This is a genomic window from Pseudomonas sp. GW821-FHT07F05 (assembly GCF_059418765.1).
This window is the reverse complement of sequence record NZ_JBWKQL010000015.1, coordinates 1-115,343: the sequence shown is the minus strand read 5'-3', so window position 1 is coordinate 115,343 and position 115,343 is coordinate 1. Positions and strand designations below refer to the sequence as shown.

The 115,343-nt window shown below is 59.2% G+C and carries 73 protein-coding genes (1 of these 73 running past the window's edge); 38 read left to right on the top strand and 35 right to left on the bottom strand.

The genetic code is table 11. The features are described from left to right. The 3 genes from AC07RO_RS23765 to AC07RO_RS23755 all read left to right on the top strand — a co-directional run. Positions 1 to 1,100, top strand: the 3' portion of a protein-coding gene (locus AC07RO_RS23765; protein WP_192174621.1) for an AAA family ATPase. 436 nt of this gene lie to the left of the window's left edge; 1,100 of the gene's 1,536 nt are visible here — the last part of the coding sequence; the start codon falls outside the window, past its left edge; the stop codon is at positions 1,098 to 1,100. Between the two features lie 102 nt (positions 1,101 to 1,202). Then, positions 1,203 to 1,547, top strand: a complete 345-nt coding sequence (locus tag AC07RO_RS23760) for a pentapeptide repeat-containing protein (RefSeq protein WP_192174620.1) — start codon at positions 1,203 to 1,205, stop codon at positions 1,545 to 1,547. Between the two features lie 242 nt (positions 1,548 to 1,789). Further along, on the top strand, positions 1,790 to 2,068 hold the full coding sequence (locus AC07RO_RS23755; RefSeq protein WP_346627723.1) for a TfoX/Sxy family protein: 279 nt from the start codon (positions 1,790 to 1,792) through the stop codon (positions 2,066 to 2,068). 190 nt (positions 2,069 to 2,258) lie between these two features. Here the strand turns inward: AC07RO_RS23755 and deoC are convergent, their stop codons facing one another. From deoC to AC07RO_RS23735, 4 genes are all read right to left on the bottom strand, one after another. After that, the gene (gene deoC, locus AC07RO_RS23750) at positions 2,259 to 3,035 is read right to left on the bottom strand and encodes a deoxyribose-phosphate aldolase (RefSeq protein WP_495009217.1); all 777 of its coding nucleotides are present in this window, start codon (positions 3,033 to 3,035) and stop codon (positions 2,259 to 2,261) included. 191 nt (positions 3,036 to 3,226) lie between these two features. Further along, on the bottom strand, positions 3,227 to 3,994 hold the full coding sequence (locus tag AC07RO_RS23745; protein ID WP_192174617.1) for a heme ABC transporter ATP-binding protein: 768 nt from the start codon (positions 3,992 to 3,994) through the stop codon (positions 3,227 to 3,229). Continuing rightward, positions 3,994 to 4,977 carry a FecCD family ABC transporter permease gene (locus AC07RO_RS23740; RefSeq protein WP_495087223.1) on the bottom strand — a complete coding sequence of 328 codons (984 nt, stop codon included), beginning with the start codon at positions 4,975 to 4,977 and terminating at the stop codon, positions 3,994 to 3,996. The genes AC07RO_RS23745 and AC07RO_RS23740 overlap by 1 nt, the downstream gene beginning before the upstream one ends. A gap of 50 nt (positions 4,978 to 5,027) precedes the next feature. Next, positions 5,028 to 5,921 carry a heme/hemin ABC transporter substrate-binding protein gene (locus tag AC07RO_RS23735; RefSeq protein WP_495087219.1) on the bottom strand — a complete coding sequence of 298 codons (894 nt, stop codon included), beginning with the start codon at positions 5,919 to 5,921 and terminating at the stop codon, positions 5,028 to 5,030. 169 nt (positions 5,922 to 6,090) lie between these two features. Here AC07RO_RS23735 and AC07RO_RS23730 point away from each other — a divergent pair, with 169 nt between their 5' ends. Continuing rightward, a complete protein-coding gene (locus AC07RO_RS23730; RefSeq protein ID WP_346627735.1) occupies positions 6,091 to 6,420 on the top strand; it encodes a Rieske (2Fe-2S) protein in 330 nt (109 codons plus the stop codon). Here the strand turns inward: AC07RO_RS23730 and sfsA are convergent. Next, positions 6,398 to 7,141, bottom strand: a complete 744-nt coding sequence (sfsA, locus tag AC07RO_RS23725) for a DNA/RNA nuclease SfsA (RefSeq protein ID WP_495087218.1) — start codon at positions 7,139 to 7,141, stop codon at positions 6,398 to 6,400. The genes AC07RO_RS23730 and sfsA overlap by 23 nt on opposite strands. Further along, complete coding sequence (locus tag AC07RO_RS23720; protein ID WP_346631265.1) at positions 7,141 to 8,313, bottom strand: pyridoxal phosphate-dependent aminotransferase; 1,173 nt, start codon at positions 8,311 to 8,313, stop codon at positions 7,141 to 7,143. The genes sfsA and AC07RO_RS23720 overlap by 1 nt, the downstream gene beginning before the upstream one ends. Before the next feature lie 350 nt (positions 8,314 to 8,663). On the opposite strand from AC07RO_RS23720, the gene dksA reads away from it, so the two are divergent. From dksA to pgi, 10 genes are all read left to right on the top strand, one after another. Continuing rightward, on the top strand, positions 8,664 to 9,107 hold the full coding sequence (gene dksA / locus AC07RO_RS23715) for an RNA polymerase-binding protein DksA (RefSeq protein ID WP_065988293.1): 444 nt from the start codon (positions 8,664 to 8,666) through the stop codon (positions 9,105 to 9,107). Between the two features lie 176 nt (positions 9,108 to 9,283). Beyond that, entirely contained in the window at positions 9,284 to 10,171 is an 888-nt protein-coding gene (gluQRS, locus tag AC07RO_RS23710; protein WP_495087217.1) for a tRNA glutamyl-Q(34) synthetase GluQRS, read from the top strand. A gap of 121 nt (positions 10,172 to 10,292) precedes the next feature. Continuing rightward, entirely contained in the window at positions 10,293 to 10,469 is a 177-nt protein-coding gene (locus AC07RO_RS23705; protein WP_002552060.1) for a hypothetical protein, read from the top strand. Beyond that, a complete protein-coding gene (locus AC07RO_RS23700; protein ID WP_192174612.1) occupies positions 10,453 to 13,407 on the top strand; it encodes a sensor histidine kinase in 2,955 nt (984 codons plus the stop codon). Before AC07RO_RS23705 ends, AC07RO_RS23700 begins: the two co-directional genes overlap by 17 nt. A gap of 22 nt (positions 13,408 to 13,429) precedes the next feature. Then, positions 13,430 to 14,869: a sigma-54-dependent transcriptional regulator gene (locus AC07RO_RS23695; protein ID WP_495087216.1), complete on the top strand. Its 1,440-nt coding sequence runs from the start codon at positions 13,430 to 13,432 to the stop codon at positions 14,867 to 14,869. Between the two features lie 756 nt (positions 14,870 to 15,625). After that, complete coding sequence (locus tag AC07RO_RS23690; RefSeq protein WP_192174611.1) at positions 15,626 to 17,023, top strand: polynucleotide adenylyltransferase PcnB; 1,398 nt, start codon at positions 15,626 to 15,628, stop codon at positions 17,021 to 17,023. Positions 17,024 to 17,029: 6 nt separating this feature from the next. Next, a complete protein-coding gene (gene folK / locus AC07RO_RS23685; protein WP_192174610.1) occupies positions 17,030 to 17,512 on the top strand; it encodes a 2-amino-4-hydroxy-6-hydroxymethyldihydropteridine diphosphokinase in 483 nt (160 codons plus the stop codon). A 210-nt stretch (positions 17,513 to 17,722) separates the two neighbouring features. Next, positions 17,723 to 18,523 carry a 3-methyl-2-oxobutanoate hydroxymethyltransferase gene (panB, locus tag AC07RO_RS23680; protein ID WP_192174609.1) on the top strand — a complete coding sequence of 267 codons (801 nt, stop codon included), beginning with the start codon at positions 17,723 to 17,725 and terminating at the stop codon, positions 18,521 to 18,523. Continuing rightward, complete coding sequence (gene panC / locus AC07RO_RS23675; protein ID WP_282367319.1) at positions 18,520 to 19,371, top strand: pantoate--beta-alanine ligase; 852 nt, start codon at positions 18,520 to 18,522, stop codon at positions 19,369 to 19,371. Before panB ends, panC begins: the two co-directional genes overlap by 4 nt. Positions 19,372 to 19,716: 345 nt before the next feature. Beyond that, entirely contained in the window at positions 19,717 to 21,381 is a 1,665-nt protein-coding gene (pgi, locus tag AC07RO_RS23670) for a glucose-6-phosphate isomerase (RefSeq protein ID WP_192174607.1), read from the top strand. 71 nt (positions 21,382 to 21,452) lie between these two features. Here pgi and AC07RO_RS23665 read toward each other — a convergent pair whose 3' ends face one another. Further along, positions 21,453 to 22,022 carry a hypothetical protein gene (locus AC07RO_RS23665; protein WP_495087215.1) on the bottom strand — a complete coding sequence of 190 codons (570 nt, stop codon included), beginning with the start codon at positions 22,020 to 22,022 and terminating at the stop codon, positions 21,453 to 21,455. Between the two features lie 322 nt (positions 22,023 to 22,344). On the opposite strand from AC07RO_RS23665, the gene AC07RO_RS23660 reads away from it, so the two are divergent. After that, positions 22,345 to 23,526: an acetyl-CoA C-acetyltransferase gene (locus AC07RO_RS23660; protein WP_495087214.1), complete on the top strand. Its 1,182-nt coding sequence runs from the start codon at positions 22,345 to 22,347 to the stop codon at positions 23,524 to 23,526. A 267-nt stretch (positions 23,527 to 23,793) separates the two neighbouring features. Here AC07RO_RS23660 and mgtA read toward each other — a convergent pair whose 3' ends face one another. Beyond that, complete coding sequence (mgtA, locus tag AC07RO_RS23655; RefSeq protein ID WP_495087213.1) at positions 23,794 to 26,529, bottom strand: magnesium-translocating P-type ATPase; 2,736 nt, start codon at positions 26,527 to 26,529, stop codon at positions 23,794 to 23,796. 765 nt (positions 26,530 to 27,294) lie between these two features. On the opposite strand from mgtA, the gene AC07RO_RS23650 reads away from it, so the two are divergent. The 3 genes from AC07RO_RS23650 to AC07RO_RS23640 all read left to right on the top strand — a co-directional run bounded on the left by AC07RO_RS23650 (position 27,295) and on the right by AC07RO_RS23640 (position 31,700). After that, the gene (locus tag AC07RO_RS23650) at positions 27,295 to 28,311 is read left to right on the top strand and encodes a class I SAM-dependent rRNA methyltransferase (RefSeq protein ID WP_495087212.1); all 1,017 of its coding nucleotides are present in this window, start codon (positions 27,295 to 27,297) and stop codon (positions 28,309 to 28,311) included. 111 nt (positions 28,312 to 28,422) lie between these two features. Then, positions 28,423 to 31,383 (top strand): DUF748 domain-containing protein, encoded by a 2,961-nt coding sequence (locus AC07RO_RS23645; protein WP_495087211.1) that lies wholly within the window; start codon positions 28,423 to 28,425, stop codon positions 31,381 to 31,383. Positions 31,384 to 31,409: 26 nt separating this feature from the next. Continuing rightward, on the top strand, positions 31,410 to 31,700 hold the full coding sequence (locus tag AC07RO_RS23640) for a DUF2845 domain-containing protein (protein WP_346627712.1): 291 nt from the start codon (positions 31,410 to 31,412) through the stop codon (positions 31,698 to 31,700). 194 nt (positions 31,701 to 31,894) lie between these two features. Here the strand turns inward: AC07RO_RS23640 and AC07RO_RS23635 are convergent, their stop codons facing one another. The 3 genes from AC07RO_RS23635 to AC07RO_RS23625 are packed head-to-tail and all read right to left on the bottom strand — an operon-like array spanning position 31,895 to position 36,810. Next, positions 31,895 to 33,268: an HlyD family type I secretion periplasmic adaptor subunit gene (locus AC07RO_RS23635; RefSeq protein WP_192174600.1), complete on the bottom strand. Its 1,374-nt coding sequence runs from the start codon at positions 33,266 to 33,268 to the stop codon at positions 31,895 to 31,897. Then, positions 33,258 to 35,411: a type I secretion system permease/ATPase gene (locus AC07RO_RS23630; protein WP_346627711.1), complete on the bottom strand. Its 2,154-nt coding sequence runs from the start codon at positions 35,409 to 35,411 to the stop codon at positions 33,258 to 33,260. The genes AC07RO_RS23635 and AC07RO_RS23630 overlap by 11 nt, the downstream gene beginning before the upstream one ends. A gap of 49 nt (positions 35,412 to 35,460) precedes the next feature. Next, entirely contained in the window at positions 35,461 to 36,810 is a 1,350-nt protein-coding gene (locus AC07RO_RS23625) for a TolC family outer membrane protein (RefSeq protein ID WP_192174598.1), read from the bottom strand. 402 nt (positions 36,811 to 37,212) lie between these two features. Between AC07RO_RS23625 and AC07RO_RS23620 the strand changes: the two genes are divergently transcribed. Next, positions 37,213 to 52,803, top strand: a complete 15,591-nt coding sequence (locus AC07RO_RS23620) for a retention module-containing protein (RefSeq protein WP_495087210.1) — start codon at positions 37,213 to 37,215, stop codon at positions 52,801 to 52,803. Between the two features lie 83 nt (positions 52,804 to 52,886). Next, the gene (locus AC07RO_RS23615) at positions 52,887 to 53,225 is read left to right on the top strand and encodes a hypothetical protein (protein WP_037018113.1); all 339 of its coding nucleotides are present in this window, start codon (positions 52,887 to 52,889) and stop codon (positions 53,223 to 53,225) included. A 493-nt stretch (positions 53,226 to 53,718) separates the two neighbouring features. Here AC07RO_RS23615 and AC07RO_RS23610 read toward each other — a convergent pair whose 3' ends face one another. From AC07RO_RS23610 to lapG, 3 genes are all read right to left on the bottom strand, one after another. Next, complete coding sequence (locus AC07RO_RS23610) at positions 53,719 to 54,039, bottom strand: YceK/YidQ family lipoprotein (protein WP_495087209.1); 321 nt, start codon at positions 54,037 to 54,039, stop codon at positions 53,719 to 53,721. A 300-nt stretch (positions 54,040 to 54,339) separates the two neighbouring features. Next, positions 54,340 to 56,286, bottom strand: coding sequence for a cyclic di-GMP receptor LapD (lapD, locus tag AC07RO_RS23605; protein ID WP_495087208.1), 1,947 nt, complete (start codon positions 56,284 to 56,286; stop codon positions 54,340 to 54,342). An 8-nt stretch (positions 56,287 to 56,294) separates the two neighbouring features. Further along, positions 56,295 to 56,990, bottom strand: coding sequence for a cysteine protease LapG (gene lapG, locus AC07RO_RS23600; protein WP_495087207.1), 696 nt, complete (start codon positions 56,988 to 56,990; stop codon positions 56,295 to 56,297). A 170-nt stretch (positions 56,991 to 57,160) separates the two neighbouring features. Between lapG and AC07RO_RS23595 the strand changes: the two genes are divergently transcribed. Next, a complete protein-coding gene (locus tag AC07RO_RS23595; RefSeq protein ID WP_495087206.1) occupies positions 57,161 to 58,321 on the top strand; it encodes a glycosyltransferase family 4 protein in 1,161 nt (386 codons plus the stop codon). Positions 58,322 to 58,332: 11 nt separating this feature from the next. Here AC07RO_RS23595 and AC07RO_RS23590 read toward each other — a convergent pair whose 3' ends face one another. Genes AC07RO_RS23590 through AC07RO_RS23580 form a run of 3 tightly spaced genes read right to left on the bottom strand, consistent with a single transcriptional unit; the run spans position 58,333 to position 62,856 of the window. Beyond that, entirely contained in the window at positions 58,333 to 59,745 is a 1,413-nt protein-coding gene (locus AC07RO_RS23590) for a TolC family outer membrane protein (protein ID WP_463584017.1), read from the bottom strand. After that, positions 59,742 to 61,067 carry an HlyD family type I secretion periplasmic adaptor subunit gene (locus AC07RO_RS23585; protein WP_346627704.1) on the bottom strand — a complete coding sequence of 442 codons (1,326 nt, stop codon included), beginning with the start codon at positions 61,065 to 61,067 and terminating at the stop codon, positions 59,742 to 59,744. Before AC07RO_RS23585 ends, AC07RO_RS23590 begins: the two co-directional genes overlap by 4 nt. Positions 61,068 to 61,080: 13 nt before the next feature. Next, positions 61,081 to 62,856 carry a type I secretion system permease/ATPase gene (locus tag AC07RO_RS23580; protein ID WP_463584018.1) on the bottom strand — a complete coding sequence of 592 codons (1,776 nt, stop codon included), beginning with the start codon at positions 62,854 to 62,856 and terminating at the stop codon, positions 61,081 to 61,083. A gap of 968 nt (positions 62,857 to 63,824) precedes the next feature. Between AC07RO_RS23580 and AC07RO_RS23575 the strand changes: the two genes are divergently transcribed. The 4 genes from AC07RO_RS23575 to AC07RO_RS23560 all read left to right on the top strand — a co-directional run bounded on the left by AC07RO_RS23575 (position 63,825) and on the right by AC07RO_RS23560 (position 71,129). After that, positions 63,825 to 64,643, top strand: a complete 819-nt coding sequence (locus tag AC07RO_RS23575; RefSeq protein WP_495087222.1) for a hypothetical protein — start codon at positions 63,825 to 63,827, stop codon at positions 64,641 to 64,643. 16 nt (positions 64,644 to 64,659) lie between these two features. Beyond that, entirely contained in the window at positions 64,660 to 66,102 is a 1,443-nt protein-coding gene (locus AC07RO_RS23570) for a DUF4214 domain-containing protein (RefSeq protein ID WP_495087205.1), read from the top strand. A gap of 148 nt (positions 66,103 to 66,250) precedes the next feature. After that, positions 66,251 to 68,731, top strand: a complete 2,481-nt coding sequence (locus tag AC07RO_RS23565) for a glycosyltransferase family 2 protein (protein WP_495087204.1) — start codon at positions 66,251 to 66,253, stop codon at positions 68,729 to 68,731. Beyond that, positions 68,721 to 71,129: a glycosyltransferase family 2 protein gene (locus AC07RO_RS23560; protein ID WP_495087203.1), complete on the top strand. Its 2,409-nt coding sequence runs from the start codon at positions 68,721 to 68,723 to the stop codon at positions 71,127 to 71,129. Before AC07RO_RS23565 ends, AC07RO_RS23560 begins: the two co-directional genes overlap by 11 nt. A 164-nt stretch (positions 71,130 to 71,293) precedes the next feature. Here AC07RO_RS23560 and AC07RO_RS23555 read toward each other — a convergent pair whose 3' ends face one another. Together AC07RO_RS23555 and AC07RO_RS23550 are read right to left on the bottom strand one after the other, a co-directional pair. Continuing rightward, positions 71,294 to 74,794: a glycosyltransferase gene (locus AC07RO_RS23555; protein WP_495087202.1), complete on the bottom strand. Its 3,501-nt coding sequence runs from the start codon at positions 74,792 to 74,794 to the stop codon at positions 71,294 to 71,296. A 25-nt stretch (positions 74,795 to 74,819) separates the two neighbouring features. Then, positions 74,820 to 75,995 (bottom strand): alginate O-acetyltransferase AlgX-related protein, encoded by a 1,176-nt coding sequence (locus tag AC07RO_RS23550; protein ID WP_495087201.1) that lies wholly within the window; start codon positions 75,993 to 75,995, stop codon positions 74,820 to 74,822. A gap of 534 nt (positions 75,996 to 76,529) precedes the next feature. On the opposite strand from AC07RO_RS23550, the gene AC07RO_RS23545 reads away from it, so the two are divergent. The 5 genes from AC07RO_RS23545 (at position 76,530) to AC07RO_RS23525 (ending at position 84,371) form a co-directional block, all read left to right on the top strand. Next, a complete protein-coding gene (locus AC07RO_RS23545; RefSeq protein ID WP_495087200.1) occupies positions 76,530 to 77,972 on the top strand; it encodes a mannose-1-phosphate guanylyltransferase/mannose-6-phosphate isomerase in 1,443 nt (480 codons plus the stop codon). Positions 77,973 to 78,317: 345 nt separating this feature from the next. Then, on the top strand, positions 78,318 to 79,112 hold the full coding sequence (locus tag AC07RO_RS23540; RefSeq protein WP_495087199.1) for an ABC transporter permease: 795 nt from the start codon (positions 78,318 to 78,320) through the stop codon (positions 79,110 to 79,112). Then, complete coding sequence (locus tag AC07RO_RS23535) at positions 79,109 to 80,320, top strand: ABC transporter ATP-binding protein (RefSeq protein ID WP_495087198.1); 1,212 nt, start codon at positions 79,109 to 79,111, stop codon at positions 80,318 to 80,320. Before AC07RO_RS23540 ends, AC07RO_RS23535 begins: the two co-directional genes overlap by 4 nt. Beyond that, on the top strand, positions 80,320 to 81,888 hold the full coding sequence (locus tag AC07RO_RS23530; RefSeq protein ID WP_495087197.1) for a class I SAM-dependent methyltransferase: 1,569 nt from the start codon (positions 80,320 to 80,322) through the stop codon (positions 81,886 to 81,888). Before AC07RO_RS23535 ends, AC07RO_RS23530 begins: the two co-directional genes overlap by 1 nt. Continuing rightward, a complete protein-coding gene (locus AC07RO_RS23525) occupies positions 81,888 to 84,371 on the top strand; it encodes a glycosyltransferase family 4 protein (RefSeq protein WP_495087221.1) in 2,484 nt (827 codons plus the stop codon). Before AC07RO_RS23530 ends, AC07RO_RS23525 begins: the two co-directional genes overlap by 1 nt. Before the next feature lie 137 nt (positions 84,372 to 84,508). On the opposite strand, the gene AC07RO_RS23520 is transcribed toward AC07RO_RS23525, so the two are convergent. The 9 genes from AC07RO_RS23520 to AC07RO_RS23480 are packed head-to-tail and all read right to left on the bottom strand — an operon-like array spanning position 84,509 to position 95,108. After that, the gene (locus AC07RO_RS23520; RefSeq protein ID WP_495087196.1) at positions 84,509 to 86,800 is read right to left on the bottom strand and encodes a DUF7024 domain-containing protein; all 2,292 of its coding nucleotides are present in this window, start codon (positions 86,798 to 86,800) and stop codon (positions 84,509 to 84,511) included. Between the two features lie 18 nt (positions 86,801 to 86,818). Continuing rightward, positions 86,819 to 87,751 carry a glycosyltransferase family 2 protein gene (locus AC07RO_RS23515; protein ID WP_495087195.1) on the bottom strand — a complete coding sequence of 311 codons (933 nt, stop codon included), beginning with the start codon at positions 87,749 to 87,751 and terminating at the stop codon, positions 86,819 to 86,821. Beyond that, complete coding sequence (locus AC07RO_RS23510) at positions 87,744 to 88,148, bottom strand: GtrA family protein (RefSeq protein ID WP_282367273.1); 405 nt, start codon at positions 88,146 to 88,148, stop codon at positions 87,744 to 87,746. Before AC07RO_RS23510 ends, AC07RO_RS23515 begins: the two co-directional genes overlap by 8 nt. Next, positions 88,135 to 89,070 carry an NAD-dependent epimerase/dehydratase family protein gene (locus AC07RO_RS23505; protein WP_495087194.1) on the bottom strand — a complete coding sequence of 312 codons (936 nt, stop codon included), beginning with the start codon at positions 89,068 to 89,070 and terminating at the stop codon, positions 88,135 to 88,137. Before AC07RO_RS23505 ends, AC07RO_RS23510 begins: the two co-directional genes overlap by 14 nt. Further along, positions 89,067 to 90,782: a thiamine pyrophosphate-binding protein gene (locus AC07RO_RS23500; RefSeq protein WP_495087193.1), complete on the bottom strand. Its 1,716-nt coding sequence runs from the start codon at positions 90,780 to 90,782 to the stop codon at positions 89,067 to 89,069. Before AC07RO_RS23500 ends, AC07RO_RS23505 begins: the two co-directional genes overlap by 4 nt. Before the next feature lie 3 nt (positions 90,783 to 90,785). Continuing rightward, entirely contained in the window at positions 90,786 to 92,099 is a 1,314-nt protein-coding gene (gene rfbH / locus AC07RO_RS23495) for a lipopolysaccharide biosynthesis protein RfbH (protein ID WP_495087192.1), read from the bottom strand. Between the two features lie 21 nt (positions 92,100 to 92,120). Then, the gene (gene rfbG / locus AC07RO_RS23490) at positions 92,121 to 93,209 is read right to left on the bottom strand and encodes a CDP-glucose 4,6-dehydratase (protein ID WP_495087220.1); all 1,089 of its coding nucleotides are present in this window, start codon (positions 93,207 to 93,209) and stop codon (positions 92,121 to 92,123) included. Positions 93,210 to 93,217: 8 nt separating this feature from the next. Further along, positions 93,218 to 93,991 (bottom strand): glucose-1-phosphate cytidylyltransferase, encoded by a 774-nt coding sequence (gene rfbF / locus AC07RO_RS23485; RefSeq protein WP_495087191.1) that lies wholly within the window; start codon positions 93,989 to 93,991, stop codon positions 93,218 to 93,220. A 13-nt stretch (positions 93,992 to 94,004) separates the two neighbouring features. Next, a complete protein-coding gene (locus AC07RO_RS23480) occupies positions 94,005 to 95,108 on the bottom strand; it encodes an FAD-binding oxidoreductase (protein WP_495087190.1) in 1,104 nt (367 codons plus the stop codon). Between the two features lie 393 nt (positions 95,109 to 95,501). Here AC07RO_RS23480 and gmd point away from each other — a divergent pair, with 393 nt between their 5' ends. The 3 genes from gmd (at position 95,502) to AC07RO_RS23465 (ending at position 98,686) form a co-directional block, all read left to right on the top strand. Next, positions 95,502 to 96,533 carry a GDP-mannose 4,6-dehydratase gene (gene gmd / locus AC07RO_RS23475; protein WP_192174574.1) on the top strand — a complete coding sequence of 344 codons (1,032 nt, stop codon included), beginning with the start codon at positions 95,502 to 95,504 and terminating at the stop codon, positions 96,531 to 96,533. Continuing rightward, positions 96,533 to 97,429, top strand: a complete 897-nt coding sequence (locus AC07RO_RS23470) for a GDP-mannose 4,6-dehydratase (protein ID WP_495087189.1) — start codon at positions 96,533 to 96,535, stop codon at positions 97,427 to 97,429. Before gmd ends, AC07RO_RS23470 begins: the two co-directional genes overlap by 1 nt. A 135-nt stretch (positions 97,430 to 97,564) precedes the next feature. Continuing rightward, positions 97,565 to 98,686: a glycosyltransferase family 4 protein gene (locus AC07RO_RS23465; RefSeq protein ID WP_495087188.1), complete on the top strand. Its 1,122-nt coding sequence runs from the start codon at positions 97,565 to 97,567 to the stop codon at positions 98,684 to 98,686. Positions 98,687 to 98,944: 258 nt separating this feature from the next. On the opposite strand, the gene rhlE1 is transcribed toward AC07RO_RS23465, so the two are convergent. Continuing rightward, positions 98,945 to 100,282: an RNA helicase RhlE1 gene (gene rhlE1, locus AC07RO_RS23460; protein ID WP_495087187.1), complete on the bottom strand. Its 1,338-nt coding sequence runs from the start codon at positions 100,280 to 100,282 to the stop codon at positions 98,945 to 98,947. A gap of 69 nt (positions 100,283 to 100,351) precedes the next feature. Further along, positions 100,352 to 101,242 (bottom strand): drug/metabolite exporter YedA, encoded by an 891-nt coding sequence (yedA, locus tag AC07RO_RS23455; protein ID WP_495087186.1) that lies wholly within the window; start codon positions 101,240 to 101,242, stop codon positions 100,352 to 100,354. Positions 101,243 to 101,786: 544 nt separating this feature from the next. On the opposite strand from yedA, the gene AC07RO_RS23450 reads away from it, so the two are divergent. Then, complete coding sequence (locus AC07RO_RS23450) at positions 101,787 to 104,084, top strand: DUF4214 domain-containing protein (RefSeq protein ID WP_495087185.1); 2,298 nt, start codon at positions 101,787 to 101,789, stop codon at positions 104,082 to 104,084. Positions 104,085 to 104,105: 21 nt separating this feature from the next. Here the strand turns inward: AC07RO_RS23450 and AC07RO_RS23445 are convergent, their stop codons facing one another. The 3 genes from AC07RO_RS23445 to AC07RO_RS23435 form a co-directional block, all read right to left on the bottom strand. Continuing rightward, the gene (locus tag AC07RO_RS23445) at positions 104,106 to 104,720 is read right to left on the bottom strand and encodes a 3'-5' exonuclease (protein WP_192174568.1); all 615 of its coding nucleotides are present in this window, start codon (positions 104,718 to 104,720) and stop codon (positions 104,106 to 104,108) included. Positions 104,721 to 105,356: 636 nt separating this feature from the next. Further along, positions 105,357 to 105,836 carry an NYN domain-containing protein gene (locus tag AC07RO_RS23440; protein WP_108121635.1) on the bottom strand — a complete coding sequence of 160 codons (480 nt, stop codon included), beginning with the start codon at positions 105,834 to 105,836 and terminating at the stop codon, positions 105,357 to 105,359. Between the two features lie 163 nt (positions 105,837 to 105,999). Next, on the bottom strand, positions 106,000 to 106,809 hold the full coding sequence (locus tag AC07RO_RS23435; RefSeq protein ID WP_495087184.1) for a DUF2076 domain-containing protein: 810 nt from the start codon (positions 106,807 to 106,809) through the stop codon (positions 106,000 to 106,002). A 189-nt stretch (positions 106,810 to 106,998) separates the two neighbouring features. Between AC07RO_RS23435 and AC07RO_RS23430 the strand changes: the two genes are divergently transcribed. Then, the gene (locus tag AC07RO_RS23430; protein ID WP_495087183.1) at positions 106,999 to 107,652 is read left to right on the top strand and encodes a DUF7847 domain-containing protein; all 654 of its coding nucleotides are present in this window, start codon (positions 106,999 to 107,001) and stop codon (positions 107,650 to 107,652) included. 4 nt (positions 107,653 to 107,656) lie between these two features. Then, on the top strand, positions 107,657 to 108,751 hold the full coding sequence (locus AC07RO_RS23425) for an endonuclease/exonuclease/phosphatase family protein (protein ID WP_495087182.1): 1,095 nt from the start codon (positions 107,657 to 107,659) through the stop codon (positions 108,749 to 108,751). Positions 108,752 to 108,829: 78 nt separating this feature from the next. Here the strand turns inward: AC07RO_RS23425 and AC07RO_RS23420 are convergent, their stop codons facing one another. Continuing rightward, positions 108,830 to 110,893: a TonB-dependent siderophore receptor gene (locus tag AC07RO_RS23420; protein WP_495087181.1), complete on the bottom strand. Its 2,064-nt coding sequence runs from the start codon at positions 110,891 to 110,893 to the stop codon at positions 108,830 to 108,832. A 196-nt stretch (positions 110,894 to 111,089) separates the two neighbouring features. Next, the gene (gene hrpB, locus AC07RO_RS23415) at positions 111,090 to 113,621 is read right to left on the bottom strand and encodes an ATP-dependent helicase HrpB (protein ID WP_495087180.1); all 2,532 of its coding nucleotides are present in this window, start codon (positions 113,619 to 113,621) and stop codon (positions 111,090 to 111,092) included. A 144-nt stretch (positions 113,622 to 113,765) separates the two neighbouring features. Between hrpB and pmcY the strand changes: the two genes are divergently transcribed. Next, positions 113,766 to 114,191, top strand: coding sequence for a periplasmic Zn2+ metallochaperone PmcY (pmcY, locus tag AC07RO_RS23410; protein ID WP_495087179.1), 426 nt, complete (start codon positions 113,766 to 113,768; stop codon positions 114,189 to 114,191). A gap of 24 nt (positions 114,192 to 114,215) precedes the next feature. Further along, positions 114,216 to 115,121: a cation diffusion facilitator family transporter gene (locus AC07RO_RS23405; RefSeq protein WP_495087178.1), complete on the top strand. Its 906-nt coding sequence runs from the start codon at positions 114,216 to 114,218 to the stop codon at positions 115,119 to 115,121. The last annotated feature ends 222 nt before the right edge of the window (positions 115,122 to 115,343 follow it).

The following is a 115,343-nucleotide window of genomic DNA, read 5'->3' as shown; positions in this document are numbered from 1 at the left end:
TCCCGATGGAAAACCCACTCGGCAGTGCTGACAGCGTCATGGCGCCGGTCACGCAGAACTTTGAGCAGATTCTGCCCTTCCTCAGCGAAAAGTCTGACCTCATTCAGCTGGAAGCGCTGGAAGCGTGGGCCAACACCAGCTTCGAGCGCCTCAAGCCATTGATGAACCAGCGCAAGCTGGACGGGTTTGTCCGCGAGTGCCATGGCGACATCCACTTGGGCAACGCAACGCTGATCGATGGCAAGGTCGTGATTTTCGACTGCATCGAATTCAACGAGCCCTTCCGCATGACAGACGTCTATGCGGACATCGGCTTCCTGGCCATGGACCTTGAGGATCGCGGCCTGAAAAGCCTGTCCCGTCGATTCGTCAGCCAGTACCTGGAGCTGACCGGCGACTACGCGGGCCTGCAGCTGCTGAATTTCTACAAAGCCTACCGCGCACTGGTCCGCGCCAAAGTGGCGCTGTTCAGCCTGAATGCCGATGCTGACCAGGTGCAGCGCGCCGCAACCCTGCGCCAGTATCGTAACTACGCCAACCTGGCCGAGAGCTACAGCGCGATCCCGTCCAATTTTCTGGCCATCACCCATGGCGTTTCTGCGGTCGGGAAAAGTCAGGTCGCGATGCGGCTGGTGGAAGCGCTCGGTGCTATCCGCCTGCGTTCGGATGTCGAGCGCAAGCGTGTATTTGCCGACCATAACGACCTGTATTCCGCCGATGTCAGCGCTGCCACCTATCAGCGCCTGAACGAGCTGGCGGGTGTCGTGCTCCGCGCAGGCTTGCCGGTGGTCATCGACGCAACTTATCTGAAGCTCGCACAGCGTCAGGCAGCCGCGCAGATTGCCGAGGCGATGGGCGTTCCTTTCCTGATCATTGATTGCGCTGCGCCAAAGGCAGTTATCGAGGGTTGGCTAGCGCAACGTCGGGCACAGAATCAGGACCCTTCCGACGCAACGATGGAAGTCATTGAAGCGCAGCTGGCCAGTCGCGAAGCGCTGACCGCCGATGAGATACTGCGCAGCCGGCACGTCGAGACCAACGTCAGCGGCGATCTGGACAAGCTGGTCGCGGACATCCGTCAGCATCTGCCGGGCCTGTAACACGCCGGCCAAACCAGTGGTCGAGTCGTGAAGGATATCGCTTCACGGCTCGCCACTAGTGGCATTATAGTGGCGTCAGAATTCCAACAAAGGAGACGTCAGATGAACCAGCCCAAGCAGCTCGACTCGCCTCTGTTCGCATTGCTGCGAAAAGACGACGTGACCGCCTTCAACCTCGAACGGCCCAAGCAGGGCCCTGTTGATCTTTCGGCTGGGGATTTCCGTGGTCTAGACCTGCGTGAACTCAACGCTGAGGAGGTCGATTTCAGCGACGCCTACTTCAGATCTGCGGACCTGCGTGGCGTTGACTTCCGGACAACCAGGCTCGAGGGTGCAAGCATCGCCCACGCGCAGATATCCGGGGCGTACTTCCCGCCAGAGCTCAGTGCTGACGAAATCCTCATGTCGGTCAATTTCGGTACGCGCCTGCGCTATCGCACCCGCTAACCTCATCACAGCCGCCAAACCTCGCTCTATGCCTCGCCCCGCATGCGCCGCCGTGCCGGGCCCGTGCTCGCCTTTCCTCCTCACCTGACCCCTACCGTTCGGCGGCGTGGCCCGCGTTCCGATGACATTCTCCCGCAGCTTGACTCGAGGTGGTCTACGCTCAAGGGCATGGCTCGCCTTTTCAGTTTGTGTCGAGCCTACGGAGAAGTTATTACACGGAATGACTGGAAAGGGCTGCAATCATGGACGATGAGTTACTGGGGATGAAGAATCTTGGGAAGACCTCGGTTCAATGGCTTCACGCTGCGGGCATTCACACTGTCGCCGACCTGCGCCGTCTTGGCGCAATCCAGGCCTACCGGGCCGTCAAGGTCAGGGGTTTCCGAGCATCCAAAGCGCTGCTGTATTCACTCGAGGGCGCGTTATCAAATCGCCTTTGGAGCGAGCTGCCTCAAGAATACAAAGATTCCCTGGACACCGAATTGAGGAACGTGAGCCCTGGGGCAATCGGGGAACGCTGAGCTCGCACAGCAAAATAGTCTGCAGAACACTGTTGACTTACAAATGAGAATCACTATGATTATCACATCCGGTCGCGAGACTGGCCGATAACCTGAAAGGCTCCTTGGTTCGGACTCTCAGATTATCTCCTCATTAGGCTAATCACGGTTTTTGACCCGGCTCTTTGCCGGGTCTTTTTTTGCCTGCGATTCAATGGCCCACACCCAGACGGACCATCAGATCATCCAGCAGGCTGGTCGCCCCGAGCCGCAGTCTCCCCTGCTCAAGCCAGCGGGGGCCGAATCGTGCCCTGACCAGATCCATGTGCACCCGCGCTTCATCGAGGGTCCGCACATTTCCGGAAACGTTGATGCCCACATGAGCGCCTGACTCGGCGATGGCCGCAATCAAAATCCGGCTGGCCTGGGGCGTTGCGTTGATGATGTGTTTGCCCGTGCTGGTTTTCAGAAAATTGGCGCCCTCCTCAATCGCCACACAGCTTGCACCGTGAATGACCTGCGGATCGCGCAGCACGCCGGTTTCCAGCGTGACGGTCAATGCTGCCCGAGCACACCTGGCTTTGCAGGCACTGATGATGTCTGCGCCAATCTGCCTGTCCCCGCCAAGTAGCGCATGGAAGGGATAAACCAGATCGATTTCGTCGGCACCCGCAAGGATTGCCGCCTGGGTTTCCGACTCGGCGGAGCTGACAGAAGGCGAACCGCTGGGGAAATTGACCGCGGCCACGACCTTGATCTCCCGCGCATGAAGCCTGTCGAGCGTGCGCCGCGCCAGTCCTGCGAATCTGGGCATTACGCAAACCGCGGCAACATGCCCCACAGGTGTCAGAGCTCGATGACACAACGCGATAATCTTTTCAGGCGTGTCGTCGGCATTTAACGACGCCAGTTCCATCAGTCCAACAGCCAGTTGCGCCAGCGACGCTTCAACCTCATACACGTCAATTGCTTCGTTTAGGTCGCTCATCACACACCCTCAATGTCTTTGCCTGGGGCGACGATAATCGAGAACAGCTGTGCCTGAATGGTCACAAAGACGCAAAAGAGCAGGACTACATGATTACAAGAATTGTCCGAAGGACGTTGCCCGCACGGGCATCGAAAATGGGGCTGCTGCGTTGACAAGGGCAACTTATGCCGGTCGATCCGAGCCCCATTTCAGCGAGCGATCACCAGCGGATGCCCACGCTCGGGATGGGGCTGTACCAGAACATCCAGGCCGAATACCGACTTCAGCGCTTCAGGCTTCAGCACTTGCTGGGGTGTGCCGGATAGATGTGCCCGCCCCAGATTCAGCAACAACAGGTGATCGCAATAACGGGCGGCCAGATTCAAGTCATGCAGGATCACCATTACCGCGCCGCCACGGTCGGCGAACGCGCGAACCGCTAGCAGCGTGGTGTGCTGATGCAGCGGGTCGAGCGCCGAGGTCGGCTCGTCCAGCAGAAGGATCTGGCCCTCCTCGCCGGGCCACACCTGAGCCAGCACTCGCGCCAGATGGACGCGCTGACGCTCGCCCCCCGACAGCGTCAAATAGCTGCGACCCAGTAGGTGAAGCCCATCGGCGGCCGCAAGAGCGTACTGGATAATTTCCCCGTCACGCTGCTGACCGCTGTCATGGGGCAAGCGGCCCATCGCAACCACTTCCTCGACCTTGAACGCGAAGCTCAACGTCGAACTCTGCGGCAGTACAGCCAGCCGCCGCGCCCGCTCGGGGCCACGCCACTGATTGAGGGGAATGTCGTCCAGCAACACCTGGCCGTGGGTCGGGGCAAGCTCACCGCACAGGGCAGCCATCAGCGTACTTTTCCCTGCACCATTGGGGCCCAGCACGCCAAGCATCTGACCGGGCGCCAATGCCAAGTCGATGTTGGCGACCACCTGTTTGCCATCACGCATGATGCCCAAGTCATTGGCGATCAACATCAGCTACGCCCTCGAACCAGCAGGAATAGAAAAAACGGCGCGCCAATGAACACGGTGACAATCCCGATCGGCAGCTCCGCAGGGGCCATCACCAGTCGGGCGAAGATGTCCGCGAAGAGCAGCAGCGTTGCGCCTGCCAGCGCCGAGGCGGGAAGAACAACCCGGTGGTCCGGCCCGGTCAGCAGTCGCACCAGGTGCGGCACGATGAGGCCGATGAAACCGATCAGCCCCGCCGCCGCTACGGCGGCCCCCACGCCGAAGGCGATGCACAGAATCAGCTCACGCTTGAGGCGTTCGACTTCGATGCCCAGGTGACGCGCCTCCGATTCTCCCAGCAGCAACGCATTGAGCGCATTGGCTCGGCGCGGCAGCCAGAGAATCACTGCCACGCAAACCAGCAAAAGAGGCCAGAGCCGGGCATAACTGGCGCCGTTGAGCGTGCCCAGATTCCAGAACGTCAGCGTCCGGAGGCTGTCGTCATCGGCCAGATACGTGAACAGGCCGATGATCGAACCGGCCAGCGCGGTCATCGCCACCCCCGCCAGCAGCATGGTGCTGACGCTGGTTCGGCCATCGCGGCGTCCGAGCCGATAGACGATTGCGGTAACACCAAGCCCACCGGCGAAGGCGCAGATGGACAGCAGATACGGCTGGAACGCCTCAGGCATTCCGCCCAGGGATGCTCCGGCGACGATGGCTACCGCCGCCCCCAAAGCCGCGCCACTGGAAACCCCGACCAGACCGGGATCCGCCAAGGGGTTGCGGAACAGACCCTGCATCGCCACGCCGGACAAGGCGAGCACTGAACCTACTGCCAACCCGAGCAACGTGCGAGGCAGGCGGATCTGGCCCACGATCAGTTCCGCCTGTTGCAGATTGTCCTCCGCCACGGGCACGCCCACCAGACGAAGAAACGCGCGCAAGGTGTCCATCATTGGCAGACTGACAGGCCCGAGCGCAAGGGACAGCCATATCGCCAGCAAACAGGCCAGGCCCAGTGCGATGAACAGCGTTTTGGGGGCGAGATCAAGCTTCATTGAGCGTTCGAGACCCTGGCGTTGAGCGCTGCGGCGTGAGGATAGAAGGCGTCTGCCAATGACTTCACGGCGTCCGGCAATCGAGGCCCAAGACCGCCCACCAGTAACGTCGGGTCAATCTCGATTACGCGGTTATCCCGGACGGCCTTGGTTGCCCCGAGCAGTGGGTTTTCACGCAGCAATGCCTCGCGAGGCTGGACACCGTTTTGAGCCCGATCGCTGACAACGAGCACTTCCGGATTCAGCCCGCTCAGTGCCTCATTGGAAAACACTTTATAGCCAGTGTGGGTAGCCAGGTTGCGGCCACCCGCCTGGGCGATCAGCCAGTCGCCGACAGTGCCTGCGCCAGCCACCATCGGCGCGCTGCCTGCATGACTGACCAGCAACAGAACACCGGGCGCGGAACGCTTCAGTTGCATCACTCGCTCATGCTCCGCCGCGAGCCGCTGGATGTATTGGTCGCTCAACTGCCGCGCCTCGCCTTCCTTGCCCAATAACGCGCCAAGGCTTTCAAGATTGGCTCGCAGCGCCGGCAACTCTGCACTCGCCGACAGCACCTCCACTTGCACGCCGGCCGTGCGCAATTGCTGGATGACCGGCGGAGGCCCCATTTCTTCGGTGCCTATCAGAATCTTCGGACGCAACGTGAGAATACCTTCCGCCGACAACTGCCGCTGGTAGCCAATGCCCGGCAGCGATTTGACCGATGGCGGGTGCTGGCTCGTGCTGTCCACGCCCACCAGATGCGATTCCCCGCCCAGCGCGACGATCCATTCCGTCAAGGCGCCGCCGGCACTGACCCAGCGTTGCGGCTCAGGTGACGCGGCCGTTGCCAGATGGGCAATAAACAACCCTGTCACGATCGCGATCAGCTGGGCGGTGAAGCGCATAAAAGGTGCGTCCTCTATAAAGGAAGGCGCAGTCGATCACCTCAAGGCGCGACTGGCTGGATTTCGTTCATCGACTGACGGGTTTGACTGCTGGCAGAATGCGCAGCCTGCTACAGCCAGGCATTTGATAATTATTTGCATTTGAGCGTCAAGCGCCAAGGAGACCACGCTGAAATACCTGTGCGACAGCGCTGCGCTGATTGAAGGCAAAAGCCTCGGGTTTGAGGTTGATGAGCTCAAGATTCTGGCCGTCCGGCGAGGGGGTCAGGTTTATGTGTACGCCAATCGGTGCCCCCATCGTGGAGTGGCGCTGGAATGGCAGCCCGATGAGTTTCTCGATGCCAGCGCCAGCCTGATCCAGTGCGCCACTCACGGTGCGCTGTTCCTGATCGAGAACGGCGAGTGCGTCGCCGGCCCTTGCGAGGGCAAATCCCTGAGGGCTATCGACTGCGGCGAAGACGCTCAGGGCATCTGGATCAATCCAGTGGCACCGGACTGAGCGGGCGCGTTTCCGTGAGGTGAATCTCAAGGCGCCGATCAATGCGCACTTCGTCAGGGGTCAGCTCCACGCCATACGCCAGGACTTCAACCCCTGCCGCAGCCGCCTCAAGCAAGGCAGCGGCGTAGGCCGCGTCGATTTCGGCGGCGGGCCGGACGGCATCGATGTCTGTGAGGTTCACGCAATACAGCAACACGGCGCGCACGCCTTCCCGCGCCAGGGCCGCCAGTTCACGCAGGTGCTTCGCGCCGCGCTGAGTGACCGCATCGGGAAACGCAGCGACCCGACTGTCATCAAAACCCAGGGTCACGCTTTTGACTTCCAGGTACAGCGGGCCATCGGGGTAATCCAGACGGAAGTCGACGCGGCTGTTTTCCTGGCCATAGGCGACCTCGCGCTTGAGCGCCGTAAACCCTTCCAATTCCGTGATCACGCCGGCCAGAAGTGCTTCTTCTACCAGCCTGTTGGCGCGCGCGGTGTTGACGCAGGCGAGCCGCCCCTGTGGTGTTTCGGTAATTTCCCAGGTGCCCGGCAGCTTGCGCTTGGGGTCATTGGAGCGGCTGAACCAGACCCGCCCCCCCGGCATCATGCAATTGAACATCGAACCCGTGTTGGGACAGTGAATCGTCAGCCGCTCGCCGCTGGCGGTCTCGATGTCGGCAAGGAAGCGCTTGTAGCGCTGAATCAGCCGGCCTTCTTCAAGTGGAGGTGAGAAACGCATCAGCCTTGCCAGCTCCGCAGACCCCGACCTATTCGCTCGACCGCCTCCTGAAGCCGAGGCAGGCTTTGGGTGTAGGCGAAGCGCACATGATGGCCGGCGCGGTACCGACCGAAATCCAGCCCGGGAGTAAATGCGACGTGCTCGGTTTCCAGAAAGTGATGACAGAACGCAAACGCGTCGCCACCGAACGCGCTGATGTCTGCGTATAGATAGAAGGCGCCTTCTGGCTCCACGGCAATGTTGAAGCCCAGTTCGCGCAGCGCCGGAAGCAAGAAGTCGCGACGCCGGGCAAACTCGGCACGACGTTGCTCGAGGATCTCCAGGGTCTGCGGCTCGAAACAGGCGAGTGCCGCACTTTGCGCCATGCTCGGCGCGCTGATGTAAAGATTCTGCGCAAGCTTTTCCAGATCACCGACCGCCGCCTCGGGGGCAACCAGCCAACCGAGGCGCCAACCGGTCATGCCGAAATACTTGGAAAAACTATTCAGCACGAAGGCGTCGTTATCGACTTCCAGCACGCTGCTCGCGTCCATTCCGTAGGTCAGGCCGTGATAGATCTCGTCCACCACCAGGTGCCCATCCCGTGCCTTGAGCGACGCCGAAAGCGCGGCAAGCTCGTCGCGGTGCAGCAAGGTCCCGGTCGGATTGGCTGGAGAAGCCACCAGCGCGCCGACGCTGTCCTCGTTCCAGTATTGAGCGACCAGATCGGCCGTCAGTTGATAACGCACTTCCGGCCCCACGGGCACCAACTGCGCAGCCCCCTCCACAAGGCGCAGAAAATGCCGGTTGCACGGGTAACCCGGATCGGCCAGCAGCCAGTGTTTGCCGGGATCGACCAGCAGACTTGCCGCCAGTAGCAGTGCACCTGAACCGCCTGGCGTAATCAAAATTCTGCCCGGATCGACGTTCACGCCGTAACGCTGAGCGTAAAAGCCCGAGATGGCCTCGCGCAGTTCCGGCAGACCACGGGCCGCCGTGTAACGGGTCTTGCCAGCGGCCAACGCCGCCTGACCGGCCTTGATGATCGGCTCGGCCGTGGTGAAATCCGGCTCGCCGATCTCCAGGTGGATAACGTCATGCCCCGCCGCTTGCAGTTCATTGGCCCGCGCCAGCAGCGCCATGACATGAAAGGGTTCGATGGCGCGGCTGCGCGCACTGTAGGGCTGTGGCATGGGCCTTCCTTTGGTGAGGGGTGGCGAGATAAGTCGCCGATTCTACTCATCCGCCCGGGCGGGCTACAGCGTTTATCGGCCTGAGCAGGAGCGACTTGCAGCCGACAGTCCAGAAAACCGGGCGCTCGCGCCGCAGGCACTAAACTCAGCGCTGTGGAAAATAGATAAAACCGGGCGCTCAGGCTGCGGTCATAGTCCACGTGCGTGCTGCGGGCCATCCTCGACAACCGGGAGTAGCGCGCTCCGATTCGATCTGGTAAGTTCGCCCGCTTGCAGCCGCAGGGCCGGCAGGTGTCGGCGATGGATCTTAACCTGTGTAATGGCTTAGAAGAGTGAGAGGCGGTCCGTTCATGCCCACCGAAGAAAAGCAAAAGAGCACCCCGGCAATCAGTGGTTTCGAACCCTACGTCGCGACGAAGGGTGAGGAATACATGGGCGACCCCATGCGCAAGCACTTCACCAAGATCCTGTCCAAGTGGAAACAGGAGTTGATGGTAGAAGTTGACCGCACGGTTGTTCACATGAAGGACGAGGCGGCTAACTTCCCTGACCCTGCAGACCGTGCAAGTCAGGAAGAAGAGTTCGCGCTGGAACTGCGCGCCCGCGATCGTGAGCGCAAGTTGATCAAGAAGATCGACAAGACGCTGCAGCTGATTCAGGACAAGGAATACGGCTGGTGCGAATCGTGCGGCGTCGAGATCGGTATCAAGCGCCTTGAGGCCCGCCCAACGGCCGACATGTGCGTTGACTGCAAAAGCCTCGCTGAAATCAAGGAAAAACAGGTCGGTAAGTGATCCTGTTGATCCAGTAAAAGGACGCCTCGGCGTCCTTTTTTGTTTCCCCGCATTGACCGGCCGAGCACCCGACGGGGTGGGCTGGAAAGCGCCCTACGGGGGCGTCGCGTTTTCCCACACTGCACGACAGGTCGTCCGGTATTTCGTACGTTTTATTTCCAGTACCATCAGCGCCCATGAAAACCCCTTCTTATATAGGGCGCTTTGCGCCGACCCCCAGCGGTTATCTGCACTTCGGCTCTCTGGTCGCAGCGCTGGCCTCCTATCTCGACGCCCGTTCGGTCGGCGGAAAATGGCTGATGCGCATGGAAGATCTCGACCCTCCCCGCGAGGTTCCGGGTGCCCAGGCGGGGATACTCCAGACCCTCGAAGCCTACGGGTTCGAATGGGACGGCGAACTGGTGAGGCAAAGCGACCGGCATGAGGCTTACCAGGCGATCATCCTTCAGTGGTTCAGCCATGGGCTCGCTTACGCCTGCACCTGTTCGCGCAAGCAACTGGAAGGCTACAACGGCATTTACCCGGGTTTTTGCCGGAACGCCGGGCACTCACCCGAAGACGCGGCCATCCGCATTCGGGTGCCTGAGCTGGAATACCGCTTCGAAGACCGCGTGCAGGGCGAGTTTCGGCAGCATCTGGGGCGCGACGCGGGCGATTTCATCATTCGTCGCCGCGACGGCTTTTACGCCTACCAACTGGCGGTGGTCCTCGACGACGGCTGGCAGGGCGTAACCGACATCGTACGGGGCGCTGATCTGCTCGACTCCACGCCACGTCAGCTGTACTTGCAGGAACTGCTGGGCCTGCCGCAACCCCGCTACCTTCATGTGCCTCTGATCACCCAACCCGACGGCCATAAACTGGGTAAATCCTACCGTTCGCCACCCCTGCCACCCGATCAGGCCACGCCGTTGCTGCTTCGAGGGCTGCGCGCACTGGGGCAAAAGACGCCGGATGAACTGAAACACGCTACGCCCCGAGAGGTACTGGATTGGGCCATTGCCCACTGGAATGCCGATTCGATACCCCGCCTGGGCTATATCGAAGAAGCTCGAATAGACTGAGCTCGCGCAGCCGATTCACAGGGAGGCAGCACAAAGCTGGCGGAAACGTCGCTTGCAGCCCCATCGCCATCCGTTACCATGCCGCTCCGTCATCTTCTGGTCAGTCAACCTGGGAGGCCAAATGTATATCTATCGATTGGTCCTGCTGCTGGTGGTGGGTATCTACCTGTTTTCCCCGGCCATCATGGACTGGTGGATCGATGCCACGGGCGCCTGGTACAGGCCGTACATGCTGTGGCTGATCCTGATCGTAGTGACCTTCATTCTGCAGAGCCAACGAGATGCCGATGAGCTTTAGCCTGACCCAGATGATTCTGGTCAGTGCCGCCTACCTGACGGTGCTGTTCGGCGTTGCCTGGATCAGCGAACGTGGCCTGATCCCGCGCTGGATCATTCGTCACCCCCTGACCTACACGCTGTCGCTTGGCGTCTACGCCAGTGCGTGGGCGTTTTACGGCACGGTGGGGCTGGCTTACGAATACGGCTACGGTTTTCTGTCGAGTTACCTGGGCGTGTCCGGCGCTTTCCTGCTCGCCCCCGTCCTGCTCTACCCCATTCTCAAGATCACCCGCACCTACCAGCTCTCGTCACTGGCCGATCTGTTCGCCTTCCGCTTTCGCAGCACCTGGGCGGGTGCACTGACCACCATCTTCATGCTGATCGGCGTTTTGCCGTTGCTGGCACTGCAGATCCAGGCCGTTGCCGACTCCATCGGCATTCTGACCCGGGAGCCGGTGCGCAACTACGTGGCTTTTGCGTTCTGCGTGCTGATCACGCTGTTCACCATCTTCTTCGGCTCGCGCCACATCGCCACGCGGGAAAAACACGAAGGGCTGGTATTCGCCATCGCCTTCGAGTCGGTCATCAAGCTGGTCGCCATCGGCGGCATCGGTCTGTACGCGCTGTATGGCGTGTTCGATGGGCCGCAGAGCCTTGAGCAATGGCTGCTGCAAAACCAGAGCGCACTGGCGGCTTTGCACACGCCACTGCAGGAAGGCCCGTGGCGTACGCTCCTGCTGGTGTTCTTCGCCTCGGCCATCGTGATGCCGCACATGTATCACATGACCTTTACCGAAAACCTCAATCCGCGCTCGCTGGTCAGCGCCAGTTGGGGTCTGCCACTGTTTCTGCTGCTGATGAGCCTGGCGGTACCCCTGGTGCTGTGGGCCGGTTTGAAACTGGGCGCCACCACCAGCCCTGAATATTTCACCTTGGGTATTGGCATCGCCGCCCACAGCAAGACCCTGGCCTTGCTCGGCTATATCGGCGGGCTTTCTGCGGCGAGCGGGCTGATCATCGTCACCACCCTGGCGCTGTCCGGCATGGCGCTGAACCACCTGGTGCTGCCGCTTTACCAGCCGCCTGCCGAAGGCAATATCTATCGCTGGCTGAAATGGACCCGTCGCGGGCTGATTGTCGCGATCATCATGGCCGGCTTTGGCTTTTATCTGTTGCTCGGCGCCAAGCAGAATCTGGCGAATCTGGGCATCGTCGCGTTCGTTGCGACATTGCAGTTCCTTCCCGGCGTGCTATCGGTGCTGTACTGGCCGGCGGCTAACCGACGCGGCTTCATGGCTGGCCTCATTGCCGGCATCGCGGTCTGGACCATCAGCATGTTGCTGCCGCTGATCGGCGACTTCCAGGGGTTCTACATCCCGCTGCTGAACATGATTTACGTGCTGGATGACACCAGCTGGCACATGGCAGCGATCGCTTCCCTGGCGGCCAACGTGCTGGTGTTCACCCTGATTTCGCTGTTCAGCAATCCCAGTCCCGAAGAGGCGAGTGCGGCCGAGGCCTGCGCGGTGGACAACGTTCGCCGCCCACAGCGTCGCGAGCTTCATGCCGCTTCACCCCAGGAGTTCGCCACTCAACTGGCCAAACCCCTGGGCGCGAAAGCTGCGCAGAAGGAAGTCGAACAAGCGCTGCGGGACCTTTATCTGCCGTTCGACGAGCGCCGGCCTTACGCACTGCGGCGTTTGCGCGACCGTATCGAAGCCAACCTTTCAGGGCTGATGGGGCCAAGTGTGGCGCAGGACATGGTCGAAACATTTCTGCCTTACAAGTCCGGCAGCGAGAACTACGTCACCGAGGATATCCACTTCATCGAAAGCCGCCTTGAGGATTACCACTCCCGCCTCACCGGCCTGGCTGCCGAGCTCGACGCCCTGCGCCGTTATCACCGCCAGACCCTGCAAGAGCTGCCGATGGGCGTGTGCTCCCTGGCCAAGGATCAGGAGATCCTGATGTGGAACAAGGCTATGGAAGAGCTGACCGGTATCGGCGCTCAGCGCGTTGTCGGGTCACGGCTCGAAACCATCGTTGATCCCTGGAAGCAGCTGCTGCTGGGGTTCATCAATGTCCCGGACGAGCACTTGCACAAGCAGCGCCTGGGCCTCGACGGTCAGACTCGCTGGCTCAACCTGCACAAGGCGGCCATTGATGAGCCGCTTGCGCCGGGCAACAGCGGGCTGGTGATTCTGGTCGAAGACCTGACTGATACGCAGATGCTGGAAGACAAACTGGTGCACTCCGAGCGGCTTGCGAGCATTGGTCGACTGGCTGCCGGCGTTGCCCACGAAATCGGCAACCCGATCACCGGCATCGCCTGCCTGGCGCAGAACCTGCGCGAAGAACGCGAAGAAGACGCCGAGCTGACGGAAATCAGCAGCCAGATCATCGAGCAGACCAAGCGCGTTTCCCGCATCGTGCAGTCGCTGATGAGCTTCGCCCATGCGGGCGGACATCAACACGCCGACGAACCGGTGTGCCTGGCAGAGGTGGCGCAGGATGCCATTGGTCTGCTGGCGTTGAACCGGCGCAATTTCGAAGTGCAGTTCTATAACCTGTGCAACCCGAACCACTGGGTGGACGGTGATCCACAGCGGCTCGCACAGGTGTTGATCAACCTGCTGTCAAACGCCCGCGACGCATCGCCCGCCGGCAGTGCGGTACGGGTGAAAAGCGAGGCTTCCGAACACACGGTCGACCTGATCGTGGAAGACGAAGGCAGCGGCATTCCGAAAGCCATCATGGACCGCTTGTTCGAACCTTTCTTCACCACCAAGGATCCGGGCGAAGGAACAGGACTGGGGCTCGCGCTGGTCTATTCCATCGTTGAAGAGCATTATGGACAAATCACCATCGACAGCCCGGCTGACCCCGAGCACCAACGCGGAACCCGAATTCGGGTGACCTTACCGCGACATGTCGAAGCGACGTCCGCCGTGAACTGAGACCGTCGAGAGAACCGAATCAATGCCTCACATTTTGATCGTGGAAGACGAAACCATCATCCGCTCCGCCCTGCGTCGACTGTTGGAACGTAATCAGTACCAGGTCAGCGAAGCCGGATCCGTGCAGGAAGCTCAGGAACGTTTCAGCATCCCTTCGTTTGACCTGATCGTCAGCGATTTGCGTCTGCCCGGCGCGCCCGGCACAGAGCTGATCAAGCTCGGCCAGGGCAAGCCGGTGCTGATCATGACCAGTTACGCCAGCCTGCGCTCGGCCGTGGACTCGATGAAAATGGGCGCGGTGGATTACATCGCCAAACCTTTCGACCACGACGAAATGCTTCAGGCCGTCTCACGCATTCTTCGTGATCGCCAGACGCTGCAAAGCATGCAGGCCGAACGCGCCGCCACCGCAAAAACGGCGACGGGCGACAAGTCCGGTCCGGACAACAGCAATGGTGAGATCGGCATCATCGGCTCCTGCCCGCCGATGCAGGACATGTACAGCAAGATCCGCAAAGTCGCGCCAACCGACTCCAACGTGCTGATTCAGGGAGAGTCCGGTACGGGCAAGGAACTGGTGGCCCGCGCGCTGCATAACCTTTCCCGTCGCGCCAAGGCCCCGATGATTTCGGTCAACTGTGCGGCGATCCCTGAATCCCTTATCGAATCCGAACTGTTCGGCCACGAAAAAGGCGCCTTCACCGGTGCCAGCGCCGGGCGTGCCGGTCTGGTCGAAGCGGCGGACGGCGGCACTCTCTTCCTCGATGAGATCGGCGAGCTGCCCTTGGAAGCTCAGGCGAGACTCCTGCGCGTCCTGCAGGAAGGCGAAATTCGCCGCGTGGGCTCGGTGCAGTCGCAGAAAGTCGACGTGCGCCTGATTGCAGCGACTCACCGAGACCTCAAGAGCCTGGCCAAAGTTGGCCAGTTCCGCGAGGACTTGTACTACCGCCTTCACGTGATCGCGCTGAAGCTGCCCGCATTGCGTGAACGCGGTGCGGACGTCAACGAGATCGCCAATGCGTTTCTGGCGCGGCAAAGCGTCAAGGCCGGCCGCAACGACCTGCGTTTTGCACCGGACGCCGAGCAGGCGATTCGGCACTATTCGTGGCCAGGCAACGTGCGGGAGCTGGAGAATGCGGTCGAGCGCGCAGTGATCCTGTGCGAAAGCCCGGACATTTCCGCGGAGCTGTTGGGCATCGATATCGAGCTGAGCGATCTCGACGTCAACGAGTTCATCGGCCTTGCCCCGCAAACGTCTGGCTCGTCGAGTTCCACCGCCGGCGAGCCAACCGAGGACTTGTCGCTGGAGGACTATTTCCAGCACTTCGTCCTGGAGCATCAGGACCACATGACCGAAACCGAGCTGGCGCGCAAGCTGGGCGTCAGCCGCAAATGCTTGTGGGAGCGTCGCCAGCGTCTGGGCATCCCGCGGCGCAAGACCGGAGTGGCCAGCGAAACGTGAGTCCGTCCCTGCGCGGGCTCTGGCACGCGGGTTACGGGGAATGTGAAAAAACTGTTACCTCAAAAACGGTGGCGTAACAAAACCGGGGCGTACGGTAACGAACCCCCGGTTTTTTTTCGCCTGCGCAAAATAGCGTCAATTTGCCACACCCTTGAATTCAAAGGCCTGCAGCTCGTTTTGCAAAAGTTGGCACAGGTACTGCTATAGGTATTCTTACAAGAACAACAAAAATCAGTCACCTGAAACACCAACATAATAAAAACAAGACGAATCGACTCACGCATAACAAAAACAATACGGCGGAGGCGCAGCTAACTGATTCTTTTGGAGAGGCGTTGCATTTGGGACTTGTCCCGCAACCAGGCCGAGAACAACAAAAACTACCCTTAGGTAGAGCCTGAACTGGTTGGATCGATAGATCACTGCCGCACAGCGACCAAAGCAATCCGTTTGCTCTTGACTCCCGATTGGGAGGTTTCACAGGCGAAAGCCGTGAATTGGGCGGTCAACAAAAATAAAAAGCCCATCAGACAATAAAAATAAGAGCACGCACTTTGGGGGAGCTTCGGCTCCCCCAGTAGCATCTGCACTAAACACTCTCCCCGCTCGACACCCCGCGCCACGCAGCGCATTCAGTACCCGCACGCACCCATCGCGCTGCCTCCTACACCATCCCCCGACTAAATGCTAGAATCCCCGCCCATCGTGCGGTCACTCTTCGAAATTGGCCGAATATTCCTTCAAACAGTGCCTCCCATGCTGAAGAAGCTGTTCCAGTCATTCCGTTCCCCACTGCGCAAGCCGCAGCAACATGTGCGCACAACGCCTGAAGTGCTCAGCAGCAGCCAGCATTCGTTGCAACGCAATCAATTCAGCCGCTATGCGGTGAACATCGTCGAGCGCCTGCAGACCGCCGGCTACCAGGCCTATCTGGTGGGCGGCTGCGTCCGCGACATGATGCTCGGCATCACTCCCAAGGATTTCGACGTCGCTACCAGTGCCACGCCCGAGCAGATCCGCGCCGAGTTTCGCAACGCCCGTATCATCGGCCGCCGCTTCAAATTGGTTCATATCCATTTCGGCCGTGAAATCATTGAAGTCGCGACGTTCCGCGCCAATCACCCGATCGACGACGAAGATGAAGACAGTAACCAGTCTTCACGCAACGAGAGCGGGCGCATTCTGCGTGACAACGTCTACGGCACCCTCGAAGACGACGCCCAGCGTCGCGACTTCACGATCAACGCCCTGTATTACGATCCGGTCACCGAGCGCGTCCTCGATTACGCCAATGGTGTGCACGACATCCGCAATCGCCTGATTCGTCTGATCGGTGATCCGCAGCAGCGTTACAAGGAAGACCCGGTGCGCATGCTGCGGGCTGTGCGTTTCGCCGCCAAGCTGGATTTCGGTATCGAGAAGCACAGCGCCACGCCTATCCGCCCGCTGGCGCCCATGCTGCGCGACATCCCTTCGGCGCGTCTGTTTGAAGAAGTCCTGAAGCTGTTCCTCTCGGGTTACGCCGAAGCAACGTTCGAGATGCTCGTCGATCTCGAACTGTTTGAGCCGCTGTTCCCGGCCAGCTCCAAAGCGCTGGAATACAATCCGACCTATACCCACACGCTGATCAGCGAAGCGCTGGCCAACACCGATCTGCGGATCAAGCAGAACAAACCGGTCACTCCGGCGTTCCTGTTTGCCGCATTGCTGTGGCCTGCCCTGCCCGCCCGCGTCCTGCGTCTGCAAGAGCGCGGCATGCCGCCGATCCCGGCCATGCAGGAAGCGGCCCACGAACTGATCACCGAACAGTGCCAGCGGATCGCGATTCCGAAACGCTTCACCATGCCGATCCGCGAGATCTGGGACATGCAGGAACGTCTGCCGCGCCGTTCGGGCAAACGCGCCGACCTGCTGCTGGAAAACCCGCGCTTCCGTGCCGGCTACGATTTTCTGTTGCTGCGTGAACTGGCCGGCGAAGAAACCGACGGGCTGGGTGAATGGTGGACGGATTATCAGGACGCCAACGACTCCGAACGTCGCGACATGATTCGTGACCTGGGCAGCAAGCCCGACGCTACCGGCCAGGCTCCGCGCAAACGTCGTCGCAGCAGCAGCGGCAAGCGCAAACGCGCCGGCGTCGACGGGGCGGAATAACACCCGATGATCGAGCGCGTTTACATCGGCCTGGGTAGTAACCTGGCCGACCCTGCCGAACAGTTGCGAGAAGCGATCAAGGCTATGGGCCTGTTACCGCAGAGCAGTCTGTCAGGCGTTTCCTCCTTTTATGTCAGCGACTCGCTGTTGCCGGGTCAGCCGCGCTACACCAATGCGGTCGCGGCGCTCGACACCTCGCTCCCCCCTCTCACGCTGCTCGATGCCTTGCAAGGCATCGAAAACGATCAGGGCCGCGAACGCCTCGAACGCTGGGGGCCGCGCACGCTGGACCTCGACATCTTGCTGTTCGGCGATCGCCTCATCGATGAGCCGCGCCTGAAGGTGCCGCACTACCAGATGCAGGTGCGCGCGTTTGTGCTGTACCCACTGGCCGAGCTGGCGCCGGGGATCACCTTCGCCGATGGCCGCGCGCTGAATGATTTGCTTGCCCAGTGCCCGTTCGAAGGCCTGGAGCGATTGCCGAGCTGACGCCTTTCTGCAGGTACGTTCAAACCGGCAACACCCGGAATTGACTTCCCGCCCCCTCCTCACGAAGATAAGCGTCCCAAAGCCGGGCGACCGGCCACAAGGCGCGGATCAGGCCGTTGCAAACATCGCGAAACGACGATGTGCCTGGCTCCCAAGATGAATCACGCGTTGCTCGCCGCAGTATTCACAGCGCCTGAATAAGGACTTTCCATGCCCGATATCACCGTTACGTCCCTGCTGGCTCTGAAGCAAAAAGGTGAAAAAATCACCATGCTGACCTGCTACGACGCGACTTTTGCCCACACCGCCAGCCAGGCCGGCGTGGAAGTGCTGCTGGTCGGCGACTCGCTGGGCATGGTCCTTCAGGGCCACGACAGCACGCTGCCCGTCACCACCGCTGAAATGGCGTACCACGTGGCCGGCGTCAAACGCGGCAACCAGGGCGCGCTGATTCTGGTGGATCTGCCGTTCATGTCCTACGCCACCCCCGAGCAGACCTTTGCCAACAGCGCCACGCTGATGCAAGCGGGTGCGCACATGGTCAAGATCGAAGGCGCGGCGTGGCTTGCCGACTCGATCCGGCTGCTGGCCGAGCGCGGCGTTCCGGTGTGTGCGCACATGGGCCTTACGCCTCAGGCGGTCAACGTGCTGGGCGGCTATAAAGTGCAGGGTCGTCTGGAGTCGCAGGCGCGGCAAATGCGGGCCGACGCGATTACCCTTGAGCAGGCCGGCGCCGCGATGATTCTGCTGGAATGCGTGCCGAGCGAACTGGCCCAGGAAATCACCCACGCCGTGAAGATTCCGGTGATCGGTATTGGCGCCGGCAGCGCCACAGACGGTCAGGTGCTGGTGCTTCATGACATGCTGGGGCTGTCGATCACCGGCCGCGTGCCCAAGTTCGTGAAGAATTTCATGGCCGGTCAGCCGGACATTCAGTCAGCGATTGGCGCGTATGTCAGCGCGGTCAAGGACGTCAGCTTCCCCGCTCCAGAACACGGATTCTCGGCATGAACACAGTTAAAACCGTTCGCGAGTTGCGCGCCGTCGTTGCCCGCGCACGCAGCGAAGGCAAGCGCATCGCCCTGGTGCCCACCATGGGCAACCTGCACAGCGGCCATATCGCCCTGGTCACTAAAGCCGTTCAACGGGCTGATTTCGTGATCGCCAGCATCTTCGTCAACCCGCTTCAATTTGGTCCCACCGAAGACCTTGCGTCGTACCCGCGCACTCTCGCCGCCGATCAGGAGCAATTGCTTCAGGCCGGTTGCCACCTGCTGTTCACGCCGACGGTCGAAGAAATGTACCCCCATGGCATGGCTGATCAGACCATCGTGCGTGTGCCTGTGGTGTCCGAAGGCCTGTGTGGCGGCAGCCGTCCCGGTCACTTCGACGGCGTTTCGACGGTGGTCAGCAAGCTGTTCAACATGGTGCAGCCGGACATCGCGATTTTCGGTCAGAAGGATTTCCAGCAACTGGCCGTCGTCAATGCGCTGGTGCGTGACCTGAACATGCCCATTCAAATCATCGGCGAACCCACCGTGCGTGCCGCCGATGGCCTGGCCCTGTCGTCGCGCAATGGCTACCTGACTGAAGACCAGCGCGCTGCAGCGCCTGCGTTGTACCGCGTGATCAAACAGATCGGCACGGCATTGCAGAATGGCGAACAGGATCATCAGCAGTTGATCGGCGATGGCGTCAAAGCCCTGGAAGCCGCGGGCTTCCGTCCTGATTACCTGGAGATTCGCAACGCAGTCAGCCTGCGTCCTGCGACCCCGGATGATCATGATCTGGTGGTGCTGGGCGCGGCGTTCATGGGCAAGACGCGCCTGATCGACAACCTGCATCTGGTCAGGGAATAACCTGCCCGCCCGGCTGAAGAACGCATCCGGTCACGTGTAAAGCAAAAGTCACGTGATCGGATGACCATCTGCGCCTATGCTCACTGCGCGAAACCGAGTGTGAAGCGCAGGCCTCGGCCTTTGCAGGGCCCTGGCGATGAACTTAGCCACACCCGCAATGCCATACCGATACAGTTCGTGTCAGACCAGCAACTCTACTCCGTGAGAAAAAGTACCGAGCAAAGGTAAAGCAAGGCGCAGACATCGGCGTTGCCGGGGACTAGTCTCTGATGCGTCCACGAATTCATGTCCAATCCTGCTTTTCAGTGTCCAAAAGGCAGTTCAAGTACAAGGAAACCCGCAGCGATGGCGTACTACCGCACTCCTCATGACGTCACTACCCTGCCCGCCTGGCAGGCGCTCAAAGATCACCGCCAAGCGATGCAAAATTTCAGCATGCGCGAAGCATTCAACGCAGACCCCAAGCGTTTCGACGAATTCACGCTCAGCAGTGCCGGTCTGTTTCTCGACTACTCGAAGAACCTGATCACCGCCGAGACCCGTCAGTTGCTGGTCAATCTGGCCAATGAAGTTGGCCTGAAAGACGCCATCAAGGCGCAGTACGACGGCGAGCTGGTCAACGCTTCGGAAGGTCGCCCTGCGCTGCACACCGCCCTGCGTCGTCCGGTGGGCGACAAGCTGCTGGTCAATGGCGTCAACGTGATGCCGGAAGTGCACAAGGTGCTGAACCAGATCACTGATCTGGTCGGGCGCATCCACGACGGCCTGTGGCGCGGCTACACCGAAAAGCCGATCACCGACGTGGTCAATATCGGCATCGGCGGCTCGTTCCTGGGCCCTGAGCTGGTGTCCGAAGCTCTGTTGTCTTACGCGCAGAAAGGCGTTCGCTGCCATTATCTGGCGAACATCGACGGCACCGAGCTGCACGAGCTGACTCAGAAGCTGCGCGCCGAAACCACGCTGTTCATCGTTTCGTCCAAGACCTTCACCACCCTCGAAACCCTGAAGAACGCCACCGCTGCCCGCGCCTGGTACCTCGCCCAAGGTGGGTCCGAAGCCGAGTTGTATCGCCACTTCATCGCGGTGTCGAGCAACAACGCCGCGGCGGTTGCGTTCGGGATTCGTGAAGAAAACATCTTCCCGATGTGGGACTGGGTCGGCGGCCGTTACTCGCTGTGGTCGGCCATTGGCCTGCCTATTGCGCTGGCGATCGGCATGTCCAACTTCAAGGAGCTGTTGTCCGGCGCCTACACCATGGATCAGCACTTCCAGAACGCCGAGTTCGAAGAGAACATGCCGGTGCTGCTGGGCTTGCTGGGTATCTGGTATGGCAATTTCTGGGGCGCGCAAAGCCACGCGATCCTGCCGTACGACCATTACCTGCGCAACATCACCAAGCACCTGCAACAGCTGGACATGGAATCCAATGGCAAGAGCGTTCGCCAGGACGGCGTGCCGGTCAAAACTGACACGGGCCCGGTCATCTGGGGCGGCGTTGGTGCGAACGGCCAGCATGCATACCACCAGTTGCTGCACCAAGGCACGCAAATGATCCCGGCCGACTTCATTGTGCCGATCGTCAGCTTCAACCCGGTGTCGGACCACCACCAATGGCTGTACGCCAACTGCCTGTCCCAGAGCCAGGCTTTGATGCAGGGTAAAACCCGCCCCGAAGCCGAAGCAGAACTGCGCGCCAAGGGCGTACCGGAAGACGAAGTGCAGCGTGTCGCGCCGCATAAGGTCATTCCGGGCAACCGTCCAAGCAACACCATTGTCGTCGAGCGCATCAGCCCTCGTCGCCTGGGCGCGCTGGTCGCGATGTACGAGCATAAAGTGTTCGTGCAAAGCGTGGTCTGGGGCACGAATGCCTTCGACCAATGGGGCGTTGAACTGGGCAAGGAGCTGGGCAAAGGCGTTTACAGCCGCCTTGTCGGCACCGACGAAACTGTCGCTGAAGACGCTTCGACTCAAGGCCTGATCAACTACTTCCGCGGTCGTCACCGCGGCTGATCTGCCGTCCTGTAACACCCTCGAAACCCGCTCTCTCGCAAGAGGCAGCGGGTTTCGTGCTTCTGGGTTTCTCAGTCTTCTATGTCGGGAAGCACCGTCGGGTCGAGTTGAACGGTGTGCTGCGCCGGATTGCGCACGCAGAGGAACTGATCGTCACGCGGCCCTTCCTTGGGACCGACGCGGCGCAGGTGCATCAACGATCCGCACCAAGGACATTGCGCAGTCAGACGATTCACCCTCAGACGCCCGGTCTGGCTGATTTCAAGATAGTGCCGGGAGCCGAAGAAATGCTCGAACTTGCGTCGACGGAGCAAGGCTGACAGTGCGACGGCCATCACCGCAACGATGAATGAAAACATGAACAACGTTGACCACGAGCTCTGCCCGCCCAATGGCGGCTGGAACAGGGTGAAGTACAGCCCGATCAGGCTGGCGATTCCCGTGATATACCCAAAGACAGAGACGTTGCGGCTGTCGAGGCTGCGCCCGCCAAACGCCGGATGGCGCTCAATGTGCAATTGCTCGGGTGTGAAGGTGGGGCGTTCGTTGTGACTGATGTTCACGTTGGCGCCACGAAAGTCGCCGACGCCGACGTTCAGGCTGTGGTCGCCGCTTTGATCGCCATGATTGTCGTTTGGCAAAGGGGGGCTCCTGGGAAATGGACGCTGAAATGGCCGGCGATTGTCCCTGCCTTCACACTCGACAAAAATCAGCCGCTTCCCGGGTTTGCGTCGGAACCTGAGACACTTCCTGTCATATGTTTCCGTAGGAGCCATCCGCAGACCGGTCCAGGGATGGGGGGCGTTTGATCGCCATCGCAGCAGCATCCGGGCGACAAAGGGCTTAAATTATCATCGTCATTCATGCAACCATGCTCTCCCTTGATCCGGCTGCCCGCGCTGTTTTCTTCACCTTTTCAAGCCCGGGCCGGCGCCGCGTCGCACACCACTGAGGATTCGCACCATGCAAGATGTCGTAATCGTTGCCGCCACCCGCACTGCGGTGGGCAGTTTCCAGGGTTCGCTGGCGCATATTCCTGCAGTGGATCTCGGCGCTACCGTTATCCGTCAACTGCTGGCGCAGACCGGTCTGGACGGTGCGCAAGTCGATGAGGTGATCATGGGCCAGGTGCTGACGGCGGGTGCCGGGCAGAATCCTGCACGTCAGGCTGCGATCAAGGCGGGCTTGCCGTTCACAGTGCCCGCCATGACGCTGAACAAGGTCTGTGGCTCGGGCCTCAAGGCGCTGCATCTGGGGGCCCAGGCGATTCGTTGCGGTGACGCGGAGGTGATCATCGCCGGAGGCCAGGAAAACATGAGCTTGTCGAACTATGTGATGCCGGGCGCGAGAACCGGTCTGCGCATGGGCCACGCGACGATGGTCGACACGATGATCAGCGACGGTCTGTGGGACGCTTTCAACGATTACCACATGGGCATCACTGCCGAGAACCTGGCCGGTAAATACGACATCAGCCGTGAGGCGCAGGATGCGTTTGCTGCTGCGTCGCAACAGAAAGCCGCGGCGGCCATCGAGGCCGGGCGCTTCGTGGATGAAATCACCCCGGTCCTGATTCCTCAGCGCAAAGGGGATCCGCTCTCTTTCAGCATCGACGAGCAGCCACGTGCGGGCACCACTGCTGAATCACTGGGCAAGCTGAAGCCTGCGTTCAAAAAGGACGGCTCGGTCACGGCAGGCAATGCGTCATCGCTGAACGACGGTGCGGCGGCGGTCATTCTGATGAGCGCCCGCAAAGCGGAAGAACTGGGCTTGCCGGTGCTGGCGCGGATTGCGGCTTACGCGAACGCGGGTGTTGACCCGGCGATCATGGGCATCGGCCCGGTGAGCGCAACCCGCCGCTGCCTGGACAAGGCGGGTTGGTCGCTGGAGGAGCTCGATCTGATCGAAGCCAACGAAGCCTTCGCCGCCCAGTCATTATCGGTTGGCAAGGAACTGGGCTGGGACATGGACAAGGTCAACGTCAACGGCGGCGCCATCGCCATCGGCCACCCGATCGGCGCATCGGGCTGCCGCGTGCTGGTGACCCTGCTGCACGAAATGATCAAGCGCGGCGCGAAGAAAGGCCTGGCGACGCTGTGCATTGGCGGCGGACAAGGCGTGGCGCTGGCGCTGGCCCGGCCATAACAGCCTGGCCGAGACGCAAGTGTAGGACCGGCTTCAGCCGGGAAGAGGCCAGGTCGAACACCCTCACTTTCGCGGTGTGACACCTGACGCATTCCCGGCTAAAGCCGGTCCCACTAAAAACACGCGGTCAGAGTAGGACCGGCTTCAGCCGGGAAGAGGCCAGTTCGAACACCCTCACTTTCGCGGTGTGACGCCTGACGCATTCCCGGCTAAAGCCGGTCCCACAAAAGCACGTGGTCAGTCAGTGGGACCTCCGTCACATGCACATCACTGCCAGCCAAACCTGCGGACATAGAACCCCTTCACCGCCTGGGTCAGCGCCACGTAGCCGATCAGGATCAGCGGCAGGATGGCGAAGTACAGCGGTGGCAGTGCCTGCAGTTTGAAGTAGTGCGCCAACGGGCCCATCGGCAGGAAGATGCCCACGGCCATGATCACCCCGGTCATCACCATCAACGGCATCGCCGCGCGGCTTTGCAGGAACGGGATTTTCGGTGTGCGGATCATGTGCACGATCAGCGTTTGCGTCAGCAGGCCCACGACAAACCAGCCCGACTGAAACAGGGTCTGATGCTCTGGCGTGTTGGCGCCGAACACGTACCACATCACCGCAAACGTGGTGATGTCGAAGATCGAACTGATCGGCCCGAAAAACAGCATGAAGCGTCCTACATCCGCAGGCTGCCAGCGCTGAGGTTTTTTCAGCAGTTCCTCATCGACGTTATCGAACGGAATGGCAATCTGGGAAATGTCGTACAGCAGGTTCTGCACCAGCAGGTGCATTGGCAGCATCGGCAGAAACGGGATGAACGCACTGGCGACCAGCACCGAGAACACGTTGCCGAAGTTGGAACTGGCCGTCATTTTGATGTACTTGAGCATGTTGGCGAAGGTCCGGCGCCCTTCCAGCACCCCCTCCTCCAGCACCATCAGGCTCTTCTCCAGCAGAATGATGTCGGCCGCTTCCTTGGCGATGTCCACCGCGGTGTCCACGGAAATGCCAATGTCGGCCGTGCGCAGCGCAGGCGCGTCGTTAATGCCGTCACCCATGAAACCCACCACGTGCCCGTTGGCCTTGAGCAGCCGAACGATGCGCTCCTTGTGGGAAGGCGTCAGCTTGGCGAACACATTGGTCGTTTCGACCGCGACCGCCAGCTCAGCGTCGCTCATGCGCTCGATATCACCACCCAGCAGCAGGCCCTGACGCTCCAGACCGACTTCGCGGCAGATCTTCGCGGTGACGCGCTCGTTGTCGCCGGTCAGCACTTTCACCGCCACGCCATGCTCGGCCAGCGCTTTAAGCGCCGGCGCCGTGCTTTCCTTCGGTGGATCGAGAAACGCGACATAGCCGATCAGGGTCAGGTCGCTTTCGTCAGCCAGGCCGTAGGTGTCGCGGCCCGCCTCCATAGGACGCGCGGCCACAGCCACCACGCGCAGGCCTTCTTCGTTGAACGCTGCGGTGACGCTCAGAATACGCTCGAGCAGCTCAGGCGTGAGCGCTTCTTCGGCATCGCCATGGCGCACGCGGTTGCACACGCTCAGCACCTCTTCCAGCGCGCCTTTGCAGATCAACAGATGCGGTTCGCGCTGCTGTTGCACCACCACCGACATGCGCCGGCGATTGAAGTCGAACGGGACCTCATCGACTTTGCTGAACGCAGTGCCGACTTGCAGCTCGCGGTGAATCTCGACGTGCTCCAGCACCGCGACGTCCAGCAGGTTTTTCAGCCCGGTCTGGTAGTAGCTGTTGAGGTAGGCCATTTCCAGAACGTCGTCGGACTCATCGCCCCAGACGTCGACATGCCGTGCGAGAAAAATCTTGTCCTGGGTCAGCGTGCCGGTCTTGTCGGTGCACAGCACGTCCATGGCACCGAAGTTCTGGATGGCGTCGAGGCGCTTGACGATGACTTTCTTGCGCGACAGGAACACCGCGCCCTTGGCCAGCGTCGAGGTGACGATCATCGGCAGCATTTCCGGGGTCAGGCCGACCGCGATGGACAGCGCGAACAGCAGCGCTTCCATCCAGTCGCCCTTGGTAAAGCCGTTGATGAACAGCACCAGCGGCGCCATCACAAACATGAAGCGGATCAGCAGCCAGCTGACTTTGTTGACCCCGGCCTGAAACGAGGTCGGCGCACGATCGGTGGCGCTGACCCGCTGCGCCAGTGCGCCGAAATAAGTGTTGTTGCCGGTCGCAAGAATGACGCCCGTCGCCGCGCCGGACACCACGTTGGTGCCCATGAACAGGATGTTTTCCAGGTCCAGCGGGTTACCCGTGTCGACGTCCTGACGCCGCGCGAATTTCTCCACCGGCATGGATTCGCCGGTCATGGCGGCCTGGCTGACGAACAGGTCCTTGGCGCTCAGCACGCGGCAGTCCGCAGGGATCATGTCGCCGGCAGACAGCACGATGAGGTCGCCCGGTACCAGTTGCTTGATCGGCAGTTCGATTCGTTTTTGCGTTGCGTTATCGGCCGCGTCGACCGTGCTGTCGGCGCGGCGCATGACAGTCGCGGTGTTGCTGACCATCGCTTTCAGCGCGTCGGCGGCCTGATTGGAGCGCGCCTCCTGCCAGAAACGCAGCAGTGTGGAGAGCACGACCATGGAGAAAATCACCGTGGCGGCTTTCATGTCTTCGGTCAGCCACGAGATGAACGCCAGCAGGGTCAGTAGCAGGTTGAACGGGTTTTTGTAGCAGTGCCACAGGTGCACCCACCATGGCAGGGGCTGTTCGTGCTCGACTTCGTTGAGGCCGTGTTGCTCGCGCAGGTCATGGGCCTCGGTTTCGGTGAGGCCGTCGACGTGACTGCTCAGGCGTGCGAGCAATTCAGGCACATCGCTACTGGCGCCCCGGGTCAGGGTTTGCGCCAGGGTGGGCGGCACTTCGCGGCTGACGGTGGCGTCGGTCACGCTGTCGAGCGTCGCCAGCCGACGAAAGTGCCGGCCGAGTTTGCGGGTGCGGACGAAGTCTGCGAGGAATTCTTTCAGGAGGGTGTACTTCATGGTTATGTCCCCTGGACTGAAGGCTGCTGGAGCTGAAAGCACAGGAACCTTGAGCGGGTACGGCCGACCTCAGGCGCCGCGCTCGTTCATGAGCAGGCGCCGCAGTCTGGCCCGCGCAGCAAAAGCCGCGCGCGTCCGATGCGCAGACGAACGACAGACGCGTCGGTCATCACGCAGGATTGGGCGTCAGGGAAAGGACAGGAAAGCGGGTTCTGATCAGAGTCCGCCGGCACTGCCGCTTCTCACGTTGTCGGCGAGATAGCGGCAGTGAAAAAGACTGCGCGTTATCGTGCCGAGTATGGGCCGGTCGTCATCACCGGCTGACGTCTGTCACTCGAACAAGTACCCACTGTGGGTCTCCGCATTGGTTGAAAACGGGCGAAGAATACGCCCGGGCTTCATGAGAGTAAATCGCCAGCACGGAGGGCGTGAGAGTTAATGCGGATGTCTTCAGGAACGGTTCAGGAACCGGGGGATGACGCCTCTTGCAGGGGTGAGCTTGCTCGCACATGCGTCATATCTGAGACCCCGAGGTTGAACTGATTCACCTCAGTTTCTGTAGGAGTGAGCTTGCTCGCGATGGCGTTATGTCTGCGAAGAGGATGTCGTCTGACACGCCGCTATCGCGAGCAAGCTGACTCCTACAGTGGTTTGCAGCGAGGGCAGTGCGAAAGTCCGTAGAAGCTTGCTGGCGAACAGGCGGCAACACCGGCATTGGCCTTGCTGATAAACTCGCACGCCCTCATTCCTGCCCCAAGGCCGAGCATGTCTTCGTTGAATCAGGCGCTCAGCGTCGCCCTCGATAATCGTCAAACCCTGCTGGCGGAACTGCACGCCCAAGGCACCGACTGTTATCGCCTGTTCCACGGCAGCCAGGAAGGCGCGAGCGGGCTGACGGTCGACCGCTACGGCCCGCAACTGCTGGTGCAGAGTTTTCACAACAGCCTGGATCTCGATTCGCTGCTGGCGCTGCATGCCACCGTCAATGGGCGGCTGGGCCTGGAATTGATGCTGGTTTATAACGACCGCTCCCAAGGCAACTCGCGGGTCGACCGCACTGACCCGATCTATAAAGCCGACGACGCTGCGCTGGCCGATCTGGTCGGAGACGAGTGGGGCCTGAAATACCGGGTGCGCGGTCGTCATGCCGGGCAGGACCCATTGCTGTTTCTCGACCTGCGCAACGCCCGTGGCTGGGTCAAGCAACATGCCGCCGGCAAGAGCGTGCTCAATCTGTTCGCCTACACCTGCGGCGTCGGCCTGAGCGCAGCGGCGGGTGGCGCGCGCGAGGTGTGCAACCTGGATTTCGCCGAAGGCAACCTGGCGGTCGGGCGCGAGAACGGCCTGCTCAATCCGCAGCTGCCGACCATGCAGTTCGTCCAGTCCGATTACTTCCCGGCCATTCGCCAACTGGCCGGGCTGCCCATCGCTTCCCGTCGCGGCCACAAGCTGCCGAGTTACGTACGCCTTGAGCAACGCCAATACGATCTGGTCCTGCTGGACCCGCCGGCCTGGGCCAAGAGCGCGTTCGGCACGGTGGATCTGCTGCGCGATTACCAAAGCCTGCTGAAACCCGCGCTGCTGACCACCGCCGAAGACGGCGTGCTGATCTGCTGCAACAATCTGGCGAAGGTCAGCCTGGACGACTGGCGCGAGCAAGTGCTGCGTTGCGCGAGCAAGATCGGCCGACCCGTGCGCGACTGCCAGGTGCTGACCCCGGGCGCCGACTTTCCGTCACAGGATCAACAGCCCCCGCTCAAGACATTGATCTTGCAGCTGTGATGCTCAAACGGGCCTGAGGAAATTTCCCACACGGATTGAAGCGACTGGATTCGGAACCAGATTGGCGTGCCATACTCCAAGGACCTCCCATCGAGAGAGTCGGCGACCTACATGCCCAAAGGATTGAAACGCGCCATCGGCGCCCTGCTGGCCGTCTTCGCCATTTACAGCGTGCTGGGGTTTCTGATCCTGCCAGGCGTTGCATTGCGAATCATCAATCAACAGCTGGCCAATTACAGCACGGTGCCGGCCAGGCTCGACCGCCTCGAACTCAACCCCTACAGCCTTGAAGTCACCCTCTGGGGCCTGAACATCGGGGCACCGGGCAAGGAGCAAATCGGTTTCGCACGGCTTTACGCCAACCTGCAAATCGACAGCCTGTGGACCAAGGCTCTGCACCTCAAGGCCGTCGAACTCGATAAACCCAAGACCGAGCTGCTGTTCGCCAAAGACGGCACGCTCAACCTGGCCGGGCTGTTCAAGCTGCCCGCCAGCGAACCTGCAAAACCAGACGAACCTCCAGGCAAGCCATTTCCGCTGCGTATCGGCGAAATCAAGCTGGCCGACGGTTACGTGCATTTCCAGGACATGCGGCCCAGCGAGCCCATCGAGTTTCTCTACGACGCGCTGAATTTCGAGCTGAAAAACCTCAGCACGCTGCCGGAAGACAACGCCGACATGACCCTCGTCGCCGCCGGGCCTGAAGGCGGTCAGATCGACTGGGTCGGGCGCATCAGCCTGGTGCCGATCGCGTCGGAAGGCACGCTCAAAGTCACCGACGGCAAGATGAAAGTCTGGTGGCCCTATGTTCGCGATGCCCTGCCGCTGGTGCTCAAAGACGGCGTACTCAATTTCAACACCCACTACAAACTCAGCCTGGCCAAGGAGACCGAGCTGCTGCTGGACAACACGTCCTTGAGCGTCGCGCCCTTCGCCATCGATGCCCCGGACGGCAGACCGCTGGCTCGCCTGAAAAAACTGAGCGTGAGCGAGACGTCGATCGATCTGGCCAAGCAGTTGGTGACCGTCGGCAAGATTCGTAGCGAAGGCCTGGAAACCTGGGCGACGCGTGAGTCAGACGGTGAGCTGGACTGGCAAAAGCTGTTCGCCAGCCAGCCTTCTAAGGCGCAGGCGAAAAAGGTTGAGGCTGAAAAACAGCAGCCCGCCACCGCGAGCAGCGCTGAAAGCACCGCCAGCGCAAAACCAGCGGCGCCGAGCAAGCCGTGGCAGGTGTTGCTGCGCGATACGCAGCTGCGCGACTACCGCATTCACCTCGCCGACAAGGTGCCGAAAGAACCCGTTGCGATTGATGTCGGTCCGCTGAACCTGGACCTGACCGGCTTCGACAGCCTCAACAAATCACCCTTCAAGCTCAAGCTCGACACCGGCGTGGGCAAGCAAGGCAAGCTGACCGCCGAGGGCGAGGTGAATCTGGCGCCGGTTCGCGCCAATCTCAACGTCACCACCCGCGATATCGACCTGCGTGTCGCGCAGTCCTACGTCACGCCGTTCATTCGTCTGGAAGTCCGGAGCGGCATGCTCAACAGCGATCTGGCGGTCGACCTGAAAAGCACCGAGCCCTTGGCGCTGGGCATTACCGGCAAGGCGCAGGTCGACCAGTTGCACACCCTCGACACCCTCAAGTCGCGGGACTTCGTGAAATGGCAGCGGCTGAATGTCGAGGGCCTGAATTTCCAGCTCGGCGACAGCCTGACCATCGCCACGATCAACATTGATCAGCCCTATGCCCGATTCATGATTGCCGACGATCGCTCAACTAATATCGATGACCTGCTGATTCCTCAGCCTGCTGATCAAGCGCCTGCCGCGCCGAAAGCCAAAGCTGCCGCCAGCAGCGAAAAGCCGATGGGCATTCGCATTGGCGAAGTGAACATCACCAACGGCTCGGCCAACTTTGCCGACTTCAGCCTCACGCCAAACTTCGCTACGGCTGTTCAGCAACTCAACGGCAAAATCGGCACGCTGGATAACCGCCAAGACAAACCGGCGACGGTGAACATCAACGGCAAGGTGGATCGCTATGCGCCGGTGACCATCAAGGGCGCGCTGAACCCGTTCAACCCGATGGCGAGTCTGGACATCGCGACGAGCTTCAAGCGCGTGGAGCTCACCGCGTTGACGCCCTATTCCGGCAAGTTCGCCGGGTATCGCATCCGCAAGGGGCGTTTGAATCTGGACCTGCATTACCTGATCACCAAAGGCCAGCTCAAAGCCGAGAACAAGGTGGTGGTCGAGCAGCTGCAATTGGGCGAGAAGGTCGACAGTCCGGACGCGGTGAATCTGCCGCTGAAACTGGCGATCGCCCTGCTCAAGGATACCGATGGCAAGATTTCCATCGAGCTGCCCGTGACGGGCGATCTCAACAATCCGCAGTTCAGCGTGATGCCGATTGTCTGGCAGACCCTGCGCAATCTGGTGGTGAAGGCTGCGGCGGCGCCGTTCAAATTCATCGGCGGATTGATCAGCGGCGGTGGCGGATCAGAGGATTTAGGCACGGTGTCCTTCGCGCCAGGGGTTGATGAGTTGAGCCCTGAAGCCATGGCATCGCTGGACAAGCTGGCGGCGGGATTGAAAGCGCGTCCGGCGTTGCGCCTGGAGATTGAAGGCACCAGCGCTGAAGCGAGCGATGGGCCACTGATTGCCCAACAGCGCCTGGAGCGCGAATACCAGAGCACGTACTACAAGATTCTCCAGCGCCGTGGCGACAAGGTGCCGGCGCAGGCGAGCGATCTGACCGTGCCTGCTGACGAGAAGGCACCGATGCTCGAGGGCATCTATCGCACGCGCCTGAAACAGCAGCCGCCGGCTGAATGGGTGAATCTGGGCAAGGAAGAGCGTCAGAACAAGCTGCGCGAGGCGGTGCTCAAATCCTGGAGTTCGAGCGCGCTGCTGCTGCGTCAGCTTGGTCAGGCGCGGGCCGGAAGCATCAAGGACTACTTGGTGGACAAGGACCAACTGGCAGACGAGCGGGTGTATTTCATCGACACCACCCTCGGCAAACCGGAAAAGGACGGCCGCGTCATCAGCCCCCTGCACCTCGACAGCGAGTAATGATTTTGAGAAATGCGATAACGAGAATGGCGTTGGTTCTCGGTGTGACAGCGCTGGCTGGCGTTGCCCAGGCGGATACGTTGCGCTGCGGCAGCCAGTTGATCAGCGTGGGCGACCGGATGTTTGAAGTGCAGCAGAAATGCGGTCAACCGGTCAGCCAGGACATCATCGGCTACAAGGAAACCGTCAATCACTACCGCCAGGTGGATCAGGTGCAGGTTCAGGAATGGATCTACGGCCCGAGCAACGGGATGTACCAGTATTTGAGGTTCGAAGGCGGGCGGCTGGTGAGGATTGATAGCAAACGCGGGAGGTGATGGCGCCTGCCCTGACGCTTTCCCGGCTAAAGCCGGTCCCACAAAAAGCACGCGGTCTGTCTGTGGGACCGGCTTTAGCCGGGAAGAGGCCCGTCTGAACACCATAGATTTCCGGTGCCACGCCCAACGCGTTCCCGGCTGAAGCCGGTCCTACAAAGGAAGAGGCCAGTCTACCGGCCATCAACCATCAGCCATCAACGCTCGTGCAATGCCTCGGCGCGGGCTTTCAGCACGGGTTTAAGCAGGTAGCTCAGGATGGTTTTCTTGCCGGTGATGATGTCTACCGAGGCGACCATGCCCGGGATGATCAGCAGCGGGTGCTCATCAGTGCCGAGGTGGCTGCGGTCGGTGCGCAGTTTGATCACGTAGAAGGTGTTCTTCTTCTCTTCGTCCTGAATGGTGTCGGCGCCGATCTGCTCCAGCTTGCCTTTCAGCCCGCCATAGATCGTGTAGTCATAGGCCGTGAACTTGATCATCGCTTCCTGCCCCGGGTGCAGGAAGGCGATGTCTTGCGGACGAATGCGCGCTTCTACCAGCAGGGTGTCATCCAGCGGCACCACTTCGGCGATGTCGCTGCCCGGCTGAATAACGCCGCCGACGGTGTTGACCAGCATCTGTTTGACCACGCCGCGCACCGGCGATGTCACCATCGTGCGGTTAACGCGGTCTTCGAGGCCCTTGGCCGTCGACTGCGCTTTCGAAAGATTGGTGCGCGCTTCGTTCAGTTGGGTAAGCGCGTCGCTGCGAAATTTGCCACGGGTTTCATCGATCTTGCGCTGCACTTCGGCAATCGCCGCCTGTGCGCGAGGGATCGCCAGCGTGGTGCCATCCAGCTGACCACGGGTTTCCACCTCGGAGCGTTTCAGCCGCAGGATGTCCACCGGCGACACGGCGCCTTGGGACACCAACGGCTCGGACATGCCGATCTCCTGGCGCAACAGGGCCAGGCTGCTGCGGTACTGTTCTTGCTTGGAGCCGAATTCACGCAATTCCTGCTGACGCTGAATCAATTGCTGCTGCAAACCACCAATCTCATCCACCAGTTGCTGACGGCGGCTTTTGTACAGCGACTCTTCGTTGGCTGCCTGATTCGGCACCAGCTTGCGCGCTTCGGCGCTGATGTTCAGCGGACGGTCATCGACCTCGGCGCTCAGACGCTCAACGCGCAGCTGCATGGCAAGACGATCAGCCTCGGTTTCGCCAACGTTGGACGCAAAGCGCGTGTCGTCGAGGCGAATCAGCGGGGCGCCGGCGTCGACGATCTGGCCGTCGTGGGCGTAGATCTGCGCAACGATGCCGCCTTCCAGGTTCTGGATTTTCTGGATCTTGGTCGACGGAATGGCCTTGCCCTCGCCCTTCGTCACTTCATCGATCACGGCGTAGTTGGCCCAGACCAGCAAGAAGACGAAGAACAGAATCACGGCCCAGATGGTCAGCCGCACGATGCGCGGGGCGTCGTCGACCAATGCCTTTTTGACTTCCGGCAGCGCCTGGCCTTCCAGCGAAGGCGAGCCCTTGAAGTAGCCGAAGATGCCACCACCGGAGTTTTGACCTGACTTAAGCAACACTGATCTGCCCCTTCTTCAACGCTTCCATAACGGCGGCTTTCGGACCGTCGGCCACGATCTGGCCGCGGTCGATGACAACCAGGCGATCAACCAGGCTGAGCAACGAAGCTCGGTGTGTCACAAGAATCACGGTCTTTTTCTCGATGACGCCATGCAGGCGCTGCTTCAAACGTTCTTCGCCGGTGTTGTCCATGGCGCTGGTGGGTTCGTCGAGCAACAGGATCGGCGGATCGAGCAACAAGGCCCGCGCCAGGGCAACGTTCTGCCGCTGACCACCGGACAGATTCTGCCCGCGCTCGCCTACCTGCAGCTCGTAGCCCTGGGGATGCAGGCTGGCGAATTCATGCACGCCGGCCAGTTCAGCGGCCTGCAAAACCATCTCGTCGTCCACGTAACGCGCGCCGGAAATCAGGTTATCGCGCAGCGTGCCCGACAACAGTTGTATGTCCTGGGCGACGTAGCCGATGTTGTGGCGCACTTCGCTGACGTCGATCTGGCGAATGTCGACGCCATCCACCAGCAGCGAGCCTTCATCCGGCTGATACAAACCGACCAGCAGTTTGGCCAGGGAGCTTTTCCCCGAACCGCTACGGCCGATGATGCCGACCTTCTCGCCCGGGCGGATCACCAGATTGATGTTGCGCAGCGCCAGGTTCTGCTGGTTCGGGTAAGTGAACTCAAGGTTGCGGAATTCCATGGCGCCCTGAAGCACCTGACGGCTGAGGGGACGCTCGTCGAAGTTACGTTCCTGGGGCAGCTCCATCATTTGATCGACCGACACCATGGTCACTTTGGCTTGCTGGTAACGGGTCAGCAGGCCGGACAGTTGCGCCAGCGGGCCAAGGGCGCGGCCGCTGAGCATGTAGCACGCCACGAGGCCGCCCATGCTGAGGACGCCGTCCATGATCATGTAAACGCCGAAACAGATCATCGCCACGCCCGCCAGTTGCTGGATCAGCAGGGTGATGTTCATGGCAAGACCGGAAAGCACTTTGACGCGCAATTCCAGGCGGCTAAGCGTACCGATGGTGTGTTCCCACTGGTATTGACGCTCGCTTTCGGCGTTGTTGACCTTCACCGCATCGAGGCCGGCGAGGGTTTCGATCAGACTCGACTGACGCTCGGCACCCAGCGCCATGGTGCGCTCAAGGGTGGAGGTCAGCGGTTTTTGCAGGAAATGGCCGATGCCCAGCGCCAGCGGGAAGGCGATGATCGGAATCCACACCAGATGCCCGCCCAGCAGCGCGATCACCAACAGAATGATCAGCGTGAACGGCAGGTCGATGAGGCTGGTCAGGGTCAGCGACGTGAGGAAGTCACGCATGCCCTGGAACTCATGGATGTTCTGGGCGTAGCTGCCGACCCGCGCCGGGCGAAACTTCATCGCCATGCCGACGATGCGTTCGAACAGCGTGGCGGAAATGATCAGGTCGGTTTTCTTGCCGGCCAGGTCCAGGCACAGACTGCGCAGGCCCTTGAGCAAAAGATCAAACAGAAACGCGCCACAGATACCGGTCGCCAGCACCCACAGTGTGGCGGTGGCCTGGTTGGGCACGACCCGGTCGTAGACGTTCATCACGAAAAGAGGGGTAGCCAGCGCGATCAGGTTGATCACGAAGCTGGCAGCGATCGCGTCGACGTAAAGCCAGCGAGACAGCTTGAGGGTGTCCTTGAACCAGGAACGAGCGCGCGGGATGAGCGAGCCCTGGGTCACGTCAAATTTATGTTGCGGCTGTGCGAAAAACACCCGACCGCTGTAATCCTGCGCCAGCGCTTCGGTTTCGATCAGCACTTCGCCGCCGTTGCTTTCGCTGATCAGCAGGCGGGCCGATTGGCCCTCCCAACCGAGCAGAACGGCAGAGCGCCCGTCTTTCAGGAGCAGCAAGGCGGGCAATGCGATCTCGGGAATCTGGTTGAGTTTGCGTTGCAGCAAACGCCCCTGCAAACCCGCCCGGGCTGCGGCGCGGGGCAGCAGATCCGGGCTCAGGCGCTGGTCGGGCAATGGCAGACCGGTGGTCAGCATGGCCCGGCTCGCCGGTTTGTGATGCAGGGCACAGAGTGTCAACAGCCCGTCGAGTAGCGGATCGTCGTGCTGGCTGCGTGGATCATGACCTAATTGAGCCGAAGGTAATTCCAAGTCCACGCTGACACTCTCTTTCTTAACGGTTAAAAGAACCTGACTCCGTCAAGAATCAGTTCATGCCCGGCAGCTGAACTGTCGGTTTCACATCGTTCTGCACAACCGATGCCATCGGCGCCACGACACCCTGGCTTTTCAGCAATGTGCCCATGTCCGCCTTGATGCGGTACTGGGTGTACGTCTGCAGGTTTTTCAGCTGCACCAGACGCTGTTGTGCGGTGAACAACTCGTTCTCGCTGTCGAGAAGGTCGAGCAGGGTACGCTCTCCCAGACTGAATTGCTGCTGGTACGAAGTACGCACGCTGTTGGCCCGCTCGACGTACTGCTGAGCGATCGGCACCTGGGCGTTGGCGTTGTTGTAGGCGTTCCAGGCCAAGCCCAGTTCTTCGTTCAACTGACGCAGCGCGTTGTTGCGGATATCCAGGGCCTGACTCGACAGGTACGACTTGGATTGCAGGTCAGCCTTGTTGCTGCCACCGGCGTACAGGTTGAAGCGCATGCGGACCATGGCTTCCCAGCCATTGTTGTGGCCTTCGTCGCCGCCAATGTTGTTATCGGCATTGCGGCCCAGTTCTGCATCGAAACGCGGGTAGTAATTGGACTGCGCCGAGGTGTACTGCTTTTCAGCGGCAACGATGTCGGCTTCCGCCGAGCGCAGCACCGGGCTGTTCTCGAGCATCTGGCGGCGGGCTTCGTTCAGATCGGCAGGCATCATGGCGAACGGCGACGGCGCTTCCAGCTGGTCAGCTTCCAGACCAACGGCACTCAAGTAGTTGGTCTGGGCGTCGGCCAGGTTGGTTTGTTCGGTGATCAGGTTGTTACGGGCCTGTGCCAGACGGGCATCGGCCTGGTCCATATCGGCCATACGACCTACACCGCGGGAAGTGCGCAGTTTGATTTGGTCGTAAATACGTTCGTGACTCTTCAGGTTTTCTTCGGCCAGCCGAACCATTTCACGTTGAGTAAGAACATCGAGATAGACCTGCGCAACTGTCAACGCGGTACGTTCGGTTGTATTTAACAGCGAGTATGCCCGGGAATTGGCGGTGGCTTGTTGACGCGCAACTTCGTTACTTGTTGCGAAGCCATCAAAGAGCATTTGCTGAAGACGGATTTGCGACTCGCCACGGTCCAGCGTCTGGTAATCGTGACGACCGGTCGAGGCACGGGTGCTTGGCGTATCGGAACCGGCCCGGCCGTAGCCCGCCGTGACATCGACACGCGGCAGGTAGCCGCCCTTTGCAGCACGGAGTGCGTAGTCCTGGGCGATACGGGCATTGATGCCGGCCTGCACCTCGGGATGCTCGTCCATGGCTTTCTGCATGGCGGACTGTAGCGTCTGGGCCTGAACGAAACCGGCACAAAGGATGAGGGGTACAGCAGTGAAGAGGTGCTTACGCATTTTGGTGATTTCCCGAGAACGTACTTGTTCAAAATGCAGCAATACGCACTGCCGCATCGTAAAAATGGCCATTGAAGTGATCGTCTCGAGAGTGTTCTGAAGGGCGCTTGCGATCACACTGCAGAAATCCGCGATCTCATCAAATATCAATGTGACATTACGGAAGCGATTGTTTAGGATGTCGCCGAATAGGTCAATACTTTGGCAGAAAGTTAATTCCAGTGCCGACCTGCTGTTAATAAATTGACGCCAGATTACGAGCAACTTAATAAGTTCCCTAACTTGTTATCTGGCAATGAAACAAATGCGAATCTTTACGTCATCCAGTAATGAAGCGGCGTTAGTTAAGGCCGGTCGGCATGATGGATACCAACTGAACGGTAATTTCGGAGAGTCACCCCCATGAGCAGTGTTGTTGCCATCGTCAAAAGCATTGTTGGCCAGGTAGTAGCAGTTTCCCCGGAAGGGATTCGTCGTGTGCTCATCGAGGGTGACCGGTTGTTCACCGGCGAGCAGCTTGAGACAGGCCCGGGAGGCGCAGTCACGCTGCAGCTTGCCGATGGCCGTCAGCTGGACATTGGCCGTGACAGCCAGTGGAGTGCCGACGCACCGGCGTCCACGACCAACCTTGCCGAAGCCAGCGCGCAAGCGGCACCGTCAGTTGCCGAACTGCAGCAGGCCATCGCGGCCGGCGCCGACCCGACCAAAGACCTCGAAGCCACTGCAGCAGGTCCGCAAGCGGCGCCAGGTGACGGCGGCAACGCAGGCGGCGGCCACAGCGTGGTGATGCTCACCGAGACGGCGGGCGAAGTGAATCCGACCATCGGCTTCCCGACCAACGGGCTGGGGACGACGACTACGCCGCCGCCTACGCTGAGCAACGGCCTGGCGATCGACAACGGCAACGACAACGGCGGTACCCCCGTCGCGCCGCAGCCGACGGGCACCCTGACACTGACCGCCACCCAGACGCTGACCGAAGCCGGCGGCGCGCTGGTCTACACGGCGAACATCACCCAGGCACCGACGTCGGACCTGACGGTCACCCTGTCCAACGGTTCGACCATTGTCATTCGTGGCGGCGACACGTCCGGCTCAACCACTGTTCAACTGGCTGACAACAACACGCCATACATCGACCCTTCCGTTATCAGCACCACTATCACCGGCACAACGGGCGGTGGCGGTCTGGTCGTGACAACCGATCCGACCCCGGCGGTGACCACCATCACCGACACCATCGACACCACCACGGTCAGCCTCAGCGCTGCGCCGACGTCTGTCGAAGGCACCTCGATCACCTACACCGCTACGCTGACCAACCCGGCACAGACCCCGGTCAACGTCACCTTGTCCGACGGTTCGACCATCACCATCCGTGCGGGCGAGTCCACCGGTACGGTTGTCGTCGCGGCCCCAGCGAATGACGTCTACAACACCAACACCGTTATCAGCACCACGATTACCGGCGCAACCGGCGGCAACTTTGAGAACCTGGTGCCTAACACGGCGCCGGCTGTGGTGCAGATCGTCGACAGCATCGACACCACCGTTGCCAGTATCACCGGCACCCAGTCGGTGGTTGAAGGCCAGGCCGCCACGTACACCATTACGTTGAGCAACCCGGCGCAGACCGAAGTCACGATCAATCTGACCTACAGTGGCACCGCATCCAACGGCACTGACTACACGCAAGTGGTCAGCGTGAAGATCCCTGCCAACAGCAGCAGCGTCACCTTCGACCTGAACACCCTTAATGACACGATCCCGGAAGGCGTTGAAAACGTCACCGTGGCGATCGGCGCCATCACCGGCGGCAACTTCGAGAGCATCGTTGCCAGCGCGACCAATGGCAGCGTCACCACCACCATCATCGACAACGACGCTCTGCCGGTTGTCGATCCGAATGGCGGCGGTAACGGCACCAACAGCGAAACCACGTTCACCGAAGGCCAGGCTGGCGTTTCGATCGCCGACCAGTTGACCGTCACTGACGCCGACAGCCCGACCCTGCAAGGCGCGAAAGTCACCCTGACCAACGCTCAGGACGCCGACACATTAGTAGTGGGCAGCCCGAACGCGAACATCGCGGTCACTACCGCCACCGTCAACGGCCAGATCGTACTGACCCTGACCGGTGCCGCCACCGCTGCCGAATACGAAGCCGTGATCAAGTCGATCACCTTCCAGAACAGCAGCCAGGACCCGAGCGTCGCGGACCGCACCATTACTGTGACCGTCAACGATGGCCAGAACGATTCCGTGCCGGCCACCAGCATCGTGCACGTCGTTGCCGTCAATGACGCCCCGACCGTCTCGTTCACCAGCACCGATTACGTCGAAAACGGCGCACCTCAGGCACTGGTCAACAACCTGCAGATCGGCGACGTCGACGGCGGCCAGTTGAGCGGCGCGAAGATCACCGTGACTGGCGTTCAGGCCGAAGACCTGATCGCTTCGCCGTCCTTCCAGGGCGGCAACACCGGCACCACGGCGTCGGGCATCAGCTACACGCTGGGCAATGACGCCAACGGCAACGTTGTCATTCAGTTGAGCGGCAACGCCTCGATCGCCGACTACACCACGCTGATCAACTCGATCACTTACGCCAACAGCAGTGACGCTCCGATCACCACCCCGCGCGGCGTGACGATCGAAGTGACTGACGTGGACACCCACGGCACCAACAACCTGACGGGCAGCGCCACCGGCGAAGTCGACATCACCCCGGTCAACGATGCACCGACCGTCACCAACGCATCGGGCAAAGGCGACGAAGACACCACCATCGCGGTCAAGCTGACCGGCGCTGACGTCGACGGCACCATCGATCACTTCAACCTGGTCAGCCTGGTAGCCAACGGCACGTTCTACGCCGATGCCGCCGGGACCCAGGCGCTGACCAACCTCAGCAACATCGCCGCCACCGCCAACGGCGCGACCATCTACTTCAAGCCGAACGCCAACTGGGCGGGCGACACCAGCTTCACCTACACCGCTGTCGACAATCAGGGCCAGCCAGCCGGCACGCCAGCCAACGGCATTATCAACGTCACGCCAGTGGCCGATGCCCCGATCGTCACCGTTGCCAACGCCCAAGGCGCTGAAGACACGGCGATCAAGCTGACGCTGAGCACTGCACTGGTCGACACCGATGGCTCCGAGTCCCTGGGCCCGTTGGTTGTGTCCGGCATTCCGGTCGGCGCCGTGCTGACTGACGGCACCCACAGCTATACCTCGATTCCGACCGGCGACGGCGCTGTCTACATCGACGGTTGGGACCTGAACAACCTGACGATTACCCCGCCGAAAGACTTCAACGGCCCGATCACCCTGCAAGTGAGCTCGACCTCGACCGAAGCCGCCAACAAGGATGCGGCCACCACGACGCAGTCTCTGATCGTCAACGTGACGCCCGTGAACGACGGCCCGGCGGTCAACTTCGACAGCACGACCTACACCGAAAACGGTGCGCCGGTCGCGCTGGTCAACAACTTCAGCATCACCGACATCGACAGCACTCAGCTGAGCAGCGCGAAAATCACGCTGACCGGTATCCAGGCTGAAGACCTCGTTGTGTCCCAGTACTACAAAGGCGGCACCACTGGCGTTACCGACCTGGGCATCACCTACACCCTGAGCAACGACGCCAACGGCAACATCGTCATCGACCTGACGGGCAATGCCTCGGTCGCCAACTATGAAACCCTGATCAAGTCGCTCACGTACGCCGACAACAGCGAAAACCCGAGCACCGTCCCGCGCGGCGTGAGCATTTCCGTCACCGACCTGGACGCCAACGGCACCACTAACCTGACCGCCGTGCACGACGGCCAGATCAACGTGATTGCCGTCAACGACGCCCCGACCGTGAACGCGGCACTGGGCCAGGGCGACGAAGACACCGCCATTGCGGTCAAGCTGACCGGCGCTGATGTCGACGGCACCATCGACCACTTCAACCTGGTCACCATGGCCGAGCACGGCAAGTTCTACGCCGACGCAGCTGGTACCCAGGAGCTGACCAACCTCAGCAACATCGCCGCCAGCAACAACAGCGCGACCATCTACTTCAAACCGGATGCCAACTGGGCCGGTGACACCAGCTTCACCTACACCGCTGTCGACAACCAAAACCTGCCTGCGGGCGCGCCGGCGAACGGCATCATCAACGTCACGCCGGTAGCCGATGCTCCGATCGTCACCGTTGCTGACGCACAAGGTAATGAAGACTCCGCGATCAAGCTGAACGTGAGCACCGCGCTGGTCGACACCGATGGCTCGGAATCCCTGGGCCCGTTCGTGGTGTCCGGTATTCCGGTGGGCGCCGTGCTGACTGACGGCACCCACAGCTACACCTCGATTCCGACAGGCGACGGCGCGGTCTACATCAACGGTTGGGATTTGACCAACCTGACGATCACGCCGCCGAAAGACTTCAACGGCTCGATCAACCTGCAAGTGAGCTCGACCTCCACCGAGCTGACCGGCCAATCGGCCACCACGACTGTGCCCCTGACTGTCACCGTCGGGCCGGTCAACGATGCACCGACCGTCACCTTCACCAACCCCGACTACGTCGAAAACGGCGCACCTCAGGCATTGGTCAGCAATCTGCAGATCGGCGACGTCGACAGCGCTCAGCTGAGCAGCGCGAAGATCACGCTGACCGGCATTCAGGCTGAAGACTTGATCGTTTCCCAGTACTACAAGGGCGGCAACAGCGGCACCACCGACCTGGGCATCAGCTACAACCTGAGCAACGACGCCAACGGCAACATCGTCATCGACCTGACCGGCAAGGCGTCGATCGCCGACTACACCACGCTGATCAACTCGATCACCTACGCGAACAGCAGCGATAACCCAAGCACTGCCCCACGTGGCGTGACCATCGAAGTGACCGACGTTGATGCCAACGGCACCAACAACCTGTCGGGCAGCGCCACCGGTCAAATCGACGTGACCGCGGTCAACGATGCACCGACCGTTAACACAGCGGCGGGTGCTGGCAACGAAGACACCACCATCGCCGTCAAGCTGACTGGCTCTGACGTCGACGGCACCATTGGCCATTTCAACCTGGTCAGTGCGCCTGCACACGGTACGTTCTACTCGGACGCCGCCGGTACTCAGCCGCTGACCAACTTGACCAACATCGCCGCCAGCAACAACGGCGCGACGATCTACTTCAAGCCAGACGCCAACTGGGCGGGCGACACCAGCTTCACTTACACCGCTGTCGACAACCAGAACCTGCCAGCCGGCAACACGGCAACGGGCACGATCAACGTCACGCCGGTGGCTGATGCGCCGATCGTTACCGTCAGCAACGCCCAGGGCGCCGAAGATTCGGCGATCAAGCTGAACGTAAGCACCGCGCTGGTCGACACCGATGGCTCCGAATCCCTGGGCCCATTCGTGGTGTCCGGTATTCCGGTGGGCGCCGTGCTGACTGACGGCACCCACAGCTACACCTCGATTCCGACAGGCGACGGCGCGGTCTACATTAATGGTTGGGATTTGACCAACCTGACAATCACGCCGCCAAAAGACTTCAACGGCTCGATCAACCTGCAAGTGAGCTCGACCTCGACTGAGATCACCGGTCAATCGGCAACCACGACTGTGCCCCTGACTGTCACCGTCGGGCCGGTCAACGATGCGCCAGTGGTCAACTTCGACGGCACCTCGTACACCGAAAACGGTGCACCGGTTGCGATCGTCAACAACTTCAGCATCAACGATGTCGACAGCACCCAACTGAGCAGCGCGAAGATCACGCTGACCGGTATTCAGGCTGAAGACCTGATCGTTTCGCAGTACTACAAAGGTGGTACCTCTGGCGACACGAGCCTGGGCATCAAGTACACGCTCAGCAACGACGCCAACGGCAACATCGTCATCGACTTGACTGGCAAGGCTTCGGTTGCCAACTACGAAACCCTGATCAAGTCGATCACCTACGCTGACAACAGCGAGAACCCGAGCACTGCCCCACGCGGCGTGACCATCGCCGTTACTGACGCTGATGCCAACGGCACCAACAATCTGACCGTCGTTCACGACAGCCAGATCAATGTCATTTCCGTGAACGATGCGCCGGTAGTCAACGCCGCTTCGGGTGCAGGCAAGGAAGACACCGCCATCGCGGTCAAGCTGTCTGGCTCCGATGTCGACGGCACCATTGGCCACTTCAACCTGGTCAGTGCGCCTGCACACGGCACGTTCTACTCGGACGCCGCCGGTACTCAGCCGCTGACCAACTTGACCAACATCGCCGCGAGCAACAATGGCGCGACGATCTACTTCAAGCCAGACGCAAACTGGGCAGGTGATACCAGCTTCACTTACACCGCCGTCGACAACCAGAACCTGCCAGCCGGCACCCCGGCGACCGGCACCATTAACGTCACGCCAGTGGCGGATGCCCCGATCGTTACCGTCACCACCGCCCAGGGCGATGAAGACACCGCAATCAAGATCAGCGTCGGCACTGCACTGGTCGACACCGACGGTTCGGAAAGCCTGAGCGGCCTGACCGTGGGCGGCATTCCGGTTGGCGCCGTGCTGACCGACGGCAAAAACAGCTACACCTCGATCCCGACCGGCGACGGCAAAGTCATCATCGATGGCTGGGATTTGACCAAGCTGACCCTGACGCCGCCGGCTGACTTCAACGGTTCGATCACGCTGCAAGTGAGCTCGACGTCGACTGAGATCACCGGTCAATCGGCAACCACGACCCAGTCCCTGACTGTGAACGTCGCGTCGGTAAACGATGCGCCTGTGGTCAACACCGCCACCGGCAATGGCAACGAAGACACTATCGTTGCGGTCAAGCTGACCGGTTCGGACGTCGACGGCACCATTGACCACTTCAACCTGGTCAACACGCCTGCCAACGGCACCTTCTACTCCGACGCTGCGGGCACCCAGCCGCTGACCAACCTGAACGACATCACCGCGACCAACAACGGCGCGACGATCTACTTCAAGCCGGATGCGAACTGGAACGGCAGCACGCCGTTCACCTACACCGCTGTCGACAACCAGGGGCTGGCTTCCACAACCCCGGCGACCGGCACCATCACGGTTACGCCCGTCAACGACGCGCCGGTGGTCAACTTCGGCAGCATCACGTACACCGAAAACGGTGCACCGATCGCGATCGTCAAAGACTTCAGCATCGCTGATGTCGACAGCACCGAACTGAGCAGCGCGAAAATCACGCTGACCGGTATTCAGGCTGAAGACCTGATCGTTTCCCAGTACTACAAAGGCGGCACCGATGGCACCACCGGTACCACCAGTCTGGGTATCAGCTACAAGCTGAGCAACGACGCCAACGGCAACATCGTCATCGACTTGACCGGCAAGGCTTCGGTTGCCGACTACGAAACCCTGATCAAGTCGATTACTTACGCCGACAACAGCGAGAACCCGAGCACTGCCCCACGTGGTGTGACCATCGCTGTGACCGACGTGGATGCCAACGGCACCAACAACCTGACCGTTGTTCACGACAGCCAGATCAACGTTATTGCCGTGAACGACGCTCCAGTTGTTAACGCCGCCACCGGCAATGGCAACGAAGACACTATCGTCGCGGTCAAGCTGACCGGCTCTGACGTCGACGGCACCATTGACCATTTCAATCTGGTCAACACGCCTGCCAACGGCACGTTCTACTCCGACGCCGCTGGCACTCAGCCGCTGACCAACTTGAGCGACATCACCGCGACCAACAACGGCGCGACGATCTACTTCAAGCCGGACGCCAACTGGAATGGCAGCACGCCGTTCACCTACACCGCTGTCGACAATCAAGGTTTGCCCGCCGCCACTCCAGGCACTGGCACAATCAACGTCACGGCCGTCAATGACGCGCCGGTTGTGAACTTCGACAGCACCTCGTATACCGAAAACGGTGCACCAATCGCGATCGTCAATAACCTCAGCATCAGCGACGTCGACAGCACTCAACTGAGCAGCGCGAAGATCACGCTGACCGGTATTCAGGCTGAAGACCTGATCGTTTCCCAGTACTACAAAGGCGATAACAGCGGCGATACCGGTCTGGGCATCAAGTACACCCTGAGCAACGACGCCAACGGCAACATCGTTATCGACCTGGTTGGCAAGGCTTCGGTCGCCAACTACGAAACCCTGATCAAGTCGATCACCTACGCCGACAACAGCGAGAACCCGAGCACCGCGCCGCGCGGCGTGACCATCGCTGTGACTGACGCTGATGCCAACGGCACCAACAACCTGACCGTCGTTCACGACAGCCAGATCAATGTCATTTCCGTGAACGATGCGCCGGTAGTCAACGCCGCTACGGGTGCAGGCAACGAAGACACCACCATCGCCGTCAAGCTGTCTGGCTCCGATGTCGACAGCACCATTGGCCACTTCAACCTGGTCACTGCGCCTGCACACGGTACGTTCTACTCGGACGCCGCCGGTACTCAGCCGCTGACCAACTTGAGCAACATCGCCGCGACCAACAACGGCGCGACGATCTACTTCAAGCCAGACGCAAACTGGGCCGGTGACACCAACTTCACCTACACCGCTGTCGACAACCAGAACCTGCCAGCCGGCACTCCGGCGACCGGCACCATTAACGTCACGCCAGTGGCTGATGCTCCGATCGTTACCGTCACCACCGCCCAGGGCGATGAAGACAGCGCCATCAAGCTGGACCTGAGCGCTGCACTGGTGGACACCGACGGTTCCGAGTCCCTCGGCCCAGTCATTGTGGGCGGCATCCCAGTGGGCGCGGTGCTGAGCGATGGCAACGGCCACAGCTACACCTCCATCCCTGTTTCTGAAGGCGGCGATGGCGAGGCGTACCTCACCGGCTGGAACCTGAGCACCCTGACCATCACGCCGCCGAAAGACTTCAACGGCTCGTTCAACCTGCAAGTGAGCTCGACGTCGACCGAAAGCGCCAACAACGACTCGGCCACCACGGTCAAGTCGCTGACCGTCAACGTCGCATCCGTGAACGATGCGCCGGTAGTCAACACCGCCACAGGCAATGGCAGCGAAGACACCCTCGTTGCGGTCAAGCTGACCGGGGCCGACGTCGACGGCACCATTGACCACTTCAACCTGGTCAACACGCCTGCCAACGGCACGTTCTACTCCGACGCCGCTGGCACCCAGCCGCTGACCAACCTGAACGACATCACCGCCACCAACAATGGCGCAACGATCTACTTCAAGCCGGATGCGAACTGGAACGGCAGCACGCCGTTCACCTACACCGCCGTTGACAACCAGGGTCTGGCTTCCACCACCCCGGCGACCGGCACCATCACGGTCACGGCCGTCAACGACGCGCCGGTGGTCAACTTCGGCAGCATCACCTACACCGAAAACGGCGCGCCGATCGCGATCGTCAAAGACTTCAGCATCAGTGACGTCGACAGCACTCAACTGAGCAGCGCGAAGATCACGCTGACCGGTATTCAGGCCGAAGACCTGATCGTTTCCCAGTACTACAAAGGCGATAACAGCGGCGATACCGGTCTGGGCATCAAGTACACCCTGAGCAACGACGCCAACGGCAACATCGTTATTGATCTGGTTGGCAACGCTTCGGTCGCCAACTACGAAACCCTGATCAAGTCGATCACCTACGCCGACAACAGCAACAACCCGAGCACCACACCGCGCGGCGTGACCATTGCTGTGACCGACGTGGATGCCAATGGCACCAACAACCTGACCGTCGTTCACGACAGCCAGATCAACGTGATTTCCGTCAACGATGCGCCGGTGACCAAGCCAGCGTCGGCCACAGGCGACGAAGACAACACCGTGGCGGTCAAGCTAACCGGCACCGACGTCGACGGCACCATTGACCACTTCAACCTGGTCAACCTGGGTCAGCACGGTACTTTCTACGCCGATGCCGCAGGCACTCAGGCACTGGACGGCAACAGCGTCATCAAGGCGACCGGCAATAGCGCAACCGTCTACTTCAAGCCGGTCGGCGACTGGAGCGGCAGCACCCACTTCACCTACACCGCCGTCGACAATCAGGGTCAGGCAGACACCACTCCGGCAACCGGCACCATCAAGGTCAATCCGGTCACCGACACCCCTGCCCTGTCCCTCGTGGACGACCAGACCGTGGCTTCGCTGAACGTGAACGGCGCGACCACGACTGTGATCGGCAACATCGGCAGTGGCGCATGGCACACCGACAACAGCGGCGGCACCGTTGAGATCCGAACTCCAGGCACTTACGGCGTTGCCGGCAACAGCAACAACAGCCAGGTGCTGGAACTGGAGCGAAACAGCGGCGACCCGAGCAACCTGTACACCAACATCGACGCCAAAGCCGGCGCGACCTACACCGTTTCGCTCGATTATTCGGTCCGTGCAGGCGCGGTCGACAACTCGCTGATCAACGTCTTCTGGGGCGGCAAGCTGGTCGGCACGCTGACCAATACCGTGGTGGGTCTGAAGACCTACACCTTCGACGTGCCGGTCACCACCGACGGCAGCGCGAAGCTGGAATTCAAGGCTGGCGACGCGAACTCCCTCGGCGGCGTGATCAACAACATCAGCGTCACCGAGCACCTGAACAGCGGCCTGGAAGACAACGCGATTCTGCTGTCGACCATCAAGGCAGCGACCACCGACGTCGACGGTTCCGAAACCCTGACCGTCAGCATGAAGGGCATTCCGGTTGGCGCTTCCCTGAGCGACGGCACGCACACCTTCAACGCCACCGCCGGTGCAACCGCCACTGACGTGACCGATTGGGACCTGAGCAAACTCAAGCTGACCCCGCCGGCCAACTTCAGCGGCGACATCGCTCTGACCGTCACCGCTACCGCCCAAGACGGCGCAGCGGCTCCGGTCAGCAAAGACCTGACGTTCAACGTCCATGTGGCACCGGTGGCAGACGCCCCGACCGTGATCGCGCCTGCCGTCACCGGCCCGGAAGACACGGCCATCCACCTGAACATTGGCACCACGCTGGTCGATACCGACGGTTCCGAGAGCCTGACCCACCTGACCGTTTCCGGCGTTCCGGTCGGTGCCGTTGTCACCGATGGCACTCACAGCTACACGTCAACTGCCGGCGGCAACGGCACTGCGGCGCTCGACGGCTGGGACCTGACCAAGGTCACTATCACGCCACCGGAAAACTTCAACGGCCAGATCAACCTGACCGTCAACGCGACGTCCACCGAACTGAACGGACCGTCCGCGACGACCCAACAGCCGCTGACCGTCAACGTGACGCCAGTGAACGACGCACCGTTCGTGAATTTCGGCAGCATCACCTACACCGAAAATGACGCCCCGACCGCGATCGTCAAAAACTTCAGCATCACCGACATCGACAGCACCCAGCTGAGCAGCGCGAAAATCACGCTGACCGGTATTCAGGCTGAAGACCTGATCGTTTCCCAGTACTACAAAGACGGTACCTCGGGCGATACGGGCCTGGGCATCAAATACAGCCTCAGCAACGACGACAACGGCAACATCGTTATCGACCTGACCGGCAAGGCTTCGGTTGCCAACTACGAAACCCTGATCAAGTCGATCACCTACGCCGACAACAGCGATAACCCGAACACCGCGCCACGCGGCGTGACCATCGCTGTGACTGACGCCGATGCCAACGGCACTGACAACCTGACTGTGGTCCACAACAGCCAGATCAATGTGATCGCCGTGAACGACGCACCTGTCATCGGCCACACCGGAACGGGCAAAGAGTTCGGCAACACCTGGAACGAAACCGCCGTCGGTGGCGATGTCACCGCGCCGGGCAAAGGTCCAGGTCAGATCGCTCGCGATTTCACCCTGAACGACGCCGACAGCACCACGCTGAAAAGCGCGACCGTCACGCTGACCAACTTCAAAGACGGCGACGTCCTGAATGTCGGCAAACCGGGCGCCCTGACCTATACCCTGAGTGATGTAAAAGACGCTTCCGGCGCAGTGACCGGCAAAACCATCACGTTCGGCGCAGGCACAGCTGCCCAGTACCAGACGGCGATTCAGTCGATCACCTTCGACAGCACGTCCCATGATCCGTCGAAAGACAACCGCATCATCAACATCACTGTCGATGACGGCAGCGCGGTCAACAACATCGCGTCCACGACCTCGACGATCCACATCACCACGGTCAACGATGTACCAACCGTGAGCACTGCGTCGGTTGCCTTTACTGAAAACGACGCGGCGGTCTCGATCGTCAAGAACCTGAACCTGGCCGATGTCGACAACACCACCCTGAGCAAGGCCGTGGTGTCGGTCGATGTGAAGGCAGGCGACGTACTGACCTTCACCGGCACTGCGCCGAAAGGCGTCAGCGTGGTGGAAACCCACAACGATGCAGGCCTGGTGAACGGCTTCAAGATCAACGGCATCGCGACCATTGACCAGTACAAGGCGCTGATCCAGTCGATCACCTTCAACAGCCCGGGCGACAACCCTCAGGCGGGTGACCGTGCCGTGACGGTTCAAGTGACCGACTCAGGCGCGAAAGGCGACGGTACCGGTACACAGGATTCGCTGGTTGCCGGCAGCAAGATCTCGGTCACCGCCGTGAACGACGCGCCCGTCATCGGCCACACCGGCGATGGCAAGGACTTCGGCAACACCTGGAACGAAACCCTGGTCGGCGGCGATGTCACCGCGCCGGGCAAAGGTCCAGGCCTGATTGCTGCAGACTTCACCCTGAAAGACGCCGACAGCCCGACGCTGCAAAGCGCCACTGTCACGCTGACCAACTACAAGGCGGGTGATCTGCTGGCGATCGGCAACACCGCTGGCCTGAGCGTCACCACCACCGACATCGTCACCAACAACGTTGTGACCGGCAAGGTCATCACGTTCGGTGCGGGCACGGCGGCTCAGTATCAGACGGCGATCTCGTCGATTACCTTCGACAGCACGTCTCACGACCCTGTCAAAGACGATCGCATCATCAACATCAGCGTCAACGACGGCAGTGCCACCAACAACATCGCCAACACCACCTCGACGATTCACATCACGACGGTCAACGATGTTCCAGTGGCCAACGCCACGACCGGCAGCGGCAACGAAGACAGCCCGGCCATCGCCGTGACGCTGAGCGCGACCGACGTGGACAGCAAAATCGACCACTTCAACCTGGTCGACATGGCTGCACACGGCACGTTCTACGCCGATGCGGCGGGCAAGGTCGCGTTGACCAGCCTGAGCAACATCGTCGCCGTCGGCAACGCTGCAACGGTGTACTTCAAGCCAGCCGCCGATTGGGCGGGCAGCACGTCGTTCACCTACAAGGCAGTGGACGATCAGGGTCTGGCGAGTTCGGTCAAGGCCACCGGCACCATCAATGTGGCGCCTGTCGCCGACCAACCAGCGGTGACGCTGGGCTCCGGCGTCGTTCAGTCGACCGGTCTGGTGAAAGACGTTTATGTCGGCACGCTGAAGAACATGGGAACCGACGGCAACGGCGCCAACGAAGCGACCATCAAGGCCGGCTTCAACACGACCGTTGCATCGACCTCGCACACCGTCGCCACCGCTGCACAGGACTCTTCCGTCGCAGTCGGCACCGGCACCAAGCTGTCCGGCCTGATCTACATGGAAGCCGGCCACACCTACACCTTCTCCGGTACGGCAGACGACAGCCTGTTGATCACCGTGGCGGGCCAGACTGCGGCCAACGCCACATGGGGTGCGGGCGGCAAGATCCAGAGCGCGGGCTTCACGCCGACGGAGTCTGGCTACTACACCCTGGACATCTACCACTACAACCAGGCGGGCCCGGGCAGCTACAGCATCAATCTGGTCGACAAGACCATCAGCACCGGCGCGACTCAGACCGTGGCCCTGAACGGCAGCAACGTGCTGCTGTTCGCAACGGTCGATGACCTCAAGGCTTCCGGCCTGAACGTCTCGCCGTTGCACGAAGGCACGGTTGGCAGCGGTGAGGGTTATTACACCGGCTACGAGCTGAACCATGGCACCGAAGGCGCCGCGATCAAGCTGAGCCCGGTCCAGGCGGTATTCGGCGACAGCCTCGACGGTTCGGAGACTCACGTCACGACCCTGAGCGGCGGCGCACCGGTCGGCTCGATCCTGACCGACGCCGCAGGCCACACGGCCACCGTGACGACCCACGTCGAAAACGGCAAAACCGTGATGGACACGATCGACGTCAGCCAATTCGACCTGTCGACGCTGAGCATCACCACGCCTGACTACTTCAGCGGCAAGTTCACGCTGAACGTCACGGCGACGGCGACCGAAGCAAATGTGCCAGGCGTCCCAAGCGCCGTGGCCAGCGCCAGCGACAGCAAGGCGATCACCGTTACCGTCGAGCCTCAGACCTACACCTCGAGTGAAGGCCTGGCTGGCACCGACCCGACGCCAATCAACGGCACCACCGGCGGCGACATCATCGTTGGCGACGTCAGCGGCACGACCATCGTGCAGGGCAAGAGCTACAACATCGCCTTCATCGTCGACAGCTCGGGCAGCATGGGCAAATCCCTCGACACGGCGAAAACACAGCTGCAGTCGGTCTTCGAGAAACTGGCGAACGGTGCTCAAACCGCCAACGCCGGCAAGATCAACGTGCTGCTGGTGGATTTCGACACCAACGTGCGCTCGACCGTGTCGGTGGACATGTCTGACAAGGCTGCTGCGCTGAAAACCTTGGCCGCTGCTCTGGCGACCATGACATCGGGCGGTACCACCAACTACGAAGATGCCTTCAAGACCACGGCGAACTGGTTTGCCGGCTTGAACAGCACCAACCCGACGGGCGAGAACCGCACGTACTTCATCACCGACGGCGAGCCTAACGTTTACCAGAACACCAGCACGGTGCTCGGTACGGTGAACGGCGCGGCTGTCACACTGGCGACGGGCCTGGAAAGCTGGCATTTGGGCAGCACGTATTCGGTGAACGGCAAAGTCGCCATCGACACCGTGGGCCATGTTTACAGCTACGCCAGCAGCACGACCGGCAAGCTGGTGGGCACCCTCGCCAGCCACGCGGACGGCAAGGGCGGTCAGGAATACAGCCTGAACTCACCTGAAACCAACGGCAGCAGCGTTGTGCTGGCTGAAGCGGACACCGGTTACGCGCTGTTGCTGAAGCAGTCGCCTACCATCGAAGCGATCGGCCTGAACTCGGCGGTCAAGACGAGCACGCTCAATCACTACGACAGCGACGGTCACGCGCAGACCAACGTCAACGCTGACGACCTGGCGAAAGCGGTACTGGGCGACCAGAAAGATATCGCTCCGGGCAGCGACACCCTCAACGGTGGCGACGGCAATGACATCCTGTTCGGTGATCTGATCACCTACAACACGCAGGGCGGCATCACGGCGCTGAAGGCGTTCGCGGCAGATACCTTGCACGTGAATGTGTCGACCATCGATGACAAGACGCTGCACTCGTTCGTGACCAACAACCTTGACGCGGTGGCTCACCTGACCAATTCGTCGTCGACGTCCCAGGACGGGAACGACACCCTGCTGGGCGGCAATGGCAACGACATTCTGTTCGGCCAGGGTGGCGACGACATCCTCAACGGTGGCAACGGCAACGACATTCTGATCGGTGGTAAAGGCAACGACATCCTTACCGGTGGCGCAGGTGCCGATACATTCGCCTGGAAAGCAGGCGACACCAACAGCGGTGGCTTTGACGTGATCAAGGACTTCAACAAGGGCGAAGGCGACCGGATCGACTTGCGTGACCTGCTGCAAGGTGAAGACACCGACACCCTCAGCAAGTACCTGCAAATCACCAATGATGGTCATGACACCATTCTGCAAGTCAGCACCACCGGGCAGTTCGCGTCGAATGTCACTGCGGCTGCCGCGGCGACCACGGCCGATGTGCACATCAAGGTGGAAGGCGTGACCTGGAGCAATGCCATGGTCAACTCGCTGGTGAGCGGTGCGGATCCGACCATCAAAGTCGATCACCACTGATAGCTGAGTCGCGAGAGCTGTTGTACTGTGCTGGCAGCCGTCCCTGACGGTTGCCAGCACCGTTACTCCCTGAGGAATGAGCCATGTTTTACGTTCAACGCGATGCCGATGGAACGCTAGTTCGCGTGGAAGCAACGGCGTTCGCCGAAGCGAGCGAGCAACTGCCGCCCGATGACCATCAGGTGCAAGCCTGGTTTGCCAACGAAGTGGTCGAGAAAAGCCTGATCCAGCTCAAGTCCAGCGACATGGACATGATCCGGGTACTGGACGACTTGATTCAGGTCCTGACCAGCAAAGGCATCCTCAACATCACCGACCTCCCCGCCGCCGCACAGGCGAAACTGATGGATCGAACCCAGGCCCGGGAAACACTGGGTGGCCTGAGTGACCTGATCAATGATGATGAACAACGGCTGATCTAAAGGCCTCTCTTTCTCGCACGCACCGTTTGGCAACGGCGCGCTGTCGCGCGGCAAACCCCGATGCTTGTTTCTGACAGCCTGCTATCCCCCAGCAAATGGTGCACATGTGGGAGTGAGCTTGCTCACGAAGACGGCATTTCAGCCGCTGAAAATTTGGCGGATGTACCGGCCCCTTCGCGAGCAAGCTCACTCCTACACTTGCACGCCCGCATCAAAATCCGCGTCGAACGCAAATCCCCTGTAGGAGCAATCGGAGGTTACGACGGTCGCGAATGTGTCAGCCGCTGAAGATTTGGCGAATGTACCGGCCCCTTCGCGAGCAAGCTCACTCCTACACTTGCATGCCCGCATTCAAAATCCGCGTCGAACGCAAATCCCCTGTAGGAGCAATCGGAGGTTACGACGGTCGCGAAGCGGCGGGTCTGTTACATCAATGCCGCCGGGCACACCGCATTAGCGGGCAGGCGCGCATCTGCCTGTGGGCGCCGACTGATCAGTACTGCTTGCGTCGGACCTTGATGTCGCCCAACTGGTATTGCTGATACCCGGTGTAGGGCAGCAGCACAGTATCGGCGACGGCGGATAGGGCCATGTCCAGCGCGATAGTGGGCGCAGACCAGTGTGGGCCGGAAACTGGCGGGGCGTTCAAGGTGCAGAACTGGTAAACCGCACCGCTGAAGGCACGGGGGATGGACTGGCAATTGGAGCTGTGGCGCGCCAGTGTATCCGCGGCCCCTTTTTCGTCGTTGAGGGTCTTGATGGTGCCGCACCCTGAGAGGGTTGCCATCATTAATACTGCAGTCCATAGCTTCATGAAAGTGCTTCCATTGTTTGATGTGAATAACAGCCCGGTAGGTGTTTCAGCCGCTGAATATTTAGCGGATGTATTGACCTCTTCGCGAGCAAGCTCGCTCCCACAATTTTTGTACTCGCATTCAACATCAACGTCGAACGCAAATCCCCTGTAGGAGCAATCGGAGGTTACGACGGTCGCGAAGCGGCGGGTCTGTGACATCAATGCCGTCTGGCACGCCGATTTCGCGGGCAAGCGCGCTCCCATACTAGCGCGTCAGCCATCGATATTGAGAAAACAGCGGGCGCGTTCCTTCGTTCGTTACTTCCACGGCGCAGGGTCGCCGAACAGCCGCCCTTGCACCCCTTCGATGCCCATTTCCAGGATCACCCGGTGTTCGCCTTCGGTCTCAACCCGCTCGGCAATCAGCGGCAGGTCGATACTGTGTGCCGCGCGCTGGACCGCTTCGATGAACAAGCGCTTGTGGCTTTCCTGGTCAATGGTGCGGATGTAGCTGCCATCGATCTTCAAATAGGCCAGCCCCAGATGCGCCAGGTTGCCGATCATGCTGAAACGTCCGCCGAAGCGTTGCAGCGCCAGGGAATAGCCGGCTTCCTGCAGACGGCGGGTCAACTTCTCCAGCACCGCCTGCTCGGGCACCTGTTCCTCGCCGATCTCGAAGGTCAAGCGTGCGCCGAGTTTCGGGTGCTGGCGCAGGGCGTTGAATACCTCATTCAGCGCTGACGGATCGTTAAGCGTGGCCGCCGACAAGTTCAGCGCCAGTCGCTCATTGTGCGTGCCCAGATGCGCCAGCACCTGCTGCAACATCAGTAAATCCAGCCGGCTCGACCAGCCAAAGCGTTCCAGCCACGGCAGAAAGCGCCCGGCAGGAATCGTCTCGCCGTCAGCATCGACCAGCCGTGACAGCACTTTGTAATGCAGCACTTTCGCCCCATCACGAGACTCGACCACCGGCTGAAAGAACAGCTGAAAACGCCCGTGCTCAAGGGCATGGTCCAGCGTCCTGTGCCACGCATGCTGATCTTCACCCAGATCACCAATCGCCCCACGCTCGATGCAATACCACGACTGCTCGCCGCCGCTTTCGGCCTGGGACAGCGCCTGATCCGCCAGCGCCAGCAAGGTCAGCGACGCATCGCCCGGGCTGTACGGCGCGAGGCCCATGTGCGCGACAGGCGAGACATCAGAGGCGCCGGTGGCTTCCAGACTTTGCAGCGCCGCCTCAAGATTCTGCACCCACTGCACGGCTTCATCGTGAACCATGCCTGGCGCCAGCACGGCGAACTCCCCGCCACGGCTGCGACTGATGAGGTTGCGGGTTTCAGGGTACTTCTCACAGTGACGCACCAACTGCTCCGCCACCGCCACCAGCAAGGCATCGGTGCGCTTGCCGCCGAGACGCTGGTTCAAGCCGGCGAGGTCGTTGACGCGCAACATCATCAAATACCCCGCACGGCCGTCTTCCAGATGGCTGACGTGGGCGTTGAGCTGCATATCGAAATAACGGCGGTTGGACAGCCCGGTCAGGCTGTCTTGATACGACTCGATGCGCAGCTTCTCGCTGCGTTCGGTGCTTTCCTGAAACAGCGCCTTGAGCTTCTCGACCATCTGGTTCATCGCCTGCACCACCCGGCGCAGCTCCGGCGTGCGCGGCAGTTCGGGCAGAACGAGGAACTCGCGACGGCCAATCGCCTGGGACTGCGCGACCATGTAATCCAGCGGTTTCAGCTGCCGGCGCAACAGCATCGCGCCCAGAATCGCACTGACCACACCGCACACCAGCAACCAGCCGAGGCTGCCCAGCGCGCTCTGCCACAACTTCGCGAGCGCGAACATCGGATGGCTGACCACCTCGACCCGCGCCGTCTGCTGCCAGCCGCGGCTGACAATCGCCTCGCCGCCCGCCGGCTCAAGCCCGATGGCGTTGATGAACCACTGCGGCACGCCCTGATTGTCCGGCGTCGCACTGCGCTCGACGATCGCGGCGCCACTCGCCAGATCCACCACCCGGATGCTCGCGTAGTAACCGCTGTCGAAGATCGACGCCACCATCAGCTCGACCATCGCCGGGTCGTCGATATTGGACGTCAGCGACAGCGCCAGCGACGTCGCAGCGTCCTGGGCGTGGGAGCGAAGTTGATTGACGTACTGCGCGCGGGAGCTTTCCAGGCTGACGACAAAACTTCCCGCAAAGGCAACCACCATGAACAGACAGATCGCGATCAACAGCTGTTTGAACAGAGACATCAGTACTCCTAATTCTCGGGCTCGGTGGGGAAGCCTTCTGCGGTCATTTTTTTCAGCACGTCCTGCCACCGGGACAGACGTTTGGTGTCGCTCACTTTCTTGTTGCCCTGCGCACCCGGCAGCCACAGTCCTTCAGCGTTGAAGGCATACACCGGCAACAGGTCCGTGCGTTCGCTGGCGGGTTTGATGTCGTCGATCAGGCTGTCGAGCACCAGCGGCATGGCGTTCGGGCTCGAGTAATAGGTCAACACCATGTGCGCGCGGTTCAGGCGCAGCGCCTTGACGTAGGTGATCAGCAGCTTCTCGCTGGGCACGCCCAGGCGGCGCAGGCTGAAATACTTGGCGATCGCATAATCCTCACAATCCCCCGCGCCCTTGATCAGCGACTCGATCGGCGTCGCCCAGTAATCGACCTCGTGCCACAGATCGATGTCCTCGGCGTAGCGCATCTGCTTGTTGAAGAACAGGTTCACGACCTTGAGCTTGTCCAGCTCGCTGACCTGCTTCTCGGTCGCCAGCAAGTTCTGCCAGGCATCGATGCGCTGCTTACCCGCGCCCAACGGCCCATATAACGCTTCAGCACGGCGGCTGATCAGGGAAAAATCCCAATCCGCGCTCAGATAGCCGACACACGCCGTGCACGTCAGTGCAAGCGCCAGAAGCATCCATAATCCAGGGCGCTTTTGAGCCGGGCGTGTCGCCAATTTGTCTAGTCCATCAGGCCATGGATAACGGAAAGCGATGGTGAGGGGTTGAGGGAGGAAACGCAATGGCGCGGTGAGATCATGCGCAGAAGCAAATGCCCGCAAACGCGACTCATGATAGGCTCGCGCCCCTTGATTTCATGACTCACCGGGTTGGTTTGGAAACGCGTATGGATATTGGTTTGAGCTGCAGTGTTTGGGCTGAGGGTGAGCGCACGGGACATCTGGACGGAATAGGCGTTTATACCCGCTCACTCTGGCAGGCCATGGACGATCTCAAACTGACCGAAGCCGGCGGAATTAACTTCAAGCCCTACGCATTTGGACGTCAGCTCCCGACCCTGGAATGCGGTACGCCTGAAGTACTAGCTGAACGATTCAAACTTCATGCTCTTCTCAGCGGGCTGTTCAATCTTTCCTTACCCAACTCAGCCGCCATTCGAAACGACGTGTCTCTGCTGCATGCCACCGATCACCAGATTCCGAATATTGCAGGCCTTCCCGTGGTGGCAACGGTCATGGACGCCATACCGCTTATCCATCCCGAGTGGATGAGGAAAAGCTTCAGAGGCCTGAAGAGCGCTCTCTTTGCGAGAAGCGTCAGCAAAGCCGACCACGTGATCACTATTTCAGAACACAGCAGACAGGATCTGATCCGTCTGCTGGGCATTCCTCCCGCCAAGATCAGCGTTACCCCACTTGGGGTGAACCCTGTTTATTTCGAGCGTATTTCCGGGCCCCGTAAAGAATCGGTCATCAGCAAACACGGCCTCAAGCCGGGCTTTTTCCTTTTTGTCGGGACGCTGCAACCGCGCAAAAATCTTCACCGCGTGCTGGAAGCGTTTCAAGCCTTGCCGGCTCCGGTGCGAAAAGATCACCCGCTTGTCGTTGTTGGCCGCGAAGGTTGGGCAAGCGAGGACCTCATCCCCCAACTGAAAAAGCTGGAGGAGCACGGCGAGGGTAAATGGCTGTGCTATTTGCCCCAAGACGAAGTCATGGCGCTGCTGCAAAGCGCGAGCGCCATGGTGTTTGCGTCTTTGTACGAAGGGTTTGGCTTGCCGGTCATCGAAGCATTTGCGGCCCAGTGCCCGGTCATTGCGTCGAACACCACGTCCCTGCCGGAAGTGACCGGCAATGCCGCCTGGGCGGTCGACCCGCTGGATGCTGCAAGCATTTCGGCGGCCATGCTCGACGTCTTGAGCAACGATACGCTCAGAACCGAGCGAGTTGAAATAGGTCTGGAACGCGCCCGCCAGTTCACCTGGCAGGAATGCGCGCGGCAGACCCTGGCGGTGTACCGCAAAGTGTTGGCGGCACACCCCAAGGCGTAAGTCGCTGCAGGTTACTTAGGGGTTGCTTTGGTGTTACTGGGGGCTGAATTATTCAAGTCCTTTAGCGCTTCCGAATCATCGCCGCCCAGCCAAACGTTCACGCTGGCAACGCTCTCTTGCGACAGCTTGCCGGCCCAGCGATTCAGGATGAACAGATTGGTGATGAAGTCGTACTGCGATTTCAGCAGATCGCTGCGCGCCTTGAATTCGTTCTGCACAGCGGTCAGCACGTCGACGGCGTTAACCACACCATAGGTAAACGCCTTCTGCGCCGCGATGCTCGACTGTTTGGCCGAGGACAATGCGTTTTGCCCCGCGCGGATCTTGTCTACGGCAGATTGAGCAGTGAGATAGGCGTTAGTGGTTTCCTTCACCACTTGCCGGCGAACCCCTTCAAGATCCTGCTCGGCCGCATATTGCTCGTCATACAGCCCACGCACTCGTGCTGAGGTCGAGCCGCCGCTGTAGATCGGCACTTTCAGGCCAATGGTTGCGACATAGCTGTCGCTTCGAGGGGTCAGCGTGTTGTCGTAACCGACGTCACTCTGTTGAGCGCCCAAGTTTAGACTCAGAGAAGGGTAGTGACCGCCCTTCCCCTCACGAACCGCTGCATCGGCCGCCGCCAGGTTGCTTTCATAGGCTTTCAGGCGGGGATTGCTGTCGAGCGCCTGGGCGATCCAGGCATCGAGCGGCAGCGTAGGTGCCTGCAGCGCGATGTCGTTCCGGATCCGGCTCAAGCGCTCGTTGATCGGGCGACCGACAATTTCCGACAACCCTTCCCGCGACAGACGCACCTGATTGCGCGCTTCAATTTCCTGGGCCAGCAATGAGTCGACACGTGCCTTGAGATCCAGCATGTCGGTGATCTTGGCCATCTGCTTGGCGTACATCGCATTGACGCGATCAAGGCTGCCCTGGGTGGCGCGGCGCTCGGCCGAGACCAGCTCCAGCGCATCATCGGCAGCGAGCGCCGCGAAGTATCGCTTGGCCAGATCCACCGTTGCTTCGGCCTGCGAGTCCTCGGACTGCGACGCCTTCTGCAATGTGACGCTCTTGGCCTTCTGATAACGCTCCCACGCTTCCTTGTTGTAGATGAACTGGCTGAGGTTCAGCCCATAGCTTTTGTTGTCATAGATTTCCCGCGACTCAGCGTCTTTGCGCAAGATCCTGTTGAAGTTGCTGTCCACCGACACCTGGGGCAACAACCCGCCAAACGCTTCGCGCTCCTGCTGTTCGGCAGAGCGCGCGTGGGCATAGGCCGACAGAATGCGCGGGTCTTCAAGCCGTGACTCTTTGTACAGCGTCATCAGATCAAGGGAATAGGTTGAAGCGCTGACCTGTTGCGGGGCTGCGGGCTGCGCCGCATTGGCGTTAAGTGCAAACAAACCAAACAGCAAACCGGGAAGAAAACGTACCACAGTCATTCCTCGATCATCGACTTGGCGAACATGTTGCGCGCAGGCTTGAGCAGGTATTGCAGCATCGTGCGTTCGCCGGCATTGATCAGCACTTCCGCTGGCATACCCGGCTGCAGCTTGCGATCACCCAGACGCTTCAGACCTTCATCGGTGATTTTCACCCGCACAAGGTAATAGCCCTCTCCGGTTTTCTCGTCGGTAAGACGGTCCGCCGAGATTCGCGTGACCTCCCCCTGAATGACCGGCGTAGTGGCAGCGTTGAACGCGCTGAAGCGGACGTCGGTGAGTTTGCCAAGGGTGATGCGGTCGATGTCATTCGTCGAGACGTGCGCTTCGACTACCAGGTCCGACGATTCCGGCACGATGTCCAGCAACGGTGTTCCCGCGCTGACAACACCGCCGATGGTGTGCACTTTCATGTCCAGCACCATGCCGTCTTCCGGCGCGCGGATCACGATGCGCGACAGCCTGTCCTTGAGCGCGCTGGCCTTCTCCTGCAAGTCGAAGACCTGCGCCTGCACGTCACTCAAGTCCTTGGCGACATCGGAGCTGAATTTCTGGTTCGTCTGGACAATCTGCATTTCGGTTTCGTTGATCTGCAGGCGCGTCTTGGTGATGGTCGACTGGTGGTCGGCGACCTCGGACTTGAGCATGTCCAGCTTGCGCTCTTGCTCCAGCAGACGCTGGTTATCGACGAAACCCTGGCGCAGCAGATCCTTAAGCTCGGTAATCTCGCGGGTGTAGGATTTCTCGAGATTGACCTTGGTACCGATCATGTCGTTGAGGCCAATGATTTGCTGCTTCAACTGGCCGATGCGCTCTTGCTGCACCGAGATTTCACCCAACCGCGCGTCGTGCCGCGACCGGAAAACCTGGGCCTCACCGTCGATGGCCTCGCGGGCACGATCGCTTTCGACACCGTCAATTTTCAATGCCGGGATAGCGGGCAGGTTGTCACGTTCGGCACGAAGACGCGCCTCTTTGGCGCGCGCGGTGATGAGCTGGTTGCGGGTGGATTCGTACTCTGAACTGAGCTGCCCGTCGTCAAGGATGATCAACGGATCGCCCTTGTGCACCGTGTCGCCGTCACGAGCGCGCAGTTCTTTTACGATCCCGCCTTCCAGATGCTGAACGGTTTTGCGGTAGCTCTGTACGGTGACAACGCCGGTGCCGTAGACCGCGTTGCCCAGCGGAGCAAAAGCTGCCCAGGTGCCGAACAAGCCGAAGGTCACCAGAACAATCGTCATCCCGACCCGGCGGATGCCGCGGTCAGAAGTCGGCATATCATCAGACGGCTCGTCGAGCACGGTAATCGCGTTACTGGTCATTCAAGAATTCCTTTCAGGCGCTGGGCTGAATTGCGCCGGTCGCAGCTGGAGCTGGAGCTGGAGCAACACGAGGCGGGGTTTGACCCTGCGTCTGGGCTTGAGCTTTGGCCTGTTGCTGAGCCAGTTCGGCGATCACTTGATCACGCGGGCCATACATCGTCATCGCGCCGCTGTTCAGGACCATGATCCGGTCCAGGCGTGAAAGGACATTGGGACGGTGCGAAATAATGAAAACCGTCGCCCCTGTCTCTTTCATCTTCTGCAGTGCCACGCCCAATGCACGCTCACCGACCTCATCGAGGTTGGAGTTGGGCTCATCCAGCACGATCAACCGAGGGTTGCCATATACCGCACGCGCCAGACCAATGCGCTGCCGCTGGCCGCCGGACAGGTTGACGCCTTCGCTGCCGATCACCGTGTCGTAGCCGTCCGGCAATTGCAGGATCATTTCATGGACGCCGGCAATGCGTGCCGCCAACACGGTTTTCTCGGGATCGACCTTGGTGAAGCGCGCGATGTTATCGCTGATGCTGCCTTCGAACAGCTCGATGTCCTGCGGAAGGTAACCCAGATGCGGACCCAGCTTTTGCTTGTCCCAGGTACTGATGTCGGCGCCGTCGAGCCTGACCACGCCGTGCTGCGGCGGCCAGATGCCGAGCAACGCACGGGCCAGCGTCGACTTGCCTGCCGCGCTTGGCCCGACAATCCCGACGATGCTGCCGGCGGGCGTCACGAAACTGATGTTTCTGATCACTGCCGCTTTCGCACCCGGAGGCGCCACAACCAGGTTTTCGACCTGCAGATGGCCTTCCGGGTCCGGCAGAGACATCCGCTCCGGCTCGGCGTTGAGTTTGTCCAGCGTGTCGTTCAAGCGCTGGTACTGCACGCGAGCCGCGACGAATCCTTTCCAGCTCCCAATCATCTGATCGATAGGTGACAGCGCACGCCCCAGCAACAGAGAGCCGGCCATCATCAAGCCGGGGTTGATCTCGTGAGTGATCACCAGGTACGCGCCCGCCGCCAGCATCATCGACTGCGCCCAGTTGCGGAACGTCTTGGAAATGGACGTGATGATGCCGCTTTTGTCGCTGGCCTCGGATTGCAGCACCAGGACGCGCCGCTGCCGGATTGCCCACTTGCTCATGAGCGTATCGAGCATGCCCATCGACTCGATGACTTCAGCATTGCGCAGGCTTTTGGTGGTGTGCAGGTTGGAGGTGAGGCTTTGCTTGTTGGCTTCTGTCAGCGCCTTGCCGGTGTAGCGATGATTGACGTAAGCGAGAACTACCAGCACCACCGCCGAGATAACCGTTATCCATCCATACCAAGGATGAAACAGAAACATCACGGCGGTGTACACCGGAAGCCAGGGCGCATCGAAGAATGCAAACAGCCCGTTGCCGGTGAGAAATTGCCGTAACGAGGTCAGGTCATTGAGCGACTGCGCCGAAGCGTCCATACCGCCGCTGCTCAACGCCTTCTTGAAGCTCGCCCGGTACACGTCGCGACTGAGCAAGACATCCAACCGATTGCTGATGCGCACCATGATGCGCGACCGGACCCACTCGAGGGAGCCCATTGTCAGCATCAGGACGGTAAGAATGAGGGTAAGCATGATCAGCGTCGAGGTGCTGCTGCTGGGCACCACCCGACCTGAAACCTGAATCATGTAGAAGGTAGGAACCAGCATTAACGTGTTGACGAAAAGACTGAAGAACCCGACGGAGAGGAAGCTTCCGCGACAAGCCTTGAGCGCTGCTTGCAGGTTGTTTTCGTGTGAACGACTCATAGAATCCATTACTGATGAGGAAAAGGCTGCAAAGCCGGAGAGTGTACCAGCGGCAGATCAGGCAGACAGCATTAAAAGGCCATCAACTGCTGCAAGGGTGGTCGTTTCAGATTAAGTTTTCTTAATGTTTCAATACTGGACAATTTCAGTAGCTCCGGAGCGGTACGTACAATTTAAAAAGTTCAAAGATTTGATGCTCAACCGGATGAGATGTCATGAATATGAGTGTGCAATGTTGCAGGCATTGCTCACATCACGCCACTACCGTTGCTCGATTTACCCCACACTGGCCACTCCTCGATTTGCATGCAGCATCGACGGTCGTAAAGCCGCCGCGAACGAACCGGGCAAAGCGCTGAAACTACCTTCGTAGGTTCGCCTAGAGGGAGGATTTGAGCGGGCGCCCCGTCATGCCCATACACAGCGTGCAACATAACCCCGAAAAATTCACCACCCTGACCTTCATATCCCTCAAGTGCCCGCGCTAGAGCGGTCGAAATTTTCATACCTCCACACGCGCGCTTTGACACCCTCCGCAGAATTGCTACACGACGGCTCGCTGTTCCCTCCGCGGCTGCTCTCCCGACGCGCTTCAAGCGCCATGCCCCGGCAGCGGTTGCTCTCAAGATAATGAGAGCCCTGCCGACATACTCTACCTGGACGCATCGGACCAACGGTTCCCACAAATGGGTGAATCCAGATCACTATGTTCCACACTCGTTTCGCACTGGCAATTTGGAAGATTCCTACATTCCGAATTGACATTTCTGAGGGATCGATTAACCTCGGCTCTCTGCAGATGCCACCAGTGCGCCACTAAGTTGGGCAGTACGATTGCAGCGTTGATGGACCAATTTTGTTGCTATCAACGGCTGTGAGCTCGGGATAAGAAGGAAACTTATTGAGTGCAGTCGCAAACATTAGATGGCTTGAAGATTAGTTCCCGCGTCACATTACTTGAACCGGGAATGTATATCTTCCGTTACGCCTCACAGCCCTCCGCAGACAAGCCCGTCTGCATTGCGTTGCAGCAAGCTCCGCTTGGCAAAGGCGCCATCGATTTCTTCCCTGCCGAAGGCATCAGCAAGAATATGCTGGCCAAGCTGGGCGACACCATTGTGGCCCGGGTCAAGGGCGGCATCGCGACAGTCCTGATTACCGAATATCACATGTTCGATGAAAGCATTGATCCCATTGATCTGCGCATCGACCGTATAGATACGTCCCCCGCCATCATGCGCGACTTCAGCGTGATCAGTGCCACCGAACCCAATCCCGTCATTGCTCCGAATACGGCGCCTGCGTCGTTGACATTGATCGCCCATTTGCAAGGGATCGGCGATGTGCAGTCGCATGAAGGCTGGGCCGGAATGCACGACAGCACCAAGCGCCTTGAGGGCTTTGAAATCATCTGGAATAACAAGCCGGCCGGTGTCGACCTCGTTTACACCTCCACGGTTGCTGGTTCGGGTCCGAGTTCGAATGTACCTTCCGGGACGTTCACCGGGACTCGAGGCAAACGTCTCCCTTTAGTGTCGACAGGCTTCAGCCTCGTAGGCCCGAACCGAAACTTATACGAATTATCTGGCCACATTGTGTTCAGCGGCGCCGCGCCGCGACCCATTGTGCCCAATCAGATGATGCACGGCCCCACCGGCACCGAGCCCTTGGTGGCGTTGCACATCTGCATTACACCCGTAACGAAGACGAACGCTGCCCGCTATAAGTCTCCGTGGGAAAACTCTGCATTGACGCAGAAACTCAGTAATACAAGCCAGATGGCTTGAAGTAACAGGACTTCCCATGCAATACGACAGCCCGGTTTCAGCTACAGAGTTCCAATCGTTCCTGACCTCCTCCACCCTGTCTGCCAACACTGCCGCTGCCATCAGCACACTGTTGAGCCTGGATAGCGCTACTGCCGTCAATCTGGCTAGCTGGGACGGCGTAACTGCTCCTCAGATCCCGACTGGCCAAACTGGCGCTACAGACGTAGTCGTTGCCAACATCGCAGGCCTTAAAGGCGACCTGGTCGCTGTCGACGTTCCTGCTTCGTTGACTACCGCCAAAGCATTCGTGTTCCAGAGCGATGCCAGCCTGGCAATCACTATCGACGCTCCAGTTGCCGCTGAGTCCGCTTCGCAGGCTCGCGTCGTTGCTGCCGCAGACGGTTCGACCACCATCGCTCTGGCAGTCACTACCGGTAACGGCGATGACGTCATCACCATCAAAGGCGACCAGAACACCTACGTGGACGGTGGTGCCGGTAACGACACCATCATTGTCGGCAACGGCAACAACACCATCGTTGCAGGCGCTGGCAACAACAACATCACTACTGGTACCGGCAACGACACCATCGTGTTGAGCGGCATTCAGCACACAGACATCGTCAACGCTGGCGGCGGTTACGACATCGTGCAACTGGACGGCTCGACTGCTGACTTCACCGTAACTACTGGCAACAGCAACAACGTGACGTTGACCTCGGCAGCAGATGGCGTCGGCCAAACTGCAGCAATCACTGACGCTGAGTTCCTGACTTTCACAAATGGTGGCTCGATTGCACTGGCACACAGCGATGCTGAAGCATCTGCTCTGCGTCTGTACGAAGGCCTGCTGGGTCGCGACGCTGACGCAACTGGCGCTCAACACTTCACCACACAAGTGGATTCGGGTACTTCCCTTACCGATATCGCCAATCAGTTCTTGAACTCTGAAGAATTCGGCGGCGCGGTAACTGAGGGTCAAATCAATACTCTCTACACATCGATCCTGGGTCGTGCAGCTGACGCACCTGGTTCCGACACGTGGGAAGCCATCATCGCTAACGGCGGTAGCCTTGCTGATGTTGCAGCGGGTATCGCTGGTTCGGTTGAAGCCCAACACCTTGACCAATCGAACGGCACCTTCGTTCGTGACCTGTACACCAACGTTCTGGGCCGTCCTGCTGACGACGCCGGTCTGGACTCGTGGGTATCGCAACTGTTCAACGGCACCAGCCGTGCCGAAGTTGCAGCAGGTATCGTTGGTTCGGCTGAAGCTTCCGCTAAAGCTGACAGCACCTTCATTGATAACCTGTACCTGACCGCTACCGGTCGTGCTTCGGACGAAGGTGGCAAAGCTACCTGGACCGATATCCTGGCTAACGGCGGCACTCACGCTGACGTCGCCATCGGTATCGTTGGTTCGCCAGAAGCAGTCGCACACAACGACAACGTTGTAGTACTGCACGGCGCAGTCTAACTAGCCCTGTAGTAGCGATGGATACTCCCGGCCGCAAGGCCGGGTAGTGTGCAAAAAAAGGGGCGACTTTCGGGTCGCCCCTCTTTTATTTTTTAAGTGATCCCGCCAGCTTATGTCCAGACAACCTGACCGTGGGCAAGAAACGCTCATGGACATTTTTCATCGTCACCGGCAAACCGGTGAAGGTGGGCTTGCCGCTTCAGCACTTGAGCGCGCATTGCAGACGCCCGAATACTACCCAGAGGCTTGCATCTGGAAAGGTATCGATGCACTGACCCTGGACCCCAAGCTCGCATTTGTTTTCTTGAACAACGCTACCCATTCCTTCCCTTTACGCGCGGATGTTCAGGCGCTGGTCGGCCGCAGCATTCTCACGCAAGGGCAACCTGACCTGGCCAGCCGCTTTCTGAGTGGTGCCTGGCAAAAACTCCCTGATGAATCGCCGCTGCGAATGATGCTCTGGCAGTCACGCAGTCAAAGTGAATCCCCTGAGCAGCTCAGGCGCCTGATACTCGCGCAATTGCCTGACATCACTGCGCCAGCTGAACTGTCTTTCGTACTTAAACTGTTGGCGTCTCAGAAAGAGCTGACGGGCTGCGTCGGGGTGGTGAGTTACCTGCCTGACCAGCAGGAAATCCAGGGTTGGGCGGTCAATCTGCATGACCTGCAAAATCCAGTTCAGCTCCTGCTGGAGGCGAACGGGCATCAGATTGAGATGGTCGCCAACTCGCCCAGTGCTGTTCTCGCTGCCGCCGGTCTGCCAATAGCCCATGGCGGCGCGCGTATCAAAGTGCCGAACGCTACAGCTGCCGTAAATGTCCGCTTCGCGACAGGCGAAGCTCTGCAAGGCAGTCCGGTGTATGCGATGCCCGCTTTCAGCCCGCCCACGGCCTCAGCCACTGTGGGCGAGAAGCAGCCAGTGGATGTGCTGATTCCTGTGTTTGACGGACTGGAAGAAACGCTGGCGTGCATTCAAAGCGCAATCGACGCCCGCAAGTCGAACCGTACGCCTCATCGTCTTGTGGTGATCGAGGACATGACACCAGTGGCGGCGCTGCGCAAGGCGCTTAAGGTCCTGGCAGGCAAAGGCAAAATAACCCTCATTCACAATCCGGTGAATCTGGGCTTCATTCGCAGCATGAACCGTGCGATGGCCCTCAGCCCCAGGCAGGACGTCGTCTGGCTGAATGCCGACACGCGGGTTCACGGCAACTGGCTTGATCGCCTGCGTGACGTCGCCTACAGCGATGCATCGATTGCCTCAGTGACGCCGTTTACCAACAACGGCGAGCTGATGAGCTTTCCCGAAAGTCGCTTCAGCCACCCTATGCCCAGTGCGTTGGAACAGAGCCGGCTAGATGATTTGGCTCGGCTTGCCAATAGCCCTGCGATGGAAATCGAGACCGGATGCGGCTTTTGTCTGTATATCAAGCGCGAAGCCATCGGCGAAGTCGGTTATCTCGATGAAGTGGGACTGTCACGGGGCTATGGAGAGGAAACCGACTGGTGCATGCGTGCACGGGCTCTGGTCTGGCGCCACATGGGCGCGCCCTCCGTGTTTGTCGCGCATCAGGGTGGAATCTCCTTCGGTGAAGAGAAAACCCTGCGCGTCGCACACAACAACGCGATCCTCAGGCGACGCTACCCGGACGCGTCTGCGCGGTTTGACGATTTTTGCCTGCGTGATCCCATCAAGCCTGCCCGCCAGGCGCTGCAGCGCGCGCGTCTTGACGACGTGGCGGCGCAGATAGCGGAAAGCCCTCTGCGCAGCTGGCCCGCGCCTGGACTCAAGCAACTGCACATAGGGAAAGCGGGCGCATTCGACGCCCCGCTCAGCATGACTTGGCGCTACCAGAACTCGCGCACGATAGTGACGCTGCAAGCCCAAGTGAAGCCGCTGCTATTCAGCCTTGAATACGAACTGCCCGCACAAACCGAGCAACTGTTCAACGATCTGGCCAGGTTTGCAGTAGATGAATTGATCTTTCAGAACCTCGCGGGCGGACCCGAGTGGCTGTGCACCTTGCCTGCCCGGCTCGACAAACCGTACCGGGTTGTCTGCCGCGATGACGCATTGTTGCGCCGGGCAAGCGTCGAGAGTTGGGCCACATTTGCGGTTCAGGCAAACAGCATTCATCTGCCGTGGCAGGCACTGCAGCCGCATTACGCCAACGCGTTCCCTGGCGCCAGACTGGCTGTTGAATCCAGGCAACACGTTCAACGCGTCCATGCATCACGCCCTTCATGCTTACTGATTGGCGATGCGCTGCATGATCAAGACATCGGCAATGAGTGGCTGGCACTCGCCAAACGCATCCGGCGCGACCAGCTTCCGATCAAATTGCTGACCCACGTCGACAGCCCCTGGCGTAAAGCGCTGCTGACCTCTGGCGTGGTTCATGCACTGCCCCTGCTGTTCGGCCTGACACTCGAAGACTGCGCGCAGCTTGCAGGTTGCGAAGGCGTGCTCAGCCTGGACACAAACCCTGGCGCCGACTGGACCGCCCCTGATCTCGCTGACTCGCTTGGGATCGGACTTTACGCGGTCCCGAGCGCGCTCGCCGTGGAGGCAGGTGCATTGCCCGTAAATCATTTACCCCTTACCCGAGCCGAGTCTGATGTCTCTTGAAGTTTTAACCACCCTCGCGCTCAGCGATCCAACGCAGCCTGACGCCCCGATCCAAGGCGCAATCGTCGGGCTTTATGGCGACGTGCTTCAAGGCTGGGCGCTGGACAGCACGCGGCCGGAACAGACGCTGGTCGTGGAGATTCTTGTCGACGGCGCCTGCGTCGCACTCGCCCGCGCCGATCAGTTTTACCCCGACGCAAATGCCGGGGATGATTTTCACGGGTTCACCGTGCAGCTCAGGCAGAGATGGCTGGACGAAGCGCGGCACATCAGCGCCCGTGTCGCGAATACCGATCACAGCCTGGCGGGTGAGATAAATCTGCCTGCTACACCCAATAAAGCGCCGTTGCCTGTAGCCACTCAAGTCTGGCACAGCGGTGGCCTGCGCCTGGGTGGCTGGGCCTGGGATCCTGATGCACCACAACGTCACGTTCAGGTGATTGCTCGCGAGAACGATCGGGTGCTGGCGCAAATTTCTTGTGAGGAACACCACCAGGCACTGGTTTACCGGGCCACCAGCAACCACGGTTTTACCCTTGATCTCCCATGGGAACTGGCCGATGGCAAGCCTCACGTGGTTCACATCGAAAACGACCTAGGCCATCCGCTATCCGGTAGCCCGATACACCTGTGCTGCTGGCCGGAGGGTCTTGAAGGCCTGCTCAGGAATCACGAGCAACAAAGTCCGGATAAAAAGACCCTGGCGTTGCTCAGTGAGGTCGCCAAAGACCATGGAATGCGCCTGCCGAAAAGTGCAGGCTTTCACCACTACCCTCAGTGGTTCGAGGCATTCCAGCGCGACGTTCCCGCGTCAGGTGGATCGGTGGGCGTCAAGATCGGGCTGCTGCTGATAGCGGAGGGTGAGGCCGATCTCGGCGGGTCAATCGGGACGAGCCGAAACGTCCGTGGTTTACAGCCTTTCCATACCGTAGAGACGCAAAGTGCTGACGTGCTGTCTGCGTTGAAAGAACTGCTTGAGACCGGTTGCGAAGCCATTGTCCCGATCAAGGCTGGCGATCACTTGGCCAGTTTCGCGCTGGATCACTTGACCCAACTGCTAAATGACGGAGCTGCGTGGGGTTACGGTGACTGCGACCGCGATGGGCCACAGGGTGAACGCTCCCTTCCGTGGCTGAAGCCCGTGTGGGACATCGATCTGTTCATCGGCGCAGACATTTTCACGCCTGGGGCGATCTTCAGCGCCACAATCGTCCACGAAGCGCTGACTCTCCTGGCGGCTTCCGACCTGTTGCATTCGCTTGGTTGGGACCATCTGATCGCCGGCGTCGCGCTGGCCACAGAGAAGCTGAACGCCCGCGTAGTCCATTTGCCCCACGTGGTTTATCACCGGGATCACCTGGCGCCGGCGAGCCCGGAACAGGCTTCGCCGTCAGATGCTCGTCAGCACGCCATTACCTGGCTTTGCGACGCCTTGACGCCAGGGTCAACGGTGAGCGTGGTTCCTCGGTTTCCAGCCTTGCTGCGTGCACACTGGCCGCTTCCGTCCACCCTCCCCCGCGTCAGCCTGATCGTCCCGACTCGGGATCAGGTCGGCCTGCTGAGGACGTGCATCGAAGGCCTGCTGAATAACACGGATTACCCCGACCTCGAAATCATCGTGGTCGACAATCAGTCAAGCGATCCGGAGACACTCGCCTATCTGAGTGAGCTGCCGAAGCGTGGCGTGCAAGTGCTGCCGCATCCGTTTCCGTTCAACTACTCGACGATCAACAACCGGGCAGTCGAACACTCGACGGGAGACATCATTGGTCTGGTTAACAACGACATCGAAATCATAGAACCCGGCTGGTTGAAGGAAATGCTGAGCCAGTTGTTGCGTGACAAGGTAGGCGCAGTGGGCGCCAAACTTCTGTGGCCCAACCGCATGGTGCAGCACGGCGGCGTTGTGGTGGGCATTAACGGTTTGGCAGCACACACAGGTAACAACCTGGAAGAACATGATGCGGGCTATCTTGCGACGAACCAGCTCACCCGCCGCCAGAGCGCAGTGACCGCAGCTTGCCTGTTGGTGCGCAGATCTGTTTTTGATGAAGTCGGTGGGCTGGACGAAGACGCGTTTCCCGTTGCCTTCAACGATGTCGACTTTTGCCTTCGCGTTCAGGCAACCGGACGGAACGTGATCTGGACTGCTTTTGCCAAATTGATTCACGCTGAGTCGGCGAGCCGCGGGAAAGACGTCAGCGCTGAGAAGCGGGCGCGGGCGCAGCGGGAGCAGCAGGGGTTTATTGAGCGGTGGTCGCTGGATGGGCAGGTTGATCTGCATTATCACCCGGTCTTGAGTCATGATTATCTAAGTGGAACATATGGAGGACTGAGCGTTCCTCCGAAAAGCAGAGCAGTACGCATATATCCTTCAGCTATGCGCTATAGCAAGTAGTCGGCCTGGTGTGCCACAAAGGAGCCATCCTAGAAGCCAGCCCAAGCCTGAGGCGTTCAGAGCGATAAGCATCTGAGAAGCATGAAGTAGATTGTAGATCCCTTAGGCGTCCGGCTAATTAGTCAGCCGGACGCCTAATACAGGCTAGCTAATCTGATATCCAATCAAGAAACAATAACCCCATTTCTCACGTGTGATGATGCAGATAGGCTTGGGACCTCATCTTGATTATCCCCATAAGAAATATATGACGAATAAGTCCCTTCAAAAACCAGAGAATCCTCTGGGGCTGCATACGAAATACCGGCTCGCTTGATACCTTCCTCTAGAAGGATATGAACCGTTTCTTCGACAGAGACATTCTCATCTATAACACGACCGAATTTCATATTTCGGATTCGCTCAGCAGGTGCACCTAAGTGGGAAGAAACAGGCCATAGGCCAAGTCTGAACGCGTGGCTTAACGTATAGGAAAACGTCTCGGGGGACTTATTTGGAAAAAAAGCAACGTGCGGCTGGTAATGTTTGATTAAAGAATCAAGCTGTGACTCCTTATAACGCCCCAAGATACGAACATTGGTAAGAGCGGTCAGGGAGGAATCATCCATAGTGTGACCAAATACGATAAATTCAACTGGCAGCTTTTTGGCTAAAGCTTCAACTGCACATGCCTTAAGAGTGTAAAAGCCTTTGATATCACTGATGCCGCCAATCAAGGCTACTTTTACGAAACCTGAGGACGCCGGTGCAATGCTCGCTCTCGCCCGAGGCAAGCGCGACGTAGAGGGAGGGGCAGCATGCGGCACAACTTTGTAAGTCCCTTCCATTCCAAAGCGCTCCATGCGCTTCTGTACATCATGCGCCCCTACGATCACGCGTTCGGCATTGGCAAGTACGGGTCGATAGATATCGCGAAACTTTGCTACATCGCCTTTGACGTCTTCCAAAACCTTAAGCAGACCACCATGCGGCTTATGAAATTTAACGCATCCATTGCACGTCGCAACTGAAGGTTCACCGCAGTATTTGGCTGAGGGGCTCAAGGTCACCTGAGGACAGATCCACGAGTAATCATGGACCGTTACGACGTATGGATAACTATGGGTAAGCCACTTCACGAACCCGATAGGGACGCCAAAAGGCGCATGGATATGAACCTGATCAATATTTAGGCTTTTAATATCCTCCATCAGCGCAACATTATCTGCGGCGCCGTAGACCTCACGATGATAGGCGCTGAAGAAGCCAGTCTCTGGATAGTGGGAAAGATCAAAATCAAGCGATGAAGAACCTGATGAATCAAAGTGCAGCAAGATAGGCGTGTCGCCATCTCGCGCATGAATCGCACACAGGTCTCGTAAATACTTACCAGTACCCCCACCAAAAGAATGGGTGATATGCAGGATTCTTTTACCTTCTACAAAGTCGGAAATGAGTGCAAGATTTACCCCTCGACGGATTGCGCGACCTGGATCTGAGGATAAGAAGCGCTGGATGAGGCTATCGTAAAATGGATATTGCTCGGAGATTTTCCGCGCACTCTCTTTTACGCGCTCAAGCTTCTCACTTCCGAATGAAACGTTTCCTCGATGGATTACAAAAGTATCGCCTAGCATTACATGGCGCCAGCCACGAGATGAAGCTTGAAGGCAGAAATCCACCTCTTCACCGTACCCTCGCCCCCACTTTGCAGCGTCAAAATAGCCTATATCACTCAGGCACTCGCGGCGAATGAACATGCAAAAACCAACCGCCACCGGGATATCGACAACTCTTCCAGCGTTGACCCGCGCGGCAGTTGCATCGATCACTTGGGCGAACATTGGGTTAGAAACTTCTAAAGACTTACAAATGTAAGGAACCGAGCAAATTTCCGCATTATTCGATATTGGCGTTACAGTCCCTATTCGCGGATCTTGATCTGCTGCTGCACAAATCCGATCGACCCAGCCATTCTGAACAACAGTATCCGCATTCAAAAGAATTACGTCTTTATTCCCGGCTATCACAAATCCTGTGTTCACCGCTGCGGAAAAGCCTCCGTTCAACCGACGATGGACCACCATCACGTTAGGCAATCCTCGGGCTTCCAACGCGTCAAGGTATGATTTGATAAGGGGATCTGTAGTGCAATCATTTATAACAACTACGCGAATAGCTTTTTTATTGACCGCAGCCAAGACGCTTTCGACACACTCCACAGTTTCTGCTGCGCCACCGTAAACCGGAATAACCACGTCCAGGCTACTGGCGTCTTTTAAGCCTGAGATCTTCGGGAGTTTTTTCCAAAAGTGAACACTCGTCCCGGTTTGTCTAGAGATTAGCTCAGACAACACGTGCTTTAGCGCCTTAGATCCGGCCCTAGACACATCGACGATCTCCGTTGCAACGGACTGTAAAGCCTCGTAAGGAGAAGCAATAGAAATCTCACCGATAATGATATCCGTATCAAGATCTTTGACGAGATACTCCGCTGTCGATGCGTTTTCAGTGCCAAGATCGAAGAAAAAACCGCAATTGTGAGGCGAATCTTTAAAGCTACTGGTTACGTCAGGACGATATACATCACATCTGGCTTGGTGAACCAGCGCTCCAGACTTATAAAGACCAAGATTCAGTGAAGCTGAACTCGATGTATTAAACGCCCAACCAGCAAGGTGATGGGGGCTGGCAGAGTCGATACTTGATATGTATTCGGGATATGAAAGCGGCAGCGAGTCACTCCGAATGACGGTATTGCTATCACGAATAACTATGCAATAGATTCTAGGATGACCGTCCGCAAGTTCACCTCTTATCGGCCAAGCCGCAGTCGCGACATCGGACTTGCGTCCATTTGGCAGCGTATTTCGAAAAATAATATTTTCTTCAAACACCCCATCCATGTAGAGTTCCGCCTTCAGGTCGCCCCCTGGCCAACCCAGAAGATCTGCGACGAGATACCCCTTATCAATTCTCGGGTCGCTGATTGACATACGTGATGCCAAGTCAAAACTCAAAGGCGAGCCGGGTAACGGATAGCCAGCAACGCGAGTTTCGACGGTAAACCGCAGCCGTTTAATCGCGGACGCGGGGACCTTGACTTTGAATCCCGAAAGAATATATGAAGGCTTCAGAACGCCCAGATCTGGACGCGGTAGGTTTCCGGCAACTGTCGCAACTACTTGCCCATCAATGACCAATTCCACATGCGCTTTATCAGATTTACGCGCATCAATCGCCCACCCAATAACGCTGAGACTTTGATCAATCAAATCTAGATTTCCGTAGACGTGACTTGGCAAAGCCCACTTGATGCAATCGTCCAACGTAGGTCGATAGAGAGTCGACAGCCGAACGTTGTTGTCTTTCGCAAGCAACACCAGCTCTAGGTCACCACCTCTTTCTGATTTGGCAACCACTTCATTAAGCTTGGCCTTATCCCACAGCAGTCGAAAACCGCAGTAGGCATCTGCTGACAAAACGGCGCTGATGTCCGCTCGGTGGTACATTGCCTTCGCCGTACCAACGTGAATTCCATTAATGTATGCATTAATCATATGCTGCGCCGAGGTCTGAGCAGCGTCTATAAACCACCCACTTACACCCCAAACCTCAACTTCTTCAACGGATCCAAACAATCCTGAACTTGAGTCTCGCTGCACTTCATCACTTACGGTAATCATTCTAAATCATCCTAATTTTTTGAGACTACTCAACCGAACGGCGATCTAAAAAACTGAGATCTGTGTCTATATTTAGATCTTGAGGCGGACCGCTCAGAAACCGCTCAGCAAAGATTCCAAGCACGAAATGCGGCTTAAATTTTGTAACCAGATCGGGATCTGCAGAATTCCCCCACGTAAACACTACCTCATCAAACTGGGCACACAACAGGCTCAGCATCTGGTTTGCGCTCGATGTGCCATACAAATATAGCCGCCCATACCCTTTGGGCTGCTCACATAGCCTATGGAGCACATTGCCAGAAATTGTCGCGCCCGATGTGAGCGCTGGGGTTATCGTGTCGAACACCACTCGAACTTCCGATCGTGACAAGACCTTCAGCGCTTGCTCACCTAGAGGCGGGTCTAGCTTATCGCCTAGGTCGCCCACAAACTCTTCAAGCTCAAGCTCTACATCATAGCTTGGCGCAATATTAAAAAAGCTAAGAACGAAATCCATTAAAAAGACCTGCCCCTTAGGAGACAGATGAGTATCCGTTTTATAAAAAAAACTAGCGGGATCGGATTCGCGCATCAAATCATCAGCAATATAGAAAGTGTCATTAGCAAGCCCCCCACCCAACTCTTCGCACAGCTGGATACTTGGCCTAGACTCAGATATCGCCAACGGCACGGTCTTATAGGAGTTACAGATTACATTTTTGTCCGGCACTATGACTTGAAGGAATTTGCACCCTGACTGAATCGCGAATGCTCTTCGATAACTGAAGGTTCTGCGCAAATACTTCAGCATTTCCTTGTCAAGCGGCAGGTGCCCTTGGAGCACATCGTTGAATTTGTTTGAGTCATTTTTTAGAAACAGCCAACCGTCTCGACCCTGTTCTACGAGATCCTCGGCCCCCAGCCCTCTGCACTTCACTACGAAGCGAGACTGAGGAAATTCGAAAGCCAGCCCTTCAGCCTTGACGTCAACTATGTTTTTCCCAAAACTTAGATGCGGGGCAAGGGCAACCTCAAAGCCGTGATTGCCACTGCCAACGGCATCAAATATATCTTTTCTATACATATCGCAGACAGAGCTGAAAGCGAAATCCCCATTTACGAATATGTTGATACGCACAGCATTCGCTAAGTCGGCGGTATCTGCGATCCACCCGGCCAGCACCTCCTCATTTGCGATATCGACGTTACCTCTAATCATTTACCTCATCCTCGCGACGCTGCTCGAATCCAGACGGCCACACACTGCGGTGAACCGCTGACTCAACGGCGCTCATTAACAACGTGTGTACCATATCAGGTGTTAAACAAGATCGAGCCTATCTTGGTCAACGGCGATAACCGCCGCTAACCCAGTAACGGCCACGGTCGCCAAACGAAGCCCTTTCAGGCTTCCGCACCACCCTCAGGGGCCAGAAAACTGGCCACATTCTCGGATACTAAAAATATCGGCCCGCAGCTTCAGCAGCTTAAGTGTCACGGCCCAATGTCACGTGCGCTGTACGTACCTGCTGCGATGCGCAGGCCCCATACAGCTTCGCGCCTCATCTCTGGTATTCTGATGCGAAGAACGGCTAGGCCCCAATTTAATCAGAGTGGCCGTACCTTCCGCTACAGACGAGCTGGTTCAGAGCCGCTGCTCCGTCGCAGTGCCGATCACAATTAACACGTGCTCCGAACTGATCGGAACACCATCCATCATCAGTTTGTGCGTATTTGCTTAGGATAACCCCATATGGATCTAATCCCCGTAATCTTGTCAGGCGGCGTTGGCAGCCGGTTGTGGCCCGTGTCCCGCGAGGCCCATCCGAAGCCGTTCATGACGCTTCCCGACGGCCAGAATTTGATCCAGAAGACGTTCCTTCGGGCCGCGGCACTGGAAGGCGTTTCGCAAATCCTCACTGTCACCAACCGTGAGTTGCTCTTCAAAACCGAAGACGAATACCGGACTGTGAACAAGGCTGAGCTGGATCAAGCTTTCATTCTTGAGCCGTTCGGCCGCAACACCGCGGCTGCCGTTGCGATGGCGGCACTGCAGATCAAAGAACTCAATGGCGCTGACGCCCACATGCTGGTCCTGGCCGCTGATCATCTGATACAGGATGAACGCGCGTTCGCGACCGCCGTCGAAAACGCAGTACGCCTTTCCGAAAAGGGCTGGTTGGTCACTTTTGGCATCCAGCCGCAATATCCTGAGACAGGCTTCGGCTATATCGAGGCCGGTGGCTCCGCAGGCGAGGCAGGCGGCTTGAAGGTGTCGCGCTTCGTTGAAAAGCCAGACCTGAAGACCGCCGAGACGTACGTTGCCGCTGGCAACTACTTTTGGAACTCAGGCATGTTCTGCTTCAAAGTCGGGACAGTGCTCGAAGAGTTCGCCAAGCATGCACCAGACGTCCTGGACGCGGCGGTCGAGTCAATCGCAAGTTCTCGATTGACCCAGTCGGCGGGCTACCACTGCCTGGCGCTGGACGCGGACTCGTTCGCCAAAGTGCCGGATATTTCCATCGATTATGCCTTGATGGAGCGCTCTGATCGCGTCGCCACTGTCCCTTGCGACATTGGCTGGAGCGACATCGGCTCGTGGAACGCGGTGAGCGAGTTGACCCCTCAGGACGACCACGGCAATCGCTGCGAAGGTGAAGTGCTCGCTCACGGCGCTCGCAACAACTACGTCAACAGCGAGGAGCGGCTGACCGCATTGGTTGGCGTTGAAGACCTGCTTGTGATTGATACGGCAGACGCGTTGCTGATCGCGCATAAGGATCACGCTCAGGACGTGAAACACATCGTCACTCAGCTGAAAAAATCCGGGCACACGCTTCACCAGCTGCACCAGACGGTGCATCGCCCGTGGGGCACGTACACCACGCTCGAAAACGGTGAGCGTTTCAAGATCAAACGCATCGTCGTCAAGCCTAAAGCGTCGCTGTCCCTGCAGATGCATCATCATCGCAGCGAGCACTGGATTGTGGTCAGCGGCATGGCAATTGTCGTGAATGACGATCAGGAGCTGATGCTCAACACCAATGAATCGACATTTATTCGTGCAGGGCATCAGCATCGCCTCACCAACCCGGGCGTGATCGACCTTGTGCTGATCGAAGTCCAGAGCGGTGATTATCTGGGTGAGGACGATATCGTGCGTTTTGAAGACGTCTATGGTCGGGCCGGTAGCTGAGGCGTAGCCTCTCGCCCGCTTATGCGGGCCTGGTTGCGGGGTCGCTTCGGGCGTTTCCGCAGCCGGTAAAAGCGCATGGATCATTCGGGCGCCTCTACCCTCGATTCTGCACCCTCATGATCAACCCCCGTTTGCTCAAAGCAAGCTGCCTCCGTGCGGGCGGCGATTCGTCGCTTCTGGTATGGTGCCGGCACCCATGCCGTCATCAGGCGCTGGTGGAGGGGAGCCGATCATTTACGGCAAGGTTTTATGCACAGCATAAGATCGCAAGCGGTGCATGAGCCAGGACGCCCCACCGATTTCGCACAACTCAGGCGTTACAGAACAGGTCATTGAGGTTTTAGAATGTACGGTATGTTGCAAGGGCTTTGGGAATACCGAAGCTTCATCATCACATCCATCCGCAATGAGTTCATCGCACGCTTTGCAAGGAGCAAACTAGGCGGGCTTTGGATGATCATCCACCCCCTCTCCCAAGTCGCGATCTACGCCCTCATTCTGTCCAACGTCCTCGCCGCCAAACTGCCGGGCATTGACAACAAATACGCGTACGCCCTCTATCTGATGGCGGGCATCCTAGCGTGGAACCTATTTGCCGAGATTGTCGGGCGATGCCTTACTGTATTCATCGAGCAAGGCAATTTGATGAAAAAGATGCGCTTCCCGAGGATCGCGCTCCCTGTGATCGTTGTGGGTTCGTGCCTTCTCAACAACCTATTGTTGTTCGTCGCAGTTTTCATTGTATTCGCACTGCTGGGTCATATGCCCAGCCTTCAGATGCTCTGGTTGATCCCATTGACATTGACCGTCACCGCTTTGGCTGTCGGCCTTGGCCTGGTGCTGGGCGTGCTCAACGTCTTTGTCCGGGACATCGGGCAGGTTGTGCCGATCGTGCTGCAGGTCTGGTTCTGGTTCACGCCTATCGTTTATTCGCTGAACATCATTCCTGAAAACATGCGGGGAGCGCTGGAATTTAACCCCATGTTCCCAGTGGTCACGGCTTACCACGATGTACTGGTTTATCAGGTTGCGCCTAACCTCGCTCACCTCGGCATGGCGATTGGCCTCTCCGCAGCTTTGCTGGTGCTGGGACTGTTTCTGTTCCGACGCGCCGCTCCTGAAATGGTGGACTCACTATGACCTTGTTATCCATCAGCCATGTGGGTAAGGCCTACCGCACGTATACATCCGAGTGGCAGCGATTCGCAAAATGGTTCTATCTGCCTGTAAAACCCAGCTATGAACACTGGGTGCTGCGTCATATCAACTTTTCGATCGAGGCAGGGGAAGCAATCGGTATCGTGGGTCAGAACGGGGCGGGCAAGTCGACGCTTCTGAAAATGATCACCGGCACCCTTCGCCCGACAGAAGGCAAGATCCAGGTCAACGGTCGGATTGCCGCCATTCTTGAACTTGGGATGGGTTTCAGCCCGGAGCTCACAGGGCGCCAGAACGTCTACCATGCTGCCGGTCTCATGGGCTTCAATACTGCACAGATCGATGAGGTCATCGACGACATCGAAGCATTTGCCGAGATCGGTGAGTATTTCAACGAGCCTGTCAGGACATACTCCAGCGGCATGCAGATGCGAGTCGCGTTCGCGGTCGCCACTGCGTTCCGCCCGGATATTCTGATCGTCGATGAGGCCTTGTCGGTTGGTGACAGCTATTTCCAGCACAAGAGCTTTAGTCGCATTAAAGAATTCCAGCAAGCCGGAACTACGTTATTGATCGTGTCGCACGATCGAGGCTCGATCCAGGCGCTGTGTAATCGCGCCATCCTGATCGACAACGGCACGGTCATCAAAGACGGTCCTCCCGAACAGGTAATGGACTACTACAACGCAATTATCGCTCAGAAAGAAAACAGCACCGTCGAAGTGGTTTCCCTTGAAGGGAAAGGCGTGCAGACGCGATCTGGCACAGGCGAAGCGTCCATAGAAAGCGTGACGCTGTACGAGCGTGGCGCCCCCGTTGAATACGTCGGCGTCGGCGCAGAGGTTTGCCTGACGATCAACGTACAGGCCAACGTCGACCTCCCTGAACTGGTCGTGGGGTACGTGATCAAGGACCGGCTGGGCCAGGATGTTTTCGGGACCAACACCCATCATCTTGAGTGCAAGTTGCACGCTGTCAAAGCAGGCACCCGTCTCTCCTACAAGTTTAGCTTTACGGCAAATCTTGGGATTGGATCGTACTCAGTTGCAGTCGCCCTCCACTCCTCCGATACGCACATCGCTGAAAACTTTGAATGGCGGGACCTGGCGTTGGTGTTCAACGTTGTGAACATTTCAGAACATAAATTTATCGGTATGGCATGGATACCTCCTACCGTGGAGTGTGATTGATGGTTGCTCGTTTTTACAGGGCCTTTGAGGATCGTCACCGTGGCTCAAGGGAACTGATCCTCGAACGTCTCCAGTCCTACATGCCGTTCCTTCAACCGTTTCTCCAACTGGAAAACGGGCCAGTCGCGATTGATCTCGGCTGCGGTCGGGGTGAATGGCTGGAGATGGTCATCGGCGCCGGGTTCGCTGCGCGCGGCGTAGACCTGGATGAGGGCATGCTTGAAGGTTGCCGAACGCGAGGCCTGCCGGCCGATCTGGGTGATGCCGTAGGCGCGCTTAAAGCGCGTGTTGCCGAGAGTGTGTCGGTCATCAGCGCATTTCATCTGGTGGAGCACATTCCATTTCCGGCGTTGCAAGAGCTGGTCAGCGAGGCGCTGCGGGTGCTGAAGCCCGGGGGGCTATTGATTCTTGAGACGCCTAACGCAGAAAACCTTTTTGTGGGATCCAACGGTTTCTATATGGATCCGACCCACGAGCGACCGATTCCGCACTTGTTACTGTCCTTCCTGACCGAGTTCTCCGGTTTTGAACGAAGCAAGCTGCTGCGCCTCCAGGAAGAAGCCCGCCTGCACGACCCCGCCACGTCGATTGACCTGATCACAGCGCTCGGCAGCTCCAGCCCTGATTACGCAATTGTCGCGCAGAAAAAAGCGGCTGACTCCGTAATGTCGCTTTTTGACGAGCCCTTTGCCCAGACCTTCGGGATAACCCCTGGCGAGTTGGCTGCCCGTTATGATCAAAGTATTGAACAGCGATTTCAGGCTGTTGGGACGCAGATGGCGGAACTGTCGTCAACTACCGAGAAATTCCTGGCAGATACGAATATTGAACAAAGATTCCAGGAAGTAGGGACACAAATGGCGGAACTATCATCAACCACTGAAAAATTTCTGGAAACCATCTCGGAAATAACAGCGGAACTAGGTGACGCGAAGTACAAAAATGGATATCTGGAATATCACAATGGCCTGCTGACTTCACGCAATGAAGCATTGGAGCAGCAAAACTTTGCGCTGGTTGATGAACACCTCAACGTCAGCGATGAAAATAAAAAGCTTAGAGCCGAGCAAGCGAATCTAGAGGCCGTAATCCAAGCTCTTCGTTCTGAAGTGCAGAACCTTCAAGATGGCACGCATCACCTGCATGCCGAAATGCAGCACCTTCAGGCCCAACTGGACAGTATCGCCTCGGACAGGCACAGCATGGCTGTTAATTTGAACGCGGTTGTGCAGAGCACCTCGTGGAAAATTACGCAGCCGCTCAGAAGACTCTCCAGCTTCGTATCACGTACTAAACCGGTTACTCGAAAAGCAAGCAGGAAGCGAGCGCTGGCCCTGAAGGCCATCAACTTTGTCTCGGCCCGCCCGTTTCTAAAGCCCTATGCGCGGACCGGCATCAAATTTTTACCCGCATCATTGCGGGCGAAACTCTGGGCGCTGTCTGTTCACTCGGTAGTACCCGTTGCCACAAGCCAGTCCACGCCTGCCAACGCCTCATCTCTTAGTTTGCGGGAGGCCGAAATTTATATGGAGCTCAAACAGGCTTTTGAGCGCAAGGAAAGTAAGTGATGCGAATAGTAATAGACCTGCAAGGCGCGCAATCCGAGAGCCGGTTTCGTGGAATAGGTAGATATTCGCTTTCTCTGAGCCTGGCAATTGCCAAACTCGCGCAGGATCATGAGATCTGGATCGCTCTGAACGGGAAGCTGACAGAGAGTATCGCCAGCATCAAAGCGGCCTTCGCTCCGCTGATCCCCGCCAACCGCATTCGTATTTTCGACGTGCCCGATGACCGAGCGCCGGGCCCCTGGACGGCTCACGCATCGGAAGTCCTCCGCGAGCGCTTTCTTGATGCACTGGAGCCGGACGTCGTCTTGGTAAGCAGCGTTTTCGAAGGACCTTGGGCTGGCGCTGTGACGTCTATCGGCGCCTGTGAGACCCGGCACAAAACAGCGGTCATTTTCTATGACCTGATCCCATTGCTGGATCCGGACGTCTATCTGCCGAATCCGGCATTGCGTGACTATTACTTCAGAAAAATCCAGTGGCTCAAAAATGCTGACCTGCTGCTGGCGATTTCCAATTCGTCCAGCAACGAAGGCGCCGAGCACCTCTCGATACCTGAAGGCAAGATTGCGAATATTTCTGCGGCCATTGGAGACCAGTTCACGCCGACGCAGCTTGATGCTGCTGCTTCAGCGCTGTTGTTTGGGCGGCTAGGAATCACCGGCAAATACATTCTGTTTGCGCCAGGCGGCTTTGATCCAAGGAAGAACTTTGCCCGGCTGATAGAAGCGTACAGCACGCTCTCGCCTGAGTTGAAGTTCTCTCACCAGCTCGTGATTGCCAGCAAACTTCATCCGCCGCAGCGCGCCGAACTCGAGCAATACGCACAGACCTTCAACCTTCAGGACAACCAACTGGTACTGACTGGGTATGTCGAGGATGACGAGCTCGTTGCCCTGTACTCGATGGCGACGCTTTTTGTTTTCCCGTCGACCCACGAGGGCTTCGGCCTGCCAGTGCTGGAAGCCATGGCGTGCGGTGCCGCCGTCATCGGGTCCAATTGCAGCAGCGTCCCTGAAGTCATCGGGATGGAAGAAGCGCTGTTCGATCCCTTCTCGATCAGCTCCATCGCCGAAAAGATCGAACAAGGCCTTCAGGACCACTCATTCCGCGAGCGCCTGCTTGAGAACGCTCTCGAGCAGTCCAAACGTTTCTCGTGGGACGCGTCGGCAACCAAAGCGATCGCGGCTATCGAGTCCCTTGGCCTAAGGTCTCCGGTAGGTTCCTCCGGTATCGACAAGCACTCGCTGATTGCTGAGCTGGTCGCTATTGACGCTGCTCCGGAGTCTGACGAGGCGATGCAAAGGGTCGCGAAAAGCATCGCCTATAACTTCAAAGGCGGTGAGGGAAACCAACTGCTGCTGGATGTCTCCAGCATTGTGCATTCGGATGCCAAGTCCGGCATTCAGCGGGTCGTGCGAAGCTTGCTGCACGAGTTCTTGAACTCCGCACCTGCCGGCTACGACGTGCGTCCGATTTACTATCAGGAAGGCTCCTACTACTACGCAGAGAAATTCACTTCAGCGGTGACATCCGACCAAGTCGTCTCCATAGATTCGCTTATCGATGTCACTCAAGGGGATATCTACTTATCCCTTGATCTGAATATGCACCTCGCCAGTCAGCTACTGCCATTACACACCCACATGCAGAACGTGGGTGTGCAGATTAACTACCTGGTTTATGACTTGCTATTGATTCACCGCCCAGACTGGTGGCATGCGCCTAACCCTGATTTTTTCAGGAACTGGCTTGAGAAAATCTGCCTTGTCGGGGACAGACTGATCTGTATCTCTGAGGCGGTAGCGGTAGAACTGCGCAGCTGGCTCGCGGAGAACCCTCCGGCCCGAATCGACGGCGGCCCCGTTATTGAAAGCTTCCACCTTGGTGCCGACATCGATAACAGTTTGCCAAGCGGAGGGATGCCTGATGAGGCGGCCCAGACGCTGGATCTGATCTCGCAGCACCCTTCCTTCCTCATGGTCAGCACCATCGAGCCTCGCAAAGGGCATGCACAGACGCTCTCGGCATTTGAGCTGCTGTGGGAGCAAGGTCACGAGATCAATCTGGTTATTGTGGGCAAGCGCGGTTGGCTGGTGGATGAGCTTGTTGCTCGACTGGAAACCCACCCGCAGATGCACAAAAAGCTGTTCTGGCTGGAAGGCATCAGTGACGAATATCTAGAGCAGGTGTATTCAACGTGCTCGTGCCTGATAGCGGCGTCCGAGGGTGAAGGGTTTGGCTTGCCGCTCATTGAAGCAGCGCAGCACAAAGTCCCGATGATCATTCGTGACATCCCGGTTTTCCGGGAAGTGGCCGGCTTGCATGCGTCCTACTTCAGCGGCCTGGAGCCTCAGGCGCTTGCAGACTCAATTACTACCTGGCTGACGCAAAGGGAAACCGGGCATCACCCGTCATCGGATTCAATGCCGTGGCTGACGTGGAAGCAAAGTGCTGAGCAGCTGAAGGCAGTGCTGATTCCCTGAGACGATGCTGCCGGCAAAGGTGGCAAGGACGCCACAGGCCTGCCCTGCAGCCTGAGGTGCGGCTGAAGCGTCGCACCAATGGTCTCGAAGTGTTGGCGCTGAAGCCTCCTGCCAGGGAGGTCAGCGCCGATCTGGTGTCACGGAATTATCCGCATCGACACGAAGCCTATCCCAAGTATCCGGTCGTCCGCGCTTCCGGAAAGCTGCTTGGGCGAAACCGGATTCGGCGGCACGAACGTTATGCTGTCGGCGCTTACGCCTGCGAGATCAACATCAAGACTGACTTGCGAGACACCTGCGGTCAGCCGGATGTCGTATTCACGATTGCCAATTTTAACGAGTGTCGGCTCTTGCCCCTTGGCACCGTAGAGCTGGGCCGTCAGCACGAGAGTGAATTTCTGCGGCAGGGGATCGGTAAATTTGAAGGACGCCTGCTGGGAGGACCATCGCCCCCACGGCTCCAGGGCATACAGACCTTGTGCGTCGCTGATGAACTCGGGGAAACCGCCTCGGGTAAAGTCTATGCCGCTTGGCAGGTCCGCACTGTAGCGCGGCCCAAGAGCGTCAACGTAGTAGCCGGCCACCTTCCCAATCTGATTTGCAGAAAGGCCTGCCAGATCGGGATGCGCGCTGTTATCGAGCTTAAAGAAAACCAGTTCTCTGTCGCCGCTCTGAAGTAGCGGGGCCTGCTTTAGCAACTGCGATACTTCCTGGATGAGCGCCTCAGCGTTATCAGCGTATCCACGGCGGTCTATATAAATACCATCAAACCCGAGCCTGCGGATCACCTCAATCTGGCGCTCCATAGGCTCTTGGGCCAGAGCACGATAGAACAAATCACCGGGCCGACCTTTCATGCCACCAAAGCTCCAGTGAAGCGCCTTCGAGTGCAGCACGCCGGTCATCATCTGATAATTAGACAGACGATTCATTATCGGGACTTCTGGAAAGCCTATATACGGCAGCTGATAGACCGCCCCCCCTGCAGGAAGCGCTTTTTCGACTGAGTGGATGAAGTCTCTGTCGCTATCGAACGCTGCATCATTCGTGGCATTGCAGTCTTTGCAAGGTGGAGCCGTCTGGTCGTACAGCCCTGCCAACAGCAAAACGATCGCAACAGGCACCGAGTACTTGGAAAACAGAGGCGCTCTTTTCTGTAGCAAAAGCTGGAGCGAAATGAAGAAGAACAACAACGCGCCGCACGCTATGAAAATACTGTCTCTGTTCCATCCACGTATGGAGGGCGAGACCACCATGGCGAACAAGGAGCCCAAGCCTCCCACCGTCGCAAACAGGAACAATACAAATGTCGTGACCGCCAATAGGCGCAGCCTGCGGCTGGGTTCCGTACGGGCCGGAGCGAAGATCAGGTACAGCAACGCCATCATGAAGCCGACAGCACCGATCACACCGAGCGATGAAGTGGAATTCTCGTTGATCAGCGGGGTTATCTGGTTATAGAGCTGAGCCCCCTCGCCTAATTTCGCAACTCGGTGGTCTGTCCGGGGCATCAACAACTGCATCATCTTCAGCCCATAGAGCTCGGACTCGCCTGGCGAACGCTGGGCGACCTCTGGATTAGGGCCATCTTTGAACGTCCCGATCACATTGGGCGCGATATTAACGGCTACACCAAAGACGGTCGCAGCAATGAGCAGTGCAGCTTTTGTCGCGCCGTGGGAATTGCGCGATGTCAGGGCACTCATCACACCGGCCGATGCAAGAATGATTATCCCAAACAGGGCGTAATAAACGCCGAATGAGGCAAGAACGAGCATGCCTGCCGCCGCCACCACGATTCTACGCAGCGTAGGTCTGAGCCCCGACGGATGGGGAGGATTCTGGGTTTGGTAGATGTCCAACGCCAGATAGAAAAACACCGGAGCCACCAAATACCAGGTGTAAAAAAGATGCTGCAACCGCAGAAAGTGAAAGGGTGCAAACGTATACAGCACGCTGGCTGTCACCGCAAAACTGCGACTCAGGCCGAAAGCCCGAGCGGTCACGTAAGTTGCGACGAAACAAGAAGGGAATCCAAGCAGATAGAACAGCTTTACTCCACCCGGCCACCCCCCGCTAATCAGAGAGAATACCTTGATCAGCAAATGGTCGGCACCGTCCGAACCCGGAAAATCAAGGAAGTTGGAGCCGAACGGATAACCACTTCTGAGATTATCGAATAACCAGCCTTCCGCGACTCGTTGCGCCATCCAGGCGTGGAACAAACCGTCGCCCTTGTACCCAAAAGGTCGCGTTAAGTCCGGCGTCAAACCGTCATGCAACCCGCTCATGAGAATGCTGGCAAGGAAGAACGTCACGACCGCGCCGACGAGTATCAGCTTCCACTCTGAGGCAAAGGTCGTACGCCAGGATCTAAAAACATTCACATCGGCAGGGCGGTATGGGGCGGGTTTGATCAAAGGCTTCACAGTATTAGGCTCGGACAGTTAATCAAAATTTACGCGTTCAAGTTCGACGACCAGCGGCATGTTGCGGATCTTAGTGTGAACTGAACCCAGGTACTCCCCGAGCATTCCCAAGAACAAAATCTGCACCGAGCTGAAAAAGAACAGCGAAATGAGCAACGGAGCGATACCCATCTGAAAGGAGTTCCAGAACACCAGCTTGGCGATCAGGAAACCAAACGCTGCCAGCAGGCTTAACCCTGCAAGCAAGGCTCCCCCCATCACCATCAGACGCAAAGGCACTTTCGAATGGTTGGTGATACCCAGCATGGCAATGTCATACAAGGTATAGAAGTTGTTGCTGGTGATGCCGCGCATGCGTCGTGGTTGCTTGAACGGCACGGTGGCAATCGGGAAGCCGATTTCACACAGCAGGCCACGGAAGTACGGGTACGGATCATCAATCTTTTTAAGTATGTCCAGAACAGCCCGGTCAAAAAGACCTGCACCTGTTGCGTTCTGCACCAACGGGACTTCTGAGATGCGGGTGACGAAGCGGTAGTAAGCGCGGCGAGCGATGAACATCAAGCGCGACTCTTCGCTCTCAGGCTTCACTGCCATCACGGTCTTGAAACCCTCCTCCCACTTCTTGACGAACTCTTCGATCATCTCAGGCGGATCTTGCAGGTCAGAGGCAATCAGTACGGCAGCGTCGCCCCGAGCCTGGAGCAGAGCGTGATAGGGCGAGCGAATGTGACCGAAGTTTCGGGCGTTCAGGATCAGTTTTACGCGACTGTCCTGCGCAGCCAGCGCGCGCAACTTGACGATGCTGCTGTCGGTCGAGCAGTTATCAATGAAGATATGTTCGTAATCGTAGTCAAGGCGGGACATCACCTCGACGATGCGCTGGTACAGCTCATCAATATTGGCTTCTTCGTTGTAGCAAGGGGTCACTATGCTGATGAGCTTACGCATAATTGAAAACATACCTGTTATTAATGACGAATGAGAGTAAAGCCATGGGCACGATTAGCGCGATGCCGGCTAAATAGGGGTTTACGCCCAGCAACTTCAGCCCTGCAATCCCGGCCACGTTGGCAGCGTAGACAACGGCATAGCCGGCCACGAAACGAAAGATGAGTTTGTTGTTGTTCGAACCAAACACCAGGGCGCCAGTGCTCTTGAAGTTGAACAATACGCCCAGAATGGTGGCGAGCAGCAGCGCCAGGCTGTAATGAAGGCCAAGATACAGAAAGCCGGCAAAACAGCCATAGCCGAACGCCGCGTTCAACATCCCTACCAACGCAAACCGGACCAGTTTAATTTGAAGAAGGGCGCGAACCCGTGGCCACGTTTTTTCAGTCTCTTGCATGCAACGCCTGCCTGATCTCACGCAATACACCGCTTAGCGATGAGTCGCCGGGCACATAGCCGAACAATTGCTCAGCCCTGCGATTGTGCGAATAGTAATGGGCCTTGGGCCCGGTAGCATTCACCCGAGCCTGTTCACCGGCAACCGTGAACTTGAGGCCAAACTCATCGCTGACCGCTGCCAGCAATTCAAATTTCCCCACGGGCGCAAGGCTGTAACAGTCCACTGCAGCGTTACCGGGAGGCGCCTGCAATACCCGGTCGATCAACTGCATGAAGTCGGCAGGTGTGAGGTAATCGCGAAGCATGTCATCGGGAGCAACTTCCAGCACGGTGCCCGTATGCAGGGACCTCAGGATGTCACTCATGAAGAACCGCGCCTCGCACGACTGGCGATGGCTGAAGTAGCTGAACACTCGCACATCGGTAATGGCCGCCTCAGGCAGCGCGCGGTGGCGACACTCAGCCTGAAACTTGGCCGCGCCGTACCAGTGCTGCGGCTGCAGCGCGTTGATGGGAAACACGGCCGCCGATTCGTCAGTGATTGGCGCTGAGAAGTTGGTGCCATAGGCGGCGCCGCTGCTCAGGTAGATGTATTTGCATGCAGGGTGGCTACGCAAGTAGGACAAGGCCAGATGGTCGTACTGCTCCGTGATGCTGAAAATCGCTTGGCCCATCTCTACGGCACGGGCCGGATCGCCTACGCCAACGAAGTTGATGATCGCATCAAATTCGCAGCGGTCACCGAAAGCGGCGTAGTCGAGAACCGGAAAGCCCTCACGTGCCGCGATCGCTTGAAGTTCTGCGTTCAGTGTCGCCGGCGTACGCACAAACAGGCTGCATTTGTACGCTGTGGCTTGAGCGAGACTGGCTATCAGGTCCTTGGCAATATGGCTGCTGGCTCCAAGGATGGCAACCTTCATTGACCCAGGTCCAGCAACGGCGACTGTTCGTGGATAGGACGGCCAAACTCAAGGCGAGGACGACACTCGCGGGCATCGGGCATCAGCACTTCGATGAGCATCGGCTTACCTGCCGCCAGAAATTCCACGACCGCAGACTTGAACGTCTCCAGGTCGACCACGCTGCGCGAATCAATACCGTAGGCTTCGCCCAGGGCTTTGAACTGCGAGGTATAGCCATCCCAGTACGTCGAGGAGTTACGCCCCTCGAAGTACATTTCCTGAAAGCCGCGCACCATGCCCAACGAGTGGTTGTTCAGCACCACCGTCAGGATAGGCAGCCGCTCACGGGCAATGATGTCCAACTCCTGGATATTCAGCTGGGCCCCGCCGTCACCGGTAATCACCACAACTGGCTTGTGCCCGGCGATGCAGGCACCCACGGCCGCCGGAATGGCAAAGCCCATCGTGCCCAGACCGCCGGAGTGATGCATGGCTTGTTCGGAGTTCAGGCGCAACGTGTGCGCGGCCCACATCTGGTTATTGCCTACATCGGCCACGTAATCGAGCGCGCGGCCTTCGGTCAATTCGTTGAGGGCACCGAACAGAGCGAAAGGGCTGAAACCCAAGTCGGTGTACTCGTCCTTGAACGATTGCTCAAATACCTGCGCCAAACTTGCATGCCAGGACGGCGGCGCGGACGGCAGCATCGGAGCGCGAGCAATGAAGGAGGCGAACACCCCTTCAAGGTCGGCGTGGATCGACTGCTGCGCCTTTACCCTGTTATCCAGCTGAGCGGCGTCCAGGTCGAACTGCACTATGTGCGCGTTTTGGGCGAAGGTTTCGGGCTTGGCGCCGGTTTGGCGTACGTCCATGCGGCTGCCGAGAACAATCAGCAGGTCGCAATGCTGCACGGCGTAGTTGGCCGCCCTCGTCCCGTAAGCACCCAGCATCCCAATGTAGTGCTCGCTGGCGGGCACCTTCTCGGCGCCCTTCAGGCTCGCAACGTGAGGGATGCCCAGCCTGCGGACCTCGCTCAACCATTGGCCGAACCTGGGCGTGTTCACAGCGCCGCCACCGATCAGGAACAGCGGCCTCTGAGCTTTCTCCAACAATGCCCAGACGTCTTCATGAGAGGCTTTCTGCGCAGGCGCTCGGTCCGACTCGCGGTCCCAGGCGCTCAGCAATTCATCAAGCACGGCGTCGTCGACTTCGGCCCGCTGGACGTCCATGGGAATGTCCAGAAGCACGGGCCCTGGTCGGCCTTCGCGGGCGATGGTGATCGCTTTGAGCAGGCAAGGAATCAGTTCGTCAACATGGGTGACCTGGTGAGCGTACTTGGTGATGCTGCTCACCAAGGCAACGCTGTCGAGCTCCTGAAAACCCTGTTGGCGAATAGCCCGATCGCCCTTCTGCTCATGGGTGTTGACCTGGCCGGTCAGGAACAGGCACGGATGGCTGTCCAGCCAGCAGTCGGCAATTCCGGTGATCAGGTTAGTGGCGCCCGGGCCGCTTGTGCCCAGTGCCACGCCCATCACTTTGTGACTCGTCGCGCGCGCGACGGCGGATGCAGCGAAGGCGGCGCCTTGCTCATGGTGCATGGAAACCAACTTGGTCTTGCCGAGCAAGTTGATACTGTCCACCAAGTGGGCAATCATTCCACCGATGAGCTCGAAACCGTAGAGGACTTGAGTGTCCGCCAGAACCTTGGCTACTGCATCCGATGCTTTCATAAGTTAGAAACCGATCCCGAAGAATTCTTCCAGTTTTTCACCAACGTAGTCGAACTGCTCCTGACCCAGCGACGGTTGCACGCCCAGCCAGAAGGTCTGGTTCATGGTGCGGTCGGTATTGGTCAGTTCGCCCACGACGCGGTGCTCAACGCCATGGAAGTACGGCTGACGGGTCAAGTTGCCTGCGAACAGCAAACGAGTGCCGATCTTGTTCTGATCGAGGAACTTCAACAGGTCCACACGCTTGACGCCGGCAGTCTCTTTGAGAGTGACCGGGAAGCCGAACCAGGAAGGATCGCTGTTAGGCGTAGGCTCGGCGATTTCCAGGAAGTCGCTCAGGCTGGACAAACGCTCTTTCAACAGCCGGAAGTTGCGCTTGCGGGTCGCGATGAACTCCGGGGCGCGGTCGAGCTGGGCCAGGCCGCAGGCAGCTTGCATATCGGTGATCTTCAGGTTGTAGCCCAAGTGCGCATACACGTACTTGTGATCGTAACCTTGTGGCAGGCTGCCGAACTGCTGCCCGAAACGGTTGCCGCACGTGTCGTCGCAGCCTGGAGCGCAGTAGCAATCGCGGCCCCAGTCACGGAACGATTCAGCGATCATTCGCAGTTGGGCGTCGTTGGTGAATACCGCGCCGCCTTCACCCATGGTGATGTGGTGAGCCGGGTAGAAGCTGAGCGTGCCGATGTCGCCAAAGGTGCCGACCATCTTGCCGTCGTAAGTCGCGCCCAGAGCATCGCAGCAGTCTTCGACCAGCCACAGGTTGTACTTTTCGCAAAGCGCTTTCACCTTGCCCAGATTGAACGGGTTGCCCAAGGTGTGAGCGAGCATGATGGCCTTGGTCTTGGGCGTGATGGCCGCTTCGATCAAGTCTGCATTGATGTTGTGGGTGTTCATTTCCACGTCGACGAACACAGGGATCGCGCCGAACTGAACAATCGGGTTGACGGTGGTCGGGAAACCCGCCGCAACGCCGATGACTTCGTCGCCCTTCTTGATTGCACGATCACCCAGTTTCGGTGAAGTGAGGGTGCTGAACGCAACCAGGTTGGCCGAAGAACCTGAGTTCACGGTCAGCAGGTGGTTCACGCCCAGGAACGCAGCGAGTTTCTTCTCGAATTCAGCATTGAAGCGACCAGTGGTCAGCCAGCCGTCCAGCGAAGCCTCAACCATCAGTTGCAGTTCACGCGCGCCGATTACCTTGCCCGACGGAGGGATGACGGTTTCGCCCCCGACAAAAGGTTTGGCCGCCAAGGCAGTCTGGGCGTAGCGCTCAACGAGCTGGCTGATTTCCTGACGGAGCATATCGGGGGTCATAGTATTTCCTGCTCAAGCTAATTATCGGTTAGGCGCCAGTGGCATGGCTGCCATGTAGCTATTGATTTCTTCTACGCAACGGACATGCATGTCGGCACTCTCCATCCAGGCTCTGTGCCAGTTGACGATGCGAGTCAGCGTTGTCTCCAGGCCCCAGGTTGGTTCCCACTTCAGGTGAGCGCGGGCCTTGGATATGTCCAGCTTCAAATAGCGTGCTTCATGCGGCTGCGGGTCGCTGTCAAGCTGCCAGCTAGCGCCAGCTCCCCACGCCTGCACCATGTGATCGAGTATCCATTCGACAGGTTGGGCGTCCTCGTCGCGAGGGCCAAAGTTCCAGCCCTGAGCGAATGACTGGCCATGCTCCCATAGGTGCTGGGCCAGAACAAGGTAACCGCTGAGCGGCTCGAGTACGTGCTGCCAAGGGCGGGTGGCCTTGGGATTGCGGACTACCACAGGCTTGCCCTGTTCGACAGCGCGCAAAATGTCCGGAATCAACCGGTCGTCAGCCCAATCGCCACCGCCGATGACATTGCCGGCGCGCGCCGAGGCCAGTGCAGCGGAGTGTTCAGTGTTAAAGAACGAGTTGCGGTAAGCGCTGGTAACCAATTCCACACAGCCTTTACTGTTGCTGTACGGATCGTGGCCACCCATGGGCTCGTTCTCGCGATAGCCCCATTCCCATTCCTGGTTCTCGTAACATTTGTCGGTGGTGACATTGACGATGGCACGCAGACCGGGGCACTTTCGCGCGGCCTCCAACACATGAACAGTGCCCATGACGTTGGTCGCGTAGGTTTCGACAGGCTCGCGATACGACAGCCTGACCAGCGGTTGAGCCGCCATGTGAATCAGGATGTCCGGATTGAAGGCAACCATGCTTTCGGTAACGGCCTGCAGGTCGCGGATGTCGCCGATTTGCGACTCCATACCCTGCTCCACCTGCGCCTGCTCGAACAGTGAAGGCTTGGTCGGCGGGGCCAAGGCAAAGCCCTTCACCTGGGCGCCCATGCCCTGCAGCCACAGCGCCAGCCAGCTTCCCTTGAAGCCAGTATGGCCAGTGAGAAAAACCTTTTTGCCTTTCCAGAATTCAGCGGAGACAGAAGCTTTCATAGTCGTTCTCAGTCCCAGAATTTCCAAGGCGCGTCGCCGCTCTGCCACAACTTCTCAAGCAGGTTTTTATCGTGCAGGGTATCCATCGGCTGCCAGAAGCCCGGATGTTCGAAGGCCATCAGTTGGCCCTGCTCGGCGAGGCTCATCAACGGGCCCTGTTCCCAGACCGTACTGTCGTCTTCCAGGTAATCCAGCACTTGCGGAGAAAGCACGAAGAAGCCGCCATTGATCATGGCGCCGTCGCCTTTAGGCTTTTCCTTGAAGTTCAGGACCCGGCCTTCGGCGATGTCCAGTGCGCCAAAGCGGCCTGGCGGGAAGGTAGCGGTGAGCGTGGCAGCTTTGCCGTGGCTCTTGTGGAAAGCGACCGCAGCGCTGATGTCCATGCTTCCGACACCATCACCGTATGTGAAGCAAAAAGCCTCATCGTTGCGCACATAGTCCGCAACCCGACGCAGACGGCCACCGGTCATGGATGTCTCGCCAGTATCGACCAACGTCACATTCCAGTCTTCAGCGCGCTGGTCGTGAACTTTCATAGTGTTTTCGCGCATGTTGAACGTGATGTCCGACGTGTGCAGGAAGTAGTTGGCGAAGTATTCCTTGATCATGTAGCCCTTGTAGCCGCAGCAAATGATGAAATCATTGATGCCGTGGGAGGAGTACATTTTCATGATGTGCCACAGAATCGGCTTGCCACCGATTTCAACCATCGGCTTGGGGCGAGTACCTGTCTCTTCGCTCAAGCGCGTACCCAGTCCGCCTGCCAGAATGACTGCTTTCATAACCGCTCCCTTGTTAATTCGAACTCACGAATGCATCGGAGTAAAAGTGTTTTACAGGTAGCCCGGCGCTCGTCAGGGCCTCACGGGCAGAATGAATCATGGTTTCCGAACCACAGGCATAAACCACCGCATGAGTGAGGTCGATGCCGTCATCAAGCAGGGCCGCCTGTACGTAGCCGGTTCGCCCCTGCCAAGTGGCATCAGGTCGAGACAACACAGGAATAAATGCTGCGTTCAGTTCATCAAGCCGGGGTGCCCAGTAAAAATCGGTAACTGCCCGCCCGCCCCAATAAACGAAAATCTTTTTGCCCGTAACCAAATCAGGATTGCCCTGCAACTGCTCCAGGATGGCCTTGACCGGCGCAATACCGGTCCCAGTGGCTAGGAACACCAGCGTGCTGGCTTTTTTGTCACGCAAGCAAAAAGTACCCAGCGGACCCTCCAGACGTAAAAGATCATTAGGTTTGGCGCTACCAAACCAGTAGCGCGACATCGCGCCTTGCTCGACCTCACGAATCTGAAGCTCCAGCTTGCCATCGTCACGCGGGGCATTAGCTACTGAGTAACTGCGGCGCAGGCCACCCTCGCCAATGACATCGAGGTACTGACCTGGAAGATACTGAAGCTTGCTTGCAGGCGGCACGCGCAGAATCACTTGAACAACGTTCCCCGCCAGACGAGTAATCGTATCGATCCGGCATGGGAGAGTTTTGACCTGTATCCCGCCCAAAGCACCTATGTCTTCGGCATCAATCTCTACGTCGGTCACAGCGCGGCGGCAGCAGGTGAGAATCATGCCGGCCGCAAGCTCCTCCTCAGTCAAAGACGTTTCGCCTTTGATGACCTCTGTTTCACCGCTGAGCACGTTGGTTTTGCAAACGCCACAACGACCCGTACGACAGCTGTATTCAAGGGTGATGCCGGCTGCTTTGGCGCTATCAAGCAGTGAGGCGCCGGGCTCGGAAATGAATGCCTGCCCGTTGTGGAGCTTTACTGAAACCATGGTTTTACCGGATCTGAATACTGAAAGGCTGCAGTCATTGCTGCTTGCTGACGCCTGTGACAAGGACTTTGAGACGATGAACATAACAAAAGCTGCGTGCGGAAGATGCTTCATGACCGGGGCGCGAATCTACCCGGTACGACGCACACATAGGGTGCTTCTGAAGATGCTTCGGGGGACGGAGTTTACACTCTGATGCCCTGTTAAGTGCAGGATTTTGCGACGCATCAGGGGGAAGGATTTTCCTCCCAGACGTGCCGCGTAGGGTATGCAGCATGCTGCCCTAATCCAGGCGACCCTCTAACGCCTCCGACTAGAGAAGGATCGTTAAGCGGAATAGTCCAATCCTCTGCTCAACTATGGGACGCATATTTCACCCTCCCCACTCGAGCCCATCGCTGGTTCAGTGTATATTTCCCGGCAAATATTTCGCGCATGCCAGCGACGACTGTGACGCTGTCTGTTTCTGCCACCTATACGTCTATATGAACGGAGTTTGATCCCCGCATGAAAGCAATTGTTACCGGCATCACTGGTCAAGACGGCGCCTACCTGGCTGAACTGCTGCTTGGCAAGGGCTACACCGTCTACGGCACCTATCGTCGTACCAGTTCTGTCAATTTCTGGCGGATCGAAGAACTGGGCATCCAGAACAATCCAAACCTGCACCTGGTCGAGTACGACCTGACCGACCTGTCGGCCAGCATCCGCCTGCTGCAGACCACCGAAGCCACCGAGGTGTACAACCTCGCCGCGCAGAGCTTCGTAGGCGTTTCCTTTGAACAGCCGATCACCACCGCCGAAATCACCGGCCTGGGCGCTGTGAATCTGCTGGAAGCCATCCGTATCGTTAACCCGAAAGTCCGCTTCTACCAAGCGTCGACTTCCGAGATGTTCGGTAAGGTTCAGGCCATTCCTCAGGTTGAAGACACTCCGTTCTACCCGCGCAGCCCTTACGGCGTTGCCAAGCTGTACGCTCACTGGATGACCATCAACTACCGCGAGTCGTACGGTATTTTTGCGACCAGCGGTATTCTGTTCAACCACGAGTCGCCACTGCGCGGCCGTGAGTTCGTGACACGCAAAATCACTGACACCGTTGCCAAGATCAAGCTGGGTCTGCAGGACTCGCTGGTACTGGGCAACATGGACGCCAAGCGCGACTGGGGCTTCGCCAAAGAGTACGTCGAAGGTATGTGGCGCATGCTGCAGGCTGATCAGCCGGACACCTTCGTTCTGGCCACCAACCGCACTGAAACCGTTCGTGACTTCGTCGCCATGGCATTCAAGGCTGTCGACATCACCATCAACTGGAGTGGCGAAGCGGAAGAAGAAATCGGTACCTGCGCTGCCACTGGCAAGGTCCTGGTCTCGGTCAATCCGAAGTTCTACCGCCCGACCGAAGTTGAGCTGTTGATCGGCAACCCGGCCAAAGCCAAGGAAGTCCTGGGCTGGGAGCCTAAGACCAACCTGGAAGAGCTGTGCCGCATGATGGTCGAAGCGGACCTGCGTCGTAACGAAAAAGGGTTCTCGTTCTGATGAGTATCGCCGGCAAGCGAGCGCTGATAACGGGTATTCATGGATTTACGGGGCGCTACATGGCGGCCGAGCTCACAGCCCAGGGCTGCGAGGTTGTTGGCCTGGGCAGCAATCCGTCCGATGAAGCCAATTATTATCAGGCCGATCTCACCGATCTGGTGGGTCTGAGCAAGCTGCTGGCGGACCTTCAGCCGGACATCGTCGTTCATCTCGCGGCATTGGCCTTTGTCGGACATGGCGCGGCGGATGCGTTTTATCAGGTCAACCTGATTGGTACGCGCAACCTGCTCGAAGCCATCGCCAACTGCGGCAAGGCGCCGGAAAGCGTTTTGATCGCGAGCAGTGCCAACGTGTATGGCAATGCGTCGGAAGGGTTGCTCGATGAGAGCACCAGGCCAGCGCCGGCTAACGATTACGCCGTGAGCAAGCTGGCCATGGAATACATGGCCAGCTTGTGGTTCGGGCGGTTGCCGATCATCATCGCGCGCCCGTTCAACTACACCGGCGTCGGCCAGGCGGATAACTTCCTGCTGCCGAAGATCGTCAAACACTTCCGCGAGAAGGCCGGGAAGATCGAGCTGGGCAACCTGGATGTCTGGCGCGATTTCAGCGACGTCCGTTCGCTGGTTGCCGCTTACCGCGGGCTGCTGGAAGCCAAACCGTTCGGTCAGTACGTGAACGTCAGTTCGGGCAAGACTCACTCGCTGCGTGAAGTGATCGACATGTGCCGCGCCATCACCGGCCACGACCTCACCGTCGAAGTGAATCCTGCTTTCGTGCGAGCCAACGAGGTCAAGACCTTGTGTGGCGACAACAGCAAGCTGAAGTCGCTGGTCCCTGGCTGGCAAACTCCGGAGCTGAGCGAAACGCTTGGCTGGATGCTGGCAGACGCGTAACGCCGCAGTACTCGACCCGAAGCGCTGTGAGGCGCTTCGGGTTTTCCTATATCTTCCGCTCCACACATCCCCGCTCTGCCCGCAACGCACCTATCGCGAGAACAGCGGACGTTATCGTTTCGTCAGAGAATCCTGATGATCAAAGTTTTGCACTTCTTCAAAACCTACTTCCCGGAAAGCAAGGGCGGTGGCGTCGAGCAAGTCATCTTTCAGCTGGCACAGGGTTGCAAGGCCCACGGGATCGAGTCCGAAGTGCTGTCGCTGAGCACACAAGGCGCGGCGCGTAACGAGACGGTCGGCAATCACATCGCACACCGCTCAAAGCAGGATCTGTACGTCGCGTCGACGGGCTTTTCTTTGTCAGGCCTTCGGGACTTTAAAGAGCTCGCGCGCGAAGCTGACATCGTGCATTACCACTTCCCGTGGCCGTACATGGACATCGCGCACTTTGCCGCTCACATCAAAAAACCGACGGTGGTGAGCTACCACTCGGACATCATCAAACAGAAGACGCTGCTCAAACTGTATGCGCCGCTGATGAACCGTTTTCTGGGGAGCGTTGATCGGATCGTCGTATCGTCGCCGAACTATGCCGCCAGCAGTGAAGTGCTGACCCGGTTCAAGGATAAGGTTGAGATCATTCCTTTTGGGCTGGATCGAGCCACCTACCCTGCTCCGTCTCAGACGAAACTCGATCACTGGAAGCAGCAACTGGGCGAGCGCTTCTTTCTGTTCGTCGGTGCGCTGCGTTACTACAAGGGCCTGGATTTCCTGCTTGAAGCGGCGCACAAAAACCGCCTGCCGGTGGTGATCATGGGCGGCGGGCATCAAGAGCTGGAGCTCAAGGCGAAAGCCAAGGCGCTCGGGCTAAGCAACGTCGTGTTTGTGGGCAGCCTGCCGGACGAGGACAAGAACGCGCTGCTGATGCTGTGTGAGGCATTTGTCTTCCCGTCGCACCAGCGCTCGGAATCCTTCGGTATTTCGCTGCTGGAAGCGGCGATGTATGGCAAGCCAATGATCTCGTGCGAGATGGGCACTGGCACCACCTTCATCAACATCGCGGACGAGACGGGGCTGGTCGTCCCGCCACGGGACCCGGATGCGCTGGCGGGCGCGATGAATACGCTGTGGAATGACCGAGAGCGGGCGAAGCAGATGGGGTTGAAGGCGGCGCAGCGATTTGAGTCGATGTTTACGTCGGAGAAGATGGTGCAGCGGTATGCGGATCTTTATCAGGATGTGCTGCGCGGGCATTAGGCCCTTTTGGGTGTGTCGTTGGGACGTGGATTGGCGGGCCATCTTTCGCGAGCAAGCTCGCTCTTACAAATTGATTGCGTCGACCGGGCACTATGGACTGAACGCAGAACCTGTGGGAGCGAGCTTGCTCGCGAATAGGCCCGTCCATCCGGTGGATTTTCTGCGCCGGACAAACAGCTTCGCGAGCAAGCTCGCTCCCACAATAAACTCGCTGGTCCGGGCAATGGAATCGGCCGGACCGTACTGCAGTTCTTCCTCTTACGGCTTGCGCTTGCGCGGCCCAGTGTTAAACACCGGCACTTTGCGCACTGGCTTGATGGACGGCACTTCTGCCGCCGCTTCACCGCTATCAACCCATTTGCCCAGATTGCGTTTGCCGCCTCCGCCGCCGGTTTTGGGTTTCTTTGGCTTTTTCGGTTTTTTCAGAATCTGCCCGGTTGCGTCGGTAGCCGGCACGCGGTGCTCTGGAATGAAGTCGGGTTCTTCGCGCCGCTGCAGGGTCTGGCGGGTGAGCATTTCGATGGCGCTGAGCAGGTCGACTTCGTCGGCGCACACCAGGGAGATCGCTTCACCGGTTTGCCCCGCACGCCCGGTGCGTCCAATGCGGTGGATGTAGTCTTCAGCAACGATCGGCAGGTCAAGGTTGACCACGGTCGGCAGGTCGTCGATGTCCAGGCCGCGAGCCGCAACGTCGGTCGCGACAAGGATCTGCACGTCACCGCTCTTGAACCGATCCAGCGCGCGCTGGCGAGTGGCCTGGGGTTTGTCGCCGTGAATGCCGTCGGCGTTGAGGCTCAGGCCTTGCAGGCGCTCCACCAATTGGTCGACGCCGACGCGGGTTTTGGCGAAGACCAGCACCTGACCCCAGCGATGCTTCTTGAGCAAGTGAATGAACAGCTCGCTCTTGCGCTTCTTGTCGACGGTGACGATCCACTGCTTGACCGACGAGGCCGCGACGTTGCGCGGGCTGACTTCGATGGTCAGCGGGTTGTCGAGCATCTGCCCGGCCAGCGCGCGGATCGCATCGGAGAAGGTCGCGGAGAACAGCAGCGTCTGGCGGCGCTTCGGGAGCGCGGCGTAGATGTCGCGCAGCTCTTCGGAAAAGCCTAGATCAAGCATGCGATCGGCTTCATCAAGGATCAGGGTCTGCAACTGGGAGAACTTCACGGCATTCTGACGATACAGGTCGAGCAGGCGGCCCGGCGTGGCGACCAGCACGTCTACGCCTCGGCGCAGTTTCATCATCTGCGGGTTGATGCTCACGCCGCCGTAAGCCGCGTAAGTGGTCAGCGGCAGGTGCTCGGCGTATTGCGCGACGGCTTCGTGAACCTGCTCGGCCAGCTCTCGGGTCGGCACCAGCACCAGCGCGCGCACGGAGTTGGCGGCCACTTTCGGGCCTTCCATGGTCAGGCGTTGCAGCAGTGGCAGCGCGAAGCCTGCGGTCTTGCCGGTGCCGGTCTGGGCGGCGGCCATGAGGTCGCGGCCTTCGAGCACGGGCGGAATCGCCTGGGCCTGAACGGGGGTGGGAGTCTGATAGCCCAGTGTTTCGAGGGCACGCAGCAGGGGTTCGATCAGGCCGAGGGAGGCGAATGTCATTTCAGTACCGTTGGAAAAAGGTCAGCGCACAAGAGTCTGTAGAAGACAATGGCGCGCAGTTTACCCTTTCTACACCGGTTTCTGCTTGCGCCACTGCGGCAGCCCGATGAGCACGACGGCGCTGATGATCACCGCCATCGCTGCACCTTCTGCCCAGCCGATGTGTTCGCCGGCAAACAACACGCCCAGCAACACCGCCACCGCCGGGTTGACGTAGCAATAGCTGGTCGCGGCGGCGGGTCGCACGTTCTTCAGCAAGTACATGTAGGAGCTGAACGCGACGATGGAGCCGAACACCACCAGATACGCCATCACCAACCAGCCGGACAGGCCCGGGGATTGGGTCATGCGTTCGCCGCTCACGAAGCTGCCGAGCAACAGCACCGCGCCGGCCACCAGCATTTCGCAGGCGCTGGCCATCGGCCCGGCGGGCAAGGGCAGGTAGCGGCTCCACACCGAGCCGAACGCCCAGGTTGCGGCTGCGAAGATCACCAGCGCCGCGCCCATGGGGCTGGCCTGCAGGTTCGAGCCCAGGTTAAGCAAGGAGATGCCGACAAGGCCAAGCAGGATGCCCGCCCATTCAAGCCCGGTGTTGCGATGCCCCCAGAACAGGCCGAACAACAAGGTGAACAACGGCACCACGGCCACGGCCAATGCGGCGACACCCGAAGCAACGCCTGCATGTTCCGCCAGGGTCACGCCGCCATTGCCGCAGGCGAGCAGCAGAAAGCCGATCATCCCAGCGGATTTCCACTGCTTCCAGGTCGGCATCGGCGCGCCTCGATAGCGCATGAAGGCAAACAGGATGGAGCCGGCGATGGTAAAGCGGACCCCGGCCATCATCAGCGGAGGCCAGGTTTCGATACCGATGCGGATGGCGAGATAGGTTGAGCCCCAGATCACATAAAGCGCGAAAAAGGCCCCGATGAGCAGCAGGGGGAAACGGCGGGCAGCAGGCATGAAGGGCTCTAGTACAGTCGTTTATTGTGGGACTGATTCTAGAAATGTCCGGGCCGCAGGCGTCAGTTACAAATGTGGTTTATTCGACCCGTACAATTTTCTGGCAGGTGTTTGCCGCCTCTGACGCGGCAGCGGCGAGATGATCTGGAAAAGTACGCAAAGCTCTCCAAAACAGCCTTCCCAACCAGAACGCTTCCTCCAGCCTAGTCCAGCTGTATTTCATCGACTCCCGGAAAAACCGCCTTAAGTCGCCAGAAAGCATGCCGACAACTTCATCAGGAATGGGCATCGAGAGTCTTCGACCATGCCCTGCCGTACCTTCTCGAAGAGCCTCACCATCGTCAAGACCAAGGCGGGTCAAACGCGCGTGAAGGTCATGCCGCCAGTTTCCAAAACCGGCTCAGTGGCTTGAACTCATCACCGGTCCGTACCCGATTTTTGCGTCATTGACCTGGCCAGGCCTGCCTTGCCCCGGAGTTTCTACATGTGTTCGATGTGCGATTCACTCACCCAACTCTGGGCTGACGGAGCGACCAGCCAGGGTGTGAGCCAACAGACGGCCACCAGCCAAGCGACGCTTGAGCACCTGACGCTGGACCAGCAAGCCAACTACCTGACTGATGGCTATTGGCACGACGCCTATGGCGGTTCCCAGCACCACTTTGACGTGCACGCCGGAGGGTCGCTCACCGTCAACCTGGCAAGCTTGAGCGCCAACGCTCAGGCTGTTGCCAGATACGCGCTGCAAACCTGGACCAACGTCAGTGGCATCCACTTTGTGGAAACCACCGCTGCCGGGGCGATCAATTTCAGCGAAAACAAAAGCGGTGCGTACACCAGCTCCAATTACGCAGGCAGCGTCATCTCGGACAGCAGCGTCAACATCGCTTCCAATTGGGTGAATTATGGTTGGTATTATCAGCAGACCTACATTCATGAAATCGGCCACGCGTTGGGGTTGGGCCATGCGGGCAATTACAACGGCAGCGCGACCTTCCCCAACAATGCCTTCTATCAAGAGGACAGCTGGAAATATTCGATAATGTCCTACTTCAGTCAGGACCAGAATACCTATTCCAATGCCTCTTTCGGCTATGTCGCTACCCCCATGCTGGCGGACATCGTCGCCATCCAGGCACTGTACGGCACCGCCGTCACCCGCACGGGTGACGACACCTACAGTTTTAACAAGGCTTCCATAAACACCGGAACCGACTTCGTGACCGGCCTGGTGGCCACGCTCTATGATTCGGGCGGCAACGACACGATCAACGTCAGCACCTATGTCGGCGCTCAGACAGTCGATCTGAGAAGTGAAGCTTTTTCCAGCGTATACGGCGGTCTATCGAATATCGCCATCGCGCGCGGTACGGTTATCGAGAACGCCATAACGGGTGCAGGCGCGGATACGCTGATCGGCAACGCCAGTGACAACTTTCTCAACGCGAACGCGGGCAATGACCTTTTGCAAGGGGGCGATGGCAACGATCGGCTGATGGGTGGGGCGGGCTCGGACGTGCTCGATGGTGGCAACGGCTTCGACACCGCTTTGTATACCGAGGCCGGTGCTCGCTACTTTGCAACCTACGATGCCGCGCTTGTGAGCAATGCCACCCTCAGGGTTCATGATGCGCAAACGTCCGATGTGGACACGCTTTTAGGCGTCGAAAAGCTGGCTTTCAGCGACCACGATGCCGGTCTTGACGAACTGCTCATGGCTTTTCGCAGCCAGTATGGCGCCTTCAACGCCCAGAGTGATGCCACTGTTTCGTTGAGCTTTGGCAGGGATCTTCATCACATCGCGCTCACCGAGGATCAGGCTTACGTTGCCAGGCTCTACTCACTGTTCGGTCGGACGCCCGATTATCAGGGCTTGAATTACTGGCTGACGCATCAAGCGATGGGCAGCTCGGATGCAGAGATTCGCGATGGCTTTCTGAATTCCGCTGAAGGGATACAGCGCTACAGCGTGCTGGGTAGTCGGGACTTTGTCCTTGAGCTCTATCAGACCGTACTGCATCGCACAGGCGATGATTCAGGTGTGTCGTACTGGAGCACGCTGCTGCAGGAGGGTTTGAGTCGAACGGCGGTTGCTGATGGCTTCCTGAATTCGCGTGAAAGCCATGACCTCTCGGAGGGCGAGGCAGGCTACATCAGGATCGTGGATCATAACGCCTGGAACAATCTGGATATGGTGGTGAGCAAGGGCGTGGCCACCGGCACGGCTGGCGACGATCAGATCAGTGAGCAGGAAGTCAGGCTTGACGGCAATGGGGTTTCGCATCTGGCGGGCAACGCCGGTATCGACACCTTTATGTTCAACGACGCTGCATCCGCCTACACGATCAACGCGCTCGATACCGACACGCTGTCAGTCAGTCGTTCCACGGGCGCTGCGGCGACATTCGAACTGAGTGGCTTCAATCTGCTCGATTTCGCAGATCGCGAGCTGTTCGTTCTGGACTCGGCGCAGGCAAGTATTGGTCGTCTGTATTCCATTCTGGATCGTGCTCCCGATATCGAAGGCCTCAAGTTCTGGCTGTCACAGGGCGCCGCAGGCGAAACCGGTGCCCAGGTGGCGGATGGTTTTGTGCACTCTGCCGAATTTACTCAACGCCTGCCCGATGACAGCAGCAATGCGGCCTTTGTCGAGCAGCTGTACAACAATGTCCTGGGCCGAGGCGGCGACGCTAACGGCGTTGCCTATTGGGTCCAGACGCTGGAAGGCGGCACAAGCCGTGGGCAGGTCGCATTCAATATCGCCAACTCCGCGGAGTCTGCTGCCCTGACTCAAGGCGATGCCGGTTTCATTCACCTGGTAGGACATGCTGATTGGGTGTGAGCCACCTGCGCCAAAGACTGACTAGAGCCCCCGGTGCTTGCTGATCGCATCCGCAATCTTCTTCGCCGGGACTTTTTGCAGCGTGCACAGCAACTGATGGGAGACACCGGCGAGACCGTGGGTGTCGCGCAGTTGGTGGCCCAGGTGCAGCGTCAGGTTGGCGGCCATTTCGGCATCGGCCATGGCCCGGTGAGCCTTGCCGGTGTGGGGCAAGCCGGCCCAGCTGGTGAGGGTGCCGAGCTTGTGGTTCGGCGCATGGGGCAGAAGACGTCGCGCCAGCAGCATGGAGCAGGCGAAGCTTTGCACGCGACTACGCTTGATGCGCGACAGTTCGAAGTCCCAGAACTTCTGGTCGAACGAGGCGTTGTGCGCCACCAGCGGCGTCAGGCCGACGAACTCGGCAACTTCATTCATGACCCGCTCAGCGGGCGGCGCCGTGCGCAGCATGCTGTTGCTGATGCCGGTCAGGGATTCGATGAAGGACGGGATGCGCACGCCGGCGTTCATCAGGCTTTGATAGCGCTCGACGATGACGCCCTGCTCCACGATCACCACGGCGATTTCCGTGGCGCGGCAGTAGCTGCTGGGGGAAATGCCGGTGGTTTCGAAGTCGATGACGGCGATGCGTTCTTGCATGGAGGTGGCCTTAACAGTGACGATTTTTTTCGGAAAACGCGTGATGTTCAGACATCACACTGTTCTGCAGCAAACTCAATTCCTGTGGGAGCGAGCTTGCTGGCGAAGACTTACTTTCAGCCCCAGAGAAAGTGGCTGAATGTCCCGGCCTTTTCGTGAGCAAGCTCACTCCCACAGGTCCTGCAACAACCGGCGATTTTGAGTCAGCCCACCGTCATGTGGGAGCGAGCTTGCTCGCGAAGACTTACTTTCAGCCCCAGAGAAAGTGGCTGAATGTCCCGGCCTCTTCGTGAGCAAGCTCACTCCCACAGGTCCTGCAACAACCGGCGATTTTGAGTCAGCTCACCGTCATGTGGGAGCGAGCTTGCTCGCGAAGACTTACTTTCAGCCCCAGAGAAAGTGGCTGAATGCCCCGGCCTCTTCGTGAGCAAGCTCACTCCCACAGGTCTTGCGCCAACCGGGAATCCCGAGCCGAATCACCCTCCCGTGGGAGTCGAGCTTGCTCGCGAAGGCTTACTTTCAGCCCCAGAGAAAGTGGCTGAATGCCCCGGCCTCTTCTTGAGCAAGCTCACTCCCACAAGTCATTCGTCGTCAGTTGCATAGGCGACACAGACGCTGCTGCACCGAGGCGGTGGATCAGGTCTTGAGCAACAACCCGCCCTCGATCGGCACATAACGACTGGCCGCGCGGATCAACGAATTGGCGGTCAACCCCGGTACGCCGTAGGCAATCGCTTCGACGCCGTGTTTGCTGATGATGCGCTCCAGCAACAGGTCAAAATCGCCATCGCCGGACGCCAGCACGACTTCATCGACATTCGGCGCGACGTCCATGATGTCGATGGTGATGCCCACGTCCCAGTCGCCCTTGGCCGAGCCGTCGCTGCGCTGGATGTAGGGTTTGAGTTTGACGGTGAAACCGAGGTTGCGCAGGATCTGCTGGAATTGCTGCTGCTTGCTGTCGCCACGGTCGATGGCATACGCATACGCCTCGACGATCTGCCCGCGCTGGCTGATGTCAGCCCACAGGGCGGCGTAATTGAAGTGACAACCGTGAGCCTGACGCACTGTGTAATACAGGTTCTGTACGTCGGCGAAGACCGCGATTCTTCTCACCCAAAATCCTCGATGCGCTGACAAGCGACAAGGGCCCGAAAACCGGACCGGCGCTCAGTATGCCATTTTGGGAAAGGGATTGAAGGATTGGGTGTGGAGGGCCGCAGCGCGCTGTCGGGGCAGCGGGCATTCCTGGAGGATATGCCGCCGCTGCCTTTCTTTATCAGACGAAAGAATCGTCGTCGTCAAACAAGCCGCCCCCGGTGTCACTGCCGTAGTCAGTGTCGGCGAAGCCATTTGAATCACTGCCCCAGCTGTCATTGCCGGTACTGTCATTACCTGTCACGCGCTGCTGATCGTCACCCCAACCACCGCTGCCACCTTGATCATGTTCGGCAGCAGGCTGGGCCGGCTGCTCCTGGATGATCTCGACGATTTCCTGTGGTTGGCTGTTGTGATGGAACAGGCTGCTGATGCCTTCCGCCAGCATCACGCCACCGGCCACGCCCGCTGCGGTTTTCAGGGCGCCGCCCAGGAAACCACTGCCGACTGGGGCCGCCGGTGCCTGTTGCGGTTGGGCATAGTTTTGCTGTGGCTGAGCATAATTTTGCTGCGGTGCGCTGGCCGGACCGCTTTCACGCCAGCCGCCCGAGGAGGGTTGCGGGTTCGACGGACGCGAGAACGACGAAAGTGGTTGCTGAGCCTGTGGCTCGCGCGAACCGCCGCCGAAGATACTCGACAGAAATCCACCGCCGCTGCCGGACTGGGCAGGCGCGGCGGACTTTGCCCGCTCCAGCTCAGCCCGCAGCTGTTGAATCTGCTCGTCGCGCTGACGGTTCTGGGCCTCCAGCTGCTTGATCGCGACTTCCTGCACGAGGATCGACTGCGCCATGTAATAAGGCGCGGCCGGTTGGCGAGTCAGGTGCTCCTTGATCAGCGCTTCGGCCTGCGCATCACGGGGGGCCGATTCGGTTTCTGCTTGCTTGAGCTTGCCAAACAAGCCATCGATCAGGGTTTGTTCTTCGCTGTTCATGGCGACCTCGTTAGATTGCCGTAGGAATTCTGTTCTGAGCCGTTGCTCGGACATAGCCAGTAATGGGGCTGTTCAAGGGCGTTTCAATAGGATGTAAAAAAAGTTAAGAAAGCCGGCTAGTGGGTGCCGGTTGGCCGGTTCCGCGGCGCTACGTTACAGTGTCGGCCTGCTTATCCCTGTGATCCGTTCATGAATCCGCTGACCATTCTGCAAGACTCGCTGTACTTCTTCCGACGCAACTTCGGCAGCATTCTTACGTTGTGCCTGCCCTTGGTAGTGCTGGAGGCCCTGACCAAACAGCTCATCGGCTTCGGGCAGGGCAACGGCGTCGCGCCACTGTTGGTCGGGCTGCTTTTTTATCCGCTCTACACCGGTGCGCTGATCCTTTTCCTGGATGCGAAAACCCGGGGCGAAGAGCCGGTCAAATCCAGCCTGGGGGCCGTGGCGTTGCGCATGTGGCCCACGTTCGCGGTGCTGACGGCGCTGAGCACCCTGCTGATCATGGCCGGCATGTCGCTGTTCATCCTGCCGGGCGTGTGGGTGATGATCAAACTGCAGCTGTCGGAATACTTGCTGGTATTGCGCGGGATGGGGCCGCTGGAGGCGATGCGCGAAAGCTTCAGAATGACGCAGGGCCACGTGGTGCGGATTTTCGTCTGCGTGCTGTGCGTTTACATCCCGCTGTCGCTGCTCGAGGCGCTCAGTTATTACGTGCTGCCCGACCAGCAAAGCCCGATGCTGTCGATTGCGGTGGACAGTGTTTCCAGCTTCCTGCAGCTGCTTATCAGCGTGATGATGTTCCGGTTGTTCATGCTCATTGACCCGCCCGCGCGGTCGGCATAAGAAGATGGCACGTCCGACGCGGTATCTGCTTTACCTCGCGGTGTCTGCCGGGCTGTTCGTGGTACTGCTTTATGACGTGACCTGGCACCCCGCCCGACACGAGAAGGTGGCGGTATCCTGCAACGCGAAGGACGGAAAGCCACCGGTATTGGCGCCGGGTCAGACGCTCAAGGTGATGACCTGGAACATTCAATACCTGGCCGGCAAGCGTTATGTCTTCTGGTACGACCTGCCCGACGGCAGCGGCCCGGACGAGCGCCCGACCCCGGAAGACCTGGCGTACAACCTCGATGAAGTCGCACGGGTCATCCGCGATGAGCAGCCGGACATCGTCTTGCTGCAGGAAGTCGACGATGGTGCGAAGAACACCGACTACGGCAACCAACTTGCCCTGCTCCAGGCGCGCGTCGCCGACCTGTACCCCTGCAGCAGCGAGGCGTTTGACTGGAAGTCCGACTTCGTGCCGGATCGCCACATCTTCGGCAGCGTCGGCCGCAAACTGGCGACACTGAGCCGCTACCAACTGGACAGCGCCGAACGCCTGCACCTGCCCTCGCCGTCCGGCCATTTCATCAGCCGCCTGTTTCAACCTCAACCTGCGCTGCTGGTCAGCTACCTGCCGCTGAGCGATGGCCGACATCTGGCGATGACAAACACGCACCTGGGCGATCCGGAGCCGGGCGGCGACGTGCGAAAGCGGCAAATGGCGTCGGTTCGTCAGTTGCAACAAACCTTCGAACAGAACGGCACGCTGTGGATAACCGGCGGAGATTTCAATCTGCTGCCGCAGGGGCAATATCAGCGGCTTCCCGCCGAACAGCGCGCGCCGTATTCGGCAGAGAGCGAGCTGCGTGGCTTGTGGGAAAGCTTCCCGATGATCCCGAGCAATGAAGACGTGGCCGGTGAGGACCGTCGCACCTGGTACACCCGCTTCCCCAATGACCCCCGTATCAGCGGCCCGGACCGGACGCAGGATTTTCTGTTCTACAGCCCGAAGCTGAAACGGGTCGAGGCACGGGTGAGGCAGGCAGATACGTTGTTGATTTCTGATCACATGCCGGTGATTGCGCGGTTCAGAGTCCCAGCGCAGGGTGAGTGAACCCTCTGTACGGATGCACAAGAGGGTCGTTTGATCTGAACCGACCAGTGCCGGATTGCCCGGCACCGATCGCTGCCATCAGAACGTGACGCTGGCAGTCAGCCGCGCAGTTCGGAGCGCTCCCTCCTCCACCTGGAGCGTGCTGCTGCCCGTGGTGGCCGGGTAGTATTCCTTGTTGAACAGGTTGTCGATGTTCAACTGCAGACTGGTCTTGTAGTCATGGGTGGGTAAATCCCAGCGCACAAAGGCATCGGCCGTCGTGTAGCTGTCCAGCCAAAAGCTATTGGCATCGTCGCCCGGCCGCTCTCCGACGTATCGGGCACCTGCGCCGACATGCCACTTGCCGGTTTCGGCGGGCAGCCCGAGTTGATGGCTGAGGTACAGGCTCGCGGTGTGCATCGGCGCATTGGGCAAGCGGTTGCCTTCCTGCTCGGGTGATTCTGCGTTTTTCAGCACTTCCGTGTGGTCATAGGCGTAGGTGCCGATGATGTTCCAGTTACGCGCGATCTCTCCGGTTACATCCAGCTCCACCCCTCGCGAGCGGGCCTTCCCTACCGCCTCGTCAATGCTGTCGCCGTTGCTTTGCAGCACGCTGTTCACAAGGTTTTTCTTGACGATGTCATACACGGCCAGGTTCACGTTGAGCGCCTGGACCGGGCTGTATTTGACACCGACTTCGTAGCTGCGACCTTCGGTAGGCTTGAAGCTGTTACCTGCATCGTCGGCATCATTCGGCACGAAAGAACGGCTGTAGTTGGCGTAGAGCGCAACGTTCTCGGTCGGCTGATAAACAATCCCGCCAAAGGGCAGAAACTTGTCGCCGTTGGAATCCGCACCCGGTGCGTACGAGCTGCCCAGCCCCTGATCGCTGTATTGATCCCAGTGTTCCTGACGACCACCAAACACCAGAATCCAGCGATCGTTAAGGTGCCAGTTGTCCTTGAAGTACGCCGAGGTGGTGACCAGGTTATTTTCGGCGTTGCTCTGGGCGGCACTGACCGTCGAAGGCTCAGCCAGATTGCCGTAGGTGGGGTTCTGGATGTCGAGGTTGCCGGCGGTGCTACTGGCGTTGCGGTAGGTTTTACCGCGGTATTTATCCAGCGACTCGTTGTCCACCCCGACGACAATCTCATGCCGCTGGCCGAACAACTGCTGATCGCCTATAAAGTCCAGCGCGGTGTAGCGGCTCTCGTAGTCATAGTGCCCGCCGTTGGCAATACGGCGCAGGGTGTCGCCTTTCAAGGTGCTGGGCTGTGCAATCGCCAGGCTGTAACGATCCTCGGTCCATCCATAGGTCAACCGGCTGCGCCAGTCATCATTGAGCTGGTACTCGAACTTCGCGGTGGTGCTTTGGCTGATGCCGACGGTCTTGGCCCAGCGCTCATCCAGACGATCGCGGTAACTGATGTCGGCCGGGTGGCCGTTGGCGAACACCGTGCCGCGGTCAAAGGGGCTGGCGTAATCGTTGTAGGTGTAGGCCAGTGAGAAACTGGCGCGGTCGCCGACCCAGGCGATCGATGGCGCAATAAGCGTGTGCTCATCGACACCGTAATTACGCCAGTAGTCCTCGTGGGAGCGCTCGGCAACCAGCCGGTACGCCAAGTTGGTATCGCCGAGCGGCCCGGTGGTGTCCACACCAAAGGTCCCGCCGCCTTCGCTGTAGCCAGATCCGGTCAAGGTCGTGCTTTGGGTGAACTGCGGTTGTTTGCTGATCACATTGATCAGCCCGCCCGGCTCCAGCGCGCCATACATGAGCGATGCCGGGCCCTTCAACACTTCCACGTGATCAGTAGTGGCGCCGAGATTGCGGCCAATCGCCGAGCGGACCCCGTCCCGCAAAATGGAGTTGTCGTCGTTGCTGCCAAATCCGCGCTTGATCACGGCATCCTTCGTGCCGCCCAACGTATTCGTCTGGGACACACCACTGACAAAGCGCATGGCGTCGTTGAGGTCTTTGACCTGGTAGTCATCCAGGGTTTGCGCAGTGACCGTGTTGACGGTTTGGGCTTCATCCCGATTCTGAGTGGAGGTCTTGCTGGCGGTGCTCCCTTCAGAAACCGTATAGCTTCCCGAGCCGTCAGCCGCATCGCGTGTGGACTGGATGACACTGGGCGCCAACTCGGTGACCGTCTGGGCAGCCATTGCAAATCCAGGTAAGGCAGAACACAGCAGGACTGACGCATGAGTCCGGTTAAAGCGCTTGACCACGAGCTGACTCCGTAATTGAAACGAGTGCAAATGCGATTCGTTACTATTACACGGGTTGAGCTCGCATTTACCTCACATGGCGTGTGAAGTTTTTTTACATCCGCTCGTTGTCATGCCCTTGTGCTGCCGTTCACTTCCTCGGCTTCACCCGCGCGGTCGGTTCGGCGATCAGCGGATCGTCCGGCCAATAGTGCTTCGGATACCGGCCCTTCAGATCCTTCTTCACCTCGGCATAGGTGCTGCGCCAGAAGTTGGCGAGGTCTTGGGTGACTTGCACCGGGCGGCGTGCGGGGGACAGCAGGTGCAGCTTGACGATCTGCCGGCCATTGGCGATGCGCGGGGTGTCGGCCAGGCCGAAGAGCTCCTGCAGGCGCACCGCCAGAATGGGCGGGGACTCGCTGTAATCCAGGCGCACCGATGAGCCCGACGGCACGGTCAGGTGGTGCGGCGCCAGCTCGTCGAGCCGCTGGGGCAAGGGCCATGGCAGCAGGTTGCGCAGGATCGATGAGAGGTCCAGATTACCGAAGTGGCTCAGTCGGGTGACCTTGCCCAGATACGGCAACAGCCAGTGTTCCAGCGTCGCCAGCAACCCGTCGTTACTCACGTCCGGCCACTGGCTTTCGCTCAGCGTTTGCAGATCCATCTGACACAACAAACCGACGCGCGCCTGCCACTGGCGCAGCTCCGGCGTCCACGGCAGCAGCTCCAGTCCCTTGCGCCGCACCAGCGCCAGCAGGGCCTGACCTCGTGCGGAATCGTCCAGCCCGGTGAGCGGCTCGCGGCTGATGATCAGTTCACCGGCCTTGCGCTGACGTTCGGCGCGGAAGACGCCCTCGCGCTCGTCCCAGTCCAGTTGATCGAACGTCGTCACCTGTTCGGCGAGCACTGTGTTGAACAGCTCTGGATCGAACTCGGCGGCCAGATAAATACGCTCCTCGCGCTGGCCCTGGCGGCTGCCCAGGTCGGCCACCACCAGCCACGGCTGTTTCATCAGCGCGTCTGGCTCGGCGAACAGGGCAGCCCGACCGTTGGCGAGTCGATACTCCGCTCCGCCGGCACGGCGTTGTTGCGCGACGCGATCGGGATAGGCCAGCGCCAGCAGCGCGCCGAGCCAGCGCGGGTGATCTGGATCGGCGACCGGTTTCCGGACGCTGCCCCTCAGATACCCGCGATATTGCCGCGACAATTGCCGCGCTCGCTGCACGCCGCCCTGCGCGCCTTTCGCCGCGCGCTCTGCGCCGGCCAGCAACGTCAGCCGGCTGTGCAGATCGGCCCCGGCGCCGCGCAGAATGTCCCGTTCGCCCAGCAACGCTGCGACGTCGCACGCCAGCGGCCCCAAGCCCAGTTCATGACCGCGCAGTAGCAAATGGGCGATGCGCGGATGGGCGGGCACCTCTGCCATCGACTGGCCGTGAGGGGTGAGTTTCCAGCCTTCACCCGGCTTGCGCGACAGAGCGCCCAGTCGGGCGAGCAGGTCCTGCGCCTGGGCATATGCGGCGGCGGGCGGCAGATCCAGCCAAGTCAGTTGCGCCGGTTCGACGCCCCAACGCGCTAATTGCAGTGCCAGACCGGCAAGGTCGGCCTGAAGGATTTCCGCCGCGCCGTAGGCCGCCAATTGATCGTGTTGCGCCTCGGACCACAGTCGGTAACACACGCCCGGCTCAAGTCGCCCTGCCCGGCCCGCCCGCTGAGTCGCGCTGGCACGGGAGATGCGCTGGGTGTCGAGGCGCGTCATGCCGCTGCCGGGATCGAAACGCGGCACCCGCGACAGCCCCGCGTCGATGACCACCCGCACGCCATCGATGGTCAGGCTGGTCTCCGCGATATTGGTCGCCAGCACCACTTTACGTTTGCCCCTGGGCGCGGGTTCGATCGCCGCGCGCTGGGCGCTCAGGTCGAGCTCGCCATGCAGCGGGCACAACAGCACGTCGCTGCGCTCACCAATGGCATCGGCCAACTGTTGATTGACCCGACGGATCTCGGCCTGGCCCGGCAGGAATACCAGCACGCTGCCGGACTCGTTGCCCAGCGCGTCGAGCACGGTTTGCACCACCCGCGGCTCGATGAACTCCCCCGGCTGAAAAGGCCGCCCCCACTGCATCGACACCGGGAACATGCGCCCTTCGCTGCTGATGACCGGCGCGTCGTTGAGCAAGCTCGACAGACGCGCGCCTTCAAGCGTCGCCGACATCAGCAGAATCTTCAGCGGCTGCTCGTCACGAAACAGCGCACGACCGTTAAGGCTGAGGGCCAGCGCGAGATCAGCGTCGAGGCTCCGTTCATGAAATTCGTCGAAGATCAGCAGCCCTACACCTTCCAGCGAAGGGTCTTCCTGCAGCCGCCGAGTCAGAATGCCCTCGGTGACCACTTCAATGCGGGTGTTGGGACCGACCTTGCTGTCCAGACGAATCCGATAACCCACCGTCTCGCCGACGTTTTCCCCCAACTCGCTCGCCAATCGTTCGGCAGCAGCACGAGCCGCCAGACGCCGGGGCTCAAGCATCAGGATCGTCTGCCCTGCGAGCCACGACTCGTGCAAAAGCGCCAGCGGCACACGGGTGGTCTTGCCCGCGCCCGGCGGCGCTTCGAGCACGGCCTCGTCCCGATCGGCAAGGGCCTGGCGCAAGGCGGGGAGAACGGCGTCGATGGGCAGCGAATTCATGAGAGCTCCAGAAACAGGGCGACGATTATACGGCGAGCCGCTGCGGCTTTGTTCACCCTGCCAACGAACTGTCTTCCCCTACGGATACTCTTATTGATTAGGCATTTGCCTTGTATAGTTGCGCCTTCTTCTGAGGAGATCCCCATGCGCATTCCATCCCGTTTGATTGGCGGTGTTCTGGTCGCCACCATGCTGACGCAACTGACTGCCTGCGGCAGTATTTTCTACCCGGATCGTCGTGGTCAGATTCAGGGCAGCGGTCGAATGGACCCCGCCATCGTGATACTCGACGCCATCGGGCTGTTGTTCTACATCATCCCCGGCGTGATCGCGTTCGGCGTGGACTTCGCCACGGGCGCGATCTACCTGCCAAGCGGCAATCAGGCGCAGATCGATCCGCAGAAACTTGAACCGGCGGTGCGCGCTGACGGCACGGTCGACAACCTCAAGCTGCAAGCCATCATTCAAACCGAGCTCGGCCGCACATTGCCGCTGGACGATCCTCGCCTGATCCAGCACAAAGGCAGCGTGCAGCAGCTCGCTGCTCTGGGCCTTGTCCCGTCCGCTTGAGATTCATGATCTAAAGGAAGCGCCATGAGCACCAGCCCCGAACACGCCCGCTTATTGCGTCTGGCAACCCGCGCCTCACTTGCGGTCGCGAGCATTCTGATTGTTGCCAAAGCCGTCGCGTGGTGGCTCAGTGGCTCGGTGAGTCTGCTGGCCGGCCTGACGGACTCGATGCTCGATGGCGCCGCATCGTTCCTTAATCTTCTGGCCGTGCATTACGCGCTGCGCCCGGCCGATGACGATCATCGCTATGGCCACGGCAAGGCAGAAGCGCTGTCGGGCATGGCCCAGGCGCTTTTTATCGCGGTGAGTGCGTTCTTGATCGGTTTTCAGGCGGTTGACCGCATCCAGCACCCGCAACCCCTCGGCGCCCCCGGGTTAGGTTTGCTGGTGATGGTGTTGTCGATCGGCCTGACGATCGCGTTGCTGATGTTGCAGCACCGTGTGGTGAAGGCCACGGGTTCGGCGGCGATTCGTGCGGACTCCCTGCATTACCGCTCTGATCTGCTGCTTAACTTCAGCATCATGCTGGCGCTGGGTCTGGCTTATTTCGGCTATTCCCAACTGGACGCTTATTTTGGTCTGGCGATCGCGTTCTACATTTTGTGGAGCGCGATTTCCATTGCACGGGAAACGGTGTCGGTGCTGATGGACGCTGAACTGCCTGTGGATGTCAGCGCCAAAATGCTCGAACTGGCAGAAGGCGTGCCCGGCGTACTGGGCGCCCACGACCTGCGCACGCGGATTTCTGGCAATCACTGGTTTGTGCAGTTGCACCTGGAACTGCCGGGCACGCTGACGCTGTCGGTGGCGCATGATTTATGCGAGCGGGTGGAAACGGCAATTCAGGATGAATTCCCCAAGGCCGAAGTGCTGGTGCACGCGGATCCGCAGGAAGTGGTGGGTCGTGGGGATGGACCGGTTTTGAATTGAAGGCGTCGGGTGTCACACCGCAAATCTGATGTCGCCCAAACCGGCCTCTTCCCGGCTAAAGCCGGTCCTACTATCGGCGTGCGCTTAGTGGGACTGGCTTTAGCCGGGAAGGCGTCGGGTGTCACGCCGCAAATCTGGTGGTGCTCAAACCGGCCTCTTCCCGGCTAAAGCCGGTCCTACTATCGGCGTGCGCTTAGTGGGACTGGCTTTAGCCGGGAAGGC

Bases quoted from the DNA above. Each gene is read 5' to 3' on its own strand.
- AC07RO_RS23760 (WP_192174620.1), top strand. From the start codon at position 1,203: ATGAACCAGCCCAAGCAGCTCGACTCGCCTCTGTTCGCATTGCTGCGA.
- AC07RO_RS23755 (WP_346627723.1), top strand. From the start codon at position 1,790: ATGGACGATGAGTTACTGGGGATGAAGAATCTTGGGAAGACCTCGGTT.
- deoC (WP_495009217.1), bottom strand. From the start codon at position 3,035: ATGAGCGACCTAAACGAAGCAATTGACGTGTATGAGGTTGAAGCGTCG.
- AC07RO_RS23745 (WP_192174617.1), bottom strand. From the start codon at position 3,994: ATGTTGATCGCCAATGACTTGGGCATCATGCGTGATGGCAAACAGGTG.
- AC07RO_RS23735 (WP_495087219.1), bottom strand. From the start codon at position 5,921: ATGCGCTTCACCGCCCAGCTGATCGCGATCGTGACAGGGTTGTTTATT.
- sfsA (WP_495087218.1), bottom strand. From the start codon at position 7,141: ATGCGTTTCTCACCTCCACTTGAAGAAGGCCGGCTGATTCAGCGCTAC.
- AC07RO_RS23720 (WP_346631265.1), bottom strand. From the start codon at position 8,313: ATGCCACAGCCCTACAGTGCGCGCAGCCGCGCCATCGAACCCTTTCAT.
- dksA (WP_065988293.1), top strand. From the start codon at position 8,664: ATGCCCACCGAAGAAAAGCAAAAGAGCACCCCGGCAATCAGTGGTTTC.
- gluQRS (WP_495087217.1), top strand. From the start codon at position 9,284: ATGAAAACCCCTTCTTATATAGGGCGCTTTGCGCCGACCCCCAGCGGT.
- AC07RO_RS23705 (WP_002552060.1), top strand. From the start codon at position 10,293: ATGTATATCTATCGATTGGTCCTGCTGCTGGTGGTGGGTATCTACCTG.
- AC07RO_RS23700 (WP_192174612.1), top strand. From the start codon at position 10,453: ATGCCGATGAGCTTTAGCCTGACCCAGATGATTCTGGTCAGTGCCGCC.
- AC07RO_RS23695 (WP_495087216.1), top strand. From the start codon at position 13,430: ATGCCTCACATTTTGATCGTGGAAGACGAAACCATCATCCGCTCCGCC.
- AC07RO_RS23690 (WP_192174611.1), top strand. From the start codon at position 15,626: ATGCTGAAGAAGCTGTTCCAGTCATTCCGTTCCCCACTGCGCAAGCCG.
- folK (WP_192174610.1), top strand. From the start codon at position 17,030: ATGATCGAGCGCGTTTACATCGGCCTGGGTAGTAACCTGGCCGACCCT.
- panB (WP_192174609.1), top strand. From the start codon at position 17,723: ATGCCCGATATCACCGTTACGTCCCTGCTGGCTCTGAAGCAAAAAGGT.
- panC (WP_282367319.1), top strand. From the start codon at position 18,520: ATGAACACAGTTAAAACCGTTCGCGAGTTGCGCGCCGTCGTTGCCCGC.
- pgi (WP_192174607.1), top strand. From the start codon at position 19,717: ATGGCGTACTACCGCACTCCTCATGACGTCACTACCCTGCCCGCCTGG.
- AC07RO_RS23660 (WP_495087214.1), top strand. From the start codon at position 22,345: ATGCAAGATGTCGTAATCGTTGCCGCCACCCGCACTGCGGTGGGCAGT.
- mgtA (WP_495087213.1), bottom strand. From the start codon at position 26,529: ATGAAGTACACCCTCCTGAAAGAATTCCTCGCAGACTTCGTCCGCACC.
- AC07RO_RS23650 (WP_495087212.1), top strand. From the start codon at position 27,295: ATGTCTTCGTTGAATCAGGCGCTCAGCGTCGCCCTCGATAATCGTCAA.
- AC07RO_RS23645 (WP_495087211.1), top strand. From the start codon at position 28,423: ATGCCCAAAGGATTGAAACGCGCCATCGGCGCCCTGCTGGCCGTCTTC.
- AC07RO_RS23640 (WP_346627712.1), top strand. From the start codon at position 31,410: ATGGCGTTGGTTCTCGGTGTGACAGCGCTGGCTGGCGTTGCCCAGGCG.
- AC07RO_RS23625 (WP_192174598.1), bottom strand. From the start codon at position 36,810: ATGCGTAAGCACCTCTTCACTGCTGTACCCCTCATCCTTTGTGCCGGT.
- AC07RO_RS23620 (WP_495087210.1), top strand. From the start codon at position 37,213: ATGAGCAGTGTTGTTGCCATCGTCAAAAGCATTGTTGGCCAGGTAGTA.
- AC07RO_RS23615 (WP_037018113.1), top strand. From the start codon at position 52,887: ATGTTTTACGTTCAACGCGATGCCGATGGAACGCTAGTTCGCGTGGAA.
- AC07RO_RS23610 (WP_495087209.1), bottom strand. From the start codon at position 54,039: ATGAAGCTATGGACTGCAGTATTAATGATGGCAACCCTCTCAGGGTGC.
- lapD (WP_495087208.1), bottom strand. From the start codon at position 56,286: ATGTCTCTGTTCAAACAGCTGTTGATCGCGATCTGTCTGTTCATGGTG.
- AC07RO_RS23595 (WP_495087206.1), top strand. From the start codon at position 57,161: ATGGATATTGGTTTGAGCTGCAGTGTTTGGGCTGAGGGTGAGCGCACG.
- AC07RO_RS23590 (WP_463584017.1), bottom strand. From the start codon at position 59,745: ATGACTGTGGTACGTTTTCTTCCCGGTTTGCTGTTTGGTTTGTTTGCA.
- AC07RO_RS23585 (WP_346627704.1), bottom strand. From the start codon at position 61,067: ATGACCAGTAACGCGATTACCGTGCTCGACGAGCCGTCTGATGATATG.
- AC07RO_RS23580 (WP_463584018.1), bottom strand. From the start codon at position 62,856: ATGAGTCGTTCACACGAAAACAACCTGCAAGCAGCGCTCAAGGCTTGT.
- AC07RO_RS23575 (WP_495087222.1), top strand. From the start codon at position 63,825: ATGTATATCTTCCGTTACGCCTCACAGCCCTCCGCAGACAAGCCCGTC.
- AC07RO_RS23570 (WP_495087205.1), top strand. From the start codon at position 64,660: ATGCAATACGACAGCCCGGTTTCAGCTACAGAGTTCCAATCGTTCCTG.
- AC07RO_RS23565 (WP_495087204.1), top strand. From the start codon at position 66,251: ATGGACATTTTTCATCGTCACCGGCAAACCGGTGAAGGTGGGCTTGCC.
- AC07RO_RS23560 (WP_495087203.1), top strand. From the start codon at position 68,721: ATGTCTCTTGAAGTTTTAACCACCCTCGCGCTCAGCGATCCAACGCAG.
- AC07RO_RS23555 (WP_495087202.1), bottom strand. From the start codon at position 74,794: ATGATTACCGTAAGTGATGAAGTGCAGCGAGACTCAAGTTCAGGATTG.
- AC07RO_RS23550 (WP_495087201.1), bottom strand. From the start codon at position 75,995: ATGATTAGAGGTAACGTCGATATCGCAAATGAGGAGGTGCTGGCCGGG.
- AC07RO_RS23545 (WP_495087200.1), top strand. From the start codon at position 76,530: ATGGATCTAATCCCCGTAATCTTGTCAGGCGGCGTTGGCAGCCGGTTG.
- AC07RO_RS23540 (WP_495087199.1), top strand. From the start codon at position 78,318: ATGTACGGTATGTTGCAAGGGCTTTGGGAATACCGAAGCTTCATCATC.
- AC07RO_RS23535 (WP_495087198.1), top strand. From the start codon at position 79,109: ATGACCTTGTTATCCATCAGCCATGTGGGTAAGGCCTACCGCACGTAT.
- AC07RO_RS23530 (WP_495087197.1), top strand. From the start codon at position 80,320: ATGGTTGCTCGTTTTTACAGGGCCTTTGAGGATCGTCACCGTGGCTCA.
- AC07RO_RS23525 (WP_495087221.1), top strand. From the start codon at position 81,888: ATGCGAATAGTAATAGACCTGCAAGGCGCGCAATCCGAGAGCCGGTTT.
- AC07RO_RS23515 (WP_495087195.1), bottom strand. From the start codon at position 87,751: ATGCGTAAGCTCATCAGCATAGTGACCCCTTGCTACAACGAAGAAGCC.
- AC07RO_RS23510 (WP_282367273.1), bottom strand. From the start codon at position 88,148: ATGCAAGAGACTGAAAAAACGTGGCCACGGGTTCGCGCCCTTCTTCAA.
- AC07RO_RS23505 (WP_495087194.1), bottom strand. From the start codon at position 89,070: ATGAAGGTTGCCATCCTTGGAGCCAGCAGCCATATTGCCAAGGACCTG.
- AC07RO_RS23500 (WP_495087193.1), bottom strand. From the start codon at position 90,782: ATGAAAGCATCGGATGCAGTAGCCAAGGTTCTGGCGGACACTCAAGTC.
- rfbH (WP_495087192.1), bottom strand. From the start codon at position 92,099: ATGACCCCCGATATGCTCCGTCAGGAAATCAGCCAGCTCGTTGAGCGC.
- rfbG (WP_495087220.1), bottom strand. From the start codon at position 93,209: ATGAAAGCTTCTGTCTCCGCTGAATTCTGGAAAGGCAAAAAGGTTTTT.
- rfbF (WP_495087191.1), bottom strand. From the start codon at position 93,991: ATGAAAGCAGTCATTCTGGCAGGCGGACTGGGTACGCGCTTGAGCGAA.
- AC07RO_RS23480 (WP_495087190.1), bottom strand. From the start codon at position 95,108: ATGAAGCATCTTCCGCACGCAGCTTTTGTTATGTTCATCGTCTCAAAG.
- gmd (WP_192174574.1), top strand. From the start codon at position 95,502: ATGAAAGCAATTGTTACCGGCATCACTGGTCAAGACGGCGCCTACCTG.
- AC07RO_RS23470 (WP_495087189.1), top strand. From the start codon at position 96,533: ATGAGTATCGCCGGCAAGCGAGCGCTGATAACGGGTATTCATGGATTT.
- AC07RO_RS23465 (WP_495087188.1), top strand. From the start codon at position 97,565: ATGATCAAAGTTTTGCACTTCTTCAAAACCTACTTCCCGGAAAGCAAG.
- rhlE1 (WP_495087187.1), bottom strand. From the start codon at position 100,282: ATGACATTCGCCTCCCTCGGCCTGATCGAACCCCTGCTGCGTGCCCTC.
- yedA (WP_495087186.1), bottom strand. From the start codon at position 101,242: ATGCCTGCTGCCCGCCGTTTCCCCCTGCTGCTCATCGGGGCCTTTTTC.
- AC07RO_RS23445 (WP_192174568.1), bottom strand. From the start codon at position 104,720: ATGCAAGAACGCATCGCCGTCATCGACTTCGAAACCACCGGCATTTCC.
- AC07RO_RS23435 (WP_495087184.1), bottom strand. From the start codon at position 106,809: ATGAACAGCGAAGAACAAACCCTGATCGATGGCTTGTTTGGCAAGCTC.
- AC07RO_RS23430 (WP_495087183.1), top strand. From the start codon at position 106,999: ATGAATCCGCTGACCATTCTGCAAGACTCGCTGTACTTCTTCCGACGC.
- AC07RO_RS23425 (WP_495087182.1), top strand. From the start codon at position 107,657: ATGGCACGTCCGACGCGGTATCTGCTTTACCTCGCGGTGTCTGCCGGG.
- AC07RO_RS23420 (WP_495087181.1), bottom strand. From the start codon at position 110,893: ATGGCTGCCCAGACGGTCACCGAGTTGGCGCCCAGTGTCATCCAGTCC.
- hrpB (WP_495087180.1), bottom strand. From the start codon at position 113,621: ATGAATTCGCTGCCCATCGACGCCGTTCTCCCCGCCTTGCGCCAGGCC.
- pmcY (WP_495087179.1), top strand. From the start codon at position 113,766: ATGCGCATTCCATCCCGTTTGATTGGCGGTGTTCTGGTCGCCACCATG.
- AC07RO_RS23405 (WP_495087178.1), top strand. From the start codon at position 114,216: ATGAGCACCAGCCCCGAACACGCCCGCTTATTGCGTCTGGCAACCCGC.